This window comes from Microbulbifer hainanensis (assembly GCF_014904735.1).
Lineage (GTDB): Bacteria > Pseudomonadota > Gammaproteobacteria > Pseudomonadales > Cellvibrionaceae > Microbulbifer > Microbulbifer hainanensis.
Genome location: NZ_JACZCR010000050.1, coordinates 1 through 115,343 on the forward strand (window position 1 = coordinate 1; position 115,343 = coordinate 115,343).

A 115,343-nucleotide genomic window follows, 5' to 3' on the forward strand; every position below is an offset into this window, starting at 1 on the left:
CTGATCAGCGTATCGGACAAAAGCGGAATCGTGGAATTCGCGCAACAACTCGCCACTATGGGCGTAGAAATCCTCTCCACCGGTGGCACCCACCGCCAGCTGAAGGATGCCGGTGTCGATGTGGTGGAAGTCTCCGACTACACCGGATTTCCCGAGATGATGGATGGGCGCGTCAAAACCCTGCACCCGAAAGTCCACGGCGGCATCCTCGGTCGCCGCGGCACCGATGACAGCGTCATGTCCGAGCACGGCATCACCCCAATCGATATGGTGGTGGTGAACCTGTACCCCTTCGCCCAGACTGTCGCCAAGCCGGATTGCACCCTGCCGGATGCGATCGAGAACATCGATATCGGCGGCCCGACCATGGTCCGCGCCGCGGCCAAGAACCACAATGACGTGGCTATCGTGGTCAACGCCAGCGATTACGACGGCATCATCGCCGAAATGAAGGCCAACGACGGCGCCCTCGCCCAGGCGACCCGCTTCGACCTGGCCGTAAAGGCCTTCGAACACACCGCCGGCTATGACGGCGCCATCGCCAACTACCTGGGTGCCATCAAGGACGGCGAGAAACAAGCGTTCCCGCGCACCTTCAACAGCCAGTTCATCAAGAAACTGGATCTGCGTTACGGCGAGAACCCGCATCAAAAGAGCGCGTTCTACGTAGAGTCCAACCCGGCCGAGGCGAGCATTGCCACCGCCGCGCAGATTCAGGGCAAGGAGCTTTCCTACAACAATATTGCCGATACCGATGCGGCACTGGAGTGCGTCAAGGCCTTCGATGAGCCGGCCTGCGTCATCGTCAAGCATGCCAATCCCTGTGGCGTGGCCGTCGCCGAGAGCATCGGCAATGCCTACGACCTGGCTTTCGCCACCGATACCGAATCCGCTTTCGGCGGCATCATTGCGTTCAACCGCGAGCTGGACGGCGCCACCGCCAAGGCCATCGTCGAGCGCCAGTTCGTCGAAGTGATCATCGCCCCGTCGGTCTCCCCCGAGGCCAAGGCCGCGGTTGCCGAAAAGAAAAATGTGCGCCTGCTGGTCTGCGGCCAGTGGAGTGCCGATCGCGCCCCGGCGCTGGACTACAAACGCGTCAACGGCGGCCTGCTGGTACAGGACCGCGACGACGGTATTGTCACCGCCGGCGATCTGAAGGTGGTCAGCAAGCGCCAGCCGAGCGAGGAAGAAATCCGCGACCTGCTATTCACCTGGAAAGTGGCCAAGTTCGTCAAATCCAACGCCATCGTCTACGGCAAGGACGGCCGCACCATCGGTGTCGGCGCCGGCCAGATGAGCCGGGTCAACTCCGCGCGTATCGCCGCCATCAAGGCCGAGCACGCCGGCCTGGAAGTTAAGGGTTCCGTAATGGCGTCCGACGCCTTCTTCCCGTTCCGCGACGGCATCGACAACGCCGCGGCCGTGGGAATTCGCGCAGTCATCCAGCCCGGCGGCTCCATGCGCGACGAGGAAACCATCGCCGCGGCGGACGAGCACGATATGGCCATGGTCTTTACCGGTATGCGTCACTTTCGTCATTAAGAGGCCCACTGATCGCCTTGCAATCCCATAGATCATCCTTGATCTATGGGATTGTCGCCCGTGAAGTGCTGACGCAGGTGCGCTAACCTGCTGACAATTCACGGACTCGCGCCGGCTTTGCCGGCGGCGGCACAACCCTGTGCCGCGAGGCTATGCCGGTTATGACACCGGAATAGCCAAACGCAGAATGAAAAGCCGGCGCCGATTGGGCCGGCTTTTTCTTGCCCGCAACAATTCCGGGCTAAAATACCGCATCTAACGGAACACACCGGCCGATTCAGGGGGAACACAGAATGAACGTATTGGTAATTGGCGCCGGCGGCCGCGAGCACGCCCTGGCGTGGAAAGCGGCCCAGAACCCCGCCGTCGACACCGTCTTCGTGGCACCGGGCAACGCCGGCACAGCGCGCGAACCCAAGCTGCAGAATGTCGCCATCGGTGTCGACAACTTCTCCGCACTGGCGGAGTTTGCCGAGGACAACGGCGTCGAGCTGACCATCGTCGGCCCGGAGGCCCCGCTGGTAGACGGTATCGTCGACTTCTTTAACGGCCGCGGCCTGGCGATTTTCGGCCCAAGTAAGGCGGCGGCCCAGCTAGAGGGCTCCAAGGCCTTTACCAAGGACTTCCTCGAGCGCCACCAGATTCCGACCGCCGCCTACCAAAATTTCACCGAAACTGAACCCGCGGTCGAGTACATCCGCAAGATGGGCGCCCCCATCGTGGTCAAGGCCGACGGCCTGGCTGCCGGCAAGGGCGTCATCGTGGCGGAGACCGAGCAGCAGGCAGAACTGGCCGTGCGCGATATGCTGTCCGGTAACGCTTTCGGCGAAGCCGGCTGTCGCGTAGTGATCGAGGAGTTCCTCGCCGGTGAAGAGGCCAGCTTCATCGTCATGGTGGACGGCGAGCATATCTTGCCGATGGCCACCAGCCAGGACCACAAGCGCGTCGGCGACGGCGACACAGGCCCGAATACCGGCGGTATGGGCGCCTATTCCCCGGCACCGGTAGTCACCGACAGTGTCTACCAGCGCATCATGGCAGAAGTCATCGAACCGACAGTCAAAGGCCTCGCGGCCGAGGGCATACCCTATACCGGCTTCCTGTACGCCGGACTGATGATCGATGCCGACGGCGCCCCCAAGGTGATCGAATACAACTGCCGCTTCGGCGACCCGGAAACCCAGCCGATTATGATGCGGCTGAAATCCGACCTGGTTGAACTGTGCCGCGCTGCTGTGGACAAGAGCCTCGACCAGGTGGAAATTGAATGGGATGCCCGCCCGGCACTCGGCGTAGTCTTGGCCGCCAACGGCTATCCCGGCAGCTACCGCAAGGGCGACGCCATCAGCGGTCTGGACCGCGCCGACAGCGACAATGCCAAGGTTTTCCACGCCGGCACCGCACTGGACGGTGAGCGTGTAGTCACCAGCGGTGGCCGCGTCCTCTGTGCCACCGCACTGGGCGACACTGTGGCCGAGGCCCAGGCCAACGCCTACGAAGCCGCGCGCGCCATTCACTGGGACGGTGTATTCTTCCGCAAGGACATCGGCTACCGCGCCATCGAGCGCGAGGAAGCCGCCACTAGCGAGTAGTAACGGGCCCTGCAGGAATACGACAGATGAGTGAGCGCAAACTGACCGGCCTCGACCGCCTGCTATTGCAGGCGGATCGCGCCCTCCGCACCCTGAGCCCCGGCACCCCCAGCCACGCCCGGCCATCGCCGGCGAAGGGCGAGCAGGAGGCGGAACTCAGCGATGCCGAGCGCCGGCACGCCGCGGGACTGATGCGGGTTAACCACAGCGGCGAAGTCTGCGCCCAGGCCCTCTATCAGGGCCAGGCGTTGACCGCCAAGCTGCCGGAAGTGCGCGGCGAAATGGAACAGGCTGCGGACGAGGAAATCGACCACCTGGCCTGGTGTGAGCAGCGCCTGCGGGAGCTGGACAGCCGTCCCAGCCTGCTGAATCCGCTGTGGTACGGCCTGTCGTTTGGCCTCGGTGCCACCGCCGGCAAGATCAGCGATCGGGTCAGCCTCGGCTTTGTCGCCGCCACAGAAGAACAGGTGTGCAAGCACCTGCAGAGCCACCTGCAGCGTTTGCCCGCCGAGGATCAGCGCAGCCGTGCCGTGGTGGAGCAGATGCTGGTGGATGAAGAAGAGCACGGTCACGCCGCGCTGGCCGCTGGCGGTGCCCGCTTCCCGGCGCCGCTGAAAGGCCTGATGTCGCTGGTGTCCAAGGCCATGACCTCGGCCAGCTACAGAGTTTGATCGGGAATAGGAATCCCTGTCAAACCAGACACGGCGGGCCCCCAGCAGCGGGGCCGCCTCACCTCCGGAATAATCCCCGCCTGGCCTTATAGCTCTTCAATGCGGTAGCTGTGGACGATTTCCACCCCGGCATTCTTCAGCATGATGGAAGCCGAGCAGTATTTGTCGGCCGACAGCTCCACCGCCCGCTGCACCTGGGCTTCCTTGATACCGCGGCCGCGCACGACGAACTCCATCTCGATGCGGGAAAAAGGCGCCGGCGTCGTATCGGGACGTTCGCCATTCAGCTCACAGTGGCAGGAAATCACGTCCTGCCGCGCCTTCTGCAGGATACTGACGACGTCGTAGGACGCACAGCCACCCACGCCCAGCAGTATCATTTCCATCGGGCGGATGCCGTTGTTCTTGATACCGCCTTCCATAACCACGGAATTGCCACTAGCGGCCTCGCCGACAAACGTCAGCCCGTCCACCCAGGTTACCTTGCCCTGCATTGCCAAACTCCTCCAGATTGCCCGTCGGGGCATTATGAAATGATGAATGGCGCGAAGCTTACCATATCGCCCCGGTAACCTATTGCGCATTGATTTCAGGTATAGTGGTCGCAGATCAATTGCCGCCCAGTACAGGCTCTGAAAAGGAGCACGGCAGTCGGTTGCCACTGAACTCCTCGATCGCTATAAGGTCTTTCTTGGTATACCGCCTGCTTTGGCAAGATAACAGTGTTCCAGATCACACTGCGGGAGTTTCCCGGCGCAAGCCACTGTTGGGGACAGGCTTTTAGCGCCATAATTCGCCAATGCCACAGAGCATTCTGGCCGGGATCAGGCACGCAAGTAAAAATTATAAGGAGTAGGTCCGTGACGGTTGCTACAGAAGAAACCATGACTATCGGCAATATCGAAGATTTCCTGGCCCACTGCCACCGGCGTCGCTATCCGGCTAAAAGCACGATCATTTACGCCGGCGACCGCTGCGAGTCCCTCTATTTCATTATGCGCGGCTCCGTAACCGTCCTGATCGAGGACGACGAAGGCCGTGAGATGATCGTGGCCTACCTGAACGATGGCGACTTCTTCGGTGAAATGGGCCTGTTCGACCAGGATACCCGCAGTGCCTGGGTGCGCACCAAGACCGAATGTGAAGTGGCGGAGATCTCCTACAGCAAGTTTCAGGAACTGAGCCGTCAGCACCCGGAATTCCTGTTCGCACTGGCCACACAGATGGCCGGTCGCCTGCGCAACACCACGCGCAAAGTCGGTGACTTGGCGTTCCTCGACGTCACCGGCCGCGTGGCCCGCACTTTGCTGGACCTGTGCAACGAACCCGATGCGATGACGCACCCGGAAGGGATGCAGATCAAGATCACCCGCCAGGAAATCGGCCGTATCGTCGGCTGCTCGCGGGAGATGGTCGGCCGCGTACTGAAGACCCTGGAGGAACAGGGGCTGGTATCCGTGAAAGGCAAGACAATGGTGGTCTACGGCACCCGCTGACAGCCCATTCACGATTTGCAAAAAAGGCGACCCTTGGGTCGCCTTTTTTATTCCGCCACTAAGCGAATTCGAAAATTCCCTGCCGCCTCAGTTGAACATTTCCAGCAGTTTGCGCCCCGGTTCCGGTTCGCGCATAAACGCCTCGCCAACTAGGAACGCATTGACGTCGTGGCCGCGCATCGCCGCCACATCATCGGTGGTGTGGATACCGCTCTCGGTGACCACAATGCGGTCCTCCGGCACTAGATCCAGCAGCTTGAATGTCGTCTCCAGCTGTACGTCGAACGTGTGCAGGTTGCGATTGTTGATTCCGATCAGTCGGTTCGGCAGTGCCAGCGCCCGCTCCAGTTCCGCACGGTCGTGCACTTCCACCAGCACGTCCAGGCCCAGCTCCTGTGCCAGCCCGTTCAGGTCCCGCATCTGGCCGTCTTCCAGACAGGCGGCGATCAGCAGAATGCAGTCGGCACCAATCGCGCGGGCTTCGCATACCTGGTAGGGATCGACGGTGAAATCCTTGCGCAACACCGGCAGGCGTACGGCATTGCGCGCCTGCTGCAGGTAGCTGTCACTGCCCTGGAAAAAATCCACGTCAGTGAGCACTGACAGGCAGGCGGCGCTACCCTTTTCGTAGCTGGTGGCGATCTCCGCGGGAATGAAATCGGGGCGAATCACCCCCTTGCTCGGTGAAGCCTTCTTGATTTCGGCGATCACTGCCGCTTCGCCAGCACTGATTCGGGTTTCGATCGCGGTAACAAATCCCCGTGCCGGCGGCTGATCCAGCGCCCGCGCGCGCATGTCCTGCAGAGAACACTGCCGCTGTCGCTCGGTCACTTCCTGCCATTTGCGCTCGACGATGGTTTTTAGAATGGTCGGCGTGCTCATGGCTGATTCTCCTCTGCCCTGCTGATTTTATCGCGTGCGCTTGCGACTCGCTTTTCGGAGCTCACGGCCGTATTTCCTCGGCGCGGAACGCGCTGGTAAAGGCGGCCAGGTCCTTGATTTTTTCCGCAGCCAGGCCGGTACAGATGGCATCCTGGGCCATGGCCACGCCCTGCTCCGCGCTATCGGCGATGCCGCTGACGTAGATCGCCAGTCCCGCATTCATCGCGATGACATCGGCCGCTTTCTGCGCCGCTTCGCTATCCTCTCCTGTCAGCGCCGCATTGATCAACGCGAGGGATTCCTCCGAACCGGCCACGGCAAGCCCCTCGAGATTGCGGCGTTCGATGCCAAAATCCTCCGGGCGAATGACGCGCTCCTGCAGTACACCGTCTTTCAGCTCCACCGCATGGGTGTCCGCTGCCAGGCTTGCCTCGTCGAGACCGTCTTCACTGTGAATGACCAGTGCGTGTTCAGCGCCAAGGCTCTGCAGCACTTCCGCCACTATCCGGCAGTAGGTGCGGTCGTAGACCCCGATCACCTGGCGTCTCACACCCGCCGGGTTTGTCAGCGGTCCGAGCAGATTGAAAATGGTACGCAGCCCCAGCGCGCGGCGCGCGCCGATCGCATGGCGCATAGCGCTGTGATAGCTGGGCGCAAACATGAAACCGACGCCAATGGTGTCCACGCAGCGGGCCACCTGTTCCGGCGTCAGTTCGAGGAAGATGCCGGCGCGCTCGAGCAGGTCAGCTGCGCCACTGCTCGACGACACCGAGCGGTTGCCGTGCTTGGCGACCCGCGCCCCTGCGGCTGCGGCAACGAAGCTGGCGGCGCTGGAAACGTTGAACAGATTGGCGCCGTCACCGCCGGTACCGACGATATCCACGGCGTGGGTCAGGTCGAGTTCCACCTTGGTGGCCAGTTCGCGCATTACCTCGACCGCCCCGGCGATCTCGTCGACGGTCTCACCGCGCATCCGCAGGGCGACCAGTAGAGCCCCGATCTGTGCCTCCTGGGCCTCACCGTGCATGATCTGGCTCATGACTGCGCGCATTTCCGCGCGGCTCAGGTGTTCGCCGTCCACCAGCCTGGCGATGGCCTGTTGGATATTCATCTCGCTTCCCCCTTATCCGTATCTTGCTGACCTGCAGGGGCCGGCATTGCCGCTCCTGCTTTCGAGTCACGACTCCAGAAAATTGCGCAGCATGTCGTGCCCGTGCTGCGTGAGAATGGACTCGGGATGAAACTGCACTCCCTCCACCGCCAGCTCGCGGTGGCGCAGGCCCATGATTTCCTCTATTTCCCCGCTTTCGGTTTCCGTCCAGGCGGTGATTTCCAGACAGTCCGGCAGGCTCCCCTTTTCCACCACCAGGGAGTGGTAGCGGGTGGCCTCGAACGGATTCGACAGGCCGTGGAACACCCCCAGGTTGTTGTGCACTATCTGTGAGGTCTTGCCATGCATGACGCGGCCCGCGCGGACTACCCGGCCACCAAACACCTGGCCGATACTCTGGTGTCCGAGACAGATCCCCAGGATCGGCACCTGTCCGGCGTAACGACGGATAGTATCCAGCGAGATACCCGCCTCATTGGGCGTACAGGGGCCGGGAGAAATAACGATTTTCTCCGGCTCCAGCGCATCGATATCCTCAACGGCAATCTCGTCGTTGCGCTTGACCACCACTTCCGCACCCAGCTCCGCCAGGTACTGCACTACGTTCCAAGTGAAGGAGTCGTAGTTATCGATCATCAATATCATTGGGTGGCTCCCTCTTCGCCCGCTGGCGCGGCAGACTGTTCCATGCGTTTCTGCAGGCGGCCCAGGGCCTCCTGGGTCGCGCGCAATTCGCGCAGAATTTCATTTTGGCTGGGTGGCAGTTGCAACTCATCGAGGCGGCGCAACTTGGCCTCCTCAAGGTTGTTCAGCACGACACCGATAAACAGGTTGATCATCACGAACGCACCCATGACCACGAAGCTGACAAAGTAGACCCAGGCCCAGGGCATGGTCTCCATCGCCGTGTACATAATGTCGGTCCAGTCCTCGAAGGTCACGATGCGAAACAGGCTCAGCAGCGCGATCGGCAGGCTGCGCCAGTGGGTCGGGTCGATATCGTGAAACAGGAAATAGCCGGCCACGCCATAAATATAAAAAATGATGCCCATCAGCAGCGAGATGTGGAACATGCTGGGCAGGCTGCGCAACAGCGTGTCCACCAGCAGGCGCAATTCCGGAAAGGCCGACACCAGGCGCAGCACACGCAACACCCGCACCAGGCGCGCGAGGGTTGCCAGCGGCCCGGCCGCCGGTATCAGGCTCAGGGCAATGATGCTGAAATCGAAACAGTTCCAGCCGCTGGCGAAATAGCGCCAGGGCCGTTCACCGTGGGCCGCCATCTTGATCGCCGCCTCCACGACAAACGCCAGCAGGATCAGCTGGTTGATGCCATACAGCAGATCGCCGAAACGGGCCAGGACCCACTGCGAGGTCTCCAGCCCCACCGCGACGCCGTTGAGCAGGATCAGCCCGATGATGACCTGGTTGAACAGCGGCGCCTCGACGACCCGCTGACAGGATTCAGCTATGGAAAACTTCCGCGCAAAACTAACTTCGTTCATCGCTGGCAATCTTTACTCTCTTGCGGTTGTCGCCACTGGCGGACAGGGCCATGGCCGCGGCACGGAAGAGCGCGCGGGCCTTGTTCATGGTTTCGTCCCACTCGGACTGCGGATCCGAATCGGCCACCAGGCCGGCACCGGCCTGGATATACAATTTGCCATCCTTGATCACCGCGGTGCGGATGGCGATGGCGGTGTCCATGTTGCCGTTCCAGGCCAGGTAACCGACGGCACCTCCATAGATGCCGCGTTTCTCCGGCTCCAGCTCATCGATGATTTCCATCGCGCGGATTTTCGGCGCGCCGGACAAAGTGCCTGCCGGCAGTGCCGCGCGCAGTGCATCGATGCCGGTGAGACCGGATTTCAGCCGGCCGGTAACGTTGGAAGTGATATGCATGACGTGGGAGTAACGCTCGACCACCATCTGCTCCGTGACCTTCACACTGCCGGTTTCGGCCACGCGACCGACATCGTTGCGCCCCAGGTCAATCAGCATCAGGTGCTCGGCAATTTCTTTCGGATCCTCGAGTAACTCGCGCTCCAGCGCCGCGTCCTCCTCCTCGGTGGCACCGCGGCGGCGGGTGCCCGCGAGGGGGCGTACAGTCATGTCTCCGTCTTCCAGATGCACCAGGATCTCCGGGCTGGAACCCACTACCTGGTGGTCGCCAAGATCGAGGAAATACATGTATGGCGAGGGGTTGAGGCTACGCAGGGCGCGGTACAGATTCAGCGGCGGCGCATCGAAATCGGCGGAAAGCCGCTGCGACGGCACCACCTGCATGACATCGCCAGCGAGTACATAGTCCTTGACCTTGTCGACGGCACGCTTGAACGCCGCCTCACCAAAATGGGAGTGAAAGGCGGACTCGTCGATGCCGTCGCCGTCCAGATCCAGCGGCACAGTATCCGGCAGCGGCTGTGCCAGCCTGCCCACCAACTGATCGAGGCGCTTCTGAGCGCGCTCGTAATCGCCGTCCTGTTCCGGGTTGCCGTGCACGATAAAGATCACGGCGCCGGCGAGGTTGTCGAACACCACCAGTTCATCGCTGACCATCAGGAGGATATCCGGATTGCCGAGGGTATCCGGGGGCGTACTGTCAGCCAGGCGCGGCTCGATATAGCGCACGCAGTCATAGCCGAAATAGCCCACCAGGCCGCCATTGAAACGCGGCAGGCCCGGCAGTTCCGGTACCCGGTAGCGGCGCTGAAAATCCTCGACGAATGCGAGCGGATCCGCGGCCTGATGCTGTTCCACCACGCTGCCGTCGCGCTCGACGGTAATCTCGTGACCGCGCACCCGCAGCAGCGTGCGTGCCGGCAAGCCGATCATCGAATAGCGGCCCCACTTTTCTCCCCCCTGCACGGACTCCAGCAGGTAGCTGTAGCGGCCGGCGGCCAGTTTCAAGTAGGTAGACAGCGGCGTTTCGATATCCGCCAGCACGCGGCGGATCAGCGGTATGCGGTTGTAACCCTCAGACGCAAGTTGGGCGTATTCGCTTGGGGTCATGGCGACTCCAGTCAATTGTCAGAGTTTCTGTCGGCGGGCGGGTAGGTACAGAAAGCGCCCACGGGAAAGGTAGCCAGACGGTATTGTTACCGGTTGTTGGCCTCAGCGGACTGGCGGCGCCATCGCCAGCTTTGAATGTGGGGGGTGGTGTGGTTCACGGACATTCCCTCGATTAGGCCGGCTAGTTTACAAATCCCTGCAGGGGCCGGCAAGACCCGCCACCGATATCGCCACGGGCAGCGGCAGCCTTATAAAATCCGGTTCCATGCTTATGCCGGAAACCCTTCCGGCATAAGCATGTGCTCGGCCATTTACGCCAGTTGCGACCGCATCGCGGCAATAGCCTCGGCGTAGTCCTCGGCGTTGAAGATCGCCGAACCGGCGACAAATGTGTCAGCGCCGGCTGCGGCTATCTCGCCGATATTGTCGCGGGTCACACCGCCGTCGATCTCCAGGCGAATATCCTCGCCCGAGGCCTCGATCAACGCGCGCGCCTCGCGGAGCTTACCCAGCGTTGCCGGGATGAACTTCTGCCCACCGAAGCCGGGGTTCACGGACATCAGCAGAATCATATCCAGCTTGTCGAGCACGTACTTGGCGGCATCAAGGCCGGTCGCCGGGTTGAACACCAGGCCGGCCTTGCAGCCGAGGCTGCGAATCAGCTGCAGGGAGCGATCCACGTGGCGCGATGCCTCCGGGTGGAATGTAATGTAAGTTGCGCCCGCATCGGCGAACATGCGGATCATGTCATCCACCGGCTCCACCATCAGGTGTACGTCGATGGGTGCCTCGACACCGTGCTTGCGCAGCGCCTGGCAGACCATCGGGCCGATGGTCAGGTTGGGCACGTAGTGATTGTCCATTACATCGAAATGCACCCAGTCCGCGCCGGCGGCGAGCACTGCATCCACTTCTTCGCCCAGGCGGGCAAAGTCGGCGGAGAGAATCGAGGGGGCAATTTTATAATCCGGCATGGTCATGTCCTGCTTTTAACGGTCTTGTTCGGCGAGGCGGTGATCCAGGCGCTCGAGCCGTTCCGGCGTGCCCACGTCGCACCAGTCCCCTTCGTAGAGCTCCGCCTGCAGCTGGTCTTCGTAGTGCACGAAAACTTCACCGAGGCCGAAACAGGTACGCAGCCTGGGGTAATCGCGCAGCATCTGCGGGCGCAGCCAGCTGATACCGGAAAAGGTATAGCGGGGCCGGCTGGTGCCGGACAGCAAACCGGCATCGATGCCGAAATCCCCATCGGGATTGTGCGGCGGGTTGGGCACCATCAGCAACCGGCCGGGGCAATCCGCCGGCAGCGGCCGCGCCAGCCAGGTCTGCAGATCGAAGTCGCACCAGACGTCGCCATTGACGACCAGGAACGGCTCTTCGCCGAGCAGCGGCAGTGCCCGCACGATTCCGCCGGCGGTTTCCAGCGGCTCACCCTCAACGGAATACTGGATATCCAGCCCCCAGCGCTCGCCATCACCCAGCCGGCTGCTGATCTTGTCCCCCAGGTGACCCAGGTTGATGACCACGCGCTGCACACCGATACCGGCGAGACGCTCCAGGGCATATTCGATCAGGGGTTTGCCGGCCACTTCCAGCAATGGTTTGGGCACGCTCTCGGTCAGCGGACGCATGCGTTTGCCGAAGCCCGCAGCCAGTACCATGGCGGCGGGGACGGAACGATTGGCTGTATCAGTCATTGAGGCATTCTTTGCAGTTGCACACCCGGATCACCGGCAGTGCGGTAATCCCGGTACCAGCTCTGGCGCTCCACCAGAGGCAGTAATTTTTCTTTAAACCAGTCAGCGAACGGCGCCAGTTCGGGGTAGCGCCCGGCCACTTCCAGCGTATAACGGATTACCAGCGGCAGGTCGGTCAAATAGCCATTCTTGCCGTCGCGGAGATTCAGGCGCGGAAACAGGCCCAGCACCTTGATATGACGCTGCAAGCCCATCCAGTCGAACCAGCGCAGGAACTGCGCCTGGGGCACCGGTGCCATGATCCCGGCCGCTTCCGCCGTCGCCGCATAGCACAGCGCCAGGCGCTCCACCTGCTCGCAGGGCCAGCGGATGTAGCAATCGCGCAGTAATGACACCAGGTCGTAGGTCACCGGCCCCCACACCGCGTCCTGGAAGTCCACGACGCCAGGGCGCTCGCCGTTGCGCAACATAAGGTTGCGGCTATGGAAATCGCGGTGCACCAGGACCTGCGGCTGCTCCTCGGCGGAATCCAGCAACAGGTTGAACGTCTTGTCCAGCAGCGCTATTTCCGCCTCACCGAGCTCGTAGCCCAGCAGCTTCTGCACCAGCCATTCCGGCAGGATGCGCATTTCCGCCAGCAGCAGTTCACGGTTGTAGGGGGGGAAGATATCGGGGCTGTGGGGAATCTGCTGCAGGCACAGCAATTCATTGAGCACCTCCCCGTACAGCCCCTCCACACTGCTGTCGTCGAGCGCTCCGAAAAGTTGCTGGTCACCCAAGTCCTCCAGCAGCATAAACCCCTGCTCGGTATCGGCGGCGGCCACCATGGGGGTATGGATACCGTTTCGGCGCAGGTAGTCAGCCACGGCGACAAACCGCGCGGGGTTGGTGCGCTCCTGCGGCGAATCCACGGCGATCATGCTGGGGACAGTCTGGGTGCGGAAATAGCGGCGAAACCCGGCGTCTCCCGCCAGCGCCATCAGCGTCAGGCTGCCACCGACGTCAAGCGCACGCCCGGCCCAGAGACGCAATTCTTCGCGCCGCTTGTCAATTCCGCCTGTCGAGAGCTCGGTCATGAGCCACTGCTACTCCTGCTAGTTCGGGCCGCATTGTAACGGGGCCGTCGGAGCCGTCCAGCGACAGCCCTACATTTCACCATCAATTCTGGCCAAAATGGACCATAGGTCCGTTTGACAGCAGATTCATCTATTCGGTTTCGGCCACCGACCGAAGCGCGCCAGTTAGTTTAGCCCCATTGCCGCCGGTTCAACCGTCACACAGTGGTTCGCAGCGTCGGCAGTGTTAACCGGGCCTGCATTCAAGTAGAATCGTCCGCTGATTTTTGCACGGGCACGCCCGTGTTCCTTTCTACGGAAGAAACTCAAAGATAGCCGGAACATATCACCTGATGCTGGAAGCTTCCCGGTGGCGTCGCCTGACGTGGGCGATCGCACAGATTTCACGTCCGCACTCGCTTGCCATCGGTTTGATCGCCGCGCAGCCGCTGTGGGTACAGGCGGCAGAGCCCGAAGCTGCCCCCACCCCGGACTACAACCCCTACCTGTACCTGGACTGGCTCCCCAAATCGCAGCTGAGCCCGGCGCAGCGGGCCGCCATGCACGCCTCCTGCGGTGGCGCTTTTGTCGAACCGCCGCGGTACTACCGGGATGCCGATCTGCCACCGGAAGAGGCGCCCCTGCGCGCCATTGCCGATCGGTCCGATTGGCTCGAAGACGGTACCGCGCAGTTACGCGGTAATGTGCACATTACCCAGGGCTCCCGCCAGCTGTTCGCCGATCAGGTGGATGTCAATCGTACAGACAGTACCGCCCACCTGCGCGGTGCCATCGAGATGCGCGAGCCCGGCTTGCTGGTCCGTGGCAAGGCCGCTGAGGTACACACCGACAGCAAGGCGGCAGCGATCGAAGACGCCACCTACGTCCTGCACCAGGCATTCATTCACGGCAGCGCCGACTATGCCGCACGCGAGACCAGCGGTGAATTGACGCTGACCGAGGGCAGCTATACCCGCTGTGAACCGGGAGAAGAGGTCTGGCGCGTCAGCGGCGGGCAGATCACCATCGACAATATCGAGCGCCAGGGCGTGGCCCGCAATGTGCGCCTCGAAATCCTCGATGTACCGGTGTTTTACTTCCCGTACCTGCGCTTCCCGGTGGGCGATTCACGCCTGTCCGGCCTGCTCTTCCCCGGCATCAGTAACAGCGACGATAACGGCTGGGATATCGCTATCCCCTACTACTGGAATATCGCGCCGCAGATGGATGCGACTATCGTACCGCGCTATATCCAGTACCGAGGCACCGGCGCAGAGGTGGAAGTCCGCCACCTGAGCCAGCTGTTCAATACCGAAGTGCGCATGGCTGGCCTGCCCAACGATAAGGGTGGTGATGACGAGGACGCCCGCAAACTGATCCAGCAGGGCTTTCCCGAGGATCTGGTATTGCCGGCCAAAGGCAAGGATCGCTGGCTGCTCAACCTCGACCAGCAGGGTGGCGACGGGGGCCTCTGGTATTCCAGTGTCGACTACACAAAGGTGAGTGATCCGGACTATTTCCGCGACTTGAGCACCGCCAACCTGAGTGTTTCCGCAAAGACCAACCTCAACCAGAAAGTCGAGGGCGGCCTCAACGGCGAACACTGGCGCGCCAGTGTTCGCGGGCAGGAATACCAGCTGCTGGTCAAGGATCGCTTCGATACCTTCAGCCAGCTACCGCGCTTTAATGTCGACGGCAATTATCGCTGGGGTGACTGGGGACTGACCCTGGATCACGAGGTCACCAGCTGGGATCACGACGATACCCAGACCCTCCGCTATATCGCCGACCTCGGCGATCCGGACAGCGTCCGGGAATTGACGCGGAATTTCGTCAATGCCGACCGCTTCCGCATGGACTACGAGTTCAACTGGGACAAGCAGTGGCTGTGGGGCTACTTCAAGCCCGGCATCGCGGCCCGCTACCTGGGCTATCGTGTCGACGACCAGTTCCTGCAACCGGGGAGCAATGATTCGCCGGAAGCGTCCGCCGTCCAGTTCACCCTGGACACCGGCCTGTTCTTCGAGCGGGACACCAACGCCTGGGGCTATGACTTTGTGCAGACGCTGGAACCGCACCTGTTCGCGCTGGCCAGTACCACGGCAGACCAAAGCGACTTTTTTGATGTCACCGACGGCGCCAGCCAAATTGACCGGGCCAGTAACAACCTGCTGTTCGATACGTCGCTGTTCACTTTCAGCTATGACCAGCTGTTCCGTGCCAGTCGCTTCACTGGCAACGACCGCATCGACGATGCCGACCGGGTCGCGCTGGGCCTGACCAGCCGGATTATCGATCCGTCGAGCGGCCGGGATCTGCTGGCCGCCAGCATCGGCCAGATTTTCTATTCCAACGATACGCGTATCGATCGATTTGAGATTGTGGAAAATGCCGCACCGCGCTCAGAACTGGCCGCGCGCCTGGAGAGCCGTCCTATCCAGTCCCTGCGGATCGCTAGCGAGGTTGTCTACGACGACAGCGAAAACAATGTCAACCGCGGCAACTTCAGCCTCCGCTACCTGGACGACGACTTCCGCATCTTCAATCTGGGCTACGTCTACCAGCGCAACGACACCGAGCTCGTACTCGAAAATGGCGAAGTAACCGACAAATCCATCCGGCAAGCCACGGCTTCGACGGTATTACCGGTCAACGCCAGCGCCTCTATCGTGGCAGGCGCTCACTACGATCTGACCTACAATCGGGAACTGGAGTACCTTGCGGGCGTCGAATACGACAGTTGCTGCTACCGCGCACGTGTGGTCTGGCGCCGTTCCCTGGACAATGACCTGGCGGACGTGGTACCTGCGGATGAGCTGAAGTATGACGAAGGCGTATACCTGGAAATACAGCTGAAAGGCTTGGCCGGCCTGGGCACCACGGTCTCCCAAATGCTCAGTCAGGGCATCGCCAACTTTGAGCAGAGAGAAGTACTGAAACAGTGAAGAAAATAATGAGTAACTTGACCTTTAAACAGAGCCTGTTGGTGCTGATCGCATTCCTGGTCCTCGGCGCAAATATCGCCAGCGCCCAGGTACAAAAGCTCGACCAAGTAGTCGCCGTCGTGGATGACGATGTGGTCATGGCCAGCGAACTGCAGCAGCGCCTGAACACCATCATGGCCAACATTAAGGCGCAGAAGGTACAGGCACCGCCGATCGAGGTCCTGCGCCGCCAGGTACTGGAACAGCTGATCATCGAGCGCCTGCAGCTGCAGATGGCCGCCCGCGCCGGCGTGACCATTTCCGATGCAGAACTGGACCAGGCCATCGCCCGGGTACAGCAGAACGCCGGCGCCAGCCCGGAAGAGTTCCGCAAACGCCTGGCAGCGGATGGCATCAGCATGAAGGCTTTCCGCCAGCAGATCCGCCAGGAAATGCTGCTTCGCCGCGTGGAACAGGGCAGCGTCAACCGCCGCATCCAGATTACCGACCAGGATATCGACGACTTCCTGCACTCCAAGGAAGGCGAATTCTGGAAATCGCCCCAGTACGAGCTCGGCCACATCCTGATTCCGGTCAGCTCCAGCGCCCCTACCGCCGACGTAACCAAGGCCCGCGAAAAGGCCGAACAGCTCGTCAAGCAGATTCGCGGGGGCGCGGATTTCCGCCGCCTCGCCATTGCCAACTCTGCCGGTCAGAACGCGCTGTCCGGCGGCGACCTGGGCTGGCGCAAGACCGTGGAGTTGCCGACACTGTTTTCCGATGCTCTCGAAGGCCTCAAGGTGGGCGACGTCACCAATCCTTTCCGCAGCGACGCGGGCTTCCACATCCTGAAAATCCACGATGAGCGCGGCTCTACCGAGCAGGTAGTGGAGCAGACCAAGGTTCGCCATATCCTGATCAAGACTTCCGCCATCGTCAGTGACGACGACGCTTACAACAAGCTGATCAAACTGCGCCAGGAAATCCTCGATGGCGCCGATTTCGCCAAAGTCGCCCGGGAGAACTCCGAGGATATCGGCACCATGCTGAAAGGTGGCGAACTGGGCTGGTCCATGCCCGGACAGTTCGTGCCGGAATTCACCCAGGAGATGAACAACACTCCGGTGGACCAGATCAGCATGCCGTTCCGCAGCCAGTTTGGCTGGCACATCCTTCAGGTTGAAGGGCGCCGCAAGCAGGATATGACGGAGCAGTACATCCGCAATCAGGCAGCCAACCTGTTGCGCAACCGCCGCTATGAAGAAGAGCTGCAAAACTGGCGCCGCGAGATTCGCGACGAGGCCTACGTGGATATCAAACTGCCCGAACTCCGCGACGAGACCGAGGACGCGGCGAAATCTGAGAAGAACTAAAATTGACAGTTACCGGCGCTGGTTTCGCGGAATGCGGACTGGCGCAGCAACCACAGGGTCGGGCACGAAACGTTGCCCGGACAGAACCGGGCGCAATGCGCCCGTTTTTTTATCCATCTAACCGGCACAACCATGATTCCCAGAATCGCTTTCACCCCCGGTGAACCCGCAGGCATAGGTCCAGAGTTAGCGGTCAGGCTCGCCAAATCGGGCAGCCGCGCACAGATTGTCGCCGTGGCCGATCCCCAGCTGCTGATGCAGACTGCGGAGAGCCTGCACCTTCCCTTAGAACTGCTGCCTTTCGATGTGGCGGTTCCCGCCGTCGGCACGCCGCCGGGCGCGCTCTACATCCAGCCGGTGACCCTGGCCGAACACGCCCGAGCCGGCCAGTTAAACAGCGCCAACGCTCCCTATGTCCTCGACACCCTGCGCCGTGCAGCCGATGGCTGCCTGCGACGACAGTTCGATGCTCTAGTGACCGGGCCTGTGCACAAGGGCATCATCAACGATGCCGGCATTCCGTTCAGTGGTCACACGGAGTTCTTTGCCGAGCGCGCCGGTGTCGAGCGAGTGGTGATGATGCTGGCCGCGGAAGAACTGCGCGTCGCCCTGGTGACGACGCACCTGCCGCTCAAAGATGTCAGCGCCGCCATCACCCCGGAGCGGCTGGAACAGGTCATCACCATTCTGCATCGCAGCCTGCGCGATCAGTTTCGTATCGAGAATCCGCGCATTGGCGTCTGCGGCCTCAATCCCCATGCGGGCGAGGGTGGCCACCTGGGTCGTGAGGAAATCGATATTATCGAACCCTCACTGGATAAGCTGCGTGCACTGGGTATACAACTTCTCGGCCCACTGCCCGCCGACACCCTGTTTACGCCGCCACAACTGGCGCGTTGCGACGCCGTGCTCGCCATGTATCACGATCAGGGCCTGCCAGTGTTAAAATTCAAGGGATTTGGCCATGCCGTTAACATAACCCTCGGGCTGCCCTTTATCCGCACATCAGTGGATCACGGCACGGCACTGAATATCGCCGGCAACGGCATTGCCGACTGCGGCAGCTTGCAGGCAGCAATATCCCAGGCCATACAGCTCGCCGAGCTGCGCGCACTTTAGTATCCGGGCAGCGACCCCGGCCAACCCCGACGAAGCCGAATTCATGGACAATTTTTTCCAACACAAGGCGCGCAAGCGCTTCGGCCAGAATTTTCTGGTCGATGAAAATATTATCGAGCGCATCGTGCGCGCCATCAGTCCCAAGGAAGACGACCACCTGGTGGAAATTGGCCCAGGGCAGGGTGCGATTACCCAGCTACTGCTGCAACGCTGCCCGTCGCTGACCGCCGTTGAGCTGGACCGGGACCTGATACCACTGCTGGAATTCAAATTTCGCGACTACCCGCAATTCACGATCATCGAAAAAGACGCACTCAAGTTCGACTTTGGTGAGTTTGCCGGCGAGCGGCCACTGCGCATAGTCGGCAATCTGCCCTACAACATTTCCACACCGCTGCTGTTCCACCTGCTGAGCTTTCCCGGCAAGGTTCAGGACATGCACTTTATGCTGCAGAAGGAAGTCGTGGATCGCCTGAGTGCCACACCCGGGAGCAAGTCTTTCGGGCGCCTCAGTGTCATGGTGCAATACCACTGCCGGGTACAGGGCCTGTTCCCAGTGCCGCCGCAGTCCTTCCGCCCGGCCCCGAAAGTGGAGTCGGCCATCGTGCGCCTGGCGCCCTATGCCGAGCCGCCCTACCCCGCACAGGACGAGCGTCTACTCGAGCGCATCGTCAATGTCGCTTTCCAGCAGCGCCGCAAGACCCTTCGCAATGCGCTGAAACCCCTTTACCCTGAATTGGATGTCGACGCATTGCCGGTGGACGCCGGGCGCCGCCCCGAAACCCTCAGTGTGGAAGAGTTTGTCAAACTGGCAAACTACTGTGCAGAGCTCGACGCAAAGTAAAAAGAAAACCAACTCTCGGGAATTCACGTTTTGGCCACTTACGCCATCGGCGACATTCAAGGCTGTTTTGAACCGCTGCAGCGATTGCTTAAGAAAATCCATTTCCGGCCTGATCGCGACAAGCTCTGGCTCGCTGGCGATATGGTGCATCGCGGTCACGACAGCCTGGCCACCCTGCGCTTCCTGTACGAGCACCGCCACCAGGTTACCGCGGTACTCGGCAACCACGACCTGCACCTGCTCGCCCTCGCCCACGGTGCCAAGCGCCTGACTGAAAAGGAGCACGACCTGGCTGCAGTGCTGCGCGCCAAGGATGCCGACAAGCTCCTCGGCTGGCTACAGGGGCAGCCGTTAGTCGTCCACAAGAAAGGATTCACGATGGTGCATGCGGGCATACCGCCGATCTGGAGTATCACCAAAGCGCTGGAACTTTCCCGCGAAGTTCATCAGGCACTGGCTGAAGACGCCATGGCCAAAGCCTTTTTCTACGGCATGTACGGCAATGAACCGCACTGCTGGAGCGAACATCTGCTCGGCGTCGAGCGCCTGCGCTCCATCACCAACTACTTTACCCGCATGCGATTCTGCCGGGCAGACGGCACGCTCGACCTGGTCACCAAACGGGGGCCCCAGGCTGCCCACGGGGAATACCAGCCGTGGTTTAGCTTTCCCGATCGCAAGACAAAAAACGACAAGATCATTTTCGGCCACTGGGCCGCACTGGAAGGCCGCGCCGATACAAAAAATGTCTACGCGTTGGATACCGGTTGTGTGTGGGGGGGATACCTGACGGCGATGCGGCTGAGTGATGAAGAGTTTTTCTGTGCGGATTGTGAGCTGTAGACATAAAAACAGCCTATCGCACTAAGGTATTTGGGCAGTATTGGCAAAAAAACTAAACAATCCAATTTACCACTCACTAACATTTCGAGTTTACAGAATATTAAAGGCCATTCGCATTCGCCAAATAGTCGGCGACCGCACCGGAAATCGCGCCCTCCATTATATCGTCATGCCTTCCCCAAATCCCCTCTCCATTAATTTCTAGAAAGTAGATCTCCCCACTCGGAGTCTCAATAAGGTCTATACATCCTGAAAAGAGGCCAAAGCTTTTTGTTATCCCGACCAAACAATCGTTGATGTCATACGGCAGACTGCACGGCAAGTATTTAATGATATTAATCCCAGCCCGGTAATCAACTTTCATTATCTCATGCTGACTCGGATCAATCCGCAAGGTAAACACCCTATCACCAATAACCACACACCTATACTCATATTTTTTGGGAATACGTTTTTGCACATAAATCGGGAAGCTTTCAATCTTTCCAGGATTTCTTTCAATATAATCTACATCCAAAACAGAAGTCATTATAAGCTTTTGACCTAATCCACCATCAAATGATGGAAAATGGGGATCTCCAAGTGATTTAACTATCGCCGGCTCATCACCAACCCAACTTCTGATTTCATCAATGCTATTAGACAATAAATACTCTGGTAGCATTACTCTTGCATCAGAAATATTCTTCATTTGATAAAGCTTACTTGAACACAGCTGGGTCGCCGCAGGAGAATTGACAATTTCGCACGGAACAATTAACCGCAAATTGCCATAGACACTTTTAAGGTTGCGCCCTGTAATGTACTCTTCGCACCACTCCTGTGTCTGTCCAAAATACGGGAATACTACTTTATCCGCACGCCAAGCAATTTTACTCCTACTAAGATCCTGGCCTCCGTATTGGAAATGACCATCCGATGAGCTGCCTGACATCGTAAACGGCTGACTTCCTGAAAGGTCCACAACGGTATAACTTTGCTTTTTTTTATCTAGGTGCGAAACTACTCTGCGAACATGAGAAAACTCAGCACGGCCAAGAATCAGTATCATGCTAACAACCTCTATCTAATCTCAATCTGCCTCATAAAGCGCTGCTGGCCATTCTGAAACTCTGCTATTAACTGATATTCTCCTTCGGGAAGATAGAGGGTTGCCACGGCTTTGTGAGGCGCGATTAAATATTGATCAATAGGGACAGAATTTTCTTCATTAGCAACAACCGCTTTGATATTCACCCATTCATGCAGTTCTTTGTCAGGCTTTCTTACCAATACAGCTTCCCTTCCCTCATCTCTCACCAACCACCCCGGTCTACCGCCAATAAACTTCGCTCTTGGGTGGTACACTGTCATGTCAACAGCACCGTCGTAACGACCAGACACAAGCCATTCACCGCTTTTATTTCTGAATATAGAGGGAGCATCACCAATAAGAGACTCTACTTGGTGATAACTGGAATCATCAAGGGATCGGTCCAGATGAGGAGTTCCACCAACTTGATCTATGGTCAAAGGATCAATATTCGCCTCATTCTTCAACAAAGCTGCCATTTTCGGTGTATCACTATCAAATGTCTCCCGTATATGAGCAAAACCCGCATATACAAAAACTTTTGCACTAGGATCATCATCTAGAATTTTCTTTATATTCTCCGCCTGCTTTCTTTCCCTTTCTGCCTGACTTTTGTATTTTAGTGGTTCGTACGCAGAAAGCGCATAACCAGATCGCATAGCCGCCCGTATAAAGTATGCAAACTCTGGATCATTCGTATAAAACCCATTACCTGAAACGGTTGGAAAGCCGAATTTATTGAGAGCATCAAGTCCTTGCTTAAATAGGGCCTCAACAGCTAAGCAATTATACCCTACCCTTCTCAATGCCAACGCAAGATCTTTTGCGAATAACCTATGCCGAGAGATATGGTGCGCCTCATTTAGCATTACCACTCTCCTATTTTTCGCAACAGCAACAATCTCGGCTATTGCTTCCGATCTTTCAAGTGACTCAACATCGACTATTTCGTCTTTATTCTCAGTTTCTTCAGCGATTTTTCGCTTCTCGAACACTCTCTGGGCATCCTGCTCACGATTCAAGAATGACAGATCGATAGATTCAAAAAGAGCGCGCAATTGACTATTTTCTATTTCATCGTCGCTATTGTAAGCAGCTAAGTAATTCCCGGCCGAAAGATATTCTTTATGCCTAGCCACTGCAGATTCACCTTTTGCACTCGCATATAGTGGCTGAAAAAAAAATAATGAAAAAACTAAACTTATAATTGGGTTTTCATGTACTTTGATCATTCTGGAATATCCCGCACCCATTTTAGTTAGCATGGGAAGAAAAAATATTTGAGATATAGATACTTGAAGAGAAGGTGCCCCGCAATAACATGCAGGGCACCTATAGTGCTATCTTAGATAGCCTTACCCGTCATTTACAACACCCCCCCCAGTCGGGGTCACAACAATGGTTTCTTCGCACTGCATACCGCCTGAAACTTGCTCGAGAAGCGTGTCGTCAAGCTCAAACATTTCTTTTCGCTCTGAGATTGACTTTTCCGCGGAAGACATTAGAAGGTTATCCATTTTTCTTTCCTTATTTATAAAGATTTACAGCCCTCAGGCCAGTTCAATCTGCCTCCTTGCAGACTCGACCGTCTCTGGTCGATGAGCCACCAATACCCGGGTAATGGCGAGCCTACTAATATGGTCACTGACCAAAGACTCATTCGCCACGTCCAAGTGACTGGTCGCTTCGTCCATGAATAGTATGCGCGGCGCATGGTAGAGAGCGCGCGCCAACACGATTCTTTGCTTTTGTCCGCCGCTGAGACTGGTACCCATATCGCCCACCAAGGTGTTGTATTGCATGGGCATTCTGAGTATTTCCTCATGAATGCAGGCCATCCGGGCACAGGTCACTATACGCTGAAGATCCAATTGCGGCTCGAAGCAAGCGATATTGTCGGCGATGGTGCCGGCCAGCAGCTGGTCGTCCTGCATGACACCCGCTATTTGGCTGCGGTATTGCGATATCTGCCGGATGGGCTGACCATCGATCAGGATTTCCCCTTCGGTAGGTTCCAGTAGGCCCATCAAGCATTTGAGCAGAGTGGTCTTGCCACAGCCGCTGGGGCCAACTATGGCCACTGTTTCGCCGGCTTCGATAGTGAAGTTCAGGTTGCGGAAGGCCGGCGCTTCGGCCTCGCCGTATCGGAAGCCGAGATTGCACACTTCGATTTTTCCCCGTAGCGGCTGCGCCTTGTCCGCATTCAGCGGCGACCCGTCGGGCCCACCTATTTCCTCCGCTTTGGTGAAGACGATATCGGACAGCCGGTCTAGGTGCAGGCCCAGCATTTTCAGCTCTATCCACTTTGCGATCAGCGCATCCATGGATTCCACGAAGCGGGTCTTATAGCTGATAAAGGCGTAGAGCATGCCGACAGTAAGGGTACTGTCCATTACCGCCGTGGCGGCGAAGTAAATAACCAGTAAGTTTTCCAGCCCGAACAGCAGGCGTTCGATGGTTTCGTAGCCGATATTCCAGCGCGCTATGCGAATATCCTTGTTGACGGCGTCCGCGAGGCGGTTGTGCCACTGGCCCTGGCGATCAATTTCACGCTGGAACAGTTTAACAGTCTGGATGGCGCGGACCGATTCCATAAAGTGAGAGTCGTGCTTCGCCTGGGCGATAATTTTTTCCTCGGTCAGCAACCGCAGCGGACGATAGAGTAACAGGCGCAGGGCTGCATAGAGGACGACCACCAGTAGCACTATCAGGGTGAGCCTGACGTCGTAGAAGAACATGGCGGCCAGGGTGATCAGCGCCATGATGCCGTCCACCACCGCGGCCACCAACCCGGTGGTGAGCAGTTCCCGCACCTTTTGCAACGACCCGAAGCGCGACACCACGTCGCCCATGTGCCGGGTGGAGAAGTAGCTCATGGGCAGGCGGATCAGGTGGCGGAAGAGATTGGCGGCCATCTGCATGTTGAGCCGGCTGGAAATATGCAGTATCACCCACTCCCTCAGGGCATTGGTACCGGTCTGGATCAACAGCAGCAGGCCAAAGCCGATGGCTAGCACCAGCAGCAGGTTGTCGTCGCCGCGCAGGATGACGTCGTCCACCACCGTCTGCACATAGAAAGGTGTGACCACGGCAAACAGCTGCAGCAGCAGGGACAGTAGCAGCACCTGAGACAGACTGCGCTTGAGCCCGCCGATGCGCGACCAGAAGTGGCTGAGTTTGAGGCGTTGTCGGTCTTCGCCTGTCTGAAATTCGCCAGTGGGCGTGAGCTCCAGAGCGACGCCGGTAAAATGCTGCCCGAACTCTTTCCGGGTGAGCACCCGCTCGCCCACCGCGGGGTCGTGAATGATGACTTTGGCGCGCTCAACCGACTTGAGTACCACGAAATGGCTCATATCCCAGTGCAGCACGCAAGGAAGTTGCAATTCACCCAGATGTTCCAACTCCAGGCGCAGGGCGCGGCCGGCCAGATTCAACCGCCCGGCCATATCCATCAGGGTCTTGAGGTTGGTGCCGTGGCTGGAAATACTGAAGCGCCGCCGCAGGCCAGCGAGATCCGTATCGTAGCCGTGGTAGCCGGCAATCATCGCCAGACATACTAGGCCGCATTCGGCGGCCTCGGTTTGCAGTATCAGTGGCAGACGACGACCGGGGGAGAAATGCAGCAGCTGCTCGGGGCGTTCTTGCGCAACGGATTGCTGTGCGGCAGCTTCCATTACAGGCGCCCCTTCAGGCTGTAGATGGGTTCCAGCAGCCACTGCAACAAGCTGCGCTCGGCAAGCTGTACGTCGGCAGACAGCGTCATGCCCGGCTTGAGGGAAAACCTCTTACCGTAGGCCCTGACCGACGACTGCACCAGCTTGGCGGATACCTTGAATACCGGCTCGCGCGCTGCGACAGGCGCGTGCAGCAGTTCTTCCGGCAGCAGAACCGTATCGGACACTTCCACCACGGCACCGCGGTAGAGACCGAATTTCTGGTAGGGAAAGGCGTCGTAGCGGATATTCAGGGGCTGGCCGGCGTCGAGGAAGCCGGCGGATCTCACTGGCACCAGTAGCTGGACTGTCAGCACTTGGTCTTCGGGCACCAGTGATAGCACCGGGATGCCGCTCTGGGCCTGCTGACCCTCCTGCGCTTGCAAATTGCTGACCACGCCCGCCCTAGAAGCCTTGACGATATAGGCACGCTGGCCGTGCAACTGGGTGATTTGTTGGGCGAGATCGGAGAGGCGTGCGCGCAGCTGGTCTGCGCTGTTGGCGTGCTCTTCGGGAAGCAGAGATCGCTGACTTTCGAGTTGCTGGATTTGGTTTTGCAGATTGATCCGGCTGCGCGACAGGCCTTGACGTTCGGCCTGCAGCTCCAGCTCCTGGGCAATCACCGAGTCCAGCTCCGCCGAGGAAATATGGCCATCCCGCTTAAGCTGGCGGTAGCGCTCCGCCTGTTCCGCTACCAGGGCGTAACGGCGGGACTGGGTCTCTATCTGCTTTTCGAGCAGTGCCAGGTCTTCTTCGCTGGCGGCGATACGCTGTTCAAAATCTTGCTGCTGTTGGCGATAGATTTTCTCGCCACGCTCCAGTTGCTCAGTGAGCAGCTTGTGTTTGCTTTCATACTCCGCCAATAACAGGGACTCGAGATGTTTGCCGTCAACGAGAATATGATCGCCGTTGACGACCAGCAGCGGCTGGTCCTTGACGACTCGATCGCCATCCCGCACCAAAACCTGTTTGATGATGCCAGAGCGTTCGGCGTAGACCCGAACTACGCCCGAGGCCGGCTCCAGCCACCCCTGCACAGTTTCCTTGCGCGCATAGCGGCTGCCGGCAAGCCAGATAATGACGACTAGCACCCATAGTGCTAACAGAGCCATAATAACCATGTGGGAAAGACGCGGCAGGAGGAGAATCTCGCCGTGCAGGCGGTCTTCTTGTCTTTTTACTGCTTGCCGGCGAAACAGTTCTGCCACCGCCAACCCCTTTGATTCGATAGTTATTATTTATTGATTTTTTTATAACACCATACGACAGCTAATTCAACGCAACTGAAATTACATGCTATAACAGCAAATGAAAAAACTCTCAGTTTTCAGCATCTAAGTTAAAAAGGTTATGGGTAAAGAATCGCTTCTCCGGCTTACTCTGGCAGGCGACCTCATGACCGGCCGCGGTATCGACCAGATTCTCGCCGGCGCCGGCGATGCGCAGATTTACGAGTCCTACATGCGCTCGGCGCTGGGCTATGTGGCGCTGGCGGAGGCGCGCAACGGTCCGATTTCGACGCCGGTTCCTTTCGATTATCCTTGGGGCGAAGCACTGGCGATTATTGCGGAGCGCGCGCCGGACTGCAGACTGGTGAATCTCGAGACAGCGGTTACCCGCTGCGATGACTTCTGGCCCGGCAAGGGTATCAACTACCGGATGCACCCGGGCAATATCCCGATATTGAGCGCTGCGCAAATCGATATCTGCAGCCTCGCCAACAATCATGTACTCGACTGGGGCTACGGCGGCCTGACGGAAACACTGTCCAGCCTGCAGCAAGCGGAGATAAGTACCGCCGGTGCCGGTGAAAACCTGTCCGCGGCCATCGCCCCGGCGGTGTTCCCTCTCGGCGATCGACGCCTGCTGTTATTCGCCTGCGGCCATCCCAGCAGCGGTGTCCCTGAATCCTGGGCGGCGTCGGGCGAAAAGGCCGGCGTACACTTCATCAATGACCTGTCTGCGCAAACGGCTGCCGACCTCGTGTATCAGATTGAGAAGTTTCGACATCGGGGCGACCTGGTGGTGGTTTCCATTCACTGGGGCAGCAACTGGGGCTACCGTATTCCGCGAGACAGGCGCCGCTTCGCCCACAGGCTGATCGACGCAGGTGTGGATCTGGTGTTCGGCCACTCCTCCCACCACCCCCAGGGCGCCGAGGTGTATCGCGAGCGGGCCATCCTGTACGGGTGCGGGGATCTCATCAACGATTACGAGGGGATCAGCGGCCACGAGGAGTACAGATCGCAACTGCGACTGCTGTACTGTGTCGACCTCGACCGGCAGAGCGGCGCGCTGCGACGCCTGGAGATGATACCGTTTGAAATGTGCCGCTTTCGCCTTCAGGGCGTGAAGAACAGCGACCGGGAATGGTTACTGAATACCCTGGGCCGCGAGTGCCGGCACCTGGGCACGACACTGCAACCTGCAGAAGAAGGAAAGAGCTTTCTATTGCACTGGTAGAGCCACCTAATCTGCGGCATAGCCCTGCGGATTCTGCGACTGCCAGCGCCAGGTGTCCGCCACCATCCGCTCCAGGCCGTACTCGGCTTTCCAGCCCAACTCGCGCTCGGCCTCCGCCGGGTCGGCGTAGCACTCGGCGATATCGCCGGGACGGCGCGGGACTATGCTGTACGGCACCGGACGACCGCTGGCCTGCTCGAATGCGCGCACAATTTCCAGTACCGAACTGCCGCGACCGGTCCCCAAGTTATAGGTGTAGCAGCCGTCCGCAGTGCCATCCCGGCGCAACTTTTCCAGTGCCGCCAGATGGCCGCGCGCCAGATCCACGACGTGGATGTAATCCCGCACACCGGTACCATCCACGGTTTCATAGTCATCGCCAAATACCTGTAACTGCGGCAGGCGTCCGACGGCCACCTGAGCTACATAGGGCAGCAGGTTATTCGGGATACCGCGCGGGTCTTCACCAATGGTGCCACTTTCGTGGGCGCCAATCGGATTGAAGTAGCGCAGCAGGCTCACCTTCCATCGGCTGTCCGGCGCCGCGCACAGATCACGCAAGATATTTTCCACCATCAGTTTGCTGGCGCCATAGGGGTTGGTCGCACCCGTGGGGAAATCTTCGCGGATCGGCACACTGGCCGGATCGCCATATACGGTGGCGGAAGAACTGAAGATCAATTGGCGCACGCCGAACTCTTCCATGACCTGGCAGAGGGTCAATGTACCGGCAACATTGTTCTGGTAATAACGCAAAGGCTGCGCTACTGACTCACCCACGGCCTTCAGACCGGCAAAATGGATCACCGCCTCGATGTCATAACGGGAAAAAATTTCCCGCAGCTTTTCCGCATCAGCGACGTCCACCTGGTGGAAGGGCACCTGGCGCCCGGCGATGGCTTCCACTCGGTGCAGCGAGGCCTCGCTGCTGTTGACGAGATTGTCGACGACGACGGGCTCCAGACCCGCCTCCAGTAGTTCAACACAGGTGTGACTGCCGATATAACCGGCGCCGCCGGTCACCAGGATCGCCATAGCAAATTCCTTTCCGGATTCTTTTCAGTGCAAAGTAAGGCGGCCTAGTAGAGCGCAAAACCGCCGCGCAATTCAACCGCTATATTGGCGCCGCAATCGACGCCGCAACCTAGGGGAAAGCTATGCTGAAAAGGCGGGAGCGGATTTCACTCCAGTTTTCGCGTGGCAGGGAGGGTACCCGAAGCCACTGGTAATAAAGATAGTATTTCGCGCACAGGCGCACTTCAGCACCGCGCAGTCCACCGAACGGACGCGTAGCCAGGCCGTCAGCCAGACGGGTTAGCAGTACACAATGACGCCGCTCATTGTGATTTATCCAGCGCAACGGCCGGGACACTGGAGGCGTCCGACACGCTACAGGGAGCTGTACATCATGACGATATTCAATCACTACCTGGAGAGATACGAATCGATCCAGGAAGAAGAGCTCAGCATCCAAGAGTACCTGGAGCTGTGCAAGAAAGACCGCAGTGCCTACGCCTCACCGGCCGAGCGCATGCTGATGGCCATCGGTGAAGCGGAACTGATAGACACCTCCCGCGATCCGCGCCTGTCGCGGATCTTTTCCAACAAGGTGATCAAGCGTTACAAGGCATTCAGTGAGTTCTACGGCATGGAGGAAGCGATCGAGCAGATCGTCTCCTTCTTCCGCCACGCGGCCCAGGGTCTGGAAGAGAAGAAACAGATCCTCTATCTGCTGGGACCGGTCGGCGGCGGCAAGTCCTCCCTGGCCGAGCGCCTCAAGGCACTGATGGAAAAAATCCCGATCTATGCCATCAAGGGTTCGCCAGTTTTCGAATCGCCCTTGAGCCTGTTCTCACCGACAGAAGACGGCCAGATCCTTGAGGAGGATTACGGCATTCCGCGGCGCTATGTGAATACCATCATGTCGCCCTGGGCGATGAAACGGCTGCATGAATTCAAGGGCGATATCAGCCAGTTCCGCGTGGTCAAGGTCCGCCCATCGATCCTGGACCAGGTTGCCATCTCCAAAACCGAACCGGGCGACGAAAACAACCAGGACATTTCCTCACTGGTGGGCAAGATCGATATCCGCAAGCTGGAGGACTTCCCCCAGAACGACCCGGACGCCTACAGTTTTTCCGGCAGCCTGTGCCGGGCCAACCAGGGCCTGATGGAATTCGTGGAGATGTTCAAGGCACCGATCAAGGTGCTGCACCCGTTGCTGACTGCCACTCAGGAGGGCAACTACAACAGCACCGAGGGCCTCGGCTCCATTCCGTTCAACGGCACCATCCTGGCGCACTCCAATGAGTCCGAGTGGCAGACCTTCCGCAATAACCGCAACAACGAGGCCTTCCTCGACCGCATCTATATCGTCAAGGTGCCCTACTGTGTACGGGTGCTGGAAGAGATCAAGATCTACCAGAAGCTGCTGGAAAACAGCTCGCTGTCCAAGGCACCCTGCGCGCCGGATACGCTGCGCATGCTGGCGCAGTTCTCAGTACTGTCACGGATAAAGAATCCGGATAATTCCAGCCTCTTTTCGAAAATGCGCATCTACGATGGCGAGAACCTGAAGGATACGGACCCGAAAGCGAAGACCATCCAGGAATACCGCGACAACGCCGGCGTGGATGAGGGCATGAACGGCCTTTCCACCCGCTTCGCGTTCAAGATCCTTTCCAAGGTGTTCAACTTCGATGCCACAGAGGTGGCGGCCAACCCGGTGCACCTGCTCTACGTGCTGGAGCAGCAGATAGAACAGGAACAGTTCCCGCCGGAAATTCAGGAAAACTATCTCGGCTTTATTAAGGAATACCTGGCCCCCCGCTATGTGGAATTCATCGGCAAGGAAATCCAGACCGCCTACCTGGAATCCTACGCCGAATACGGCCAGAATCTGTTTGACCGCTATGTCACCTACGCCGACTTCTGGATTCAGGACCAGGAATACCGGGATCCGGAAACTGGAGAGATTCTCGATCGCGGCGCCCTTAACGAGGAATTAGAGAAGACCGAGAAGCCCGCAGGCATTTCCAACCCGAAGGACTTCCGCAACGAGATCGTCAATTTCGTACTGCGCGCCCGTGCCAACAACCAGGGCAAAAACCCCGACTGGCGCTCCTATGAAAAACTGCGCGCAGTGATCGAGAAAAAGATGTTCTCCAATACAGAGGATCTGCTTCCAGTCATTTCCTTCAACACCAAGGCATCCGCGGACGACAAGAAGAAACACGCCGACTTCGTCGCCCGCATGGTGGAGCGCGGCTATACCGAAAAGCAGGTTCGCCTGCTTTCAGAGTGGTACCTGCGTGTTCGCAAGTCGCAGTAACACGGGAATGGATTCGCAGGGATAACGACTCGGCATGTGATGGAAAAGTAACGGATCCGGGACTGATTGATGTCCGCAGGCGAGGAGAACCGAAAGCATGGCAAGGACACTGTGCAATAGGAAAACCCGCCGGCACCCGGATTCACTCACGTCGATTCGAAGGGGTCGGCGCGTCGCATCACGGCTTGAGTCAGAGGCAGTAATATGAGCTACATCATCGACCGCCGACTGAACGGCAAGAAGAAGAGCACGGTCAACCGGCAGCGTTTTTTGCGGCGCTATAAGGCCCACATCAAGAAGGCGGTGGGCGAGGCGATGAACAGTCGTTCCATCACCGATATGGACAAGGGGGAACGCATCAGCATTCCCACCCGCGATATCGGCGAACCCATCTTCTCTCACGGTGCCGGCGGACACGTCGAACGCGTACTGCCCGGCAACAGGGAGTTCGTCACCGGCGACCGCATCCCGCGTCAGGGACAACAGGGCGGCAGTGGCGGGGGCGGCAGCGGCGCCAGCGACAGTGGTGAAGGCGCAGACGATTTCGTGTTCCAGATTTCACAGGAAGAGTTTCTCGACTTCATGTTCGAGGGCCTGCAACTCCCCAACATGATCAAGCGCCGGCTGGCCGGCAACGAGTCCTTCCAGGTGGTGCGTGCGGGCATCTGCAACGAGGGCACCCCCGGGCGCCTCAATGTGATCCGCTCCATGCGTGCCGCCAACGCGCGCCGCATCGCCCTGACCAGCAGTAAGCGCCGTAATATCCGCGCGATGGAGGCGGAACTCGAGCAGGAGGAAAACAAGGATCCCGCGTTGCGCGACCAGCGCAGGATCGACGCCCTGCGCGACAACATCGCCGATGTGCGCAACCGGATTGCGCGGGTGCCCTACCTCGATGATTTCGACCTGAAGTACAACCTGCTGCTGCGCCAGCCGCGGCCGAGATCCCGTGCGGTGATGTTCTGTCTGATGGATGTCTCCGGTTCCATGAACCAGGCCACCAAGGATATGGCCAAGCGCTTCTTCCTGCTGCTCTACCTGTTCCTGCAGCGGAGCTATGAGTACACGGAAGTCGTGTTCATCCGCCACCACACCAGCGCCAAGGAAGTCGACGAAGAAGAGTTTTTCTATTCCCGCGAAACCGGTGGCACCATCGTGTCCAGCGCGCTCAAACTGATGCGCCGGATCATGCGCGAACGCTACCCGGCCAGCGAGTGGAATATCTACGGCGCCCAGGCGTCCGACGGAGACAACTGGAACGACGACTCCAGCACCTGTCACAAGATCCTGATCGACGACATCATGCCCCACGTGCAGTACTACTCCTACGTGGAAATCACCCCGCGCGACCACCAGGCACTGTGGGAGGAGTACGAGAGCGTGCGCGCCGCCTTCCCCGACCACTTCGCCATGGAACAGATCGTCGACGTGCAGGATATCTATCCGGTATTCCGTCAATTGTTCAGCCAGAAGGTGGCCGCCTGATGCTCGATTCCTACACCACAGGCCCGGGCGACCCGACGCCGTCCGACGGCGAGGCCCGCGTCCCCATTTCCACCACCTCCGAGTGGACCTTTGAGCTGATCCAGGAATACGATCGCGAAATCGGTGCCCTGGCGGAAGAGTTCGGGCTCGACACCTACCCGAACCAGATCGAGGTCATCAGCTCCGAACAGATGATGGATGCCTATTCGTCAGTAGGCATGCCGGTCGGATATAACCACTGGTCCTTCGGCAAGCAGTTCATCAGCGTGGAGAGCAACTACCAGCGCGGCCTGATGGGACTGGCCTACGAGATCGTTATCAATTCGAATCCCTGCATCGCCTACCTGATGGAAGAAAACACCATGACGATGCAGGCGCTGGTAATCGCCCACGCCAGTTATGGCCACAACTCCTTCTTCAAGGGCAATTACCTGTTCCGCAGCTGGACCGACGCCAGCAGCATCATCGACTACCTGATCTTTGCCAAGAACTACATCGCCCGCTGCGAAGAGCGCCACGGCCTCGACGAAGTGGAAGCCATTCTGGACTCCTGCCATGCGCTGATGAATTACGGGGTCGACCGCTACAAGCGGCCCTACCCCATCTCCGCCGTGGAAGAGGAACGCCGCCAGCAGGAGCGGGAGGAATACCGCCAGCGCCAGCTCAACGATCTGTGGCGCACCATCCCCAAACTCGGCGAAGGGGAAGCGGAAAAGTCGGTCAGGCGCTTTCCCGAGGAACCGCAGGAAAACATTCTTTATTTTATCGAGAAGAATGCGCCGCTACTGGAAAACTGGCAGCGGGAGCTGGTGCGCATCGTGCGCAAGCTGGCCCAGTACTTTTATCCACAGCGCCAAACCCAGGTAATGAATGAGGGCTGGGCAACCTTCTGGCACTACACGCTGCTGAGTGAACTGTACAAGCGCGGTAAGGTGACAGAAGGCTTCATGATGGAGTTCCTGCAGAGCCACACCAATGTGATTTACCAGCCGTCATACGACAGCCCCCACTACAGCGGTATCAACCCCTACACACTGGGCTTCAGTATTTTCAGCGACCTGCGCCGTATCTGTGAAAACCCCACCGACGAGGACCGCCAGTGGTTTCCGGACATCGCCGGCAGCAATTGGAAGGAAACCCTGCAATTTGCAATGCGGGACTTCAAGGACGAGAGCTTTATTCTGCAGTTCCTGTCGCCCAAGGTCATGCGCGAATTGCGGCTTTTCAGCGTGAGTGACAACGACCGCGAAAATGAGATCACCATCGGTGCCATCCACGACGAGGACGGCTATCGGCAACTGCGCGCCAACCTGGCCGGGCAATACAATCTCGGCAATCGCGAACCCAATATCCAGGTGTATTCGGTGGATACCCGCGGCGACCGCTCAATGACACTGCACCACACCCAGCACCGCCGCCGCCCGCTGGGCAAGGAAACCAACGAGGTCATGCGCCACCTGCACCGGCTATGGGGTTTCGACGTGCACCTCCACAGCCTCAATGGTGACGAAATCACCGCCAGCTTCCACTGCCCGGAAGTCGGGCGCGACCGCGCCGAAGGCGAGGAAGAGTCGATGCTGGTACCCAAGCCAATCTGACCCTTCCGCCAATTCGGCAGTAACCTACATTTCCAGTAGCAATTTGGCCTTCGCTGACAGCTCCGTGCGGTCGCCCGCCTGGAGCACCAGTGCGTCAGCCCCGCCATCCAACCAGCGCTGCTGATCGCGCTCGCCTGCCGGCGCCACTACCAGAATGCGGACATTGGCGTACTCGCTGCGCGAGCGCAGGTGATCCAGGATCTGGAAGCCATTGACGCCAGCCAGGTTCGCATCCAGTACCAGCAACGCGGGCTTGCAGCCGGCGATCAGGGTGCCGGCGATAAAGCTGTCACTGGCCACATCGACTTCACAGCCCACCTGCTGCAGGGCCTGGCGGCCACCGGCAGTCAGTTCCGGATCGCTGGCCAACATCAGCACCTTGCGGCTGGCAGCGGCCAGCTCATTGGGTACCGGCATGGCGTTGTCGCGCAAAAAGCCGACGAAATCCTCTACGCAGATACGGTGATCACCGCGCCCCGGGAGCTTGTAAGCCTTGAGTTGTCCCCGCTCAATCCAGCGAATTACTGTGCGGAAATTGACCCCACAATATCTCGCAGCCTCCCCGGTGGTGAGCACATGCAGTTCGTTCATCTTATTATTCCCCCAAACATCCTGCGGTTACTCTGGCAGATACTTTCGAAGTCCGTTTTCTCGCACGGAGCGGCTGAACACCGCCGCCCTATACGGATATATCCTGTCTTTTCGAAGTACCCTTATCAATTATGCTGTTCAAACTAGCAAAACCAGCCTGAAATCCGGCCTTTTCAAAGTATTAACGAAGAAGCAACAAACCTCCTCAAAAAAACATCGAATGATATAGTTGACAGGTAAGTCAGGTTACATAGAATGGTCACATTGAATGGCGAATGGATATTCCCAACGCGAATACCCTAAGACCCTGGGCCCCCTTGTATTTTCGGGGCCTTTTTTTTATCTTGCCGAAACGCCTGTTTTACCTTCCCCACTACCGCATCTGATCTCCAGTGAGCGGCGCCGGAATTAACGGACTTATGGCAGTGCTACGCTCAAACCGGCAAGCCCATCCCTATCGTGCGGGGATGACCCCGTGAAGACCTACCTCGTCGGCGGCGCTGTCCGCGACAACCTCCTCGGACGCCCCGTGCACGAGCGCGACTGGGTAGTCGTCGGCGCCAATGAAGCCCAGATGCAACAGCTCGGTTTCAGCCCGGTCGGCAAGGACTTTCCCGTTTTCCTGCACCCACAGACCAGTGAGGAGTACGCACTCGCGCGCACCGAGCGCAAGAGCGGACACGGCTATGGCGGCTTTACCGTACACGCCAGCCCCGATGTCACCCTGGAGCAGGATCTGCTGCGCCGCGACCTCACCATCAACGCCATGGCGGAGGATGAAAACGGCGAGCTGATCGACCCCTACGGCGGCCGCGCCGACCTGGATGCAAGGCTGCTGCGCCACGTATCACCTGCATTTGCCGAAGATCCACTGCGAATCCTGCGCGTCGCCCGCTTTGCGGCCCGCTACCACCATCTCGGATTCTCCATCGCCGACGAAACGATGGCGCTGATGAAACAGATGGTGGACGCCGGGGAGGTGGAACACCTGGTTGCGGAACGCGTGTGGAAGGAAGTCAGCCGCGCGCTGACAGAACCGGACCCCGATATTTTCATCCGCGTGCTGCGCCAGTGCGGCGCCTTGAAGGTTCTACTGCCGGAAGTCGACGCCCTGTTCGGCGTGCCGCAACCCGCCAAGTACCACCCGGAAATCGATACCGGCGAACACGTGCTGCTGGCCCTGCGCGCCGCGCCGGCGGATTTGCCCGTACGCTTCGCAACGCTGCTGCACGACTTGGGCAAGGGCGTGACACCGGAAGAAATCCTGCCCAGCCATCGCGGCCACGAGGTCGCCGGCCTGCCGCTGGTCCGCGAAGTCTGCCGGCGCTGGCGCGCCCCCAAGCAGCTGACCGCGCTCGCCACCGGCGTGTGCGAATACCACCTGCACAGCCACAAGGCGTTCGAGCTGCGCCCACAGACCCTGATGAAAGTACTGCGCGCCCTCGATGCACTGCGGCGTCCGGAGCGATTCGAACAATTCCTGCAGTCCTGTGAAGCCGACGCCCGCGGCCGCACCGGCCTGGAAGACCGGGAATATCCGCAGGTCGGTTACCTGCGTGCGGTGCGCGCGGCGGCGGCCGCCGTCACCGCCGACAAACTGATTGCACAGGGATACGAGGGCGCCGAACTGGGCAAGGCCCTCGACCGCGCCCGCATTCAGGCCATTGCCGCAGTGAAGAAAAATTACCCCGAGAGCGACGACGATGCGTAATGCCCTGATCACCGGCGCCGCCGCCCGCCTCGGCCGCGCCATTGCCCGCGAACTGCACCGCGATCACCGCGTCATCATTCACTACCGCAGCTCCGCCACTGCTGCCGAGCAACTTGCCGATGAACTGAACCGGCTCCGACCGGACTCCGCCATCACGCTGCAGAGCGACTTGTCGTCGGCAGCCGAGTGCGAACAACTGGCGCAGCGCGCAACCGCCCATTGGGGCGGCATCGAAGTGCTGGTGAACAACGCCTCCGCTTTCTACCCGACACCAATTGGCAGCGCCGACGAGAAAGACTGGGATGAACTGTTTGGCAGCAACCTGAAAGCCCCCTTCTTCCTCAGCCAGGCGCTGGCGCCGAGCCTGGCCCGCGACAACGGCAGTATCATCAATATGGTGGACATACACGCCGAACGGCCCATGCCACAGCACACCCTCTATTGCGCCGCCAAGGCGGGACTGGTGATGCTGACCAAGAGCCTGGCTCTGGAACTGGCACCCAATGTGCGGGTGAACGCGGTAGCCCCCGGCGCGATATTGTGGCCGGAACAGGAAGACGTCGACAGCGACACCCGCGCCAGGATTCTCAACCGCATTCCGCTGGCGCGCACCGGCAGCGAAAGCGATATCGCGCGCACCGTGCGCTTCCTGGCGGATCCCTCCTATATCAACGGCCAGGTCATCGCCGTGGACGGCGGGCGAAACCTCAATATCTGACCGCCGGCGGCTCCCCGCCACCAAACTTCTCCAACAGCCAATGCCTGACGTCGACAACCGCGGAACTGAGCGAGGCGCTGCGGCTGTGGGCGAGATAGAGATGGCGGCGCGCCGGAATGGCGACATCAAATAGCGCAACCAGCTGACCGGCTCTCAGTGCCGGCCCGCTCAGCACCAAATCCGTCAGCCAGATTCCCAGGCCGCCCAGCGCCGCCTGGTGCGAAAGGGTGGCCTGGTCAAACGACAGTTGGTCGCGTGGCTCACCATGCAGGCCGGCCCGCTCGATCAACCGACGCCAATCCTGGTGCAGGTGATCGTGAATCAGGGTGCAGCCCTCGAGATCTCCACGAAGGAGCCCCGGGTACTGCTGCAGATAGGCCGGGCTACAGGCGGCAAATACTTCGAGATTCGCGAGGCAGGTGCAGTTCAGGCGCGGATCCGCCTCCGGCAGGAAGCGGACCGCCAGATCGTGGTCACTGCCGTCCAGCGGCGACAGCATCGACGACGCGTGTACCTGCAGTTCGATATCCGGATGATCGCGACGGAATTCTGCCAGTCGTGGCCCGAAGCTGATCATGGCGAAGCTCGGCGGCAGCGTGATACGCACCGTGCGCGAACGGTTGATGCGCTGCATCGACTGGCTGACATCGAGCAGCTCCGACAGCAGCGGATTGATACGCCGGTAGAAAGTACTGCCCGCCTCGGTCAGTTCCACCTGGCGCGCGTTGCGCACAAACAGGTGCAGGCCCAACCACTCCTCCAGTGTTTTGATCTGCTGGCTGATCGCCCCCGGGGTAACCGCGAGCTCGTCCGCCGCGCGCTTGAAACTGGCGTGACCGGCGGCACAGCAGAAATAGTGCAGCGCTTTGAGGGGCGGCTGGCTCATGATTTAGTTTTTCTATTGCAAAGTGTCAGTAAAAGTCGTTTGTAGGAACTTTCCCGGCCACAGAGAATAGAGAAATTCCCCCTCAATGCAAAAGGAAGTCACCGATGTATCCCCCTCGTCTGACCGCACCGGCCTGGATCACCATCGCCGCTGGTTCATGCCTGCTGATGCTGGCATTTGGATTTCGCGCCAGCTTCGGGCTCTTTGTCGGCCCCATCTCCGACGCCAACCACTGGGGTCGCGACCTGATTGGCCTGGCGCTGGCCATCCAGAACCTGGCCTGGGGACTGGTCGCCGTGCTCGCTGGCGGGCTGGCGGATCGCTTCGGCAATCCGCGCGTGCTGGTGGCCGGCGCCGTGCTGTATGCCCTCGGCCTGTGGATGACTTCAGGGGTGGATTCGGTCTGGTCACTGCAGATGGGCGCGGGTCTTCTGGTGGGCGCCGGCATCGCCGGTACCGGCTTCGGCATCGTGCTGCCACTGATGGCGAGGGCAGTTAGCGAAGACGACCGCCAATGGGTACTGGGCGTCGGCACCGCAGCCGGCTCCCTCGGGCAGTTCCTGATCGCACCGCTCGCGCAGCAGTTTATCCACTGGTTTGGCTGGAGTGGCGCCCTGAATGTGATGGCACTGATGGCGCTGGGCATGACCCTGCTGGTGATGCCACTGGCGAAGAAGGCGAAACCCGCGCCGGGTGCAGCCGCTGCGGACAGCGAACCTTTCGCCGCGGTAATCGGCCGCGCCCGCAGTCACGCGTCCTACTGGATGCTGACCCTCGGCTTTTTTGTGTGCGGCTTCCACCTGGCTTTCATCACCGTGCATTTCCCGGGCTATCTCACCGACAACGGCTTTGATCCAGACGTGGCCGCCTGGTCCATCGCGCTGATCGGCCTGTGCAACGTGGTCGGGGCCATGGTGTCCGGCTATGTCTCCGGGCGCGTCTCGATGAAGCGACTGCTGATGTTTATTTACATCGCCCGCGGTGTCGTCACGGTCGGGCTGCTGCTCTTGCCGCTATCGCTCACCTCGGTACTCACCTTCAGCTGCCTGACCGGCTTCCTGTGGCTGGCGACGGTGCCGCCCACCACAGGCCTCGTCGCCACCATGTTCGGCACCCGCTATATGGCCACCCTTTACGGCGTGGTATTTCTCGGCCATCAGCTGGGCAGCTTTACCGGTGTCTGGCTGGGGGGCTGGATCTATGAGCGCACGGGTAACTACGACGCAGTCTGGTGGAGCGGCGTGGCGCTCAGCCTGGTGGCGGTGGCACTGCACTGGCGGATTCGCGAAACGCGGGTGCAGGCACTGCAGCCGGCCACGGCCTGAACCTGGCAGGGGAGGCAATCCGCAGAATATTGCAGCGGCGCGGGAACCCGCCCGGCCGCGGGAAAAGCGGAAATGGTTTAGCCAGCCTGCTCCAGCGGCTGGCCATTTTCATCCACAAACAGGACATCCCGAATCGTCAGCGTCTCGCCCGCTGCGTTCTGCACAACCACCGGCGCGATCGCCTCGCCGGTGGCACCTTCCACCAGCTGCATTTCATCCTTGTTGCCGTTCCAGCGCTCGCTCCACTGGCGCAGGGCCACGACGACCGTGAACAGGTCGCGCCCCTTGTCGGTCAGGCGGTACTCATAACGGGTGCCGTGCTCGCCGACGTTGACGCGGGTCATCACGCCGTTATCCACCAGGCGGGACAGGCGGTCACAGAGAATGTTCTTGGCAATGCCCAGGCTGTTCTGGAAATCCACATAGCGCCGGGTACCCAGCATGGCCTGCTTGATCACCAGAAGGGACCACCAGTCACCCACCTCATTGAGCGCGCAGGCCACGGAACAGCCCAGATCATCAAATCGTTTACGTGTCATGGGAGCAGTATAAGCGAAAGAGGTTGCATTAAAAAACCAAATCAAGTTTCATAACGCAACCACATTTACCGGGTCAGTCATTCGGCTGACCTGAAAGTGCTGTTTACTGAAGAGATTCGGGAGAGTGATATGAGTGGTTCCCTGGACAGCCTGCTGCGTCCGTTCGAGCATAAATCCCTGAAACTGCGTAATCGTGTGGCCATGGCCCCGATGACGCGCACCTTTTCCCCCGGCTATGTCGCCAATGACCAGGTGGCGGGTTACTACCGCCGCCGCGCCGAGGGCGAAGTCGGCCTGATCATTACCGAGGGCACCTTTGTCGGGCACCAGGCCGCCAACGGCTACGAGAATGTGCCGGCCATATTCGGCAACGAAGCCATGGCGGGCTGGAAGAAGGTGGTGGACGAAGTGCACGCTGCCGGTGGCCAGATCATCCCGCAGCTGTGGCATGTAGGCTCCGTGCGCAAGGAAGGTATCGGGCCGGACAAATCCGTACCGGGACACTCCCCGTCGGGTCTGTTCAAGCCGGGCAAACCGAATGGTCACGCCATGACCAAAGCCGATATCCAGGACGTCGTACGCGCCTTCGCCGACTCGGCCAAAGCGGCCAAGGAAGCCGGCTTCGACGGTGTCGAAATCCACGGTGCCCACGGCTACCTGATCGACCAGTTTTTCTGGGAAGGCACCAACCAGCGCGACGACGAATACGGCGGCTCCATCGAGAACCGCGGCCGCTTTGCGGTGGAAATCGTCGAGGCGGTGCGCGATGCGGTGGGCGAGGATTTCGCCATTGTGCTGCGCTACTCCCAGTGGAAGCAGCAGGACTACAAGGCCAGGCTGGCACAAACCCCGGAAGAGCTGCAGCGTTTCCTCGCGCCACTGGTCGACGCCGGCGTCGATATTTTCCACGCGTCCACAAGACGCTTCTGGGTGCCGGAATTTGAAAACTCCGACCTCAACCTGGCCGGGTGGACCAAGGAGCTGACTGGCAAGCCGGTCATTTCCGTCGGCAGCGTGGGCCTCGACGATGACTTTATCGGTGGCAACGACCAGGGCATGGGTGGCACAGCCAACCCGACCGGACTGGATGAGCTGTCCCGCCGCATGGACAACAACGAGTTCGACCTGATCGCCGTTGGACGCGCCCTGCTACAGGATCCGAACTGGCTAGTGAAAATGCGCGACGGTCGCGACAATGAAATCGTGCCGTTTACCAAGGAAGCGCTGACCAGCCTGAGCTGACGCGACGGAAATCGCGGACACAAAAAAGCGGCCGAATTCGGCCGCTTTTTTGTTGGGTGACTTTTCCTTCTAGTGTCCCGGCCAGTCAAACGGCACCGGCCAGAGCTTTTGCGAAGTCTGATCGTATTCTTCCCACAATTCCCGGTAAGACTTGCCCACCAACGGGTGAATGGCGTTCGGCACCAGTTCCGCCAGCGGCAGCAGCACGAACGCATTCTTGAGGATTTCGCCCCGCGGCAGTTTTACACCGTCGACGGTACCGGTCAGCGCATCGTAGGTGAGGATATCGATATCCAGGGTCCGCGCGCTGAATTTGGGCCCGGCACGCAGGCGGCCGTTGGCATCCTCGATTTCGCGCAGGCCCAGCGCCAGGCGCCCCACCGGCAGTTCGGTATGGATACCCACCACCAGGTTGTAGAAGTTGTCGCCGTCGAAACCGACCGCCTCGCTTTCAAATACACGCGAAACGTCCAGTCCGCCAAACCGCTTGGCCAGCGCGTCGAGACCGGCGCGGATATGCCGCTCGCGATCGATATTGCTGCCGAGACTGAGAAAAACTCTGGCCACTGTCACACTCCCGCAGCGGCGCCGCTGGCCGGACGCTCGCCGCGCTCAATCATCACCCCCACATCGCGGGATCCGCGCACTGCACCGGGCTTCGACAGGCGCAGGCGCAGCCAGCTCACATTGAATTCATCGCGCACGATGGCCGCCGCCTGTTCCGCCATGGTTTCCACCAGCAGGAACTCGCTGCCCTCGATAAAGGCGATCAACCGCTTGGCCACGGCCTTGTAGTTGAGGGTGTACTCGATATTGTCGGTGCGCGCGGCCTCGGCAATATTGAAAGCCATTTCGAGATCGAGACTGACGGTCTGGCGCACCTCGCGCTCCCAGTCGTAGATACCGATGATGGTATCCACCTTCAAATCCCGTATATAAACGATATCCATCCGCTAACTCTTGCCAAATTTGTTCGAAACGCGGAGCTCTGAGAGGCCAACCTGCCAGGCGCAGCAGCCTCTCAGAGCTCCGTCATCGGCCAGCGCGGCCGCACTTCTATATCCAGGTCCGCGCGCTGCCCCGCCTGCAGGCGCAGGCAACCGGCGTAGGCGATCATCGCACCGTTGTCGGTGCAGAATTCGTGGCGCGGATAGAAGACGCTGGCGCCGTCTTTGACCAGCGCCGCCTCCAGCCGCTCGCGCAGCAGTTTGTTCGCCGAGACTCCGCCGGCAATCACCAGCGTCTTGTGACCCGACGCCTTGATGGCGCGGCGACATTTGATCACCAGCGTGTCGACCACCGCCTCCTGGAAAGCCGCGGCGATATCCGCGCAGGTCTGCTCGTCCGGCAGGCCGTCTTCCAGCGCGTGCGCGCGCACCGTGGTCAGGGTGTAGGTCTTGAGACCGGAAAAACTGAAATCCAGCCCCGGCCGGTCGGTCATCGGCCGCGGAAAGGTAAAGCGTTGCGGATCGCCCCGCTCCGCCAGGGCCGCAAGGCGCGGGCCGCCCGGGTAGTCCAGGTCCAGCATCTTGGCCGCCTTGTCGAAGGCCTCGCCGGCGGCATCGTCGAGGGATTCCCCCATCAGGGCGTAATCCCCGAGGCCGCGCACATCGACCAGCTGGGTATGGCCGCCGGATACGAGCAGCGCCACAAACGGGAAGGCCGGAGGCTTTTCCTCCAGCATCGGGGCCAGCAGGTGTCCCTCCATATGGTGAACGGCCACAGCCGGCAGATTCCAGCCGTAGGCCAGCGCGCGGCCGGCGCAGGCGCCGACCATCAGCGCACCAACAAGGCCCGGGCCCGCGGTATAGGCTATGCCGTCCAGATCCGCCGGCTCGGTAGCGCTGTCGCGCATGACCTGGCGCACCAGCGGCAGCAGCTTGCGCACATGATCGCGACTGGCCAGTTCCGGCACCACGCCGCCGTAATCGGCGTGCAAATCCACCTGACTGAACAGGGCGTGACCGAGCAGCCCTTTTTCGGTGTCGTAGATCGCGACGCCGGTTTCATCGCAGGAAGTTTCGATTCCCAGAACTCGCACTTGTACTCTCTATTACGGACTGGCCTGAAGGGCCGCTATCATACCTGAAAAGAGGCTTGCGATCGCAGGTCCGAGTGTTTAGAATTTGCGCCCTCGCTGTGAACCGGCCACCGGATTGCAACTGCGAGAGCAATTGCCGGATAGGCCGAGAGAAACGAATTACAGGTAAACCAATGCCATCAGTACGACTGAAAGACAACGAACCATTTGATATCGCCCTGCGTCGCTTCAAGCGCTCTTGTGAGAAAGCCGGTGTACTGTCTGAAGTACGTCGTCGCGAATTCTACGAGAAGCCGACTGCTGTGCGTAAGCGCAAGGCTGCTGCCGCTGTTAAGCGTCACGCGAAGAAGCTGCAGCGCGAAAACCGCAAGTTCCAGCGCCTGTACTAAGCAGTCGCCGGACGGGCTCAGGGCCCGTAGCGGATTTCAAAAACGGCGTGCGAGCTGAACTCGCGCGCCGTTTTTTATTGTGTTTCGCCCCCTGCCAGCCCCGCCGCGCCGCTTACCGCAGCGAAAATCGGCCAACTGACCGCATCTCGCCCCGGCGATACCGCCGGTCGAGCCGATTTTTGTTTGCGCCGCAAAGCGCTATTCTTGCCCTTCGCTTTCAGGTATCCGCCCCGAGAAGTGGGCCCTCCACACCTGACACGCCAGATTAACTCCAAGCGGAACACACGGAATAAGACCATGAGCACCCTCAAGGAAACCCTGTCCCAGGCCACTAAAGACGCCATGAGAGCCCGCGCCAAAGAGCGCCTGGCCACCCTGCGCCTGATCAATGCGGAAATCAAACGCGTGGAAGTGGACGAGCGCATTGAGCTGGACGACGCCCGCATCCTGGCCCTGCTGGACAAGATGACCAAACAGCGCCGCGACTCCATCGCCCAGTACGAGAAAGCCGGCCGCGCCGAGCTGGCCGCCGTGGAACAGGCCGAAATCGACGTGATCCAGGAATTCCTCCCGGAACAGCTGTCGGAAGCGGAGATCGCCGAAATTGTCGCCGCCGCGGTAAAGGACACTGGAGCCAGCAGCATGGCCGACATGGGCAAAGTCATGGCCCAGGTCAAACCGCAGGTGCAGGGCCGCGCGGACATGGGCGCCGTCAGTAAACTGGTTAAAGCGCAATTCAGCTGACGGCTGACGCGCTAGCGAGACCCTATGGCCGGCAAGATTCCACAGCACTTTATCGACGATCTGCTCGCACGGGCGGATATTGTCGAAGTGGTCGACAGCCGGGTGAAGCTGCGCAAGACCGGGAAAAACTATTCCGCTTGCTGCCCGTTTCACGATGAAAAAACGCCGTCTTTCACGGTAAGCCCGGACAAGCAGTTCTACTACTGCTTCGGCTGCGGGGCCAACGGCAATGCCGTCGGCTTCCTGATGGAGTACGACCGCCTGCCCTTCCCCGAGGCGGTGGAAAAGCTGGCCGGCTCCCTCGGGCTCGAAGTCCCGCGCGAACAACTGGCCCCGGGCCAGGAGAAGCGCCAGCGCGAGAGCCAGTCCCTCTACCAGCTCACCGACAAGGCGGCGGATTTCTACCGCCAGCAGCTGCGCGCGCACCCCGCCGCCGGTCGTGCCATTACCTACCTGAAGCAGCGCGGCCTGTCCGGCGAAATCGCCCGGGACTTCGCTATCGGCCTGGCGCCGCCCGGCTGGGACAACCTGCTCAACGCCCTCGGCGACACCGCACAGAAGGCCGACCAGCTGGAACAGGCCGGTCTAGCCATCCGCCGCCAGGACAGCGACGGCAACACCAAGCCCGGACAGCGGCATCACTACGACCGCTTCCGCAACCGCATCATGTTCCCGATCCGCGACCAGCGCGGCCGCACCATCGCCTTCGGCGGACGAGTGCTCGGGGACGAGAAGCCCAAATACCTGAACTCGCCGGAAACCCCGATCTTCCACAAGGGCCGCGAACTCTACGGCCTGTGGGAGGCCCGCCAGGCCAACCGCGAGCTGAAGCGGCTGATCGTGGTGGAGGGCTATATGGATGTGGTGGCGCTGGCGCAGTTCGGCATCCGCTGCGCCGTCGCCACCCTCGGCACCGCCTGCGGCGAGGACCACATCCTGCTGGCCTTCCGCCACACCGCGGAACTGGTGTTCTGTTTCGACGGCGACCAGGCCGGCCGCACCGCTGCGCGCCGCGCACTGGAAGCCGCATTGCCACAGATGCAGGATGGCCGCAGCCTGCGCTTCCTGCTGCTGCCCGAGGGCGAAGACCCGGACACGCTAGTGCGCCAGGTGGGTGGCGAGCGCTTCGAGCAGATGCTCGACGAGCAGGCCCGGCCGCTCGAGGACTTCCTCTTCGACCTGCTCGGCGAGGGCATCAACCTGCAGACCATGGACGGCCGCGCGCGGCTGTCGAAACTGGCGGCGCCACTGCTCGACCGCCTGCCCGACGGGGTATTCCGCCAGCTGATGTTCCAGCAACTGGCGGCGCGCACCGGTCTCGACAAGGAGACCCTGCAGGAAGTCATCAGCGCGGAAAAAGCCCGGGCGCGAGCGGCAGCCCCGGCACCGCCCCCCGCGACGACCAAACCCGCGCCATCGAAACCGGAGTCGCCGCCGGAGTTTGCGTCCCCGGCCGCGGATTTCGGCGACCCCGGCGACTACAACGATTACGGCGATATGCCGCCGCCCGCGGAATACGAACCGTTCGAGGCGCAGCCGCCGAGCAGCGGCATCCCCGTACGCCGCAGCGGTCAGTACCGCCTGCCGGCAGAGCGCATGCTGATCGCCCTGCTGCTGCACCACCCGCAGCTGGCGCAGCAGATTGACGACAGCGGCCGATTCCGCGACAGCGGGGATGCGGATCTGCAACTTTTTGCCGACCTGGTAGACCTGCTGCAAAAGCGCCCGGACTACAATCTGAATCAGCTCCTCGGATACTGGCGTGCCCACCACGGCGCGGACTCCTGCGACACGCTGGCCAAGCTCGCCGCCTCGCAGCTGGTCAGCGGTGTACGGCAGCTTGCCCAGGGCGATACCCAGCTGGAATACGACCCAGCGGCCGAGTTCAACGACTGCCTGCAGCGCCTGGAAAACGCGGCCCGCAAGGCCCGCAACCGCGGCCTGCTGGACCAGCTGCGCAGTGACAACGGGCAATTGACCCCGGAACAGCGCGCCCTGCTCGCCAACTGGCAGCGCAAAGAGGATTGAGACGCCAATTTACGGCACTCGCTAGTGGTACCGAACGTGCCACCAACCGCGAAATCGCTGCGTATCTGTATATGCGCGGCAGGATTTCGCCACCGAAATCCGCCGGGCCGGGACGCCCCGGGCAGGTTTCGGACCAAGATCGCCGGTGCAGGCCTTGAAAACCCGAGAGCCAGCACCATATCCAGTCACCCCGGACGGGATCGGGAACCGAGCACATTGAACACCGCACTCATAGGTCGCTTGACAGCCAGAGTGGTTATTGCTATCGCAAATACGCTATAATCCCGCGTCTTTGTCCCGTATTTTCTCCTTACTTTTCAGGGTTGTGCATGACCGACAAAACCCAACAGCAGACTACTTCACGCATCAAGGAATTGATTGCCCGCGGTAAAGAACAGGGCTATCTGACCTATGCGGAAGTGAATGACCACCTGCCGGAGGACATCTCCGATCCCGATCAGGTGGAAGACATCATTGGCATGATCAATGACATGGGTATCAAGGTGTTCGAAAGCGCACCGGATGCCGAAGAGTTGTTGATGGCCGAGGGCGATAGCTCCGCCGATGAAATTGCCGCCGCCGAAGCTGCCGCCGCCCTGGCCGCGGTAGAGTCCGACGTGGGCCGCACCACCGATCCGGTACGCATGTATATGCGCGAAATGGGCACCGTTGAGCTGCTCACGCGCGAGGGCGAAATCGCCATTGCCAAACGTATCGAAGAGGGCCTGCGTGAACTGATGGCCGCCCTGGCCTACTGGCCCGGCGCCGTACAGCAGATCATCGAAGAATATCACCTGATCGAAAAAGAAGAGCGCCGCATTCCCGACGTGATTGCCGGCTGGCTCGATCCGGCCGACGAGGTTCCCCCGGGCGCCCAGACCGGCCAGGACAACGCCGCCGCGAAATCCGACAAGGACAAGGACGACGCTTCCGACTCAGATTCCGACGATGACAGCGATGACGACGATTCCGATTCCGAGGAGGAAGAGGAAAACGTCGGCGGTATCGATCCGGAAGAGCTCGCCGAGCGCATGAGAGCGCTGATCGCCGCGCAGAAGAAAGCCGACGCTGCAATCAAGAAGCACGGCCGCGACTCCAAGCAGGCCGGTGAGGCAATGGAAGCCGTCGCCGACGTGTTCCGCTTCTTCAAGCTGGCACCGCGCCAGTTCGATCCGCTGTACAACGAGGTGCGCAGCATTCTCGACGAAGTCCGCTCCCAGGAGCGCACCGTCATGAACCTGTGTATCCGTCGTGCTCGGATGCCGCGCAAGACCTTTATCAAGGAATTCCCCGGCAACGAAGTCAACGAAGAGTGGATCCCGGCGATCGTCAAGAAGAAGCGCGACTACTCCGACGCCCTGCGCCAGGTTGCCGAAGATATCATCCGCGCCCAGCGCAAACTGGCCCAGTGCCAGGAACGCGCCGGCCTGGATATCGGCCAGATCAAAGAGATCAACCGCCGCATGTCCATCGGTGAGGCCCGTTCCCGCCGCGCCAAGAAGGAAATGGTCGAGGCCAACCTGCGCCTGGTAATTTCCATCGCCAAGAAGTACACCAACCGCGGCCTGCAGTTCCTGGACCTGATCCAGGAGGGCAACATCGGCCTGATGAAGGCGGTGGACAAGTTCGAATACCGCCGTGGCTACAAGTTCTCCACTTACGCCACCTGGTGGATTCGCCAGGCGATCACCCGCTCCATTGCCGACCAGGCGCGGACCATCCGTATCCCGGTGCACATGATTGAGACCATCAACAAGCTCAATCGTATCAGCCGCCAGATGCTGCAGGAGATGGGCCGCGAGCCGACGCCGGAAGAGCTGGGCGAGCGCATGGAAATGCCGGAAGACAAGGTGCGCAAGGTACTGAAAATCGCCAAGGAGCCCATTTCCATGGAAACTCCGATCGGCGACGACGAAGACTCCCATCTGGGCGACTTCATCGAAGACCAGAACCAGTCTTCTCCGGTGGACACCGCCACCCAGACCGGCCTGCACGACGCGACCCGCTCTGTGCTGTCCGGCCTGACTGCGCGCGAGGCCAAGGTGCTGCGCATGCGTTTCGGCATCGACATGAACACCGACCACACGCTGGAAGAGGTGGGCAAGCAGTTCGATGTGACCCGCGAGCGTATCCGCCAGATCGAAGCCAAGGCGCTGCGCAAACTGCGTCACCCGTCGCGCTCCGAGCACCTGCGGAGCTTCCTCGACGAGTAACTGAAAAAGCCCGGCTCTGCCGGGCTTTTTTTATGACATTTTATTGACACTCCACCGCTTAGAATCCGCTGTAGTACCTTAAATGATGGTGCGGAACTCAACCTGAACAATGGGTCGCAAAAAACCAGCCATGCAAGACGAATTCGTCAACAAACCCGGCAAGACGGGCATCTCCCGACTGATCGACGCCACCAACTATTCCCGCGAAGGGCTGCTCGCCACCTGGCGCAACGAAGCCGCCTTCCGCCAGGAAGTGACCCTGGCCATATTCCTGATTCCGTTCGCAATCTGGTTCGGCCAGACGGGCGTCGAACGCGCGCTGCTGGTCGGCGCCACGCTGCTGGTCATGATCGTGGAATTGCTCAACAGCGCCGTGGAAGCGGTGGTCGATCGCGTCGGGCCGGAAAAGCACCCGCTGTCGAAAATCGCCAAGGACACCGGATCCGCTGCTGTGTCCCTCGCCCTGCTGCTGTGGCTGTTTACCTGGGGCTGCATTCTGCTGCCGCGCTGGGTTAGCTGATCCCCGACTGACGCCACCCGCAATACGATCCGCCGGCGATCCTTTTCGCCGGCGCGGTTCCCACCGCTATTTCGCGCCACAGCCTCTCCCCCCGGCACTGCTCACAAATCACTCGTCTAGACTTTTCCCACTCGATACAAACGTACCAATAAACCAGGGAAAGGTTTATGCCAGATTTACGCGCAGGGCGGGCGCTGGTTCGCGGTGCCGGCCTGATGTTAGCCGCCGCCTTTTCCTGTCCCCAGGTTGTATTCGCCAACTGCAGCAGCAACTTCCCCACCAGTGATAGCAGCATCCTCTGCACCGGCAGCGACACCAGCGGCGTAAGCGCCCCCGCAGCGCAAAATGTCAGTATCACCATCGATTCCGACGCCACCATCACCACCAGCGATACCCCGGCTATCCAGCTGGGCGCCGGCGCCAATGTAAAAAATTTCGGCACACTCAGTTCCGGCGTGACCTTTACCGTGCAGCTCTCCGATGGCAATGACCAGCTGCTCAACAACGGGACAATCTCCGGCGCAGTCCACCTCGGCAACGGCGACAACCGCATCGAGCTCGACGGCGGCCGTATCGGCACCTATCTGATCAGCGGCAACGGCGACGACGTATTGGAATGGCGCGGCGGTTTTGTCGGCAACAGTATCCAGCTGGGTGACGGCGACGACAGCGCCACCCTGAGCAGTGCCACCGGTGCCGGCGGCGCCTTTGTGAACGCCGGCTACGGCAACGACAGCCTGGTGTTCGTGCACCAGCAGTTCAGCGACACCACCGCCTTCTACAACTGGGAAAATATCCGCCTCAGCGAGGAAAGCCTGCTCACCCTCAACAACAGTTTCACCCTGGGCGGTGAAGATGCGCTGCCCACCCAACTGGTCATCGATAACGGCAGCCAGCTGCTGGTACCGGAATTCAATGTCGCCGTGGAGACGCTCGCCGGCCAGGCACTGCGACTGGAAAACAACGGCATCATCGATCTGCGCGGCACCACGGCAAACCAGCTGACTATCCGCGGCGATTACACCGGCCGCGGCCGTATCTATCTGGACGCGGAGCTCGGTGGTGACGACAGCCTCGCAGATCGCCTGGTGATCGACGGCGGTCGCGCCAGTGGCAGCACCGAGCTGGTGATCAGCGCCTTCGACGGACGTGACCAGTCCACCGAGCGTGGAATTCTCGTGGTGGAAACCCGCAATGGCGGCAACACCGACGCCGGCGCCTTCTATATGGCGGAACCCGTCTCGTCCGGCCCCTACGACTACTACCTGTTTCGCGGTTCCGACGCTTCGGATGACACGGACAACTGGTACCTCCGCTCGAACCTGCTGCCGGGCAGCGCGCCGCCCTCCACCGAGCCCGTGGCCGCGACCACTACATTGCTGTCGACGACGGATACCGCCGCACCACAGGCACAAGCGCAGGCCCAGGCACTGGCAGCGGTGCCCGCAGACGGCAAACCGATCCCGCTGTATCGCCCGGAAATCCCCCTCTACTCCCAGTTGAAGAGCCTCGCCCAGCAGTTGTCGATCCAGCAGATCAGCAGCTACCAGCAGAGCCGCGGCGAACAGCGCAATGCCAGCAGCGGCACCTACAACGGCTGGCTGCGGATCTATCACCGCCCAGTCCAGCTGAACTGGGGCGGAGACATGGATACCAGTTTCGACGGTTACATGAGCGGCCTGCAGCTGAACGGCAATCTCTACGCCGGCCCCACCTGCCACGGCAGCCAGGAACTGGGCCTGTTCGCCGGCAGCAGTATCGCCCGCGGCGATGTCACCGGCCTGGCCCGCGGCGTGCCCGATTACCGCGCCGGCACCAACAGCATCGACAGTCATTACATCGGGCTCTATTTCAGCGATTACCGCAACGACCAAAGTTATCTCGACCTGCTGTTCAAGGTCGCCTTCGTCTCCGCGAAGAGCAGCTCCTCCCGTGGTATCGACACCAGCACCAGCGGCCCGCAATTGAGCCTGTCGATCGAAAAGGGCTTCACCCTGCCGGTCAGTGAGTACTTCCACCTGGAACCCCAGCTGCAGACCACCGCCAACTACACCAACCTCGGCGGTATCGACGACGGTGTCAGCTGGGTGGAACTGGACATGACCCCGGAACTGAGCTTCCGCGCCGGCCTTCGCGCCTACAACACTCGGGGCGACAACCAGTACTACCTGTTCGGCAATCTCTGGCACACCTGGCACGGCCACGACGAACTGCTGTTCGACAACCGCCTGTTCCTGGAAAACCAGCGCCGCGCCACCTGGGGCGAAGTGGGCGCCGGCATGGACCTGCTGCAGCTCGGCGCCGGCAGCCTGTACTTCAATCTAAGCTACCAGCAGTCCCTCGACTACCTCGACTGGCGCGGCGCCAGCGGCAATCTGGGTTTCAACCTGAGCTGGTAACGGGTGACGGGAAACGCCGGCATACCCGGCAAAAGGCGTTGATTTGCAAGGGAAAATCGAGTACTTTTCCAGACCGTTCGCGGCCCTGCCGCCAACGGCTTCATGGGGGCCCTTAGCTCAGTTGGTTAGAGCATCCGACTCATAATCGGCAGGTCCTGGGTTCAAGTCCCGGAGGGCCCACCATTCTCCCGTCCCCACAAATCCCAGTTAATCTCACACCCCGCGACACGCCTAACTTTCCGCGTTATTCTTTGTCTCAGGAAGTCTAATTTGTGCAACCAAAACTGGGGGCACATGGGGGCAGATCTGGGGGCCCCTAACTAATTAGCGCCAATAGAGGCCCCCAAATTCCGCCGCAGCCCGCATTGCTAAAGGGATAGAGCCATGCCGTTGACAGAGCTTCAGGTTAAGCAGGCAAAGCCGAGGGATAAGGATTACAAGCTGTCCGATGAAAAGGGCATGTTCTTGCTGGTGACCAAAAGCGGCGGCCGCTACTGGCGCCTAAAATATCGTCACCCCCACACCAAGAAAGAGCGCAAGCTCGCGCTCGGTGTATACCCTGAAACCGGCCTCAAGCGAGCGCGCAAGCTCCGTGATGAAGCCCGCCAATTGCTGCTGGATGGTATCGATCCCAGCGACCACCGCAAAGCGACACGAGCAGAACGATACGATTCCGCCACCAACACCTTTGAAGCTCTCGCCCGCGAGTGGTATTCGACAAGGATGGGCGACAAATCGGAGAGCCATCGTAAGCGCACCCTCCGAATGCTCGAGCGTGACTTGTTCCCCTATCTGGGGAACCGCCCCATTGCTGACATCAGCCCACCAGAACTGCTGACAATCCTCAAGCGAATCGAAGACCGCGGCGCGGTAGAAACCGCCAAGCGCGCTAGGCAGACTGCCAGCATGGTATTCCGTTTTGCCATTGCCGGGGGCCGCGCCACCAATGACCCCGCTGCCGTGGTGGGAGGCCAGTTACAACCCACCCGGACCAAGCACTTCCCCACCATCACCCAGCCCGCCGAGGTGGGCAAGCTGCTGGCAGCCATCGACAGCTACCAGGGCAGCCCAACCGTGCGCGCTGCCCTCAAGCTGTCCCCGCTGCTGTTCTGCCGCCCCGGCGAACTGCGTGCGCTGGAATGGGCGGAAATCGACTGGGAGCAGGCGCGAATAGAGCTGCCAGCCAGCAAGATGAAAATGCGTCACCCGCACATCATCCCGCTGTCACACCAGGCACTGGCGATCCTGCGCGAGCTGGAACCCCTGACCGGGCGCTTCCGCTATGTCTTCCCCTCGCCCAAGGGCGCCAGCCGGTGCATGTCCGAGAACGCGGTACGAACTGCCCTACGCAATATGGGGTATGACAATGACACCATCACGCCCCACGGCTTCCGCGCAATGGCCCGCACCCTACTGGATGAAGTTCTAAACGAGCGGGTAGAACACATCGAGCATCAGCTAGCGCACTCAGTCCGAGATGCTAATGGCATGGCCTACAACCGGACTAAGCACCTCTCTCAACGTACGGCAATGATGCAGAAATGGGCCGATTATCTGGAAAAATTGAGAAAGCAGGCCTTCCTGGAGAGTTCGAATAAGGTTTTGTGAGTATCGCTCGAACAGCCATTTTGGGGCAATTTTAAAGCACGTCAACATGCCGCATCACCGTGACCAAAAGAGTTTTTGAGAAGCAGGATGAAAATAAAAGACAGCGACTCAACAGAGCAAAGAGGCTTTGAAAGCCGAGGAGTAGCCATGCCAGAGCGGGCATCTCAGCTCGATGAATATCCAGACTGGACACCAACATTCGTGCTCGAACTGCTGCAACTCGAACAAAGCCCCTTAGTCACTCCAAAGAGACGAGAGATCCTTGAAAAGCTCGCAATACACCCGAACATGAAGCTAGTGTGGCGCAGGTTGATTAAGCGAGATTCCAATTTACAACTCGGGGTCTCCCCCCAACTTTTCTTCGAGCTTGATAAGGCTCTCTACGGATATAACGCTGCTGTCGAAGAGTTAACCCCCTCCGCACGAAAGAAAAAAACTAATGAAATAAAATCCTCCTTGCTCATGATTGCTAACGAGCTAGACAGATACGACATTGCCCCTCAATGCCTATCGCTATTTAATGGTGAAGAGCTTTCAGCAATTAGCATTAACCAAGAATCAGAATCGTCACTTGTTAATGAACTAAGAAAATACCTAACTCCAAGTTTGAGCACCCTGCTGAAAAGATTTTCCGAAGAACTGGACGCCACCCCTATCGGCTCTGAAAGCGTTATAGGCTCTAAAACGAAAGATAATGATATGACACGCCTAATCCGCCATATGGGAATGTTTTTCAAGAAGAGTTATGGAGAATATTTATACGAAAACATATCACTTCTCGTAGAAGTGTTTTTCGATAAGAAAGTTGACCCCTCGGTTATCAGGAAAACTATACAAGCCACCCCACGAGAAGGGGGGGGGAATTAAGCACGAAATTTTCGTGAATTTATACAATGTAGAACTAGGACCAGTCCACCTCAGGAATTCCCCAACTAGTCTGCCGCAAAAACATGTAGAAAATAGGTATCAGCCTCAGATAACCCATAGGAGAGCTGATACATGCGGACCCGACTTATTACACCCACAGCCATACACCCCACTCACTTGTACCGTGCTTCCGAGTGTGCACGATTGTTCGGAATTGGACTCAGCACTTGGTGGCATTGGTGTAATTCCGGCAAAGCCCAGCGCGGCATCAAATTGGGACCAAAAACTACTGTCTGGCAAGGTTCCTATCTACTTGATTTGAAAGCAAAACTTATCGCCGAAGGGCAAGCATTGGGGGGCCGAAATGACTGATATTTCTACCACCTTCGCCCCAGCCTCTCGATCTAAAGTAGACAAAAATAGACATACCAAGCCCTTGGCCACCACCCTCAATATCGATCAATTCTTGGCCGTCTCGCCTGCTCACAGTTCCTTCTACATGTCTCGAGTGAACTCCGCCCGCGACGAAGCAGAAATGTTGTGTTTGAGGGTGCTTCATTGTCCCAAACCCAGAAACTGGCAGGGGGGAAAGCCTCTCCAAGAGATTGATTCGTGCCACAGGAGTCTCTTCCGGTGCTTTAACGCCTTCGCTCCAGGGCTTCGAGAGACGGAGGTAATGTCATGAGGTACCTTGCCGAGCTTGAATACATCACTATTGTTCCCGTCATAATCGAGGCTAATAGCGAAGCTGAAGTCCGGACATTGGTTGATGAGGGTAATTCTACGGAAGGGCTGGGAGTCGAGGATCATGGCGACCCGACCCCGCTTCCTCCCAAGCTACGCTCCGTTAAGTCACTGGGTGACTAATGGGCGCCGAGAAGACTAACAGCCGGGGCATGAAACCTAACGGGCGAGGCAAGGGCAAAATGCCCTTTGTCTGCGCCCTGCACGCTATATTTGACCACCCCGACTATATAGCCCTCAGCAAGACGGCAAGAGCGTTTCTCTGGGACTTTGCTCGCCAGTTCAACGGCTATAACAATGGCAACTTGAGCGCAGCACCAGCCATCATGGAGAAGTACGGCTGGGAGAAGAAGACTGCCCTTCGATGCCGGAAAGAGCTAGAGCAAAAGGGATGGATTTCCGTTACACGCTATCCCCAAGCCAAGAAGGAGCCAACCCTTTATCGTCTTAACTGGCTAGACTTAGACCGCTGGGAAGGTAAACCCTTCCTGGAGCCGGAGGCTTATCGAGCAAAGCGCCGCTCCTTGCGTATCAAGAACTAGGCTAGGCAAGAATCTATTTCTTTGGTCCCAGATTCGCCCCAAAGGACAGACTTAAGGTGGCTCAACGCCCCCACAAGACCGAAGAACTCCATACTAATGGGGGCTGAGAGCCTCCACAAAATACCCATTTTTACCTAGTTCTTGGGGGAAATTTGGCACCCCTTTATAGATATCTACCAGGTACTTCCGATCAAGTACGCGCTAAAAGCTATCTGAGTTGAGGGAGCAGTAAGAACGGAGTGGCTTCATTCTGAACAGGATGGGCACACAGACAATCGACTCAACCGGGAAAAGCAGCGGCCACAAATCGAGCGAATACTTTATAAAACTTTATCTGGTCAAACTGCGACGGCGCGTCAAAGCGCAGACATCCAACTGATCAAATAACGACCGTCCGTTACAAATAAACTGTCTCTTCCCTCTGTGCCATGGCGTGAACTCCCTCACGTTCCTAGGTAGAATCAACCGGTTGTCTGAGCTAACCCAACATAGTGCTCTGACACCCAGAAAATGGAGTTTCTGGGGTCAACTGGTTAGCACATGTAAGCCGCAGCAGGTGAGTGAGCGCCAACAACTCAGGCCGCTCGGCAACCAGCAAGAATAAGAAAGGGGGAGTAGTGAAGGTCACTGATACCTTAGAGTCGACAAATTTTGGCTTCCTCGCCGAGCACGACCAGCTATTCCTTCAGCTGGCCGCCTCCGCCGAGCAGGCGTTTTCAAGCGACCCCAATACCACCCTGATCAAGCTGCGCCAGCTGGGCGAGGCCCTAGCCCAGCATATTGCCGCCCGGGTAGGCGTGGAGATTGACGAGCAGACAGGCCAGGCCGACCTGCTCTACCGCCTCAATCGGGAGCTACGCCTGGAGCCAACGGTGCGGGAGCTGTTCCACACCCTGCGTATTGAAGGCAACAAGGCTACGCACGAGTTCAGAACCCAGCACCGGGAAGCCCTGGACGGCCTGAAAGTCGCTCGGGCCCTGGCTATCTGGTTCCATCAGTCCTTCGGTGGCGCGGGCACCAAGTTCAAGCCAGGCCCCTTCGTCGCCCCTACAGACCCCAGTAGCCATCTGCGTCAGCTGCAAAACGAGATCGACAAGCTCAAGCACGATCTGCAAGAAGCCAACGTACAGCTGAACTCCAGCCAACAGCTCAACGATCTGGTTGCAAAAGAGAAAGCCGAATTTGAGGCCCTCGCAGTGGCCATGGATGAGGAATCTCGGGCAAAGGCCGAGGAGGCCGCAACGCACGAGCAGGCACTCACTGCACAGCGACAAGAGTACGAACAGAAGATCAAGGCCCTACAGCAGCAACTGGCCGAACAGAGTGACAAGACCGTCAGCGCCGAGCGCCAGAAGGTCGCTAAGCAGACCCAGGCCGCTAGTCAGCATATCGTGCTGAACGAGGAGCTGACCCGAATTCTGATCGACCAGCAACTGGTGGAGAACGGGTGGGAGGCAGACAGCCAGGAGCTGACCTACCAGAAAGGGGCGCGGCCCGAGAAAGGCGTCAACCGCGCTATTGCAGAGTGGCCCACCCAGAGAGGTCCCGCGGACTATGTGCTCTTCGCCGGCCTCACCCCCGTCGCAGTGGTGGAGGCCAAGAAGGAGAACACCAACGTCGCCGGCAAGATCCGCCAGGCGGAGCGCTATAGCCGAGGATTTCAGGTCGCCGCCCCGTTAATCAGCGCCTGGGAACTCGCTGGTCGCACCGTGGCCTGGCCAGACGAGGCGGACGGGCACTTCAAGGTGCCGTTTGTCTATTCCTGTAACGGGCGCCCCTATATCCCGCAACTGGCGGAACAATCCGGGACTTGGTTCCGGGATGTCCGTGAGCCAAGCAATATCCGCCGCGCACTGCAAAAATTCCATACCCCGGGCGGTCTGCTCGACCTGTTGCAGCGCAGCAAAGAAAAAGCGGAACAACAACTGGAGCAGGAGCCGTTCGGCTACCTAAAACTGCGCGACTATCAGCAAAAAGCCATTGTCGCTACCGAGAATGCACTGGTTGCCGGTGTGCGTCAGGCGCTGCTCGCCATGGCCACCGGCACCGGCAAGACCCGCACCATCATCGGCCTGATGTACCGGTTCCTGAAAGCCGAGCGTTTCAAGCGCATCCTGTTTCTGGTGGACCGCACCGCCCTGGGCCAGCAGGCTATCGACGCCTTCAACGAGGCACCGCTGGAGCAGAACCACACCCTGTCCAAGATTTACAATGTGGCCGAGCTCGGCGATATGGCCGCCGAAGCGGAAACCCGTGTACAGGTGGCCACCGTGCAGGCGATGGTTGCGCGAGTATTCAGGAGCGACACGCCACCGCCAGTAGACCAGTTCGACTGCATCATCATCGATGAGGCCCACCGCGGTTATACCCTCGACCAGGAGATGACCGAGGGCGAACTGGCCACCCGCGATGCCAGCCAGTACCTGTCCAGCTATCGACGTGTACTGGACTACTTCGATGCGGTAAAGGTGGGACTCACCGCGACGCCGGCCAAACACACCAGCGAAATCTTCGGCAAACCGGTGTACACATACTCCTACCGCGAGGCGGTGGCGGATGACTGGCTGATCGACCATGAGCCGCCCATCCGTTATGAAACCCTGCTCACCCAAAAGGGTATCCAGTTCGAGAAGGGTTCTGCGGTACAGGCCATCAACACCCAGACCGGTGCCGTAGAAACCGCAGAACTGGAAGATGAACTGAACTTCGAGGTGGAAACTTTTAACCGCCGCGTGATCAACGAGAACTTCAACCGGGTGATCTGCGAACAGCTAGTGCAGGAGCTGGACCCCTTCGGGGATGAGAAGACCATGATCTTCTGCGCCACCGATTTGCACGCCGACATGATCAAGCGCCTGCTGGATGACGCCTTCAAAGAGCTCTACAACGGCGAGTACAATCAGGCCGCCGTGGCCAAGATCACCGGGCAGAGCGACAAGGTTAACCAGCTGATCCGCGAGTACAAGAACGAGCGTTACCCCAATATCGCCATTACCGTGGATCTACTCACCACCGGCATCGACGTACCCAAGATCTGCAACCTGGTGTTCTTGCGCCGGGTGCGCTCGCGCATCCTGTACGAGCAGATGATCGGCCGCGCCACGCGCCGCTGCGACGAGATCGGCAAGACCGTCTTCCGCATCTATGACCCGGTGGACATCTATGCGGCGCTGCAGGATGTGAACACCATGAAACCGCTGGTGAAGGACCCCAATATCAGCCTCGAGCAACTGGTGGACGAACTCACCGACCCTGAGCAGCTGGAGCGGGCCCTGAACAGTCCCGGAGAGCAGGAGGGGGAAACCCATGCCGACGCGGTGCTAAGCCAGCTCAGCCAGAAGCTGATGCGGGTGCTGCGCAAGGCGGACAACAAGGCCGACAGCAAACCGGCGCTCAAGCAAAAGCTGGGTGAGCTGGAGCAACAGTGGGGCGTCGCACCCAAGTCACTGCACAAGCACCTGCACGACCTCGGCCCCAGCCAGGCAGCGGAGTTCATCCGCCAGCACGCGGGGCTGCTGAACCAGCTGTCCGAGGTAAAAACCCTGTTCGGCAGTGAGAAGATGCCGCTGATCTCGGACCACGAGGACGAGATCCGCGAGCGCACCCAGAGCTACGGCACGCACAAACGGCCCGATGACTACCTGGATAGCTTCAACCAGTTCATCAAGGACCAGCTCAACCAATCCGCCGCCCTAGCAGTGGTAGTAAACCGGCCCCGCGACCTCACCCGCGAGCAACTGAAAGAAGTGAAGCTGCTGCTGGACAATCACGGCTACTCGGAAGCGAACCTGCAAAGCGCGGTGCGCAACCAGACCAACCAGGATATCGCCGCCAGTATCATTGGCCATATACGCCGGGCGGCACTTGGGGAGGCGCTGGTGCCGTTCGAGCAGCGGGTCGCCAAAGCCATGGACAGGATTTTTACCCAACACACTTGGAACCCTGCTCAACGTAAGTGGCTGCAGCGTCTCGCCAAGCAGCTGACCCACGAGGTGGTCATTGATCGTGAGACCATCAACCAGATGCCCGCCTTCGAGGGGGGCGCCCGCCGGCTGGATAAAGTACTGAACGATCAGCTGGATACCGTACTGGAAGAATTTAAAGCGGACCTCTGGCCTTCCACCCAGACCGCGTAACGAATTAGATGTAAGGAAGTACCATGACCAATAACGATATCGTACAGAAACTCTGGAACCTCTGCGACGTGCTGCGCGACGACGGCATCAACTACTCGGACTACGTCACCGAGCTGGTTCTGTTGCTATTTATCAAGATGGTGCACGAGAACACCGAGGCCGGCACCCTGCAGAAGCACCCGCTGCCGGAGGGCTGCCGCTGGAGCGACCTTAACGGCAAATCCGGCATCAACCTGCTGAACGACTACAAGCGCATCCTGTTGACCCTCTCCACCGGTAAGGACGGCGATGGCAATATCGTGCACGAAGACCCGCTGATCAGCGCCGTCTATGCCGACGCTCAAACCCGCCTTAGGGAACCCCGCCATCTGGAGCAGATGGTCAAAACCCTGGACCAGATCGACTGGTTCAGCGCCCAGAAAGACGGCCTCGGCGACTTGTACGAGGGCCTGTTGCAGAAAAACGCCAACGAAACCAAGTCCGGCGCTGGCCAGTACTTCACCCCGCGCGCGCTGATCAATTCCATGGTGCGCTGTATTCAGCCACAGCCCGGCGAGGTGATTCAGGACCCGGCCGCCGGTACCGCCGGCTTCCTGATTGCCGCCGACCAATACATCAAGGAGCAGACCGACGATCTGTTCGACCTGACCGCCAAACAGCAGGCGTTCCAGAAGAATCAAGCCTTTGTCGGTATCGAGCTGGTACCCGGTACCCGCCGCCTGGCGCTGATGAACTGCCTGCTGCACGGCATGGAAGGTGACGACGAGGGGGTGGTGCACCTGGGCAATGCCCTCGGTCAGGCCGGTGCCAGCCTCGCCAAGGCAGATATCATTCTCGCCAATCCACCATTTGGCACCGCCAAGGGCGGCGAGGCCAGCATCACCCGCGATGACCTCACCTACAAGACCAGCAACAAGCAGCTGGCATTTCTGCAGCATATCTACCGCAACCTTAAGCCTGGCGGCCGCGCCGCGGTGGTGCTGCCGGACAACGTACTGTTCGAGACCGGAGTGGGTACTGAGGTGCGCCGGGACCTTATGCACAAGTGCAACCTGCACACCATTCTGCGTCTGCCCACGGGTATCTTCTACGCCCAGGGGGTAAAGACCAATGTACTGTTCTTCACTAAGGGATCGGCCAAAGACAAGCTGCAGGAAGAGAATTGCACCGAGAATGTGTGGGTCTACGACCTGCGTACCAACATGCCCAGTTTCGGCAAGCGCACCCCGTTCGGCGAGCAGCACCTGAAACCGTTTGAAAAGGTCTACGGCAAAAAGGCGGATGGCACCAGCAAACGCAACGAAGGCGAATGGAGCTTCGGCGCCGAGGAGATCGACCTAGCACCGGAAGCGCAAAAGGCCGACGAGAATCAGGATGTGGACGAACGCCTGGCTCATAGCCGCTGGCGCTGCTTCAGCCGCGAGTGGATTGCCGAGCACAAGGGCGACTCACTGGATATCAGCTGGCTGAAGGATGCCGACAGCGTGGATGCAGCCAATCTGCCGGAACCCAGTGTGCTGGCCGGGCAAGCTATGGGCGAGCTGGTGCAGGCACTGGGAGAGCTGGATAGACTGATGCGTGAGCTGGGCGCTGGGGATGAGGCGGATGCCCAAAAAATACTGCTCAACGAGATATTAGGGGAGGCGAAATAGTGAAAGCCCCGGCAACTCCGCAATCCTGGCAACGTGCCACTCTTGGAGAACTCGTAAACCTGAGCACTGGTAAGCTAGACGCAAATGCGGCCGTCGATAGGGGGAGGTTCCCGTTTTTTACCTGTGCTGAGGCAATATCCCGGATCGACAATTATGCATTTGATACTGATGCAGTATTACTAGCGGGAAATGGCTCCTTCAGCGTTAAGCGCTATTCAGGCAAGTTCAATGCGTATCAGCGTACGTATGTAATCGAGCCCATTCAAATTAGCTTGAACTTTCTATACTGGCTCACTCGTGGTCACATTTCACTGATTACGCAGGGCGAGCGTGGTTCGACAATACCCTACATACGAAAGGGCGACATTACGGGCGTCGAGCTTTCGCTGCCCCCCTTGGCCGAACAAAAAATCATCGCCGACAAACTCGACACCCTGCTGGCCCAGGTAGAAAACACCAAAGCCCGCCTCGAGTGCATCCCCCAGATTCTCAAGCGCTTCCGGCAGTCTGTTCTGACTGTGGCAATAAGTGGGGAGCTAACAAAAGATTGGCGTAACAGCAGCCATTTGGGTAACTGGACCTCCGGTGCACTTGGTGACTTCATAGAAAAACCAAAGTACGGGACCTCTGCAAAGTCTCTGAAAGACGGTCTTATACCTGTACTGCGTATGGGAAACCTGCAAGACGGAAAACTAGACTGGTCTGACTTGGTATATTCATCAGACTTAGCAGAAATAGAGAAGTATCAGCTTACCCCCGGTGATGTCCTATTTAATCGAACAAATAGCCCAGAGTTAGTGGGGAAAACCTCCATATATCGAGGAGAGAGAGAGGCGATTTATGCTGGATACCTAATTAAAATCAAATGCTCAGAACTGCTGAATCCGGAATTTCTCAACTACCATTTAAACAGCCCTTATGCAAAAGATTACTATAAGGCCGTAAAATCAGACGGTGTAAGTCAATCCAATATCAATGCCAAAAAGCTCAGCGCGTACCCCATTCATTGCCCGCCAATTGAAGAGCAAGCCGAAATCGTCCGCCAGATTGAGCAACTTTTCGCTTTTGCCGACACTATTGAGAAACAGATTAACAATGCCTTGGCGCGGGTCGAGTACCTCACCCAGTCCATCCTCGCCAAAGCCTTCCGCGGCGAACTCACCGAGCAGTGGCGCGAGGACAACCCGCACCTGATCAGCGGCGACAACAGCGCGACGGCACTGCTGATGCGCATCCACGCGGAACGGGTCGCGAAGCCACCCAAGAAAAAGATAATCCGAGCTAGGGCGCGATAAGAGAGAGCACATGGAAAATCAACCTCTCGGTAGTGGAGAGCAAGCCAAGATAGTTATTTTTATCCTACTAATGCTGCTTGCTAATGTGTGGGCAATTGTTCCGGCGATACTCCTTGGACTAGGAATATTTATGCTGAAGCGATCTGAAGATTTTTCATACATAAAAGCGGCAGTAAATATTACAAAAGGCTACTGGGTGTTAGTGTCACTATTCTGGGCCGCATTTATTCTCATAGATCAGTACGAATGGTATTCACGTGATGGGTTTGTTAACTGGATTGCGGACGGAAACTATATAATGTTATTTTTCGTTATCGCTCCCCTAGCCCCGATCCCCTTGACCCATTACTTAATACTTAAGCCTCTCAAGCTGAGAAAAGCATGGGTCACTAAAAACGGTATTTTTCAGTAGAAAGAAAATATGGAACCCAGGAATAACAATAAGACTTCGGTATTTTTTTCACCGCGAAAACCTGATGACCACACACTGTTCAATGAAGCTCGCGCCCCCGCCATTGTTATCGTCCCATCTTTACGGGACTGGGATGATTTTGGACACAAAATTTATGCCAGCTATTACCTCATTAGAGATAACATCTACATACAAGAAGGAAAAATACTGCTTGGGTTCATTGAAAACGATAGGGAAATTAAGAAGAAACTTTACAAGAACGAACAACTCCTAATATCGTCAGAAGAGCTGCCGACTTTCTTTACAATGCGCCAAGACATGGAGGCATACCGAGCGTTAATCCATGAAAAAGGAACTGACCGCGCACTGCAACTTTTGTCTGAATTAAATGATCTTGTTTACGCAAGAAAATCAAGAAAGCCTCAAAAGTGGCTTTCTACAGCTCTTGAGTCCGAAGTTTTTAAATTGGGCTTCATGCGAAGCTCAGATCAATTTTTCACTTTTCATAATGCCGAATCTATTTTAGACGGCGTAAAGGCAGAGCGCCTAGATAGAATCTCGACTACTCTCCATTTAAAATTCAAACTTGACGCATTTAACAACGATCATCAAATAGATTTTGAGTTTTCTTCAGATGACCCCCTACCAAGAAGAGTGAATGTCCTGATTGGCAGAAACGGATTGGGAAAAAGCCAGGCTTTGGGAGCAATTGTTAAATCGCTCCAATATGGTAATCATGACCTAATAGATCCGACTTACGGCCGACCAATGATCAGTCGGGTTTTAGCTATAGCGACGCCCGGTGAAACCGCACATACCTTCCCTGAAGAAAGCGCTACACAAAAAACGCTATATCGAAGATTGAACTTAACGAGGAATACTAACAACGGCCCGAGTAGAGATTTCGGAGAAATTTGCGTTCAACTTGTACGTTCAACTGAACAGATTGGCGGAAACTTGCGGTGGGAGATTTTTTTGAAAACCATCTCGAAAGTATTCAAAGGCCAAACAATTGGTTTAAAACTTCATAGCAATGTGTTTGCTAGAAACGCAAACCTTATCTCCATTAACGGCCAGAATTATGTACCACTAGATTCACTAAGCGATGGCGGAGAACAGGCTACTTTAGAGCTCTGGTCGGCGATTCAGTCAAATTCAAGCCCCTTCAAGCTCATCAGCGGTCAGGCATACCGTTTAAGTAGTGGCGAGCTATCTTTTATCAAGTTTGCCGCACAAGCGAGTCTATTTATCGAGAATGGGACACTGGTACTTCTGGACGAGCCAGAGACTCATCTGCACCCAAATTTGATATCAGACTTCATAAGCTTATTAAACAATCTCCTTGAAATTACTGGGTCTATTGCGATAGTTGCGTCTCACTCCTCATATATAGTACGTGAAATACCCAAAAAGCAGGTTCAGGTGTTCAAAAGTGATAGCGACGGAAACATTCACATTCTGAACCCTAGGCTAAACACATTTGGCGCTAATATCGGATCAATTTCCTACTTTATTTTCGAAGATGAAGTATCAAGCATAGCGGTCAGCGATATTGCCAACAGCCTAAGAAATTTGGTTGACAGAAGTGCCGGCATGGAACGACTGAGACAGGAAGTATCGCCTGAATTATTTATGCAGCTTCAAAGAGAGCTTGATCAGGACCACAGATAATGAAGCGAATTCAACCACCACTTCAAGACGACCTCGCTGAGCTCCGATCTCTGGTGCAAAATGAAAACCTCGGTAGCTATCCGGAGTTAATGCACAATTATTTGATATTCAAGTCTCAGTATGAAAATTTCTATGCCAACCAAGGGAACCCTTGGCGGATCGCACCACAAGAAATGTCAGATGATCTAAAAAAGTCTATCCGATCACACTATAAACATCCGCCAAAGGATACGCTTGAATTCATAGAAAAATATAGAAACGAATTGTCCCCAGATGTATGCCCGATGTGCGGCAGTCTAAAAACAGGAACAATCGATCACTACCTTCCAAAAGAGACATATCCGGAAATGTCTGTTTTCTCTATGAACCTAGTTCCTGCATGTGACTGCAATACTAGAAGAGGAGAGCTCACTAAGGGGGTCGACGAAAACGAGCGATTAGCTCACCCTTACTACGATGAATTTTTGCGAGATAGGCTTTTTAAAATTGAGTTCGAAGAGGAATTTCTCACCCCGAAAATTTCTATAGTTTTACTAAATCCAAATCATCCTCAAAAAAAACTGCTTAATTTCCATTTGCGCTCTATAGTTTTAGCCAATAATTCCGTTAATTGGATGAATAAAAGCTGGGCCGATATCTGCAGGCGACCATATAAATTATTGCGTGTCTCGCTAGATCCCGGGCCTGTAACTTTGGATTCTTGCAGAGAAGCAATAGTTAGGCTTAGAGATCACAATGATGACCTTTATGAAACCAAAAATAGCTGGCCCTCTATTTTTTATACAGGGATACTAGAAAACGGTAATTTCCTTGCGCAGCTTTCAGATATTACTGAACAAGATAGAAGGGGAAGCTTAGCCCCATCTTGATATGGGGAACAGTTAAGCGGCCCAATAACCACCACAGGAACCATATTCAAACCCGCTTGGGAGAACCACCACAACGCGGATTACAACAATCCAGGCCACGCCCTATACCGGAATGATGAGGAGGAGCGAGCCCGCCAGAGAATGCGATGAAGCGGGGACGGTAGGTGGCGGTATTTATCAGTTTGATTGCAAAGCGCATTACTCCGGCCGTGTAATCGCTCTCATTTCGTTAACAGCAAAGTAAGAATCGTACCAAAGAATATTGGCGAACCTATTGAATCGCCGTTTTCGGTGACCTCAAAGTGTCATTTCTACTTTTAGGTGTAGAACATCTCACCCCAAGAGGCCCAAGCGCACCCTATCGGGGGCCTTTATGGGGGCATACACTTCAAATCCTCCGCCACAAAATCATAAAAATCAATGCGTTAGAGGCAGACTTCAAGTCCCGGAGGGCCCACCATTCTCCTCCCCCGCTTTCTCTTCACCATTCTCGTGAAGCTTCTTTCCTTCAAGATATTTTCGGTTTAGCGACGCCCCTGCTCCTGACTAAAATCCCATGGACAATGTGGTCACAAACAGGCTGCGTGGCGCGCACTTTTAATAGGAAATTAAACGCCAAAAGATTCTTCTGACCCCAAATATTCTTTACGTGCGAGGAGGAAAGGAAGGCTTCTAGGCATCAGTAGCGGGGCAATTTTCGAAAACAAAAAAAGGGCGACTCATCAGCCGCCCTCAATATCCACATTTAAACTTTATGAGCTGCTATCAGAAAATCCTTCTCCTGGCGTTTCAGAGAAAGTAGCGAGGCCAAAGTAATCCCGATAATCTGGATTCCCAGAACTTTCCATGTGCCATTTTATGAAAACAGGTGACTCTGTCTGAAGCATATGTCTCATGTGAGAGAAATCTCTCATCGGCAAATCAACATAGACTTCAGAATCATTTATCTGCGCAATTCTAGGTTTTATCGTCATAGGACCAGTGCCCGGTATTGAGTCATAGGTACTACCGTCCCTACGCTCAATTTCACCGTGATCTTCTCTTCGCTCGTCAAAGTACTCATGGAAGCGAACTGTGACATATACATTGTCGCCACCTCCAATCCTAAACGGTGTTCCTTGCAACTTAATCAGACCTTGGTAATTAGCCTTACGCTGATATTCAATTCCATATTTATTAACTTGAACAATCATCTCCGACATAACCAAATCTCCATTCTAATTTTTTAATATGCACTACCATGTGATTTAAAATTACTCGAACAACTTAATTTGATATGTACAATCACTTTTAAAAAAACAAAAGCCTTTCCATTATCTGCTTACATTGCATTCAATAAAATAGCTATATAAATGAAACATCTGCCAGAAATAGAGAGTTACTAAATAATTTTTTGCCGCCTCACTACTATCGTTTCCGCTTCGTCATTTTTTGCAGGTTTTGCAACGACTCCCACCGAGATTAATACTGCTCCACTCAAGAGCCGCGGCATCGAACATCTTCAACGTGTTCAAACTCGCGAGCGGCAGGTTCGCCAGTAACTTGATAGCTTCCAGCGCCTGGGCGCTGCCAACCGTACCCAACGCAGGTCCGATAACGCCAAGCGTCTCGCAGTTGGCCACTGGTAATTCTCCGGTGTCGGGAAAAATGCATTCGTAGCAATGGCTTCCGTCATTGCGGAAATCAAAACTGATCAACTGGCCGGAAAATCCCTGTGCGGAGGCCATGATTACCGGGACGCGGCATGTCCGGCAAACCCGGTTTATGCTGTAGCGGATGGCAAGGTTGTCAGTGCAGTCCAACACCAGATCGACTCCCTGCACATTTCTGGCAAGCCACTCTTCATCCGCCATCTGCGCGTGCGGCGTTATATGAATATTCGGGTTGGCGGCTTGTAACTGTTGCGCCGCGACATAGACCTTTGGTTTCTTCAGGTGATTGGTTTTATACAGGACCTGTCGCTGCAGATTGGAAAGATCTACGGTATCACCATCCACCAGAATCAGCTCTCCCACGCCTGCCGCGGCGAGGTAGAGGGCGGCCGGGCAGCCGAGACCGCCCATCCCTACGATCATCACCCGGGAGTTCGCGAGCCTCTCCTGCGCCACCTCGCCCATTTGCGGGAGCATGATCTGGCGACTGTAACGAATACGGTCTTTGTTACTGAGCATAGGAAACTCCCGGCCCCGCGCGCCCCAGCCGGGCGCTTTCCATCCACAGGCAGTTTGAGGTCAGTAACTGGATTTCAATGAAGTCATGACTGATCCAGATAACCAACGCGGGGTATTAACTCCAAAATTTTTTGCAGTGTCGGCAGAAGGTGGCGGACAACCTGTATACAGCCGCCTGCAACTGGCAGTCACCGGCACGGGCAACCTGAGCCGAGGCTCACAACAAGCCAGCGGTGCTTCACGCCCAGCTACCCGCCGCTTCGCGGTCACTGTCCCGGGCTTCGACCCAGCGCTCTTTCGTCACGCCGTCACTGTGGATGGTTTCGCGCTTCCAGAACGGCGCCTCGGTCTTGAGGCGGTCCATGATGTATTGGCAGGCCGCGAACGCAGCCTGTCGGTGCGGGCTGGTAACGCCGACGAATACAATCTCATCGTTGATCTGCATGCTGCCGACTCGGTGCAACAGTGATACGCGCCCCAGTGGCCAGCGCGCGCGTGCGTCGGCGACAATTCCGTCGAGGCTTTTTTCGGTCATGCCCGGATAGTGTTCCAGCGCAAGTCCGCGGATGTCATTGCCATCGTTAAAGTCGCGCACGGAGCCGACAAATATGGCGCAGGCGCCGTCACTGCACGCGCCGCCCTGCAGCGCGCGATATTCTGTGGCGGCATCAAACGCTTCGCTGCAGACGAGAATCTTGTTGCGGGTTTTCATCGACATCGAAATTACCCTCGCGCTGTTCAGCCGCCGGTAACCGGCGGGAAGAAAGCCACCTCGTCACCATCCGCCACGGTCGCGTCAGCGCCAACCAGCACCTGGTTGAGCGCAGTGCGGATGGGGTCGGAAGCCAGGTATTGGCGCCACTCCGGGCGCTCTCCGCACAGGGATTCACGCAGCGCGGCAATATCGCCGGAGAAATCGTCGAGCCGCATTTCGCCGGTTCCGAGCTGTTCGCGCAGGCTTGCAAAGAAAAGCACTCTGATCATGGTTCACTCCGCTTCGGTTTCTGTGGCTTGCGCCAGCTGCCAGTGGCCACGCTTGCCACCGCGTTTTTCCAGCAGGCGGGTCGGACCGATCACCATCGCCGGATCGACCGCCTTGCACATATCGTAAATAGCCAGCGCGGCAACCGAAGCAGCGGTGAGCGCCTCCATTTCCACACCGGTGCGCCCCGCCAGGCGACAGTACGCAGAAATATGCACGCTGTGTGATTGCGGCTGTAATTCAAAATCCAGTGACACCTTGGTGAGCATCAGCGGATGACACAGCGGGATGAGTTCGGCGGTTTTCTTCGCCGCCTGTATCCCGGCAATACGGGCTACCGCCAGCACATCGCCCTTCTTGTGCGCGCCCTGGCTGAGCAGTGCAAAGGCTTCTGCACTCATACTGATACGGCTTTCAGCGCGCGCATCGCGGTCTTGTATGTCCTTGCCGGTGACATCCACCATGCTGGCTTCGCCGCGCTGATTGAGATGGGTTAACTCGCTCATCGTCTCAACCCCGGGTCGGGCACAGCGGTTCATCGAATTGCAGGTGCGGCACAAAGTTGCAGGGCCGGTGCCGTGCATCCAGCTGCTGCAGCAGGATGCCCTCCCAGGCGGTGCGGCAGGCACCGGTGGAGCCGGGCATGGCGCACACCAGGGTGCGGTTGGCAAGCCCGGCAAACGCGCGCGACTGCACAGTGGAACTGCCGATCTCCGCTGCGGAGATCTGCCGGAACAGCTCGCCAAACCCCTCCACTTTTTTGTCGAACAGCGGCGTCAGCGCTTCCGGTGTGGAGTCGCGTTCGGTGAAGCCGGTACCACCGGTAACCAGTACGACCTGGACTTCCGGCGCTGCGATCCAGCGCGAGACCAGCGCGCGCAGCTGATACACATCGTCGGGGGCGATCAGTTTTTCCACCAGCCGGTGGCCGACCGTCTGCAACGCGTCGACCAGGTAGGCTCCCGAGGTATCGTTGTCCACCGTGCGGGTATCGGAAACCGTGAGCACGGCGATGTTGAGCGGGACGAATTCTTTCGCGGCGTGTCCGGACATGGTCGTTACTCTCCTACAGGGAAATGAATGAATGGCCCCCGGGGACTGCTGTTACGCTTTGGCCTGTGGTGCAGTGCAGCGCGTAGTCGGCAGGGGTGTTGATATTGTGAAAGGCTGCATCGCCATCGGTGAGCGGCAGCGACAGCGCGTCTGCCCGCGCCAGCAACGCGCGGATAGAGTTGGGGCCGGCACCACTGACGGCCTCTTCGAGAAAGTCGTACACCGGCGCATTGAGTGGCAGCCACAGCGGCAGATAAAAATGCCCGAAGTAACAGGCGCGGCCACTTTGCCGGCCCGCCTGTAACAGGGGGTACAGCTGCGCCGGCGACAGCAGCGGCATGTCCACGGGGATTACCAGCAGGCTGTCCGCGGACGTGATCCGGGCCACCCCACACAGGCCGCCGATTGGCCCGAGGTCCGCGACCGGATCCGGCACGCCGCCGGGCCGCATGCCGCTGACGCGCACTTCTTGCAATGGCAGGTCGCCGAGCAGCGCCAGTGCATGTTCGAGGAAGGTCTCTCCGTCCGGCATGCGCAGAGCGGCCTTGTCTCGCCCCATGCGACTTGAACGGCCGCCTGCCAGTACTACGCCACAGGTCTGCTCGTGCGCGGACATGGTGTTCAACCTCCGAGCATGGCCAGGTTGCGGGTGGCCCCGGTGTAGCCGCTCTCCAGCAAGTGAGAGGCCTGCTTTCCGGACAGCGCGCTGCGGACCTGTGCTGCAACCAGTTCGTGATCGCCACTGCGAATGGCTTCGCGCAGATCGATACCCGCAGAGGCAAACAGGCACAGGTGCATTTTTCCCTGCGCAGACATGCGCAGGCGATTGCAGGATTTGCAGAAATCTTTGCTGTAAGGAGTGATCAGGCCGATGCGGCCGGCGTAATCGCGATGGGCGTATTCCCGCGCGGGACCGGCGTCGCGCTCGCGCGGCACCAGCTCCCACCCTTCCGCGAGTAAATGCCGTTCTATGTCGGCACCGGCCACATGGTTGCTGGCAAAAAAATCGCGGTTGTCGCCGGTGCGCATCAGTTCGATAAAACGCAGACTGACCGGAGTTTCCCGCACCCAGTGCATAAATTGCGACAGGCTCGCGAGGTTGTGCTCGCGCAACAGCACCGCATTGACCTTGGTGTCGATGCCCAGCGCCAGCGCGCGGTCGATACCCGCGAGTACTTTGTGCAGCTTGTCGTGGCCGGTGATGCGGTGAAACTGCGCGCGATCGAGCGAATCGATGCTGACATTCAAACGGTCGAGGCCGGCGCTGTGCCAGGCGTCGATGCAAGAAGGTAACTTGTAACCGTTGGTGGTGATGGCGACGCGGCGGATACCGTCGGTGCTGCTCACCTTTTCAATCAGTTGAACGAGGTCCCGGCGAAGGGATGGCTCGCCGCCGGTGAGGCGAATTTTTTCAGTACCGAGAGTGGCAAAGGCGCGGACCACTGTACCGACTTCCGCCACGCTGAGGGAATTTTCCCGTTCAACGGATGGATCGCATTGGTAGCCATCCGGCAGGCAGTAGTTGCAACGAAAGTTGCATACGTCGGTTACGGAGAGGCGCAGGTAATAAAACCGGCGCCCGAAATTGTCTTGTAACATCAAACGCCTTTCCAATTTCGGGAGGCCGGCCAGTTTCCCGGGCGGCCCTGGTGGCGCGGAGACTTCCGGCCACGGTTCCTTCGCCGTGCCCCCGCACTGGCGCGGTGGTTTTAGGCTTGGGAACTCGGTGTTTTCTATGGCGCCCAGTCTAACAGGGCGGTCCGCGGCCTGCCGGGGGCAAAGGTGGTAGTTCCCCCGGAGCCGCAGCGGAAAACCCTGATGGCGCGGATCAGAAACGGGCGGACAACATCAGCCACACTTTATCAGTATCGACTCCGTAGTCGTCCGCACTGTAGCTCGCGTACTTGACCAGAAATGAGAGCTGCTTGGTCAGCGCGCGGCCATAGCTGACATCCACCTCGTTACCCCAGCGCGCCGAGCCCTCGGCGGCGTCAAAGCGGTGGTAGGCCAGACCCACCTTGCCACCCAGCAGCGCTGAGGAGAGGTTGAGATAGCGGTCTTCGACCCCCTCCGCCGGCGTAGTCAGGAACTGGTCGGCAAACCCCTGGAAGGCGTGCAGGGTTGCCAGCGGTGTGGCAAAGCCGACGCCGTTGTCGGACCCGAGCACTTCGTAGCCGACACGGGTGTTCACCGGCCCGAGATCAGTCGCCAGTTCCGCCAGGTAATAGGGAGCGCTGTAATCGAGGGTGCTATCACCGGCCTCCTGCTGTTGGCCGGCACCCAGTCGGGCTTTGACAGGACCGAAGGTACCGTCGTAATTCAGCGCTAAAGTGCGACTGGACAGGTTCACGCTCTGGTCCAGATCCAGGTCCAGCAAGTAGCCCGTCAGGCGGTGCCCCTCGGCGAGGGGATAGCTGGCGCGGAAGATCTGGATATCGCCACCCAGGTCACCCTTGGCACTGTCCTCGCCGAATATGCGGTTGACGTTGTAGACGTAGCTGTAATCGAGGCTGACCGTCTTTTCGCTGCCGTACTGGAAGCGGTAGCCGTCATAGGTCTGCTCGTTCTGGCGCCAACCCACACCGCCCACGAAACGCTGGTTATCCAGGTTGATGCGCTGGCGGCCGCCGGTGGCCGTGAAATCTGCTTTGGAGTAGCGGATAAACACGCGGTTTACTTCGGTGCCCACCGGGTCCGCCACCACCGGGAAGTCGGTGTTGCCATTGACGGTGGAGTTATAGTCGTCGTCACCGATCGCGGTGACATCGTCCAGCTCCAGCCCGGTGCTAAAACCGAGGTAACTGCCACTGTCCCAGGTAAGCCGTGAGCGCAGCGTAGACGCGCGCGCGTCGTCAGTGAGGTTGTCCTGCTCCACGCCCTCGAAGCGGTAACGCAGGTCCAGCGACACATCGCCATTGGCGAGCGCGCCGGTGAGGGACTTGGCTTCAACCGTATCTGCCGCGGCCGGCAGGACTATCACACTGGTACCGGCGGCAACCAGCAGGCATTGGCGGATGGCGTGGACAAGGGCAGACACTTTCATTCGGGTTTCCTCTACGAATTAAAAAATCCTGTAGTGGAAAGTTATCCCGTGTAGAGGCAGTGAGCAATTACCACATAGGTGCCAGCCGCCCGCGAGCTGCAATGTTCAATACCTACTCGATGTGCCCAGCCCTACCCCCACGCGGAAAGATTGGAATACCCACTTCGGATCAGGGCACTTCGTGCAGGAAATTATGTTCGCGGGCAAAGTGCAGGCGCTCTCGCGCACGCTCTCGCTTGAGCACCAGATACATGGCCAGCATACAGCTGGCCAGCACGCCGTAGAGCACCATGAACGCGGCGCTGTGTATACCCACAATGTCCTGCGCCAGACCAAAAGCCACGGGCAGGCTGAAGCCGCCGAAAGCACCGATGGTGGCGACCAGACCACTGGCGCTGCCCATTTGCTGCGGATATTTATCGAAGACGATGCGGTATACCGACGCGCGCCCGAAGCCCTGCGCAATACCGATCACCAGAATCAGCAGGGTAAACAGGCCGATCCCGACCTCGACATTCAGGTGCACGTCGCGCTCGACGCCGTGGATGGTCATGCTGGTGGGTGGGTAACTGAGGAAGAACAGGCACACCAGGCAGGTCCAGAACACACTCCAGTTCACCGCGCGCGCGCCGTAACGGTCCGCAAACCAGCCACCGGCGGCGCGCACCGAACTGGAGAGAATCACAAACAGCAGTGTCAGCAGCAGGGCGGTCTCGGTACTGGTACCGTAGGCCGAAACATAATAGCGCGGCAGCCACAACAGCAGAGCGAGAAAGCTGCCGAACACGAAATAGTAATAGAGCCCGAAGCGCCACACGCGCAGATCACGCAGTGGCTGCAGGTGAAATGCCAGCTCCGATCGCCGGCGACTGCGCATGTAAGGGGTTTCCTCCGGCGCCCACAGGGCAAACAGCCCGGTCACCAGCAGCAGCCCAAGCGCGAACACCCGGCCCACCATGGGTGCGCCGAGCCAGTTGCTCACCGCCGGCGCACACGCCAGGGTGATGGCCGCGCCCACATTACCAGCACCAAACACCCCCAGCGCAGTGCCCTGCTGGCGCGACTCAAACCAGGGGCTGAGATAGCGCACCCCGAATACAAAACTGACGCCGGCAATACCGAGCCACAGCCCCATCAACAGCAGCGGCACATAGCCCTGCACATGCCGCAGTAGCAGCAACGCCGGGATCAACATTAGCGACTGCCACACCAGCAGCGTGCGCGCAGAGAATCGCTCACTGAGCAATCCCGCAGGATAGCGCAGCAGGGTGCCACTCAGCATCGGCGCCGCCAGCAGCACGCCGAACTCGGTGGCCGACAGCGACAGCCGCGCGGCGATGTCCAGACCGATCACCGCGTACAGGGTCCACACCGCAAAATTCGCGGTGAACAGTGCGGTTGCGGCCACCAGGGCGCGGCCGGCCAGCTGTTGCGTGTACTGCATGGTGAAACTCTCTCGGTCGTTTGGCTTTGACCAGTCTTATCTTACGCAGCTTCGCAAGCGACAGTGCAAATCTTCACCACACGTACCCACAAAAAAACGCGCGGCGATGTCCGGGGTGTGAACGCCATACGCCATTCAGGGTATTTACCGCAGCGGCTGCCAGATGCGCCGCGATCGCAGCGCAGATAATCGTTACCCAAATGGAGTAGACCCTGCTCCCCGGCTTAATTTATTCACATGGGGTTACCCCTCTTGCCCGCTTTTCTCTTCCTGCCACTTATTTAGCATCCAGTACGAGTCTTTGCTTTCCACCCTGCGCGGTTAACTCCCGCCTATTCTGCGAGTTTGTTATGAGCACCCAGAACAGCCTCAAGTTTTTTAACTGGAGCGATCCAAAAATAAAGACCCTGCATATCACCTGGTTTGCATTCTTTCTGACATTCCTGGTGTGGTTCAGCCACGCCCCACTCACGGTTTTCATCAAGGAAGCGTTTGGTCTCAGCAGCCAGCAGGTCAAGGCGCTGTTAATCCTGAACGTGGCGTTGACGATTCCCGCCCGCATCGTGATCGGCATACTGGTCGACAAGTTCGGGCCGCGACATATCTTCAGTCTGTTACTGATTATTTCGTCCTTCCTGTGCATGGGCTTTGCGTTCGCCACCACCTATGAAGCGCTGGCGCTGTTCCGCTTCCTGCTCGGGTTTGTCGGTGCCGGCTTCGTGATTGGTATCCGCATGGTGGGCGAGTGGTTCCCGGCCAAACAGGTGGGGCTTGCCGAGGGCATCTACGGTGGCTGGGGCAACTTCGGCTCTGCCGCCGGTGCCATGATCCTGCCCACCCTGGCACTGGTTTTCGGCGGCGAAGACGGCTGGCGCTATGCACTGGCTACGACCGGCGTGCTGACCTTCGTGTACGGGATTCTTTATTTTCGCGTCGCGCGCAACACCCCCAAGGGCTCAACCTATTTCAAACCCAAAAAAAGCGGCGGGCTTGAAGTCACCAGCAAGCGGGATTTCTATTTCTACCTGCTGATGAATATTCCCATGTACCTGGCACTGGCGCTGCTGGCCTACAAACTCTCCCCGGCCGGCGTTGCGCTGCTCAGCCAGCAAACCACCTATGCCCTGTGGGCCCTGCTAGTGGCGCTGTTCGCCTTGCAGACCTGGCAGATCTGGAGCGTCAACAAGGACCACCTCAGGAACGGCGTTCCCGAACTCGAGAAATACAAGTTCAAGCAGGTGGCGATTCTGGATGTGGCCTACTTCGTTACCTTCGGTTCCGAGCTGGCGGTAGTGTCCATGCTGCCACTGTTCTTCCTCGAGACTTTCGAGGGACTCTCTGCAGTGACTGCCGGCCTGCTGGCCTCAGGCTTCGCTTTCATGAACCTGGTATCCCGCCCAACCGGTGGCCACTTCAGTGACAAGATGGGCCGCCGCCGCAGCCTGATGTTCCTGATCAGCGGCCTCTCCGTGGGCTACCTGTTGCTCAGCCAGATCACCGGTGACTGGTGGATCTGGGCCGCGGTGCTCGCCACCATGGCCTGCTCCTTCTTCGTGCAGGCCGGCGAGGGTGCGGTGTTCGCGATCGTGCCCCTGGTCAAACGCCGCATGACTGGACAGATTGCCGGCATGGCCGGTGCCTACGGCAACGTGGGCGGGGTGGTGTACCTCACCGTTTTGTCCTACGTCGACTACAGCACTTTCTTCCTGGTCATCGCCGGCTCCGCCGCGGTCATCGCCGGACTCTGCTGGTTCCTGGACCAGCCCGCCGGCACCATCGCCGAGGTGCTCCCGGACGGCAGCGTGCATCTGATCAACGTGGAGTGATTCACAGGGCCGGGCACACGCAGTGCGGCCGGCCCCGAATATCCACGACATTACAAGGCAACCAGGCCGCACCCCGTGTGCGGCGTTGGCGTTCTGAAGAGGTGGGGAATGACGCACGAGAATGAACTTCACGCTAGCGGCAACCGCAGCCTGCAACTCGATCTGGGGCTGGGGACCCTCGCCGGCAAGAAGCCGACCAATGAGGATGCGGCCATCGTCCACTGGCCGGAAGACCAGCACCGGCGCGAATACCTGGGTGCCGTCGCGGCGGTGGCGGATGGGGTCAGCTCCGCCGAGGCCGGCGCCCACGCCAGCGCCACCGCCACGCGCCAGTTCGTCAGCGATTACTTCAATGCGCCGGATACCTGGCCGGTGGCGCGCGCCGGTGAAAAGGCGCTGACCTCGATCAACAGCAAACTGTACCGCCTCAGCCACGCCTTTACCCAGCAGGAAAAGGGCTACCTGTGCACCTTCTCCGCACTCGTCATCAAGAGCCGCACCGCGCACTACTTCCACGTTGGCGATAGCCGCATCTACCATCTGCGCAATGGCGAGCTGCGCCAGGTGAGCCGCGACCATACGGTGGTGCTCGGCCACCAGCGGCAGATGCTGGTGCGCGCGCTGGGCATGGATCACGCGCTGCAGGTCGATTACGGCCAGATCCCGCTGGAGACCGGTGATCTGCTGCTGCTCACCAGCGACGGCGTGCACGACTTTCTGCCGGTAGAAACGCTGCACGAGATCCTGAGCCGACCGCAAACCAGCGCCCAGGAAAAAGTCGACGCGCTGATACAGCAGGCGCTGCTCGCCGGCAGCGATGACAATGTCAGCGCCGTGGTGGTCGGGGTCGACGCCCTGCCCGCTACCACGCTCGACGAATACAGCCGCAAGATCACCCGCCTGCCATTTCCGCCGCCGCTGGAACCCGGCATGGTGCTCGACGGTTTTCGCATCGAGCGCGAACTCTATTCCTCGCCGCGCAGCCAGCTGTACCTGGTGCACGATACGGCCAGCGGCGAACAGGTCGTCATGAAAACCCCGTCGGAGAATTATGCCGACGATATTTCCTACATCGACCGCTTCGTGCAGGAGGAGTGGGTTGGCCTGCGCATCCGCCATCCAAACGTCACCCGCATCTATCGCCAGCGGCGCCCGCGCACCGCACTCTATTACGTGATGGAGTATGTCGACGGCGAAACCCTGGCACAGTGGATGCAAAACCACCGTTTCCCCAAACCCGCGCGCGCTTTCCAATTGCTGAAAGAAATTGCCGCGGGATTGCAGGCGTTCCACGATCAGGAAACGGTGCACCAGGATCTGCGCCCGGCCAATATCATGGTGGACCGCGACGGCCACGTGAAAATCGTCGACTTCGGTTCGGTGTACGTGGCCGGCTCCGCGGAAATCTTCCGCCCGCTGCAGCACCCCGGCGCGCTGGGCACCGCTAGCTATTCCGATCCGCACACCCTGCTCGGGCGCAACACCGGCATCCGCGGCGACCTGTACGCGTTCGCCACCATTGCCTACGAACTCTTTACCGGCGAACTGCCCTACGGCGAGGAAATCGACGACTGCCACGCGCTGGGCGACTACGAACGGCTGCGCTACCGCGATGCCCGCCAGTTCAACCCGGTGATTCCCATCTGGTTCGACCGCACGCTGGAACGCGGCTGTGCCATCGACCTGGAGCGGCGCTACCACACCCTGGATGAATTCATGGCGGACCTCGCCAACCCCAACCCCGCCTACCTGCGCGACGATCCCGCGGATCTGCACAGCCAGCACGCTTCGCTGTTCTGGAAACTGCTGTGTGGCCTGTGGGCCGTCACCCTGCTGGCACTGCTGGCGCTTTTTTCCTCCGTATAGGTCCCTCCGCCCAGGTCAGGGAAAAATGGCAGCCGCTCAAATAAAACACAATATGTAGTGTTAATTTTTAAAATAAACACAATATAGAGTGATCCAGATCAATCGCCATTAAGCCCCGGCCGGTAGCATGCGGAGAAAACTGACGAGAACTCCCATGCCTACTCCAGCCGACCCCGCCCATCCCGATCCACAAACCACAGCCGCCCCGGCAAACAACTGCGCGCACTATCTGGTGCAGAAACGCGACGGCCGCACCCAGGCGCTCGACCGCAGCCGCATTGCGCGCGCGATCCTCGGCGCTGGCCAGGCCGCCATCGCCTTCGGCAGCGACGAAGCCGAGCTGCTCACCGCCCAGGTGGTCAAGGTCATCGGCCACCGCTTCGACGGCAATACCCCGGTGGACATCGAGGAAATCCAGAATATCGTCGAGCAGGTGCTGATCAGTAACAACCACCTGGACGTGGCCCGCCGCTACATCGCCTACCGCAGCCGCCACCAGCAGCTGCGCGCCGACCGCCAGACGCTTGTGGATGTGGGCGCTTCCATCGACGAATACCTGCAGCAGGCAGACTGGCGCGTGGCGGCCAACGCCAACCAGGGCTATTCCCTCGGCGGCCTGATCCTCAACAGCGCCGGCAAGATGATCGCCAACTACTGGCTCAACCATGTGTACACACCGGAGATCGGCGCCGCCCACCGCGACGGCGACCTGCATATCCACGATCTCGACATGCTCGCCGGCTACTGCGCCGGCTGGTCCCTGCGCACGCTGCTGAACGAGGGCCTGAACGGCGTGCCCGGCAAAGTGGAGTCTGCCCCGCCCAAACATCTCTCCAGCGCCGTGGGCCAGATCGTCAACTTCCTCGGCACCCTGCAGAACGAATGGGCTGGCGCCCAGGCATTCAGCTCCTTCGATACCTATCTCGCGCCCTTCGTGCGCAAGGACAAACTCGACTACCGGCAGGTGCGCCAGTGCATGCAGGAGCTGATTTTCAATCTCAACGTGCCCTCGCGCTGGGGCACCCAGACACCGTTCACCAACCTCACCTTCGACTGGGTGTGCCCCGAAGACCTGCGCGAACAGGTGCCGGTGATCGCCGGCGAGGAAATGCCGTTCACCTACGGCGACCTGCAGGCAGAAATGGACCTGATCAACCGCGCCTATATCGAGGTGATGAGCGAGGGCGACGCGCGCGGGCGGGTCTTCACCTTTCCCATCCCCACCTACAACATCGCCCCGGACTTTCCCTGGCACAGCGAGAATGCCCAGCGCCTGTTCGAGATGACCGCGCGCTACGGCCTGCCCTACTTCCAGAACTTCCTGAACTCCGACCTGAGCCCGAACATGGTGCGCTCCATGTGCTGCCGGCTGCAGCTGGACCTGCGCGAACTGTTGAAGCGCGGCAACGGCCTGTTTGGCTCCGCGGAGCAGACCGGCTCCCTCGGCGTGGTGACCGTCAACTGTGCGCGCCTCGGCTACCTGCACGCCGGCAATGAAGCGGCACTGATGAAAGCGCTAGACCGCCTGATGGAACTCGCGCGCGACTCGCTGGAAGTGAAGCGCAAGGTCATCCAGCGCCACATGGACGCCGGCCTCTTCCCCTACAGCAAGCGCTACCTGGGCACACTGCGCAATCACTTCTCCACCATCGGCGTCAACGGCATCAACGAAATGATCCGCAACTTCAGCCGCGGCAGCGACGACATCACCAGTGAAAATGGCCACGCCATGGCCGAGCGCCTGCTGCAGCATATTCGCGCGCGCATGACCGAATTCCAGGAAGATACCGGCCACCTCTACAACCTGGAAGCCACGCCCGCCGAGGGCACCACCTACCGCTTTGCCCGCGAGGACCGCAAACGCTACCCGGATATCCTGCAGGCCGGCAGTGATGAAGCGCCCTACTACACCAACTCCTCGCAGCTGCCGGTGGGCTTTACCGACGACCCGTTCGAGGCGCTGTCGCGACAGGAATCGCTGCAGACCCTGTACACCGGCGGCACGGTGCTGCACCTGTATCTGGGCGAACGCCTGCCGGACGCCGACAGCTGCCGCACGCTGGTACGCCGCGCACTGGAAAACTTCCGCCTGCCGTACATCACCGTCACACCGACATTTTCCATCTGCCCCCGGCACGGCTACCTGAGCGGCGAACACCCATTCTGCCCGCGCTGCGACGAGGAACTGATCGCGCAGAAACGCGATTGCTGCGCGCACTGAATAACCCCAACGACAGGAAATCAAACGAGGAACCAAAACCATGGAAACCAAAACCGTCACTCTCAACGATGCAGAGCGCACCCCCTGTGAAGTCTGGAGCCGCGTCATGGGCTACCACCGCCCGGTGTCTTTCTGGAATCCCGGCAAGCAGTCGGAGCACGCCGAGCGGCAGTATTTTGTCGCCACCGAATCCCCCGCGAAACAACACTAAACCGCATCCGGCGTCGCTGCCCCGCGGCGGCGCCGCCCCAACCCGCACAAAACAAATACATCATGGATAAAACACTGCGCGTCGGCGGCTTCACGCCATTTACCGCCATCGACTTTCCCGGCGCCCTGTCGGCGGTCGTGTTCTGCCAGGGCTGCCCGTGGCGCTGCCGCTACTGCCACAATGGCGGACTGCTGCCAGCACAGGCGGAATCCAAATACGACTGGCAGCAGCTGCTGCAGCACCTGCAGACCCGGCGCGGACTGCTCGACGCGGTGGTGTTTTCCGGCGGCGAGCCCACCGCGCAGAGCGCGCTGGAAGACGCCGTGCACGAGGTGCGGGCAATGGGATTCAAGGTCGGGCTGCACACCGCCGGCATGTACCCGCGGCGGCTCGCGCGGCTGCTGCCGCAACTGGACTGGGTGGGGCTGGATATCAAGGCGCTGCCGGAAAATTACGATGCCATCACCCGTGTACCCGGCAGCGGCACCGCACCCTGGCAGAGCGCAGCAATACTGGCCGAGGCCGGTGTCCCCCTGCAGGTCCGCCTCACACGCCATCCGCAGCTCACCAGCGATAGCGAGCTGGCAGAAATACGTGAGAAACTGGCGGCGCTCGGAATTTCCGAACTAACTGTGCAGCGGTGCAATACGAAGAATGCACTGGATCCCGGGGTCCAACAGTAACAGGAGTTACAGAGCATAGATGCGCACTGCTATGGCACCTATTTCTTCACATGCGGGATAAGCATCTGAATTAAAAGGGAAATCGGTAGGAACAGAATGCATATCGTTCTGGGCTATACAGCACTGTGTTATAAAGACACAGATTTTTAATAAACTGCTGCGTACTGAAGAGAAGGCTGAGCTTCTATGAACTTAGAGATTCTGTCTTGGCTACCTAAGTTTCTTGCCGAAACTGCGTACAAGATATTCTCCTTATCGAGTGAAGAAGGTAGAGCGAAAAAGATTCGATTCTCAGAACTTCTAGAGAGAATTGCGGAATGTATAGAAGCTATCGGGGTGTCTATTTCTCAAGGAGAACATCCCGTTCAGCAGTGTGCTGAGCTAACTGAATACCTTAAGAAAATACAATTGCTATCCGAAGAAATAGTAGACAAGAAAATGTCAGATAAGATTTTCTTCTGGCTTTACCATGTCGAAGCTGTTCCTGGGGTTGCGGTAATTGACATGAAAAGGGAGCTAACTTTGGAATCAAAGCCTCCTTGGTCAAAGAGCAAAAGGCAGTTACAGAGCCAAAGGATTCTGGAAATTTCTGGAAGCTTGAAAGCCTCGGCTAATTTGCTCCGAGTCTAGCAATACACTTAACAAGCGCATGTTGTCAGACAGGTTTTCCGCTGCGCTACAAACCAGCCGAAAAGCGCGGCGCTATAAGCCAAGGGCAGTCCCATAGGTCTCCTATAGAAGGAAGAACAAAAGATGGCTTTAAAAGTAAGTGACAGTCACACAAAGCCCATGATCCGTGTTTTTATTATGTTAATCGGTTTGCTCTGTGCATTACTTATCTCATGGAAGTTCACAGGCTCTCCTCTTCCGCAGGACTCCAAGTATTCATTGATTTTCCAGAATGCCTTACTGTTGATTGTACTTGGCTCCGCCATCTTGGAGTACTTTTTTACAAAGCCCGCCGATTCAATGATCAATTCGCTAATGGCCGGAATAACAATGTTTGGCGTATATCATGTATCGCCGCCACTAGCTTGGTGGGCGGTTTTTTCTTATTGCCTTATTGTATTTCTAATCTCAACCGCTTGTGTCGCAACATCTGGGACGAGGATTTCTGGAGATATTGCGTCGATTGTAAATAGCCTTCTTTATAGACCTGCAATTGTTCTGGGTCGGTCTAGGCTTATTTTTTCCATAGTCTTTTTATTTGGGGTTTATTCTTTTTACTCAATTCAATCTGAATTGGCTGTTTATCTCATAGTATTTTGGGGTTTATTCATGGCCATATGGCCGCTGAATCTCCCACAGTTGCTATCTTCAATCAGCTTTGGCACTCAAGAAAAAATATTACCAATAGGTAAATTACTCAGATTGGATAATCCAGGCGTCTTAAGATTTGCGATAAATCAAAGCACTGACTGGGAACAAGGTAATCCGTTAATCTATCAGCGTGTAGATAAAAGCCAGCAATGGGTACTGCCTTTATATTCACACCTTAATGACGAGAGAAGAATTGGAACAGCCATGCTTTTAGGTGTTATTGAGGAACCGAAAAAAGGGTTATCAGATGGACATATTTATGAACCTGAGGAAGAGTTAAATCATAATGCCGTGATGAGCCTATTAGGTGAAACCACACAATCTAGGCTGATTGGTTTTGTTGCTGAAGATTCATCTATTGGGAGAATTAGGTTCGAAGTCAAGTCAGATACTTATTGTGCAGATGGAATGCTTATTTGGTGCAAAATCGATGAAGCAAAGGTTTACTATCAGGTCTCAGCGGGTACAACGATTGAGGAAAATTTAGACGGTGATAAGCACGGCTATCAAATAGCTTACGCTGCTCAGCTGGGGACTTTAGAACACGGAGAATTCAGGAAGTTTGACTGGCTTCCAAATATGAACGCACCGGTCTTTGCTTTAATCGATGAAGACCACCATATAGCTGGAGAAGGCCAAGACCCCAACGATTTTCAGTTTGGAAAAATCCCAAAGTCAAATATTCCTGTGGTTGGCGATTTTGTTGGGAATTTCAATTTCCATACAGCAGTATTAGGAGTGACAGGTTCAGGTAAGACAGAGTTTGCATTTGATTTGATTAGGCATTCAGTATCTAGCGGCATTAAAGTTATCTGCATTGATCTGACTTCTCAATATAGAGGGCGCTTAGCCGACCTAATCCCAACTGACCTATCCATCCAAGAGCAAACATCTATAGATTTAAGTCAAAAACTTTTTGAAGTAGAAACCGGACAATACGGTGCTGGAAAAGAGAAAGCTGCGTTAAAATATTTTAGTGATCGGCTAAGATCTGACGTTGACACACGGCTAAGAGTATTTATGGACGATGAACAAAGTAGATTGGGATTAATTCAGCTACCAGAGATATCAAATTCTCAAGCATCAATATATATCACTGAAATTTATATGTCTTGCTTATTAAACATTGCCAAAGAGACTTTTGGCGATGACTCTAAAAAGGTGCTAGTTGCAGTAGAGGAAGCGCATACGATAATGCCTGAATCTGCAACAATGGGCGTATCTGACTTTGCTTCAAAAGGGCTGATTGCCAAAATAGCACAAATTGCACTTCAAGGAAGGAAGTATAATGTCGGGCTACTTGTTTTAGCTCAAAGGACAGCGAACGTTAGTAAAACTGTGCTAACGCAGTGTAACTCCATTGTCAGCTTTGCATGTTACGACGATACGAGTATTAGCTTTCTTAAAAATGTGTTTGGTTCAAGTTGTGCTGAAATGGTTCCAAATCTAAAGAAACTCCAGGCGGTTGTTTTCGGTAAAGTAGTTAAGTCTGAAAGGCCGGTTGTTGTAGAAATCCCATTTGACCAAAATAAGGCCTAGCAACAGTGTAATCGGCTTATAACAAGCGCAAGCAGCCGGGATAATTACTCGCTACCCTCCAAATTTTCGGCTGTTTCGGAGGTTAATTTTCTTAATCAGGATGTACACCGCGAATGAGAAGTACAAAAATATTGGCTTTATCGGGAAGCTTAAGAGCCGCATCGTACAACACGGCCGCTATTCAGGCGCTGAAAATTTTGGCTCCTAGCAATATCGACGTTGCGATAGGCTCTATTGGTGATCTGCCACTCTTCAACCCTGACCGAGAGGGAGAACATATCCCATCTCTGGCAGCGCTGACTGACTCACTGAAAAATTCTGATGGGTTAGTCATCGCAAGCCCGGAGTATGCTCATGGCATTAGCGGCCCCATGAAAAATGCGCTTGACTGGCTGGTAAGCGGAACAGAATTCCCCTATAAACCCATCATGCTGATCAATACGTCACCACGGGCATCCCATGCGCAGGCATCGATAAGGGAAGTCATTAAAACCATGTCGGGGATAGTGGTCGACAAGGCGTGTGTGACAATCCCCCTGTTAAGTAGCGATCTGGATGCTGCGGGTATTGTAGAAAACAAGGATATTTCTGACGCCTTAAAGCTCGGCCTTAATGCGTTATGCGCGGAAATTGAAGCTCAAAAACTTAGCAGCCTCGCCAATTAGTGCGATCGCAAGCTTCTTGCTTTCACCCAGGCGAAAATTACACAAGGACTGTCTATATGAACCCCTATAAAGTCATTGCCGAAGACGATCAAAGTGTTACCTACGAATACAATTCCGTATTTACCTGGGTACTCTATTTAATTCTTTGTATCCTGGTCTCAGGTATTGTCATTGACAGTAACAAGATCCAATTGGTAGGTGCCCTGTTGATCTTTTGTTACTTTGGCATAAAGCTGGGTTTCGGTGGCTCTACAACGAAGAAAGTAGAAAAAGCGCTAAAAGCGGGATCTGTACAGCTCAGTGGAGATAAGCATTCATTCAAAAATCCACTTCGCGTAAAAGTGCCAAAAATTGTTTAACAGATAGCTGTTACCGCTCCTTCTGGGCTGGAACGCCTTTTCCACTGCCCCATAGCTCCAGAGCTGCCCCAGTGCAGGAGCATTATTCTAAACTAAGTCCACACATCTCGGAGTCACGGCCATGACAGAAGACAGGATACTGCGCACTTCAAGAACCCTACCATTTCCACCCCAAGACATCTATGGCGCCTTTGCGTCGGCGGATTTATTGGCATCCTGGTGGGGGCCCGAGGGCTTCTCCAACACATTCGACGTTTTTGAGTTTACTGCCGGCGGTCGCTGGCAGTTCGTGATGCATGGCCCTGACGGGAAAGACTATGCCAATGAAAGCTTTTTCGAAGAACTGGTGCCTGACGCCAAAATTGTCATCCACCATGACTGCCCGCCAAACTTCAAGCTTACTGTTGAGCTCACCCCAGCCAGCGAAGGCACGCTCCTGACCTGGGAGCAGGTTTTCGAAGACGCGGAAACAGCACAAGCCGTCAAGCAGAGGGCTGGCTCTGCCAACGAGCAGAACATCGATCGTTTGACACAGGTGCTCAGCGAAGCCGCCCAATGACTATTTGGTGAGTTCCGAAACTGTGCAGACATTGGCAAAAGCGTACAATCGACTTCAAATAGAAACGGTGGCCGGTGGGCATTTTATGGCTCAAGCGTAAGCCTGATGAATGCGCGCGGATCCTACTAAGCGCCATCACCAGGTAACAGTCACAAGCTATTTCCGTCGGCCTTCAGCGGGTCAGCTGGTAAGTGATGGCCCTGCGGATTGGAGCAAAATTGCTGCTCACATGCAGCACCGCCTTGCGCAGCAGCTTTGCCGGCCAGCGGTCGTCGGTGAACAGGCCGACGACGCGATTGGTGCCCTGGTAGATCGGCAGGGATTCCAGCCGGTGGATAAGCTGGTACTTCGCCAGCGCCCGCTCCATAACTGCGGCATCACGCAGGCTCGCGCATCGCTGCAGCTGTCGCGCCAGGGTATCCGCACTGGCCAGCCCCAGGTTAAATCCATGCGCCGTGACCGGGTGCATGCCCACTGCCGCATCGCCGATCAGCGCCATGCGCTCGGCGTAAAAGCGCTTGGCATAAACCGCCACCAGCGGATAGCTGTGGCGCTCCCCAACGCAGCTGACAGAACCCGGTGCATCGCCACTTTCCCGCGCCACATGGCTGGCGAAGTCGCTGTCGGAAAGTGCCATGATTTCGTTACCCAGGCTCGATGGCACCGTCACCACCGCCGAGGACAGGTGGGCGTCCGCCAGCGGCAGCAGCGCCAGCGTGGAGCCGTAGCGGAAGCACTCCCGTGCAACATTTCCGTGGGGCTGCGCGGTGCGCACGCGCCCGACCACAGCGACGCGGCCGAAGTCGCGCATGTCGGCACCGATTCCGGCCATTCTGCGTGTGTCGGAAAAACGGCTATCCACGGCCACCACCAGCGCAGCTTCCAGTTGTTCCCCCTCATCCAACTGCAGCGCTCGGCCTGTACCAGCCAGCGTGGTGCCGACCACCCTGGTGCGGTCGAGGAATTTTACATTCTGCTGTGTGGAGACCACTTCATAGAGGACGCGGCGAATCGCCGCATTCGGGACGATAAAGCCGAGTGGACCGCGACTGCGGTCGTCGAACTGCAGGCAGTATGGCGAGCGGCCGTTTACCACCTGGGCCGAATCCAGTGCACTGATCTCGTCGGCGCGCAGCCGCTGCCAGGCCCCGATATTCTTCAGCAGGCGCACCGACTTGTGGGTGAGCGCAATCTCGCGCCCATCGTCCTGCGGCTCAGCCAGCGCCTCGCGGGGCTGGCGATCCAGCAGCGCGATCCGATAGCCGCGGTCGGCAAGAAAGGCGGCAAAGGCGAGCCCGGCCGGGCCCGCACCGATAATGGCAATATCGCTTGGCAAAATGTCCTACTCCCTGGGGGCCAGTTAACAGCAGTCCGCAACCGGCAAAAAGCGCTGCCGGGGCTCTAGTTGGGCCGCCCCACCTCTGCCAGCATGTCGATGCCTTCAATGTCCGCCGCGGCCACCAGGCCGTGCATATAGGCATCCAGCGCTGTGCGCTGGCTGCGCTCGGCGATGTACTCGCGGATTTTTTCCTCCACGTAGTCGAATTCCAGCTGGCGGCCCAGCTGCACTTCTTCCACGTAGATCAGGTGCCAGCCGTACTCGGTGCGCACCGGTGCGCGAACCAGCCCGGTGCTGCCGGAGAACACGGCCTGGTCGAAAGCGCGCACCATTTCGCCGCCGCTGACCTGCCCCAGGCTGCCGCCGGTTTTTGACGAGTCGCAGGCGGAGTGCGTGCGCGCGGCATCGCAGAAGGCCACCAGCGGATCGGCCGCTTTGGTAATTTCTTTCAGTAGCTTTTCGGCCATTGCTGCCTGCGCATCCACCGCTTCATCGCCGGGGCTGACCGGGATCAGAATATGGCGCACTTCGGCCAGTGGTGCTGACAGGAAATACTGGCGATTGTTTTTGTAGAAATCCTCGCGCTCCGCGCGGCTGCTTTCCACGATCTCCACGGACTGCTCCAGCAGTTCTTCCACCGCGGCCTCGAAGGCCTCGCCGTTGATGTCCTCGTTTTCGGAACACAATCCCTGTGCCGCCGCTGCTGTGCGCAGCAGGTGGCCGAGCACCAGCGAACGGGCCGCGCGGTAGGCGGCCTCCTGCGGTGTGGGCGCGGGGTAGTACTGCATTTCCGCGTAAATCTGCGCGTGTGGAATCTCGACCCCATTGACCGTGACCGGGGCGAGAAACATCTGTTGCTCCACGGTCTTGTCGCTTGCCAGAAGTGGGTTCACTTGGACCTCCAGTAATGTGCGTCCGAAACAATCAATACAGACTCAATGTCGTTCAGCACGAACAGCTGCTGGCTATCCCTGCCCTGCCGTACAAATACAACGTCACACCTGTTCCACGCGGCGCGCGCGCACCACCTGGTAGTTGCGGCGGAAGTACTGCACCGGCACGCTCCAGACGTGCACCAGGCGGCTGAACGGGAACAGCAGGAACAGGGTCATGCCGAGGAACACGTGCAGCTTGTAGATCCAGTGCACGCTACCGATGGCTGCTGCGGCTGCCCCGCCATCCAGGGTCACGATGGACTGTGCCCAGCTCATCAGCTTCAGCATTTCCTCACCGTCCAGGTGGCCGGCGGAGACGAAGATACTGAGCAGGCCGAGGGTCAGCTGCACGAAAATGAGCAACAGGATGGCGATGTCCATGCGCGAGGAAGTGGCGCGCACCCGCGGATTGGTGAGGCGGCGGTGCAGCAGGATGGAAATGCCGATAAAGCAGATCACTCCGAAGAAGCCGCCCGCCCCCATCGCGATCAGCTGCTTGGTGGAGGCCTCGATGCCCAGCAGGTGCCAGACCGCTTTCGGTGTCAGCAAGCCGACGAAGTGGCCCGCGAGCACCGCGATGACGCCGATGTGGAACAGGATGCTGCCAATGCGCAATTTGCGCGCCTCCAGCAGCTGGCTGGATCCGGTGCGCCAGGTGTACTGGTCGCGGTCATAGCGCACCAGACTGCCGAGCAGGAAGACGGTCAGCGCGATGAAAGGGTAGATACCGAATAGAAGCGTGTTGAGGTAGTTCATCGTTTACTCCTAGAGGCTGCCGGTGCGGACTGCTGAGTTGCAGGCGGCGTTATCAAATGCATCGCTCGCGTCCACCAAGTTGAGGGCAGTATCGTCGCGGTACTGCAGTGGGTCCGGGCGCGTGATGGACTGTTCGCAGGCACTGCCGGTCTGGCCTGCGGTGAAGGTCACCATTTCTTCCTCCCAGACCTTGTCGATGGCCTCGGGGGTATCGTCCCGCTCCTCGCCGCGGACCTGTATGGTGAGTGCCTCCATGTCCACCGCCACGTCCGCCAGCGCCAGCAGCGCCTCGAACGGGTCGGCGTAAGGGGAATCCTTTTTCTGCAGGCGCGCCGCCACCAGCGCGAGTACATGGCTCACATCCGCCAGCCAGCCGTGCGCCTGGGTCACCTGGGTCGCACAGAACTCGAGATAGGTGGGCAGGTAATCCGGCAGCTCGCGCTCGGCCAGTTCCAGGCCGGCCGCCTGGTACTGCGCCATCAGGTCCACCATGGCCTGGCCGCGATCGCGGGACTCACCGTGGATATGTTCGAACAGGTGCAGCGACACGGCGCGGCCGCGCTCGAACAGGCCGTCGTATTCGCTCTGCCAGTCCATCAGGTCGTAATCTTTAAAATGGTCGACAAAGCGCAGGAGTGGCTCCCGCACCCTGTCTTCCAGCTCCTGTGAGCGCAGGAAACTTTCGATTTCAGCCAGGTTGCCGTACAGGCTTTCATCCGGGTAATCCAGCAGTCGCGACAGCAATCGCAGGATTTTCATATCGTTGTCCACAGCCACCTCCACTTAGTCGACCACTTTCGCGGGAATCACCTGACGCACGGTCTGGGACTTGCCGCCGAAGATATTGACGCTGTCGTTGCCGGTACTGCAGCCGTTGCCGAAGCTGAAGCCGCAGGAGGATTTGATGTCGTAGGCATTTTCCGCGTAGGCCTTGTGGCTGCTCGGTACCACGAAGCGGTCCTCGTAGTTGGCGAGCGCCATGTAGCGATACATTTCTTCTACCTGCTGTACGCTCATGCCCGCGGCTTCCAGCAGCTCGCGGTCCTGTACACCGTCGACGTGGATACCGCGCATGTAGGCGCGCATCACGATCATGCGCTCCAGCGCGCGCGCCACCGGTTTCTCGTCGCCGGCCGTGAGCAGGTTGGCCAGGTATTTGAGCGGAATGCGCAGGTTGGAAAGATCCGGAATTTCCGCGTTGCTGCCCACGGTGACGGTATCCACGTGGCCGGCCTGCACCGCGTTCTGGATCGGTGACAGCGGCGGCACGTACCAGACCATCGGCAGGGTGCGGTACTCCGGATGCAGCGGCAGCGCGATCTGCCAGTCGATCGCCATTTTGTACACCGGCGAATTCTGTGCGGCTTCGAGCCACGCTTCGGGAATGCCCTCGGCGCGCGCGGCCTCCTGCACTTTGGGATCAGTGGGATCCAGGAAAATATCGCACTGGGCCTGGTACAACGCCTTGTCGTCTTCCACCGCAGCGGCTTCGTCGATGCGGTCGGCGTCGTACAGCAACACCCCCAGGTAGCGGATGCGGCCGACGCAGGTCTCCGAGCAGACAGTGGGCTGGCCGGATTCAATGCGCGGATAACAGAAGATGCACTTCTCGGATTTACCGGTCTTCCAGTTGTAGTAGATCTTTTTGTACGGGCAGCCGGACACGCACATGCGCCAGCCGCGGCACTTGTCCTGGTCGATCAGCACGATGCCGTCTTCCTCGCGCTTGTAGATCGCGCCGCTGGGGCAGGACGCGACACAGGCCGGGTTCAGGCAGTGTTCGCACAGGCGCGGCAGGTACATCATGAAGGTGTTTTCGAACTCACCGTAGATGTCCGCCTGCACCTGCTCGAAGTTTTTGTCCTTTTTGCGCTTGTCGAATTCGGTACCGAGGATTTCCTCCCAGTTGGGGCCCCAGTCGATCTTCTCCATACGCTGGCCGGTAATCAGCGAGCGCGGCCGGGCCACCGGCTGGTGCTTCTGTTCCGGCGCCTTGTGCAGGGTCTGGTAATCGAAATCGAACGGCTCGTAGTAGTCGTCGATTTCCGGCATGTTCGGGTTGCCGAAAATGTTGGCCAGGATGCGGCGCTTGCCGCCCTGGCGCGGCTCCAGTTTGCCGTTCTTTTTGCGCACCCAGCCGCCGTTGTACTTGTCCTGGTTTTCCCAGTCTTTCGGGTAGCCGATGCCGGGCTTGGTCTCGACGTTATTGAACCAGGCGTACTCCACCCCCTCGCGGGAGGTCCATACGTTCTTGCAGGTGACGGAGCAGGTATGGCAACCGATGCACTTGTCGAGATTCAGCACCATGCCGATCTGGGCTCTTACTTTCATTGCGCAACCTCCTCGGTAGCCGGGGCCAGTTTGGCGTCTTCCCCGTCGTGCCATTCGACCTTGTTCATTTTTCTGACGATGACGAATTCGTCCCGGTTACAGCCCACGGTGCCGTAGTAGTTGAAGCCGTAGGACTGCTGGGCGTAGCCGCCGATCATGTGCGTGGGTTTCATCACCGCGCGGGTCACGGAGTTGTGGATACCGCCGCGGGTGCCGGTGGTTTCCGCCCCCGGGGTGTTCACGATCCGCTCCTGGGCGTGGTACATCATCGCCATGCCGTCCGGCACCCGCTGGGACACCACCGCGCGCGCGGCGATGGCACCGTTGACGTTGAAGATCTCAATCCAGTCGTTGTCCTCGACGCCGGCGAGTTTTGCGTCCGTCTCGCTCATCCACACGATGGGACCACCGCGGGACAGGGTCAGCATCAACAGGTTGTCGGAGTAGGTGCTGTGGATGCCCCACTTCTGGTGCGGGGTGATCCAGTTCAGCAGGATTTCCTTGTTGCCGTTGGGCTTTTTGTTCAGCACCGGGGCAACCGTTTTCAGGTTGATCGGCGGCTTGTACACGCACAGGTTTTCGCCGAAGTCCCGCATCCATTCGTGATCCTGGTAAAACTGCTGGCGACCGGTGATCGTGCGCCACGGAATCAGTTCGTGGACGTTGGTGTAGCCGGCGTTGTAGCTCACATGCTCGTCCTCGAGCCCGGACCAGGTGGGCGAGGAGATGATCTTGCGCGGCTGCGCGACGATGTCGCGGAAGCGGATTTTTTCCTCTTCCTTCGGCTTCGCCAGATGGGTGTGGTCGCGCCCGGTGATCTGGCCCAGTGCGTCCCACGCCTTCACTGCCACCTGGCCGTTGGTTTCCGGCGCCAGCGACAGGATCATTTCCGCCGCGTCGATGGCGCTGTCGATGCGCGCGCGACCGTCGCGCTCGGAATCCTCGCTGTAGGTGCGGTTCAGTTTCTTGAGGAAGTCCACTTCGGCATCGGTATTCCAGCTGATGCCCTTGCCGCCGTTGCCGAGTTTCTCCAGCAGCGGGCCGATGGAAGTGAAGCGGTTGTAGGTGTTGGGGTAATCCCGCTCCACCACAATCATGCTCGGCGCGGTGACGCCGGGCACCAGGTCGCACTCCCCTTTCCACCACGCCTTGACGCCAAACGGCTGCGCGATTTCGGTGGGCGTGTCGTGGTGGATCGGCAGGGTCACCAGATCCTTTTCCACTCCCAGGTGGCCGTCGCTCAGTTCGGAGAACTTCTTGGCGATGCCCTTGAAGATGTCCCAGTCGCTGCGCGCTTCCCAGGCCGGGTCCACCGCCTTGCTCAGCGGGTGGATGAACGGGTGCATGTCGGACGTGTTCATGTCGTCCTTCTCGTACCAGGTGGCCGTGGGCAGCACGATGTCCGAGTAGAGACAGGTGGTGGACATGCGGAAGTCCAGGGTCACCAGCAGGTCGACCTTGCCCTCGCTGGCCTCGTCGCGCCAGGTCACGTCCTCGGGTTTGCGGCCGCCGGACTCGCCCAGGTCTTCGCTCATCAGGCCGTGGCGGGTGCCCAGCAGGTGGCGCAGCATGTACTCGTGCCCCTTGCCCGAAGACCCCAGCAGGTTGGAGCGCCAGATAAACATATTGCGCGGGTAGTTCTGCGGGTTGTCCGGATCCTGGTTGGCAAACTGCAGTTCGCCACTCTTGAGTTGCTGCACGGCATAGTCTTTCGGATCCATACCGGCGGCTTCGGCGTCCCTGACCAGCTGCAGCGGGTTGACGCCCAGCTGCGGCGCGGACGGCAGCCAGCCCATGCGCTCGGCGCGGCTGTTGAAGTCGATGATGGAACCGCTCCACTTGGCCTTGTCGGCCAGTGGCGAGATTACCTCGGACATCTCCAGCTTTTCGTAACGCCACTGGTTGGCGTGGTTGTAGAAGAAGGAGGTACCGTTCATGTGGCGCGGCGGGCGCTGCCAGTCGAGCGCGAATGCCAGCGGGGTCCAGCCGGTCTGCGGGCGCAGTTTTTCCTGCCCCACATAGTGCGCCCAGCCGCCGCCGCTCTGGCCGATACAGCCGCACATCATCAGCATGTTGATGAGGCCGCGGTAGTTCATGTCCATGTGGTACCAGTGGTTCAGCGCCGCACCGACGATGACCATGGAACGACCTCGCGTCTTGTCTGCGGTGGTGGCAAATTCACGGGCTACGCGAATCACATCGCCGCGGCGCACGCCGGTGACCCTTTCCTGCCAGGCCGGCGTGTAGGGTTTGTCGTCGTCGTAGCTGGAGGCACTGTTGGGATCGTCCAGGCCGTGCTCGACGCCGTAGTTGGCCAGGGTCAAGTCAAACACGCTGGCCACCAGGATCTCGCTGCCGTCGGCGGCGGTGACTTTCTTCACCGGCACCCGGTGCTGGATGACATCGCTGTGCTCGGTATGCTGGAAGTAGTCGTATTCGTGGGTCTGGCCCCCGAAATAGGGGAAGGCCACATCGCGCACTTCATCGGCGCAGTCTTTCAGGCTGAGTTTCAGGTTCAGCTCGGAACCGTCACCGCCGTCGCGCTGTTCGATATTCCACTTGCCTTTCTCACCCCAGCGGTAGCCCACGGAGCCGTTCGGCGATACCAGGCGGCCATCGTCGTTGATGGCGATGGTCTTCCAATCCGGGTTGTTGTCCTGGCCCAGGTTGTCCACCAGGTCGGAGGCGCGCAGGAAGCGATCCTGCACCAGCTGGCCGTCGCGCTCGACGAGGGTGACCAGCATCGGCATATCGGTAGTGCTGCGCACATATTCGGTGAAGTAGGCGCTGGGCTTCTCCACGTGAAACTCTTTCAGGATCACATGGCCGAATGCCATCGCCAGCGCGGCATCGGTGCCCTGGCGGGGCGCCAGCCAGGTATCGCCGAATTTGGAACACTCGGAATAATCCGAGGTGATGACACAGGTCTTGGCGCCCTTGTAGCGCACCTCGCTGAGGAAGTGGGCATCCGGGGTGCGGGTCTGGGGCACGTTGGAGCCCCACACGATCAGGTAGTTGGAGTTGTACCAGTCGGCGGATTCCGGCACGTCGGTCTGCTCACCCCAGATCTGCGGGGATGCCGGCGGCAGGTCGCAGTACCAGTCGTAGAAGCTCAGGCAGTTGCCGCCGATCAGCGACAGGTAGCGGGCACCAGCGGCGTAGGACACCATGGACATGGCCGGGATCGGCGAGAAGCCGGTTACCCGGTCGGGGCCGTATTTTTTCGTGGTGTAGACGTTGGAGGCGGCGATGATTTCGTTCACCTCATTCCAGCGCGCGCGCACGAAACCGCCCATGCCGCGGCGCTCCTTGTAGGAGTGCGCCTTGTCCGGGTCCTCGACGATACTGGCCCAGGCTTCCACCGGGTCACTGTGCAGCTGCTTGGCCGCGCGCCACAGGCGCAGGAGGCGCTTGCGCACTTTCGGGTACTTGAGGCGGTTGGCGGAATACATGTACCAGGAGTAGCTGGCACCGCGGGGGCAGCCGCGCGGCTCGTGGTTGGGCAGGTCGGGTCGGGTGCGCGGATAATCGGTCTGCTGGGTTTCCCAGGTGACCAGCCCGTCCTTCACATAGATTTTCCAGCTGCAGGAACCGGTACAGTTGACGCCGTGGGTGGAGCGGACAATCTTGTCGAATTGCCAGCGGCGGCGGTAACCGTCTTCCCAGCTGCGGTCATCATCGGTTTTCTCGCCGTGTCCGTGGGCGAATGGCTCTGTGCGCTTCTTGAAATACTTCAGGCGGTCCAGAAAGTGGCTCATGGGATACTCCGGAACGAACAAACGGGCCAATAGTGGCTGTATTGGCGCCGACTATAAAATTCGCTCCGGAGCGAGGCACTGCACCAAAAGTGGTATAATTCCAGCGTCTAGCCACCGACCTACTCCCTAGTGGGTAGACGTTTATGAACGGCGAGTGCCGCTACACCAGCAACTGCGCCGTCTGGCGCCCTCCGGCGCCGCCCTTCCGGCAACAGGGACGATTCCCGGCTCATTAGAGGTACTCCCTCCGTCGCTGTCATAAGGCACAATGCGGCGGTAGCCAGCAGGGGTGTGTACATGCCAGCAAGAGTGTTCAACCGGATCCGACAGTCAGTGGTGTTCCGCATCGGCGCGCTGATGCTGGCGACGGCGCTGGTGGCCGTCACCTCGATGCTCGCCTCCTATATCATTTCCGATGCTGCCGAAAACGATGCGGCTGCGGTGAACCTGTCCGGTTCCGTGCGCATGCTGACCTACAAGCTCGCGGCCAGCGCGGTCAGTGGAGACGCGGACAGTGCACAGTCGATCGCCAACCAACTGTCCGACCGCCTCGACCGGATCGACGACATCTCCGACTTCAACCGCAAAGACCGCCGCGAAGAGGCCGCGCAGTATTCCCAAGTGCTGCACGAGTGGGAAAACGACATCCGTCCTTACTTCCTGGCCCTGGCCAGCGGGGAGCGGGCTTCCGACTACGAGGCCACCAAGACCGTTGCGGCGAATTTTGTGGAAGATGTCGACACACTGGTGCTCGACTTCCAGCACACCGCCGAGGCCACAGTCGATCTTTTGCGGCTGGTGCAGCTGGGGTCACTGTTCGCTACCATCACCCTGATTTACCTGTCTCTTTTCGCGCTGTCGCGCTCGGTCGAGCAGCCACTGAAACAGCTCACTGATTGCTGCGCAAACATCGCCCGCGGCAATTTTCGCTACAACCTGGAACTGACCAGCGGCGATGAACTTGGGGTACTCGCCGATACCATCCGCGGCATGAGCAAGGTCATTGAGGAGACGCAGCGCGACCTGGCACAGCGGGTGGAAAGCAAGACCGCCGAACTGTTAAGCAGCCACCGGGTCCTGGATTTCCACTTTCGCCTGGCGCGCGCTATCAGCGAGGGGGAACTCTCCCACAGCGCCCTCGAACGCTGGCTGGCAGAGTTCAGTGAGCTCACCGGGCTCAGGGATCTCGACCTGTGCCTGATGACGGCGGCGGGAGGCACCCCCTTTTCGCACCTCACTCAGGGAAGCGGCAATACCGCCTGCCGCACGGTGGGCTGTGAGAGCTGTGCGCGCGGCTGCGACGTCAAAGGTCCCGACGGCACGAACATTTATCGCTTCCCGCTGGAAGCCGACGGGCGCAACTACGGGGTGCTGGTGTGCACCCTGCCGGACAACGAAGCGCTACCGCGGGAGCAGGTCCAGCGACTGTCCACCTTCGTCGGCGCACTGACCACCGCCAGCGCACTGCGCGATCGCCGCGAACAGGAACGTCGCGCGGCGCTGATGGACGAGCGCAGTATTATTGCGCGGGAGCTGCACGATTCCCTGGCGCAGTCACTGTCTTACCTGAAAATCCAGGTGGCGCGACTCAATCGCTGCAACAATGCCAGCGATACCGGACGCGAGGACATCCGCGAAATCATCGATGAATTGAAACAGGGCCTGCAGAACTCCTACCGGCAGCTGCGCGAGCTGCTCACCACTTTCCGCCTGCAAATTGACGACAGCGGCCTCAAGGCCACATTGCTGAAGGTGATCGAACACTACCAGGAACAGCACCCGGAAATCGGTATTGAACTGGAATACAACCTGTCCGAGATTCCACTGACGCCGCAGGAAGAAATTCACCTGTTGCAGCTGGTTCGCGAGGCGTCGCAGAACGCGGTTTATCACTCCCGGGGCGACCACATCACCATTCGCCTTAACCAGCATTCCCACGGCCAGATCCTCGTGCAAATCGAAGACAACGGTGTGGGCATCGGCGAATCGCCGGAAAAACGGGATCACTTCGGTATGTCTATCATGCGGGAACGCGCCGACAATCTCGCCGGCGAACTGGATATCCGCCCGCGCCCCCAGGGTGGGACACAAGTGCATTTCAGTTTTATTCCGGCATATAGCCGCGAACAGCAGGTGCAATGGCGGTAATGATCACGGAAAGAACCGTCGCGTAAACGAAAAGACGAAGGCTATTTTGGACTACCCCACACTCAAATTACTGCATATAACGCTGGCGATGGTTTCCGGCAGCGGCTTCGCCCTGCGAGTCGGCGCCCACCTTTCCGGCGCGGACTGGGTGCGCCATCGGTTGGCCCGCACAGTGCCGCACCTGATCGACACGGCACTGCTGGCAAGCGCGATCGGCTTGCTGTGGATGTGGCAGTGGACTCCCCTCACCCAGCCCTGGCTGCAGGCAAAACTGGCCGCGCTGGTGGGGTATGTGCTCTGCGGAGCCATGGCGCTGCGCAGCTCACCTGCGCAACTGTCCCGCAGTCTCACTTTTGCCACCATGGCGGCTGCGTGCTTCCTCTTCATCGTATCCGCCGCCGTCAGTAAACGCGCCCTGCTGCTGGGGTGACGCCCCGGACTGGAGTCGCCGATGAATCCCGACGCAAGACCCGATAAAAAACCCGACACCCGCACCGCGCTGCTCCAGATCATCACCCAGGCACGGGAGACCCTGCCGTTTACCATGCCCGCGGCCGATCTGTGTGCGGGCCCCTGCCGCGGCTGTGCGAAAAAACTGCTGGAACTGCTGGACGGGGAAATTGAGGACTGGGAGCAAAAGCTCGATGACGGCGAGGTTCCCACACTCGGCGACGTCAACAAGTTCGGTCGCCTGTGTCAGAAAATCTACCGCGCCATCGCTGCCAACGGATTGGTCTGAATACGCGGTGGTCGCGGGCGTAACTGTCCGGAGCTATCCATAACTTTCCATAATTATCCGGGCTGCCCATCGGTGCGCGGCGCCAGCAACATCGGTGCAAAACGCCACAAAAACAGCCCGTACCCGCACAGCCACAGCGTCACCGACAACCAGTAGGCAATGGGTGCCGGTGCCAGCAGCACCCGCACCAGCGACGCGGCCAACAGGGCCGCAAACGCCAGTGCAATCCCTCGCGGCGGATTCAGCGGCGAACGCCCGGTATGTCCCAGCGTCACACGGCTGATCATCGACAGAATTATCCCGCCGATGCCACCGACGCCTATCAGATGGACGGCTCCGCTTTCCAGGAAAAATGGACTGAACAGCGGAGTACCCGCAGCAGGATCGCCAAGACCCAACCACACGGCCCCCAGTAACAATACGCCGGCCACTATCAGCCAAAAACTGATATGCAGTGACCAGAGCATCGGCTCCGAGAAGATTTTTCCAATCGGCCAGCGAGCACAGCGCACCAGCTGCACCAGCCCCAACAGCAGCGCCACCACGCCTGTCCACTCCCGCGGCAACGACAGCGCCATACTGAGTAACAACGCGATGCAGAGGCCATGCCCCGACCATTCCAGCCACGGCAATTTCGCCCGCGGCGTCAGTCCAAAGCGCCGCGCGGTGAAAAAGGGTATCACCCTCCCTCCAAACACCAGCACCATGGAAGCCACCAGCAGCAGCGTCAAAAGCGCCACCGGGCGAGTGGCACCCGATGACAGAGCATGCCAGGCGGAAAGTCCCGCAAACGTCAGTAGCGCGGGGATCAAAAACAGGTTGTGCCACTGGCGCACAGCGATCACCCGGCGGCCCAGCATAAATGCTGCACCGGCAAAAAATGCCACTTCGGCGGCCACGGGGAACCACAGCGGCACCGCCCAGAACAGGTATCCCAGCCGGGCCAGCAACCAGCAACTGCTCAGCAAAACGAGTGCACGACCGGTGGGTGCGCGCAGTCCCGTCCAGGTCTGGCACGCAGTGCAGACGAAGCCGACTATAACGGCACCGGCAAAGCCGAACAGCATTTCGTGGGCATGCCAGGCCACATCAATGCGGAACACCGCCGTTCCGTTTCCCATCAGGGTCATCAACCACAGGATCAGGGCTACACAACTCCATATTGCGGCAGCCAGAAACAACGGCCGGAAAGGCATACGCCAGATTGGGTCCAGAGCATTCTCCTTCGCCCGATCAGTGATCTGCAACATCGCTCGATTCCCTCGGATAAACAAAAAAGGGGGGAATACTCCCCCCAAGACGACAAAACAAATTTTTATGGGTTGTAGTATTCGCCATTTTTGCGCAGGTAATACCAGTAGTTCAGCAGGATACAGGCGGCATAGAAAATTGCGAAGCCGACCAGGGCAATTTCCGGTGTGGTCGCTGCGATCTGCTCGCCCAGCACCTGCGGGATATAGAATGCACCATAGGCGGCAACTGCGGAGGTCCATCCCAGTACCGGGCCCGCCTGCTCACGCGGGAAGACCATGGCAATGGTGCGGAAGGTGGAACCATTACCGATACCGGTGGCAGCAAACAGCAGCAGGAACACCAGGAAGAAGGGCACAAAGTATTGTTCCGGGGTCGCCGACGCGTAGGCAGCTTTCATGTAATAGGCCGCGACCAGCGCACATGCTGTCATCACCACGGCGCAAACCTGAGTCACCAGGGCGCCGCCCAGGCGATCGGCGATCCAGCCACCCACTGGCCGCACCAGCGCACCGATAAACGGTGCCATCCAGGCATACATCAGCGCACTCGGACCATTCGGGTTGATGGTGTCATGTGTCATCACACCATCAACCATCACATGGCTGTACCCGAATATCACCTTGATCGCCAGCGGGAAGGCCGCCGAAAAGCCGATAAAGCTGCCGAAGGTCATGGTGTAAATGACACTCATCACCCAGGTGTGCTTGTGGCGAAAAATACCGTACTGGCGGTTGAGGCTGGTGCGGATCTCACCGGGCAGTAACTTCATTCCGTACACTGTGCCCAGCATAACCAGTACCAGCACCAGCTCCTTGGGCAGGCCCCAGCCTGATCCGTTGGCACTCTCTGGCAGCAGCAGCCACAGGCCCAGCACCGCCATAATCAGGCCAATCAGCAGCATACCGGTCATTTTGAAATAGCTGCCAATAGGGCTGCCGATATCCGGCGACACATCATTGGTGCGGATGTTGTTCATGCCGAACCAGATGAAAAAGATCAGCGGGATCAGCAGCAGCAGCCAGACAAACCCGGCATTCTGGATCCAGGCAAGGGATCCGGCCGGAATTTTGCCAATCAATGAGCCGGAACTGTTCACCAGCTCCATCGGTGCGCCGCCCAATGCGCCAAACGCGCCGAAGGTCATGAACAGCGGCACAATAATCTGCATGGTGGTCACGCCGAAATTACCGAGCCCCGCATTCAGGCCAAGTGCCAGCCCCTGCTTTTCCCGCGGGAAAAAGAAACTGATGTTGGACATGGATGAGGCAAAGTTGCCACCACCAAAACCACTCAGCAGCGCCAGCAGCTGGAACATCCACAGTGGGGTATTCTGGTTCTGTAGCGCGATACCTGTGCCGAGCGCCGGTATGACCAGCAATGCGGTCGTGAACAGAATCGTATTGCGCCCGCCGCAGAGGCGGATAAAGAAGCTACTGGGGATTCGCAGCGTAGCGCCGGTCAGCCCCGCGATTGCGGTCAGCGTAAAGAGCTCAGCCTTGGCTAAGGGAAAGCCAAGATTCAGCATTTGCACGGTGATAATGCCCCAGTACAACCAGACGGCGAACCCGCTCAGTAGACTGGGAATGGAAATCCAAAGGTTGCGGTTGGCCACCTTCTTGCCCCGGGACTGCCAGAACTCACGGTTCTCGGGAGACCACTCATAGATATCGGACACTTTCGCGACTCCTGATCGACAAACTGTTTCAGCGTCCACTTTCGGGGTAAATCCACCAGTTCTCAATTACCATCAGTAAGTACCTACATTGCCCCGAAACGGGGCTTTACGGCGTGAAATTTTTCCGCGTTGCGCCACAACGCCCACGCCCTACGCTCGGCATTGGCGCGCATATACCCCCTAAGGGTTAGGCCGGGGTTTCGGTCAACGCCCCGTGCTAGACTGGTCCCTTGTTTTTGGTTGCGCTGCAACGTCCGCCGCAGGTATTTTTTAACGCCCAGGCACGGACGATTGCGAATAGAAGGTAATACCCATGGCCTCAACTGCACGCGTGATGATGGTCGACGACCACCCCCTGTTTCGTAAAGGGCTGTTGCAACTCATCGAGCTCGAGCCCAGGTTGGCGGTCGTCGGTGAAGCCAGCGGTGGTGCAGAGGCACTCAACATGGTCGAGGAGTGCGATCCCGACATCATCCTGCTCGACCTCAATATGCGCGGCATGGATGGTCTCGATACCCTGCGCGCTATGCGTGCCGCCGATGTGACTGCGCGCATCATCATGCTCACGGTTTCCGACAACAATGCCGACGTCGTCGCCTGTATCCGGGCCGGTGCCGATGGGTATCTGCTCAAGGATATGGATCCGGAAGAGATTCTGGAGCAGATACTTGCGGCCACTCACGGCAAGCTCGCCATTAGCCAGCGCCTGACAGAAATTCTCGCTACCGCACTGCGCAAGCCGGACAACTCCGGAGCGGATCTGCTGTCGACACTCACCAGCCGCGAATATGAAATCCTGCAACTCATCGCCGATGGTCTCAGCAACAAACTGATTGCGCGGGAACTCGACATATCAGATGCGACGGTCAAGGTTCATGTGAAGCATCTACTGAAAAAGCTCAGTATGCGTTCCCGTGTCGAAGCGGCAGTGTGGATGGTGAACCAGAAACGCATTAGCGGCACCACACCCGAATCGTAAGTCGGAGCGGCTCCCACAACAGCCCCCGCAAATGCTCCCAGAGAGGTAATCGATCATGGCGGACTGCTGCAACCAACCCGGGCTGGTTTCGATTGAAACTGCCAAGGCACTCCTGCTGGATGCGATAAAGGCGGTAGACGACAGCGAAACCATACCGCTGGCAATGGCAGTCGGCAGAATTCTTGCCGAAGATGTGAAATCCGCGGTCAACCTGCCCCCTTGCAATAACTCCGCAATGGACGGCTACGCACTGCGTATGGCCGACGCCCAAACCGATGGGCGGCTTGAAATCATCGGCAAATCCTTCGCGGGTGCGCCATTTAAGGGAAAGCTATGGCCGGGAACCTGCGTGCGCATCATGACCGGCGCGGCGATGCCCGCGGATGCCGATACGGTGGTGATGCAGGAAAATGTCGACAGTGATGGCCACAGCATTCGCATTCGCTGCGATATCAATCAAGGCGACCATGTCCGTCGCCGCGGCGAGGATGTGATCGAGGGCACTGTACTTGCGCAAGCCAGAGAACAGATCGCGGTGCCCCATATCGCACTGCTGGCTGCCGCCGGCGTCGGCGAAGTCACAGTAAAGCGGCGCCCACAGATAGCGCTGTTTTCCACTGGCGATGAGTTGCGTCAACCCGGCGAACCACTGGGCAATGGCGACATCTATGACAGTAACCGAGTCGCGCTGCGGGCCGCACTGGAAGCACTGGATCTGCAAATTCTCGATCTCGGTATCCTCCCAGACAATAAGGCCGCCATCACCAAGGCGCTGGGCCAGGCCGCGCATGCAGCGGACGCAATCATCACCTCCGGTGGTGTTTCTGTCGGCGAGGCCGACTATACCCGGGAAGTCATGGAAGAGATGGGGGAAATAGACCTGTGGAAAGTTGCCATGAAACCCGGCAAGCCTTTCGCATTCGGCAATATTCGGGGTGTACCTTTCTTTGGTCTGCCGGGCAACCCGGTTTCCGCGCTGGTTACCTTTCACCAGCTGGTAATGCCGGCGCTGATGGCGATGAAGGGAGCGGAATGGTCACCGCCCGCGAACCTGCCGGCAAAACTCTTGAGCCCACTCAAGAAAAAACCCGGTCGCACAGATTTCCAGCGCGGCATATTCCGCAACGACACGTCCGGAGCCCTGGTAGTGGAGGCTGTAGGCGCACAGGGCAGCCACATCCTCAGCGGCCTCGCTGCTGCAAACTGCTTTGTGGTACTGGAGCAGGAGCAGGGCTCTGTAGGTGTTGGAGAAACTGCAACAGTGGTGCCTTTCTGCAGGTCTTTTGGGGCCTGGTAACCGGTATCCTGATTCGCTTTCCCCAGCCGCGGGGAGCAGGTTTAATTTGATGAAAAATCGGCGTAATTTTACCGTCGTTCTTCAAGGCTCCCCGGATCTTTCCCACTGCCTGCCTCCATCGCTGATCCAGCATCAAGTGGGTGAAGACGAAATGGATTTATCAACACGAGCGAACACCGCGCTATCGCCACCAACTTTACCACCAACCGCTGACGCGGTCGGAGAATGGGCCTTCCCGGTTATTCAGTGAGTACGCCAGCTATTCCTTGCCATTCTGGGACACCAGGTAGTTCACGATTATAGCGACATCGTTATCCGGAATCGGCGCGCCAAACACTTTCTTCATTTTCATGACAGTGGCGGTCCATTGTTCCCTGGTTAGCGGCGGCTGCATGTAGATGTAATCAACCGAATGGCAGGTCTTGCAGTTGCGACTGGCGGTATCCATGCCTGGCCCCGGTTTGAGTTGCGCTGTCTCCGGGGGCAGATCGATCTTCACTTCGCCTGATTTTTCCTCGGCAAAAAGCATTGGTGGCGCGGCCAGGGTAAAGAGTGCGGCAAGAGCCATTGTCGCCGGTGATAGCTTTCTCATGACGCAGTCCTCAAAGCCCAGTGACGCGCAGGGTTTCGACGGCATTGCGCATGTAACCGGAAGGGTTCCAACGCGGTGTGAAGCGTTGCGATTCGCCGATGTTGTTGACTGCAATACTGGCGAGTTCATAGTGTTTTCCTGCCTTTGGCGTAAATTCGCTGCGCCACTCCCGGAAGCTGTAGTTGCCGTTGTCCTTGCCGAGCTTGGTTTCTGCCCAGGTCTTGCCACCGTCGGTGGAGAGCAGCACGCGGGCGATGCCGAACCCACCGTCGAATGCGATGCCTTTCACCTCTTGGCTGCGACCACCCTGGAGCCTGGCGCCGTCGGCCAGGCTGGTAATGAACGAGCGCACATCCATGCGGTTGATAGGAACCGTGTTCACGCCCTTTTTTCCGGGCTCCGAGCAGGCACAGGGATTATCCGGGATCCGATAGGCAGGTTTCATCCAGAAGTTCTCGTCTACCTCACCGATGACCTCGATGTCTTCCAGCATCTTGACCCAGTAGGTGGCATACCACCCCGGCACCACGAGGCGGACGGGATAGCCATTGAGCAGGGGAAGCGACGCACCATTCATACTGTAGGCAACCATGACGTCATCGGAGAGCGCCATGTCCATATCGAGGGACTTGATGAAATCCGGCGTGGCTGGGAGCACTGGACGGTCAGCGCCGTTGAATCTGACCTGGACTGCTCCGCTTGCTATGCCGGCTTTGTTCAAAATGTCGCGAAGCCGAACGCCTTTCCACAAGGCGTTACCCATGGCACCGTTGGCCCATTGGCCGCCCGGTACCCGCGGGTTGAACAGGCCGCGGCTGTTGCCCGCACATTGGCAGACTGCGGCAATTTCGACGGCTTCGAAGCTGTTTTTGAGATCGGCGATACTCAGGGAGATGGGCTGTTTGACCCGCCCATGAACCTTGATGCGAAAGGTGCCCGCATCGATGCTTGATGGCATACCCGCAAGGTGCCAGCGCACGAAGAAGGCATCGTTCGGCGTAAACACTCCTTCATTGAAAACTGTCATCGGCGTTTCGAGTTGCACTGGGCGGGCGGTCATCCGGATTAACTCACGCTTCTGCGGGTAGGTAACGAGTTCCCGCTGGCCGTTTGTCATGGGCAGCTCGACCATCTTTTGTACTGCGGCGACTGGCGCGCTGCGTCCAAAAAGCGCAAGGCCACCCAAGGCGGCCCCGGCTCCGAGAAATTTTCGACGCGACGCGTTCAGAGCGTCGCAATTGCCGTGTGAGTCGTCATGATCGCCCATCCTGATTCTCCCTAAGCCAAGCAGCTGGCGGCATTTGTGGCGGCACCCCGGTAGAAGGCCGGCGGACACCGGATAAAAATAGTTAATTTCTTGCATCATGAGAGAAATAAGCCCCCTTTTTCCCAGGCCCAGCGATAGCTTTACGTCAAGGGACCGCCGCTGGTCGTCCGATCGCACGAAGTGCACCCTGCATTCCACCTATGTCGCCAAAAAATTGGCTGGTCTTATCTTCAGTTCCGGCGCCACTCCTCGTGGCCTGGCAAGCCATGTCGTCTCGTGCCTCAAGATTGATTTGAATACGCGCTGCCAACGGTGCATCTAGAAATTGCGTTTCAACTAGAGAATGAAGAGTGCTTCGAGCAAGGTGATAGCGATCCAGTATCGAAACTGGAACTTCTGGTAGCAAAGTAGAAATTGCCCCTTGGGAATCGATCAGAGAATTACTGAAAGAGTCGCTCCAGAGTACCTTTGGCAGGTTCGGATTTTTGATGGCGCCGCATCACGACTCCTTGATTAAAGTTTAATCGCGAAGTCACGGAATCAACCCAAACTGAGTACGGGAAAAAAATCACTTGGCAAGGCCTTTGCGGCCGACAACCAATAGTCCTATAAATTCCACAGTGACTTGAATTTTCTGGCCCTTGCCGACCATTTACCACCATGGCTAAATAACATAACGACCAGAATAAGGACTGACCGCAAGATGCAGAGCTATACCATTCAGGAACTCCACGAAGCGCTCCTCGGTATCGACGAAGAAAAGAATCAGGACAAGGTATCCGAACTGAAGCAGCAGCTCAGAGAAAAGCAGGCGAAAGTTTCTGATCTGAAAAAGCAGATTGCAGAACTGGAAGGCTCGGCACCCGCCGGCCTGTCGGTGAGCGAGCCCGGCAATCCCATGACATTCAAACGGCTGTTCCTCGCCAGCTGCTGCAGTATCGGCGCATTCTGGCTGTTGCTGGGCATCTTCGGGCTGTTTGGCTTTGATACCATCAATATCAATGGCGAGGCGGCCCACGGTGTTCCGGCCCTGATCGGGTCGGTGGTTACCGGTGCTATTTTTTCACTGGTATTATCCGGTTGCACCTGGATCGGCGCTAAAGTTCTGGAGATGCTGGAGTCTGAATAAGCGGGACTTCGGCCTTCACAGTTCATTTTGAATCCACAGGTATATCGCACGGAGGACGAACATGAGCGAAAAGGCTATTCACGGCAGCTGCCTCTGCCAGACTGTCCAATTCGAGATCAGCCCGCCGTTCGAGAAGATGGTGCACTGCCATTGTTCGCGCTGCCGCAAGGGCACCGGTACCGGCCACGCCACCAACCTGATCGTGGCGCCGGAACAGCTGAAGTGGCTGTCCGGGGAAGATGCCATCGGGCGCTACGACCTGCCCTCGGCCAAGAGCTTCGGCAAGTGGTTCTGCCGCAATTGCGGCAGTCCGCTGCCGCGCGTTTCGCGCAGTGGCACCGCGGTGGTGGTGCCGGCTGGATCACTGGACGAGGCGCCACCGATCGAGCCTACGGATCATATTTTCTGGGATGATCGCACGCCCTGGGACAGTGACAGCGGCGGACTGCCGACCCACACCGACTACCCGGATTCCTGGAAATAATCACCGCCGTAATGGCGACAGTCGCCACCGCGCCCAGAGCCTATGACCGACACACTGACAGCGGAAATCCTGGAGCTGGAGGAGAGCCTGCTGCGCGCGGAGACGCGCGGCAATGGCGATTATCTGCGGCGAGTGCTGGCAGATGACTTTCTTGAGTTCGGCCAGTCCGGGCGTCGCTACGACAAGACCGCCATCATCGCGCTGCTGAGTGGAGCCGAGACACCCCTCGTAGTGGACATCCACGATTTCTCCGTACAAACGCTCGCAGATAGTGTCCTGCTGGCCACTTACCGCTCAGTGCGGCGCGGCACCGGCCAGGCCGCACAGCGCAGCTCCATCTGGCAGCGGCACCCGGTGCGCGGCTGGCAATTGCGCTTCCATCAGGGGACGCCCACGTCTGCGCCAGACTAACGCGGGGATATCGGGCGCGCTGCAGCTTCCATTCGTCGAATCCATTCCGCCCGAAGAACCGGGTGTGGAATAATCCCACCTTATCCTTTGATGCCACAGGGAAAGACTAGCCATGCCAATCTCCGCACACGAGTTCGTCGAAATGAAGGGGCAGCGCCCGATCCCGATGCTGACCGCCTACACCTGCCCGGTAGCGCGGGCGGTGGAGCAGGCGGGAATCCCGATTATTCTGGTCGGTGATACCGTCGGCATGGTGGAAATGGGTTTCGACAGCACCCGCGACGTGACCATTGAACATATGGAATACCACGTAGGCGCAGTGCGCCGCGGTGCACCCAACACCCATATCATCGGTGACCTGCCCTACCGCACAGACCGCAATCCCGATATCGCGCTGGAAAGTGCACACCGCTTGCTGCGTGCCGGTGCCGACAGCATCAAACTGGAAGGCGCCAAGCTGGACGTCATTGCGGCGCTGGTCGCGCAGGATATTCCGGTCGTGGGCCATACCGGGCTGACACCGCAGACGGCGAAGAGCTTCGCCAAAGTCGGCCGCACCCACAGTGAGGCGCAGCGCATCAAGGAGGAGTCCCGCGCGATCCAGGACGCCGGCGCTTTCATGCTGGTGCTCGAACATATTCCCTACGAACTGGCGACCGACATTACTGCCGAACTACGCATTCCGACGATCGGCATTGGTGCCGGGCCCGACTGCGACGGCCAGGTACTGGTCATCAACGACGCGCTTGGGCTCGGCGACTACTGGCCGCCCTTTTCCAAACAGTACGCGCACTTGAGCCAGTCGATTCTCGATGTCGCCCGGGACTTTTCCCGCGAAGTGACCTCGGGTGAATTTCCCAACAACATCATTCCGTTCGTGAACTCGGGGCAGCGCTGAGTCGCGCCGCCTGTTCTCACTGTATAGATTCCGGAGGTATCCATGAAAGCTGCGGTTGTCGATTCGTTTGCCAATGCCCCCCGTTATGCCGATTTCGCCGAGCCCAGCGCCCAGGCCGATGAAGTCATCGTCAATGTCCGCGCTGCGGCGCTGAGCCAGCTGGTGCGCCTGCAGGCGGGCGGAAAACACTACACCAGTGGCGAACCGCCGTTCGTACCGGGTGCCGACGGTGTCGGCGTGCTCGAGGACGGGCAGCGGGTTTATTTTGCGTTTCCGCGCCCGCCGGTGGGCGCCATGGCAGAGCGGGTCGCGGTCAAATCGGCCTACACCGTGGCGCTGCCGGACGACCTCGACGATATCACTGCGGCGGCCATCGCCAACCCGGGTATGTCGTCCTGGGCCGCGCTGACCGAGCGCGTCGCAATGCAGCCAGGCGAAACGGTTCTGGTCAACGGCGCGACCGGCGCATCCGGGCGCCTCGCCATCCAGATTGCCAAGCACCTGGGCGCAGCGAAAGTCATCGCCACCGGCCGCAACCCGGCCACGGAGCCGGAACTGCGCGCACTGGGTGCCGATGACTTTATTCCGCTGAACCAGCCGCGCGAGGCGCTGACCGCAGCATTCCGCACGGCGATTGCCGCGGGTGTGGATGTTGTACTGGACTATTTATGGGGCCCGTCGGCGGAGGCGTTTCTCGCCGCGGCCACCAGCCATGGTGCCGGCGAAGCGGCGCCGAGTATCAGCTTCGTCAATATCGGTTCGCTGGGCGGGACCGAGATCAATCTGTCGGCGGGCGCACTGCGCAGCAGCGGTGTGGAATTGCTCGGCAGTGGACTCGGCAGCGTCTCGCACACCGCACTGGTCCGCGCCATCGGCGATATGCTCGCCGCAGTGCACTCCACCGGTTTTCAGGTCCAGGCAGAGGCGGTACCGCTGGCGGATGTGGAAAGTGCCTGGGCGCGGGAGTCCTCCGCCCGGCTGGTACTGACGCCCTGACGATTCGCACCGGTAGCGGCCAGTCAGGCCGCTACCAGACTCTCTCCCAATCCTTCCCTGCGCTTCCACCAGCGTTCGTGAAAATAATAAGCCACGGTGTTACAGAGCGGTTCTACCAGTGCCAGGGCACTGCCGACCAGGATATCGCCGGTCATCGCAAAGCCGACGGCAAACGCGACGCTCATATGGACGATGGCAAAGCTGATGGTCTTTCGCATGGCACACACCTGTCGTTGAGTGACTACAGGTGCATTATTGCGAATGATTATCAAATGCAAAAATTGATTAAGTCATTACTGCCAATAGCCATACACAATAAGGGCGCCGGGCACCGCAGCGCCCGGCGGCCAGACGGAACGGGCAGTCAGTGGCGGGTCATGCCGCTGCTGCGGCTGGTCTCAAACAGGAACCAGGCGCGCTTTTCGGCCTGATCGATATATTCCTCCAGCAGGCTGGTGGTGCCGATATCGCGGTGCTCATCGCAGACCGAGTGGGCCTCGCGCATGCGCGCAATCAGCGCGCGGTTGTCTTCGCGCAGCTCAGCCAGCATATCCTGGGGATCCACATATTCGGCGTCATTGTCCGAGGAGCGCTGTAATTTGGCGATCTGGCTGATGGAGCGCAGCGTGGAACCGCCCAGCTTGCGCACCCGCTCCGCCAGTTCGTCGGTCATGGCGAAAATCTCTGTGGCCTGCTCATCGAACAGTAGGTGATAGTCGCGGAAATGCGGCCCGCTCACGTGCCAGTGGAAGTTCTTCGTCTTCATATACAGCGCAAAGGTATCGGCGAGCAGTGCATTGACTGCACCACTGATGTCCTCGCGCGCACGGTCGCCCAGATCGGTAGGAGTATTGAGCCGCGCATGCTCTTTGCTGCGCAGCTCTTCTTTCGCCGTCTTGCCCATGGCAAACCTCACAAATTGGTACCAACAAAAAGGCGGGCGGAAAGCGCGCCACCATGGGCAAAGACTAGACCGCGGTGGCATGACCCGCCATTCGGTCAGCGGGTAACAGGACCGCAAACGATTAATAAGCTGTCACTAAATGCGAAATGGCGCACAGGTTGCGTCTCCGCCCATACCAGTTCACCCAACAGGCTTTACAACAAAAAACGTGCTGACTAACCTCTTTTCCACTTTTGGTATTGCCAATTAATCACTTGGCAGACCAAAAGCCCCGCCCCGGCTGTAGCGGACAGCGGGATAGCAGTTCAGCGATGATGATTGGTCGGCTGGACGCCAGCCCCCTGCAGTGACTGATCATCGACAAAGGTCTGTTCACACTAAATTCGATAGCCGCGTTGCCGCCCCAAATTGGGCCAGGCAAGGCGCGAGAAGCGTGGTTTAGCGCGCTAAATGAGCGACGAGTAACGCAGCATGGCCCGGTTTGGGACGCAACCCGAAGGGACGGGACCGTTTTTCCCCAATGCGGCGTTGCAGATCGCTGATGTGGAGTAACCACACGGCGCTCACTGCGCCTTGCCTTGTGCAAAAACGGTCTCCGTCGCGGCCATCGAATTTAGTGTGAACAGACCTCAAACAAGAATAAATTCGGAAAGTCACATGAAAACCAAAGTAAGAATACCCGCGGTGCTCGGCGCACTGCTGGGCGGCCTGTTGCTGCCGGCCTGGGCGTCGGCACAGGCGACGGGTTACGCCACCCAGAATGGCGGTACCACCGGCGGCGCCGGCGGTCAGGTGGTCTACGCCACTACCGGTACCGAAATCCACCAGGCGCTGTGCAATCGCGCCGCCAGCGACACCCCCATCATTATCCAGGTCGAAGGCACCATCAATCACGGCAATACCAGCAAGGTTTCCGGGGACAGCTGTAACACCGCCGACGACAAGATCGAAATCAAGGAAGTCAGCAACGTTTCGATTATTGGTGTCGGCAACGGTGCGCTGTTCGATGAGCTGGGCATTCACCTGCGCACTGCATCGAACATCATTCTGCAGAACCTGCACGTGCGCAACGTGAAGAAGTCCGGAACCCCGACATCCAATGGCGGCGATGCGATCGGCATGGAGAGCAACGTCTACAACGTGTGGGTGGACCACGTGACCCTCGAGGCCTCCGGCGGCGAGAGCGACGGCTACGATGCGCTCTTCGATATGAAGGCGGAAACCCAGTACGTCACCCTGTCGTACAGCATCCTGCGCAACTCCGGCCGCGGCGGCCTGATCGGCTCCAGCGACAGCGATGCCAACAACGGGCCGGTAACCTTTCACCACAACCTGTACGACAACATCGATTCGCGCACGCCGCTGTTGCGCCACGGCACCGCGCACGCGTACAACAACTATTACCGCAGCCTTAACAAGTCCGGCATGAACCCGCGTATCGGCGGGCAGATCAAGGCGGACAACAATTATTTCGAGGATTCCAAAGACCCGATCGGCACCTTCTACACCAACGATATGGGTTACTGGGATGTGAGCGGCAACATCTTCTCCAATGTCACCTGGACGGCGGACGCTGACAGCAACCATCCGGCCGGCCCGAATCCGGTGTCGACGACTTCCATCAGCGTGCCCTACGCCTATGCGCTCGACGATGCCGGCTGTGTACCGCAAATCGTGCTGGCCACAGCGGGTGCCGATACCGGGCTGCTGCAGTCGGACGGCAACTGCCAGTCCAGCAGTTCTTCCAGTTCCAGTTCGTCCGGGGGCGGCAGTTCGTCCTCCAGCTCTTCGAGCAGTTCGAGTTCGTCCAGCTCTTCCGGCGGCAGCAGTTCCGGTGGCTCGTCCAGCGGCGGCACGCCCACCGAGCTGGGCCCGAACCTGGCACTCAGCGGCGACGCCGACGGCAGCAGCAAGGGCAACAGCACCAGTTACGGCAACGTGATCGACGGCGACCTGGCCACCTACTGGCAGCCGAGTTCCTCGAGCGGCGAGCGCATCTCGGTGAAAAATTTCGGCAGCAATTTCAATACCGTGATCATCCGTGAAATCGGCAACGCCGCGCAGGCCTGGCGACTGGTCAATCACGATACCGGCGAAGAGCTAACCGCGGGCAGCGGCATCGGCTCCGCCATGCAGGTCTATCTCGGCGATGTGTCGATGGACAAGATCGACCTGATGATCGACAGCGCCAGCAGCGCGCCGCAGATCGCGGAGTTCGAGGTCTACAACGCAACGGGAGACGGCAGTTCGTCCAGCAGCTCCAGCTCCTCTTCCGGTGGTGGCTCGTCCTCGTCGAGCAGCAGCTCCGGTGGCGGCGGCACCACATCCACCCTCACCCTGCAGGAAAATGCGCTGGGCTTCTGTTCTGTGGATGGCATCATCGAGAGCGAACACGCGGGCTATACCGGCAGTGGTTACGCGAATACTGATAACGCGTCCGACACTACCGTCGTATGGTCGGTGGAAGTCCCCGAGGCCGGCCTGTACACGCTGCAGTGGCGCTTCGCCAACGGCGGTGGCGATCGCCCGGCCTACGTAGTGATCAACGGTAACAACGACGCTTCGGTAACCATGGCCGACACCGGCGCCTGGACCACTTACGTCGACAGCACCCAGGTAGTGGTCGCACTCAGCGCCGGCTACAACACCATCGCACTGCAGGCTTCCGGTTCCTCGGGCCTGGCCAATATCGATCGACTGCAAGTGACCGGTATCGATCCGGTGGAGGGCGACTGTAACGGCGGTTCTTCCAGTTCTTCAAGCAGCTCCTCGAGCAGCTCTTCCAGCAGTTCCTCCTCGGGCGGCTCGTCTTCCGGCGGAACGTCGAGCAGCAGTTCGTCCAGTTCCAGCGGCGGCTCCAGCTCTTCCGGCGGCAGTTCGTCTGGAGGCAGCTCTTCCAGGGGCGGTATCGACCTCGGCGATATCAGCAATGACTGCTATATCCTCGCCACGGACCCCAACGTCAACTGGCGCGATTCGGCCACGCTGACCACTGACCAGGAAATTGTCGAGTGCCTGTCGCAGACCCTCGGGCGCGCCGTCGGTTACGGTGAAAATGCGCTCGGCGGTTACGATCCCAATGGCAACAGCCAACTGACGGTCATCACCAAGAACGATCCGCAGGGGCGTTCGGTGGAAGCGCAGATCCTCGACGCCATCACCGGCGACGACTACAACTGGATCGTGTTCGACAAGTTTGATTTCGCCAGCGAAACCGAGATCGCCATGTATCGCAATTTCTGCGGCGATGCCTCGGTGCAGGCGGCGATCGGCGGTACCGAGGCGCAGTGTGTCGACTACCACCAGTGGTGTGACGATAACGGCTATGCCCAGGGAGACGACTGCCACAATGCGTTCTTCAACGATCGCCTCAACGACAGCACGCTGCCAATCCGCAACGCCGTGGTCGGCTCCCACAAAACGCTGGACGGGCGCCTGTCCAACGGCTACTTCCTGTTTAACGGTTTCGCCATCGGCAAGGACAGTTCCGGTGCACCGGTGCAGACGGCGGAGAGCGTGATCTTCACCGGTCTGGATTTCCGCGGCGCCGGCCACGTGGAAGACCACGAGCTGGATCCGGATATGATCCGCAGTACCGGTGCCTCCCACGAGATCTGGATTCACAAGAACACCTTCGATTACACCGGTGATTCGGCATTCGACGTGAAAGTGGGGGCTTACAACATCACCATGTCATTCAACCGCGTGGTGGATGTACTGCGCGCGGCACTGCACGGATCCAGTGATAGCCGCACGATCAACGCACAGATCCGCACCACCATGCACGACAATGCGTTTGTCACCCGCGACGAGAATTACCTGGTCCTCGGCAACACCGGCCGGCGGGTACCGCTGATCCGTCGCGGCACCTCGCACATGTTCAACAACCTGTTCATGAACTACCGCAAGGATGTGCTGAGCGTGCGCGTAGGGGCCAGTGTGCTGTGGGAGAACAACGCCTTCCTGATCAATCGCGATCACCAGGAGAAATCCGATCCGGATGCGGCCCTGGACGAGCGCCAGGGACAGATGGCCCGCGACGTGGCCGACGGCAACTTCCGCGACGACGGCTCCTGGCTGTGGTTCTCCGATGCCGAGTGCAATTTGGATCCGGCCTTTGCGCGCGAGATCAACGATGCCTCCGGTTCGGTGGCGGACCTGTCCCAGGACTACTCGCAGACGTCGCGGGATACCATCGCGGCCAACTGGTTGCCCGCTGGCCAGAACCTGGCGGACTACGTCAGTGCCACTGCCGGCAAGGGCGGCGAGCTGCCATTCAACTCGCCGCTGGCCCATGACATTAATTACGTGCTGGGTCTGGGCAAGGTGCCCTGCCAATAACGGCGCGTACCAATTTGTAAAACCAATTTCTCTCTGATCCACGCTTGAGGCGCCCAACCGGGCGCCTTTTTTAAGCCATGGTCCGGCAAATTCAATAAGAAGAAGAGTTACACGCCACTATTGCCTGACCATCCTGTAAAAGCTTCATTACCAATCAGCCATAAATCTTGAACATGCCTAACCAATCTGGTTAGACTGCCTAACCAATAAGAAATATGCCGGGACTCTGGGTACTCGAGCTCGATAACAATAACTAGCGAGAAGAGAGGTGTAGCGATGAGAGGCTGGACCAAGACAGCATTGGCGCTGTGTATTTCCGGAAGTTTGACCGCCTGTGGCGGCGGCAGCGGTGGCGCCGATTCCGATAACGGGGGCGACATCGTCAATACCCCGCCCGCAACGTCCATTAGCGACGGATCTTCCAGTGGGGGATCATCAAGTGGTGGCTCTTCCAGTGGCGGATCTTCCGGTGGCGAAACATCCGGCCCCATCCTGAGCGAGAATTTTGGCGACGACCAGTTTGCGAATATGGATCGCGCCGACAACATCGCCCTGTTCAGCCCCGACTACAAGTCGGTCGCAGTCAAAAACAGCGATGAATGGCCCTCTTTCTACTATCCCACCTGTTGCTACTTCGACGACGCTTCCATGGCCGGCGATGGCTATATCGACGACCTCGCCGAACGCCTCGGTCTGAAAAACGACAGCGGCAACCCGTCACTGCTGATTCACAATGCGCGCTTCGCGTTGGGACAGACCAAGCCGGACAACGACGAGACAGACCCCAAGGTCAACTCCACCACATCCGATGATCTCACCACCTGGGGTGAACTGGACCTGAGCCAGGACTACCGCATTTCTTTCTGCGTGAAAGATGCCGAGGGCAGCGGCAAGGTACAGATTTATGCCGACAACAACACCACCGGCGAAGCCAATTCCTACCACGGTGGCGGCAGCCTCGGTTCGCGCATTTTCGACGTGAGTGCCGACATGCTGGTGCCGGGCGAGCGGGTTGAAGTCAATATCCCCGGCGACACACTGATCGCGGGAGAAATGGTGGATTCCCGCCCGGCACTGGTGGGCACCGCCACATCATTCCTGCAGATGCGGGCCGACAGCGGCGCCACCGTGATCATCGATGACCTGCTGATCGAGCATCAGGACGAAAATGGCCAGGCCGACCTGCCCGCCTGTAATACCTTCACGCCGGCGACACTGCCGGATGCGCCGGAAGCACCCGGGCTCTTCGCCAGCGATGGTCAGATTGCCGCCAGCTGGTCCAGCCCGATCGGGGCCATCAGTTTCGATATCGCCTATAACACCGCCGACGATCCCGACACGGCGACGCTGATCGAAGGCCTCACCGAAACCAGCACCACCCTGGAAGGACTCGACAACGGCAGCGAGTACTTCGTTTTCCTGCGCGTAACCAACGCAGTCGGCACCGGCGACTGGAGCGCGGCGGCCACCGCGACACCGATGGCGCCGGTAGGTGACAACTGTGTCCCGACCACCAGCGTCGCCCCCTCGCCGACCAATGCCATCCTGTGGAATGTCTACGACGGCTGTATGGAACCCGGTGAACTGGGGGCCGTGGTCATCAATGGCAGCGACGCCGCTATGTTTGACCTGGCAGATGACGAAAAAACCTACTTCTCCGCCAGCGACCTGGGTGTGATGACTCTGAACACCATCGGCTTCGATGCCAAGCCGGTCGGCGACCTGAACGATGTCATCGCCGGCGACAACGCGACTTATCCGAAGACCTTCACGTGGATCGCCCGTATCGACACCTCCTACGCGGCAACCCAGAGTGCGCGTGGCTTCGAGATCGAAACCTCCTTCGGCGACGCCAACGCGCGCCGGGTGAAAGCGATCCTGCGCCCCGATTCCGGAAAAATCCAGCTGGAGAAATTCCTGGCCGCAGACGCAACCGCCGAAGTGGATATGGATATGTCCGACGGTTTCCATACCTACCAGGTCACCTTCGAGGTCACCGATCCGGCCATGAACGCGGAGAACATTACCGCGACCATCTACCGCGACGGTGTCGAAGCCGGCAGCTTTGTCGGCGACGGACGCGATGGCGGCAGCGGCAGCAGCCAGATGCGTATCGGTGAAGGCTCCAGCAGCGCCTTCTACGCCGACGTGGACTGGATCGTCTGGAGCGACAACAATGCGCTGGCAAGCCTGACTGCCGATCAGC

Annotated in this window: 96 protein-coding genes, 1 tRNA gene and 1 riboswitch (1 of these 98 running past the window's edge); of the genes, 55 read left to right on the top strand and 42 right to left on the bottom strand. The window is 58.7% G+C overall.

All coding sequences use genetic code 11. The features are described from left to right. The 3 genes from purH to coq7 form a co-directional block, all read left to right on the top strand. On the top strand, positions 1 to 1,542 hold a 1,542-nt coding region (gene purH, locus IG168_RS18455), incomplete at its 5' end, for a bifunctional phosphoribosylaminoimidazolecarboxamide formyltransferase/IMP cyclohydrolase (protein WP_193166086.1). 293 nt (positions 1,543 to 1,835) lie between these two features. Beyond that, positions 1,836 to 3,134 carry a phosphoribosylamine--glycine ligase gene (gene purD / locus IG168_RS18460; protein WP_193166087.1) on the top strand — a complete coding sequence of 433 codons (1,299 nt, stop codon included), beginning with the start codon at positions 1,836 to 1,838 and terminating at the stop codon, positions 3,132 to 3,134. Positions 3,135 to 3,160: 26 nt separating this feature from the next. After that, positions 3,161 to 3,805, top strand: coding sequence for a 2-polyprenyl-3-methyl-6-methoxy-1,4-benzoquinone monooxygenase (coq7, locus tag IG168_RS18465; protein WP_193166088.1), 645 nt, complete (start codon positions 3,161 to 3,163; stop codon positions 3,803 to 3,805). An 86-nt stretch (positions 3,806 to 3,891) separates the two neighbouring features. On the opposite strand, the gene IG168_RS18470 is transcribed toward coq7, so the two are convergent. Continuing rightward, a complete protein-coding gene (locus tag IG168_RS18470; RefSeq protein ID WP_193166089.1) occupies positions 3,892 to 4,299 on the bottom strand; it encodes an OsmC family protein in 408 nt (135 codons plus the stop codon). Between the two features lie 366 nt (positions 4,300 to 4,665). On the opposite strand from IG168_RS18470, the gene crp reads away from it, so the two are divergent. Next, positions 4,666 to 5,301 (top strand): cAMP-activated global transcriptional regulator CRP, encoded by a 636-nt coding sequence (gene crp, locus IG168_RS18475; protein WP_319024757.1) that lies wholly within the window; start codon positions 4,666 to 4,668, stop codon positions 5,299 to 5,301. Between the two features lie 87 nt (positions 5,302 to 5,388). Here the strand turns inward: crp and trpC are convergent, their stop codons facing one another. From trpC to IG168_RS18515, 8 genes are all read right to left on the bottom strand, one after another. Beyond that, positions 5,389 to 6,183, bottom strand: coding sequence for an indole-3-glycerol phosphate synthase TrpC (gene trpC / locus IG168_RS18480; RefSeq protein ID WP_193166090.1), 795 nt, complete (start codon positions 6,181 to 6,183; stop codon positions 5,389 to 5,391). A gap of 61 nt (positions 6,184 to 6,244) precedes the next feature. Then, the gene (gene trpD, locus IG168_RS18485) at positions 6,245 to 7,294 is read right to left on the bottom strand and encodes an anthranilate phosphoribosyltransferase (protein WP_193166091.1); all 1,050 of its coding nucleotides are present in this window, start codon (positions 7,292 to 7,294) and stop codon (positions 6,245 to 6,247) included. Between the two features lie 66 nt (positions 7,295 to 7,360). Further along, a complete protein-coding gene (locus IG168_RS18490; RefSeq protein ID WP_193166092.1) occupies positions 7,361 to 7,939 on the bottom strand; it encodes an anthranilate synthase component II in 579 nt (192 codons plus the stop codon). Next, complete coding sequence (locus IG168_RS18495; protein ID WP_193166093.1) at positions 7,936 to 8,799, bottom strand: ion transporter; 864 nt, start codon at positions 8,797 to 8,799, stop codon at positions 7,936 to 7,938. The genes IG168_RS18490 and IG168_RS18495 overlap by 4 nt, the downstream gene beginning before the upstream one ends. Then, positions 8,786 to 10,306, bottom strand: coding sequence for an anthranilate synthase component I (trpE, locus tag IG168_RS18500; protein WP_193166094.1), 1,521 nt, complete (start codon positions 10,304 to 10,306; stop codon positions 8,786 to 8,788). The genes IG168_RS18495 and trpE overlap by 14 nt, the downstream gene beginning before the upstream one ends. A gap of 311 nt (positions 10,307 to 10,617) precedes the next feature. After that, on the bottom strand, positions 10,618 to 11,280 hold the full coding sequence (gene rpe / locus IG168_RS18505; RefSeq protein ID WP_193166095.1) for a ribulose-phosphate 3-epimerase: 663 nt from the start codon (positions 11,278 to 11,280) through the stop codon (positions 10,618 to 10,620). A gap of 15 nt (positions 11,281 to 11,295) precedes the next feature. Next, positions 11,296 to 12,000 carry an N-acetylmuramate alpha-1-phosphate uridylyltransferase MurU gene (gene murU, locus IG168_RS18510; RefSeq protein ID WP_226877144.1) on the bottom strand — a complete coding sequence of 235 codons (705 nt, stop codon included), beginning with the start codon at positions 11,998 to 12,000 and terminating at the stop codon, positions 11,296 to 11,298. Then, positions 11,997 to 13,076: an aminoglycoside phosphotransferase family protein gene (locus IG168_RS18515; RefSeq protein WP_193166096.1), complete on the bottom strand. Its 1,080-nt coding sequence runs from the start codon at positions 13,074 to 13,076 to the stop codon at positions 11,997 to 11,999. The genes murU and IG168_RS18515 overlap by 4 nt, the downstream gene beginning before the upstream one ends. Positions 13,077 to 13,408: 332 nt before the next feature. Here IG168_RS18515 and IG168_RS18520 point away from each other — a divergent pair, with 332 nt between their 5' ends. The 5 genes from IG168_RS18520 (at position 13,409) to IG168_RS18540 (ending at position 20,158) form a co-directional block, all read left to right on the top strand. After that, positions 13,409 to 16,000 carry an LPS-assembly protein LptD gene (locus IG168_RS18520; RefSeq protein WP_193166097.1) on the top strand — a complete coding sequence of 864 codons (2,592 nt, stop codon included), beginning with the start codon at positions 13,409 to 13,411 and terminating at the stop codon, positions 15,998 to 16,000. Between the two features lie 8 nt (positions 16,001 to 16,008). Beyond that, a complete protein-coding gene (locus tag IG168_RS18525; RefSeq protein ID WP_193166098.1) occupies positions 16,009 to 17,352 on the top strand; it encodes a peptidylprolyl isomerase in 1,344 nt (447 codons plus the stop codon). A 132-nt stretch (positions 17,353 to 17,484) separates the two neighbouring features. Continuing rightward, the gene (gene pdxA / locus IG168_RS18530) at positions 17,485 to 18,471 is read left to right on the top strand and encodes a 4-hydroxythreonine-4-phosphate dehydrogenase PdxA (RefSeq protein ID WP_193166099.1); all 987 of its coding nucleotides are present in this window, start codon (positions 17,485 to 17,487) and stop codon (positions 18,469 to 18,471) included. Positions 18,472 to 18,514: 43 nt separating this feature from the next. Further along, the gene (rsmA, locus tag IG168_RS18535; RefSeq protein WP_193166100.1) at positions 18,515 to 19,315 is read left to right on the top strand and encodes a 16S rRNA (adenine(1518)-N(6)/adenine(1519)-N(6))-dimethyltransferase RsmA; all 801 of its coding nucleotides are present in this window, start codon (positions 18,515 to 18,517) and stop codon (positions 19,313 to 19,315) included. Between the two features lie 30 nt (positions 19,316 to 19,345). Continuing rightward, positions 19,346 to 20,158: a symmetrical bis(5'-nucleosyl)-tetraphosphatase gene (locus IG168_RS18540; RefSeq protein WP_193166101.1), complete on the top strand. Its 813-nt coding sequence runs from the start codon at positions 19,346 to 19,348 to the stop codon at positions 20,156 to 20,158. 100 nt (positions 20,159 to 20,258) lie between these two features. On the opposite strand, the gene IG168_RS18545 is transcribed toward IG168_RS18540, so the two are convergent. The 4 genes from IG168_RS18545 to IG168_RS18560 form a co-directional block, all read right to left on the bottom strand. Then, entirely contained in the window at positions 20,259 to 21,209 is a 951-nt protein-coding gene (locus tag IG168_RS18545) for an ATP-grasp domain-containing protein (RefSeq protein WP_193166102.1), read from the bottom strand. An 11-nt stretch (positions 21,210 to 21,220) separates the two neighbouring features. Next, positions 21,221 to 22,462: a hypothetical protein gene (locus IG168_RS18550; protein ID WP_193166103.1), complete on the bottom strand. Its 1,242-nt coding sequence runs from the start codon at positions 22,460 to 22,462 to the stop codon at positions 21,221 to 21,223. Between the two features lie 318 nt (positions 22,463 to 22,780). Continuing rightward, complete coding sequence (locus IG168_RS18555; RefSeq protein ID WP_193166104.1) at positions 22,781 to 24,904, bottom strand: peptidase domain-containing ABC transporter; 2,124 nt, start codon at positions 24,902 to 24,904, stop codon at positions 22,781 to 22,783. Further along, entirely contained in the window at positions 24,904 to 26,151 is a 1,248-nt protein-coding gene (locus IG168_RS18560; RefSeq protein WP_193166105.1) for an HlyD family secretion protein, read from the bottom strand. Before IG168_RS18560 ends, IG168_RS18555 begins: the two co-directional genes overlap by 1 nt. Positions 26,152 to 26,293: 142 nt before the next feature. Here IG168_RS18560 and IG168_RS18565 point away from each other — a divergent pair, with 142 nt between their 5' ends. Beyond that, entirely contained in the window at positions 26,294 to 27,406 is a 1,113-nt protein-coding gene (locus tag IG168_RS18565) for a CapA family protein (protein ID WP_193166106.1), read from the top strand. A gap of 6 nt (positions 27,407 to 27,412) precedes the next feature. Here the strand turns inward: IG168_RS18565 and galE are convergent, their stop codons facing one another. Beyond that, positions 27,413 to 28,441 (bottom strand): UDP-glucose 4-epimerase GalE, encoded by a 1,029-nt coding sequence (gene galE, locus IG168_RS18570; protein WP_193166107.1) that lies wholly within the window; start codon positions 28,439 to 28,441, stop codon positions 27,413 to 27,415. A gap of 373 nt (positions 28,442 to 28,814) precedes the next feature. On the opposite strand from galE, the gene IG168_RS18575 reads away from it, so the two are divergent. From IG168_RS18575 to IG168_RS18585, 3 genes are all read left to right on the top strand, one after another. Next, on the top strand, positions 28,815 to 30,737 hold the full coding sequence (locus IG168_RS18575; protein ID WP_193166108.1) for a PrkA family serine protein kinase: 1,923 nt from the start codon (positions 28,815 to 28,817) through the stop codon (positions 30,735 to 30,737). A 204-nt stretch (positions 30,738 to 30,941) separates the two neighbouring features. Then, a complete protein-coding gene (locus IG168_RS18580) occupies positions 30,942 to 32,222 on the top strand; it encodes a YeaH/YhbH family protein (protein ID WP_193166109.1) in 1,281 nt (426 codons plus the stop codon). Beyond that, positions 32,222 to 33,820 carry a SpoVR family protein gene (locus IG168_RS18585; protein WP_193166110.1) on the top strand — a complete coding sequence of 533 codons (1,599 nt, stop codon included), beginning with the start codon at positions 32,222 to 32,224 and terminating at the stop codon, positions 33,818 to 33,820. Before IG168_RS18580 ends, IG168_RS18585 begins: the two co-directional genes overlap by 1 nt. 24 nt (positions 33,821 to 33,844) lie before the next feature. Here the strand turns inward: IG168_RS18585 and IG168_RS18590 are convergent, their stop codons facing one another. After that, entirely contained in the window at positions 33,845 to 34,411 is a 567-nt protein-coding gene (locus IG168_RS18590) for a helix-turn-helix domain-containing protein (RefSeq protein ID WP_193166111.1), read from the bottom strand. Between the two features lie 475 nt (positions 34,412 to 34,886). Here IG168_RS18590 and IG168_RS18595 point away from each other — a divergent pair, with 475 nt between their 5' ends. Continuing rightward, a complete protein-coding gene (locus IG168_RS18595; RefSeq protein WP_193166112.1) occupies positions 34,887 to 36,122 on the top strand; it encodes a multifunctional CCA addition/repair protein in 1,236 nt (411 codons plus the stop codon). Further along, on the top strand, positions 36,115 to 36,840 hold the full coding sequence (locus tag IG168_RS18600; protein ID WP_193166113.1) for a pteridine reductase: 726 nt from the start codon (positions 36,115 to 36,117) through the stop codon (positions 36,838 to 36,840). Before IG168_RS18595 ends, IG168_RS18600 begins: the two co-directional genes overlap by 8 nt. Here the strand turns inward: IG168_RS18600 and IG168_RS18605 are convergent. Beyond that, on the bottom strand, positions 36,830 to 37,726 hold the full coding sequence (locus IG168_RS18605) for a LysR substrate-binding domain-containing protein (RefSeq protein ID WP_193166114.1): 897 nt from the start codon (positions 37,724 to 37,726) through the stop codon (positions 36,830 to 36,832). The two genes, IG168_RS18600 and IG168_RS18605, sit on opposite strands and share 11 nt — an antisense overlap. 104 nt (positions 37,727 to 37,830) lie before the next feature. Between IG168_RS18605 and IG168_RS18610 the strand changes: the two genes are divergently transcribed. Continuing rightward, positions 37,831 to 39,051, top strand: a complete 1,221-nt coding sequence (locus IG168_RS18610) for an MFS transporter (RefSeq protein WP_193166115.1) — start codon at positions 37,831 to 37,833, stop codon at positions 39,049 to 39,051. Positions 39,052 to 39,128: 77 nt separating this feature from the next. On the opposite strand, the gene IG168_RS18615 is transcribed toward IG168_RS18610, so the two are convergent. Continuing rightward, complete coding sequence (locus tag IG168_RS18615; RefSeq protein ID WP_193166116.1) at positions 39,129 to 39,590, bottom strand: winged helix-turn-helix transcriptional regulator; 462 nt, start codon at positions 39,588 to 39,590, stop codon at positions 39,129 to 39,131. 129 nt (positions 39,591 to 39,719) lie between these two features. Here IG168_RS18615 and IG168_RS18620 point away from each other — a divergent pair, with 129 nt between their 5' ends. Continuing rightward, positions 39,720 to 40,832, top strand: coding sequence for an NADH:flavin oxidoreductase (locus IG168_RS18620; RefSeq protein WP_193166117.1), 1,113 nt, complete (start codon positions 39,720 to 39,722; stop codon positions 40,830 to 40,832). A gap of 69 nt (positions 40,833 to 40,901) precedes the next feature. Here the strand turns inward: IG168_RS18620 and folK are convergent, their stop codons facing one another. From folK to tsaD, 3 genes are all read right to left on the bottom strand, one after another. Next, complete coding sequence (gene folK / locus IG168_RS18625; protein ID WP_193166118.1) at positions 40,902 to 41,399, bottom strand: 2-amino-4-hydroxy-6-hydroxymethyldihydropteridine diphosphokinase; 498 nt, start codon at positions 41,397 to 41,399, stop codon at positions 40,902 to 40,904. Between the two features lie 2 nt (positions 41,400 to 41,401). Continuing rightward, positions 41,402 to 41,782 carry a dihydroneopterin aldolase gene (gene folB / locus IG168_RS18630; protein WP_193166119.1) on the bottom strand — a complete coding sequence of 127 codons (381 nt, stop codon included), beginning with the start codon at positions 41,780 to 41,782 and terminating at the stop codon, positions 41,402 to 41,404. Positions 41,783 to 41,853: 71 nt separating this feature from the next. After that, on the bottom strand, positions 41,854 to 42,873 hold the full coding sequence (gene tsaD, locus IG168_RS18635) for a tRNA (adenosine(37)-N6)-threonylcarbamoyltransferase complex transferase subunit TsaD (protein ID WP_193166120.1): 1,020 nt from the start codon (positions 42,871 to 42,873) through the stop codon (positions 41,854 to 41,856). 173 nt (positions 42,874 to 43,046) lie between these two features. Between tsaD and rpsU the strand changes: the two genes are divergently transcribed. The 16 genes from rpsU (at position 43,047) to IG168_RS18715 (ending at position 64,962) form a co-directional block, all read left to right on the top strand. Continuing rightward, positions 43,047 to 43,262: a 30S ribosomal protein S21 gene (gene rpsU / locus IG168_RS18640; RefSeq protein ID WP_183461320.1), complete on the top strand. Its 216-nt coding sequence runs from the start codon at positions 43,047 to 43,049 to the stop codon at positions 43,260 to 43,262. A gap of 297 nt (positions 43,263 to 43,559) precedes the next feature. Then, positions 43,560 to 44,006 carry a GatB/YqeY domain-containing protein gene (locus IG168_RS18645; RefSeq protein ID WP_193166121.1) on the top strand — a complete coding sequence of 149 codons (447 nt, stop codon included), beginning with the start codon at positions 43,560 to 43,562 and terminating at the stop codon, positions 44,004 to 44,006. Positions 44,007 to 44,030: 24 nt separating this feature from the next. After that, complete coding sequence (gene dnaG, locus IG168_RS18650) at positions 44,031 to 46,034, top strand: DNA primase (RefSeq protein WP_193166122.1); 2,004 nt, start codon at positions 44,031 to 44,033, stop codon at positions 46,032 to 46,034. Between the two features lie 329 nt (positions 46,035 to 46,363). Further along, positions 46,364 to 48,247 carry an RNA polymerase sigma factor RpoD gene (gene rpoD / locus IG168_RS18655; RefSeq protein WP_193166123.1) on the top strand — a complete coding sequence of 628 codons (1,884 nt, stop codon included), beginning with the start codon at positions 46,364 to 46,366 and terminating at the stop codon, positions 48,245 to 48,247. 130 nt (positions 48,248 to 48,377) lie between these two features. Further along, positions 48,378 to 48,767: a diacylglycerol kinase gene (locus tag IG168_RS18660; protein ID WP_193166124.1), complete on the top strand. Its 390-nt coding sequence runs from the start codon at positions 48,378 to 48,380 to the stop codon at positions 48,765 to 48,767. Positions 48,768 to 48,934: 167 nt separating this feature from the next. Further along, positions 48,935 to 51,166, top strand: coding sequence for an autotransporter family protein (locus tag IG168_RS18665; protein ID WP_193166125.1), 2,232 nt, complete (start codon positions 48,935 to 48,937; stop codon positions 51,164 to 51,166). Positions 51,167 to 51,272: 106 nt separating this feature from the next. Next, positions 51,273 to 51,349, top strand: a tRNA-Ile gene (locus IG168_RS18670). 201 nt (positions 51,350 to 51,550) lie between these two features. Beyond that, complete coding sequence (locus tag IG168_RS18675; protein WP_193166126.1) at positions 51,551 to 52,774, top strand: tyrosine-type recombinase/integrase; 1,224 nt, start codon at positions 51,551 to 51,553, stop codon at positions 52,772 to 52,774. An 87-nt stretch (positions 52,775 to 52,861) separates the two neighbouring features. Then, a complete protein-coding gene (locus IG168_RS18680; RefSeq protein ID WP_193166127.1) occupies positions 52,862 to 53,641 on the top strand; it encodes a hypothetical protein in 780 nt (259 codons plus the stop codon). Between the two features lie 896 nt (positions 53,642 to 54,537). After that, a complete protein-coding gene (locus IG168_RS18685) occupies positions 54,538 to 54,927 on the top strand; it encodes a hypothetical protein (RefSeq protein WP_193166128.1) in 390 nt (129 codons plus the stop codon). 617 nt (positions 54,928 to 55,544) lie between these two features. Next, the gene (gene hsdR / locus IG168_RS18690) at positions 55,545 to 59,063 is read left to right on the top strand and encodes a type I restriction-modification system endonuclease (protein ID WP_193166129.1); all 3,519 of its coding nucleotides are present in this window, start codon (positions 55,545 to 55,547) and stop codon (positions 59,061 to 59,063) included. Positions 59,064 to 59,086: 23 nt separating this feature from the next. Beyond that, entirely contained in the window at positions 59,087 to 60,715 is a 1,629-nt protein-coding gene (locus IG168_RS18695) for a class I SAM-dependent DNA methyltransferase (protein ID WP_193166130.1), read from the top strand. Further along, positions 60,715 to 62,010 carry a restriction endonuclease subunit S gene (locus IG168_RS20945; protein WP_319024758.1) on the top strand — a complete coding sequence of 432 codons (1,296 nt, stop codon included), beginning with the start codon at positions 60,715 to 60,717 and terminating at the stop codon, positions 62,008 to 62,010. The genes IG168_RS18695 and IG168_RS20945 overlap by 1 nt, the downstream gene beginning before the upstream one ends. 10 nt (positions 62,011 to 62,020) lie before the next feature. Next, positions 62,021 to 62,422: a hypothetical protein gene (locus IG168_RS18705; RefSeq protein ID WP_193166131.1), complete on the top strand. Its 402-nt coding sequence runs from the start codon at positions 62,021 to 62,023 to the stop codon at positions 62,420 to 62,422. Positions 62,423 to 62,431: 9 nt separating this feature from the next. Further along, entirely contained in the window at positions 62,432 to 64,093 is a 1,662-nt protein-coding gene (locus IG168_RS18710; protein ID WP_193166132.1) for an AAA family ATPase, read from the top strand. Further along, positions 64,093 to 64,962, top strand: a complete 870-nt coding sequence (locus tag IG168_RS18715; protein ID WP_193166133.1) for a hypothetical protein — start codon at positions 64,093 to 64,095, stop codon at positions 64,960 to 64,962. Before IG168_RS18710 ends, IG168_RS18715 begins: the two co-directional genes overlap by 1 nt. A gap of 752 nt (positions 64,963 to 65,714) precedes the next feature. On the opposite strand, the gene IG168_RS18720 is transcribed toward IG168_RS18715, so the two are convergent. The 10 genes from IG168_RS18720 to IG168_RS18765 all read right to left on the bottom strand — a co-directional run bounded on the left by IG168_RS18720 (position 65,715) and on the right by IG168_RS18765 (position 73,655). Next, the gene (locus IG168_RS18720; RefSeq protein ID WP_193166134.1) at positions 65,715 to 66,164 is read right to left on the bottom strand and encodes a hypothetical protein; all 450 of its coding nucleotides are present in this window, start codon (positions 66,162 to 66,164) and stop codon (positions 65,715 to 65,717) included. 222 nt (positions 66,165 to 66,386) lie between these two features. Further along, positions 66,387 to 67,133 (bottom strand): HesA/MoeB/ThiF family protein, encoded by a 747-nt coding sequence (locus IG168_RS18725; RefSeq protein WP_193166135.1) that lies wholly within the window; start codon positions 67,131 to 67,133, stop codon positions 66,387 to 66,389. Positions 67,134 to 67,371: 238 nt separating this feature from the next. Then, on the bottom strand, positions 67,372 to 67,851 hold the full coding sequence (gene moaE, locus IG168_RS18730) for a molybdopterin synthase catalytic subunit MoaE (RefSeq protein WP_404932012.1): 480 nt from the start codon (positions 67,849 to 67,851) through the stop codon (positions 67,372 to 67,374). A 20-nt stretch (positions 67,852 to 67,871) separates the two neighbouring features. Further along, the gene (moaD, locus tag IG168_RS18735) at positions 67,872 to 68,117 is read right to left on the bottom strand and encodes a molybdopterin converting factor subunit 1 (protein ID WP_193166136.1); all 246 of its coding nucleotides are present in this window, start codon (positions 68,115 to 68,117) and stop codon (positions 67,872 to 67,874) included. Positions 68,118 to 68,120: 3 nt separating this feature from the next. Further along, positions 68,121 to 68,621, bottom strand: coding sequence for a cyclic pyranopterin monophosphate synthase MoaC (gene moaC / locus IG168_RS18740; protein ID WP_193166137.1), 501 nt, complete (start codon positions 68,619 to 68,621; stop codon positions 68,121 to 68,123). A 4-nt stretch (positions 68,622 to 68,625) separates the two neighbouring features. Beyond that, a complete protein-coding gene (moaB, locus tag IG168_RS18745; RefSeq protein WP_193166138.1) occupies positions 68,626 to 69,168 on the bottom strand; it encodes a molybdenum cofactor biosynthesis protein B in 543 nt (180 codons plus the stop codon). A 13-nt stretch (positions 69,169 to 69,181) separates the two neighbouring features. Beyond that, positions 69,182 to 69,784, bottom strand: a complete 603-nt coding sequence (gene mobA, locus IG168_RS18750) for a molybdenum cofactor guanylyltransferase (RefSeq protein ID WP_193166139.1) — start codon at positions 69,782 to 69,784, stop codon at positions 69,182 to 69,184. Positions 69,785 to 69,789: 5 nt separating this feature from the next. Continuing rightward, positions 69,790 to 70,767 (bottom strand): GTP 3',8-cyclase MoaA, encoded by a 978-nt coding sequence (moaA, locus tag IG168_RS18755; protein ID WP_193166140.1) that lies wholly within the window; start codon positions 70,765 to 70,767, stop codon positions 69,790 to 69,792. Beyond that, a riboswitch (molybdenum cofactor riboswitch) is annotated at positions 70,756 to 70,909 on the bottom strand. (Overlaps the previous gene by 12 nt.) A gap of 87 nt (positions 70,910 to 70,996) precedes the next feature. Then, positions 70,997 to 72,211: an alginate export family protein gene (locus IG168_RS18760; RefSeq protein ID WP_193166141.1), complete on the bottom strand. Its 1,215-nt coding sequence runs from the start codon at positions 72,209 to 72,211 to the stop codon at positions 70,997 to 70,999. A 169-nt stretch (positions 72,212 to 72,380) separates the two neighbouring features. Then, positions 72,381 to 73,655 (bottom strand): MFS transporter, encoded by a 1,275-nt coding sequence (locus tag IG168_RS18765; protein ID WP_193166142.1) that lies wholly within the window; start codon positions 73,653 to 73,655, stop codon positions 72,381 to 72,383. Between the two features lie 350 nt (positions 73,656 to 74,005). Between IG168_RS18765 and IG168_RS18770 the strand changes: the two genes are divergently transcribed. The 10 genes from IG168_RS18770 (at position 74,006) to IG168_RS18815 (ending at position 84,904) form a co-directional block, all read left to right on the top strand. Continuing rightward, the gene (locus IG168_RS18770) at positions 74,006 to 75,481 is read left to right on the top strand and encodes a NarK family nitrate/nitrite MFS transporter (protein WP_193166143.1); all 1,476 of its coding nucleotides are present in this window, start codon (positions 74,006 to 74,008) and stop codon (positions 75,479 to 75,481) included. 108 nt (positions 75,482 to 75,589) lie between these two features. Next, positions 75,590 to 77,347 (top strand): bifunctional protein-serine/threonine kinase/phosphatase, encoded by a 1,758-nt coding sequence (locus tag IG168_RS18775; protein ID WP_193166144.1) that lies wholly within the window; start codon positions 75,590 to 75,592, stop codon positions 77,345 to 77,347. Positions 77,348 to 77,501: 154 nt separating this feature from the next. Beyond that, positions 77,502 to 79,568, top strand: a complete 2,067-nt coding sequence (locus IG168_RS18780) for a ribonucleoside triphosphate reductase (protein WP_193166145.1) — start codon at positions 77,502 to 77,504, stop codon at positions 79,566 to 79,568. A gap of 40 nt (positions 79,569 to 79,608) precedes the next feature. Beyond that, a complete protein-coding gene (gene nrdD / locus IG168_RS20880) occupies positions 79,609 to 79,779 on the top strand; it encodes an anaerobic ribonucleoside-triphosphate reductase (RefSeq protein ID WP_193166146.1) in 171 nt (56 codons plus the stop codon). Positions 79,780 to 79,841: 62 nt separating this feature from the next. Further along, positions 79,842 to 80,462, top strand: coding sequence for an anaerobic ribonucleoside-triphosphate reductase activating protein (locus IG168_RS18790; protein ID WP_193166147.1), 621 nt, complete (start codon positions 79,842 to 79,844; stop codon positions 80,460 to 80,462). Between the two features lie 186 nt (positions 80,463 to 80,648). Then, the gene (locus IG168_RS18795) at positions 80,649 to 81,092 is read left to right on the top strand and encodes a hypothetical protein (RefSeq protein WP_193166148.1); all 444 of its coding nucleotides are present in this window, start codon (positions 80,649 to 80,651) and stop codon (positions 81,090 to 81,092) included. A gap of 123 nt (positions 81,093 to 81,215) precedes the next feature. Next, entirely contained in the window at positions 81,216 to 83,321 is a 2,106-nt protein-coding gene (locus IG168_RS18800) for an ATP-binding protein (protein ID WP_193166149.1), read from the top strand. 113 nt (positions 83,322 to 83,434) lie between these two features. After that, entirely contained in the window at positions 83,435 to 83,986 is a 552-nt protein-coding gene (locus tag IG168_RS18805; protein WP_193166150.1) for an NADPH-dependent FMN reductase, read from the top strand. A 56-nt stretch (positions 83,987 to 84,042) separates the two neighbouring features. After that, on the top strand, positions 84,043 to 84,345 hold the full coding sequence (locus tag IG168_RS18810; RefSeq protein WP_193166151.1) for a hypothetical protein: 303 nt from the start codon (positions 84,043 to 84,045) through the stop codon (positions 84,343 to 84,345). A 121-nt stretch (positions 84,346 to 84,466) separates the two neighbouring features. Continuing rightward, on the top strand, positions 84,467 to 84,904 hold the full coding sequence (locus IG168_RS18815; protein ID WP_193166152.1) for an SRPBCC domain-containing protein: 438 nt from the start codon (positions 84,467 to 84,469) through the stop codon (positions 84,902 to 84,904). A gap of 172 nt (positions 84,905 to 85,076) precedes the next feature. Here IG168_RS18815 and ubiM read toward each other — a convergent pair whose 3' ends face one another. The 6 genes from ubiM to IG168_RS18845 all read right to left on the bottom strand — a co-directional run bounded on the left by ubiM (position 85,077) and on the right by IG168_RS18845 (position 94,023). Further along, positions 85,077 to 86,240, bottom strand: a complete 1,164-nt coding sequence (gene ubiM / locus IG168_RS18820; RefSeq protein WP_226877145.1) for a 5-demethoxyubiquinol-8 5-hydroxylase UbiM — start codon at positions 86,238 to 86,240, stop codon at positions 85,077 to 85,079. A gap of 65 nt (positions 86,241 to 86,305) precedes the next feature. Then, positions 86,306 to 87,136: a peptidylprolyl isomerase gene (locus IG168_RS18825; RefSeq protein WP_193166153.1), complete on the bottom strand. Its 831-nt coding sequence runs from the start codon at positions 87,134 to 87,136 to the stop codon at positions 86,306 to 86,308. Positions 87,137 to 87,238: 102 nt separating this feature from the next. Continuing rightward, on the bottom strand, positions 87,239 to 87,934 hold the full coding sequence (narI, locus tag IG168_RS18830) for a respiratory nitrate reductase subunit gamma (RefSeq protein WP_193166154.1): 696 nt from the start codon (positions 87,932 to 87,934) through the stop codon (positions 87,239 to 87,241). A gap of 9 nt (positions 87,935 to 87,943) precedes the next feature. Next, the gene (gene narJ, locus IG168_RS18835) at positions 87,944 to 88,693 is read right to left on the bottom strand and encodes a nitrate reductase molybdenum cofactor assembly chaperone (RefSeq protein WP_193166155.1); all 750 of its coding nucleotides are present in this window, start codon (positions 88,691 to 88,693) and stop codon (positions 87,944 to 87,946) included. Positions 88,694 to 88,717: 24 nt separating this feature from the next. Then, the gene (gene narH / locus IG168_RS18840; RefSeq protein ID WP_193166156.1) at positions 88,718 to 90,265 is read right to left on the bottom strand and encodes a nitrate reductase subunit beta; all 1,548 of its coding nucleotides are present in this window, start codon (positions 90,263 to 90,265) and stop codon (positions 88,718 to 88,720) included. Further along, a complete protein-coding gene (locus IG168_RS18845) occupies positions 90,262 to 94,023 on the bottom strand; it encodes a nitrate reductase subunit alpha (RefSeq protein WP_193166157.1) in 3,762 nt (1,253 codons plus the stop codon). Before IG168_RS18845 ends, narH begins: the two co-directional genes overlap by 4 nt. A 297-nt stretch (positions 94,024 to 94,320) precedes the next feature. Between IG168_RS18845 and IG168_RS18850 the strand changes: the two genes are divergently transcribed. Genes IG168_RS18850 through IG168_RS18860 form a run of 3 tightly spaced genes read left to right on the top strand, consistent with a single transcriptional unit; the run spans position 94,321 to position 96,910 of the window. Then, complete coding sequence (locus IG168_RS18850) at positions 94,321 to 96,171, top strand: ATP-binding protein (protein WP_193166158.1); 1,851 nt, start codon at positions 94,321 to 94,323, stop codon at positions 96,169 to 96,171. 46 nt (positions 96,172 to 96,217) lie between these two features. Then, a complete protein-coding gene (locus IG168_RS18855) occupies positions 96,218 to 96,601 on the top strand; it encodes a SirB2 family protein (protein ID WP_193166159.1) in 384 nt (127 codons plus the stop codon). A 21-nt stretch (positions 96,602 to 96,622) separates the two neighbouring features. Further along, on the top strand, positions 96,623 to 96,910 hold the full coding sequence (locus IG168_RS18860; protein ID WP_193166160.1) for a hypothetical protein: 288 nt from the start codon (positions 96,623 to 96,625) through the stop codon (positions 96,908 to 96,910). A gap of 53 nt (positions 96,911 to 96,963) precedes the next feature. Here IG168_RS18860 and IG168_RS18865 read toward each other — a convergent pair whose 3' ends face one another. Both IG168_RS18865 and IG168_RS18870 read right to left on the bottom strand, forming a co-directional pair. Then, on the bottom strand, positions 96,964 to 98,160 hold the full coding sequence (locus IG168_RS18865) for an NnrS family protein (protein WP_193166161.1): 1,197 nt from the start codon (positions 98,158 to 98,160) through the stop codon (positions 96,964 to 96,966). Between the two features lie 65 nt (positions 98,161 to 98,225). Then, positions 98,226 to 99,839, bottom strand: coding sequence for an MFS transporter (locus tag IG168_RS18870; protein ID WP_193166162.1), 1,614 nt, complete (start codon positions 99,837 to 99,839; stop codon positions 98,226 to 98,228). A gap of 313 nt (positions 99,840 to 100,152) precedes the next feature. Here IG168_RS18870 and narL point away from each other — a divergent pair, with 313 nt between their 5' ends. Together narL and moeA are read left to right on the top strand one after the other, a co-directional pair. Then, on the top strand, positions 100,153 to 100,818 hold the full coding sequence (narL, locus tag IG168_RS18875; RefSeq protein ID WP_193166163.1) for a two-component system response regulator NarL: 666 nt from the start codon (positions 100,153 to 100,155) through the stop codon (positions 100,816 to 100,818). Between the two features lie 55 nt (positions 100,819 to 100,873). After that, positions 100,874 to 102,115, top strand: a complete 1,242-nt coding sequence (gene moeA / locus IG168_RS18880; protein ID WP_193166164.1) for a molybdopterin molybdotransferase MoeA — start codon at positions 100,874 to 100,876, stop codon at positions 102,113 to 102,115. Positions 102,116 to 102,374: 259 nt separating this feature from the next. On the opposite strand, the gene sorB is transcribed toward moeA, so the two are convergent. Together sorB and sorA are read right to left on the bottom strand one after the other, a co-directional pair. Then, a complete protein-coding gene (sorB, locus tag IG168_RS18885) occupies positions 102,375 to 102,707 on the bottom strand; it encodes a SorB family sulfite dehydrogenase c-type cytochrome subunit (RefSeq protein WP_226877146.1) in 333 nt (110 codons plus the stop codon). A 10-nt stretch (positions 102,708 to 102,717) separates the two neighbouring features. Continuing rightward, complete coding sequence (gene sorA, locus IG168_RS18890; protein WP_193166165.1) at positions 102,718 to 103,974, bottom strand: SorA family sulfite dehydrogenase catalytic subunit; 1,257 nt, start codon at positions 103,972 to 103,974, stop codon at positions 102,718 to 102,720. A 703-nt stretch (positions 103,975 to 104,677) separates the two neighbouring features. Here sorA and IG168_RS18895 point away from each other — a divergent pair. The 5 genes from IG168_RS18895 to IG168_RS18915 all read left to right on the top strand — a co-directional run bounded on the left by IG168_RS18895 (position 104,678) and on the right by IG168_RS18915 (position 107,892). Further along, positions 104,678 to 105,103: a hypothetical protein gene (locus IG168_RS18895; RefSeq protein WP_193166166.1), complete on the top strand. Its 426-nt coding sequence runs from the start codon at positions 104,678 to 104,680 to the stop codon at positions 105,101 to 105,103. A gap of 61 nt (positions 105,104 to 105,164) precedes the next feature. Further along, positions 105,165 to 105,587, top strand: coding sequence for a GFA family protein (locus IG168_RS18900; RefSeq protein ID WP_193166167.1), 423 nt, complete (start codon positions 105,165 to 105,167; stop codon positions 105,585 to 105,587). Positions 105,588 to 105,629: 42 nt separating this feature from the next. Further along, on the top strand, positions 105,630 to 105,998 hold the full coding sequence (locus tag IG168_RS18905) for a nuclear transport factor 2 family protein (RefSeq protein ID WP_193166168.1): 369 nt from the start codon (positions 105,630 to 105,632) through the stop codon (positions 105,996 to 105,998). Between the two features lie 112 nt (positions 105,999 to 106,110). After that, positions 106,111 to 106,896 carry a 3-methyl-2-oxobutanoate hydroxymethyltransferase gene (gene panB / locus IG168_RS18910; protein WP_193166169.1) on the top strand — a complete coding sequence of 262 codons (786 nt, stop codon included), beginning with the start codon at positions 106,111 to 106,113 and terminating at the stop codon, positions 106,894 to 106,896. 42 nt (positions 106,897 to 106,938) lie between these two features. Then, a complete protein-coding gene (locus tag IG168_RS18915) occupies positions 106,939 to 107,892 on the top strand; it encodes a quinone oxidoreductase family protein (protein ID WP_193166170.1) in 954 nt (317 codons plus the stop codon). Between the two features lie 23 nt (positions 107,893 to 107,915). On the opposite strand, the gene IG168_RS18920 is transcribed toward IG168_RS18915, so the two are convergent. Both IG168_RS18920 and IG168_RS18925 read right to left on the bottom strand, forming a co-directional pair. After that, positions 107,916 to 108,110 carry a DUF2061 domain-containing protein gene (locus IG168_RS18920; RefSeq protein ID WP_193166171.1) on the bottom strand — a complete coding sequence of 65 codons (195 nt, stop codon included), beginning with the start codon at positions 108,108 to 108,110 and terminating at the stop codon, positions 107,916 to 107,918. A 146-nt stretch (positions 108,111 to 108,256) separates the two neighbouring features. After that, positions 108,257 to 108,808, bottom strand: a complete 552-nt coding sequence (locus IG168_RS18925) for a Dps family protein (RefSeq protein ID WP_319024759.1) — start codon at positions 108,806 to 108,808, stop codon at positions 108,257 to 108,259. Between the two features lie 645 nt (positions 108,809 to 109,453). On the opposite strand from IG168_RS18925, the gene IG168_RS18930 reads away from it, so the two are divergent. Together IG168_RS18930 and IG168_RS18935 are read left to right on the top strand one after the other, a co-directional pair. Beyond that, on the top strand, positions 109,454 to 113,137 hold the full coding sequence (locus tag IG168_RS18930) for a pectate lyase family protein (RefSeq protein WP_193166172.1): 3,684 nt from the start codon (positions 109,454 to 109,456) through the stop codon (positions 113,135 to 113,137). 276 nt (positions 113,138 to 113,413) lie between these two features. Further along, on the top strand, positions 113,414 to 115,343 hold the 5' portion of the coding sequence (locus tag IG168_RS18935) for a fibronectin type III domain-containing protein (RefSeq protein ID WP_193166173.1). 632 nt of this gene lie beyond the right edge of the window; only the first 1,930 of its 2,562 coding nucleotides appear in the window; it begins with the start codon at positions 113,414 to 113,416; its stop codon lies off the right edge, out of view.

Bases quoted from the DNA above. Each gene is read 5' to 3' on its own strand.
- IG168_RS18660 (WP_193166124.1), top strand. From the start codon at position 48,378: ATGCAAGACGAATTCGTCAACAAACCCGGCAAGACGGGCATCTCCCGA.
- IG168_RS18815 (WP_193166152.1), top strand. From the start codon at position 84,467: ATGACAGAAGACAGGATACTGCGCACTTCAAGAACCCTACCATTTCCA.
- IG168_RS18865 (WP_193166161.1), bottom strand. From the start codon at position 98,160: ATGTTGCAGATCACTGATCGGGCGAAGGAGAATGCTCTGGACCCAATC.
- IG168_RS18800 (WP_193166149.1), top strand. From the start codon at position 81,216: ATGGCTTTAAAAGTAAGTGACAGTCACACAAAGCCCATGATCCGTGTT.
- sorB (WP_226877146.1), bottom strand. From the start codon at position 102,707: ATGAGAAAGCTATCACCGGCGACAATGGCTCTTGCCGCACTCTTTACC.
- purD (WP_193166087.1), top strand. From the start codon at position 1,836: ATGAACGTATTGGTAATTGGCGCCGGCGGCCGCGAGCACGCCCTGGCG.
- IG168_RS18775 (WP_193166144.1), top strand. From the start codon at position 75,590: ATGACGCACGAGAATGAACTTCACGCTAGCGGCAACCGCAGCCTGCAA.
- IG168_RS18610 (WP_193166115.1), top strand. From the start codon at position 37,831: ATGTATCCCCCTCGTCTGACCGCACCGGCCTGGATCACCATCGCCGCT.
- narJ (WP_193166155.1), bottom strand. From the start codon at position 88,693: ATGAAAATCCTGCGATTGCTGTCGCGACTGCTGGATTACCCGGATGAA.
- IG168_RS18920 (WP_193166171.1), bottom strand. From the start codon at position 108,110: ATGCGAAAGACCATCAGCTTTGCCATCGTCCATATGAGCGTCGCGTTT.
- IG168_RS18590 (WP_193166111.1), bottom strand. From the start codon at position 34,411: ATGAACGAACTGCATGTGCTCACCACCGGGGAGGCTGCGAGATATTGT.
- IG168_RS18795 (WP_193166148.1), top strand. From the start codon at position 80,649: ATGAACTTAGAGATTCTGTCTTGGCTACCTAAGTTTCTTGCCGAAACT.
- nrdD (WP_193166146.1), top strand. From the start codon at position 79,609: ATGGAAACCAAAACCGTCACTCTCAACGATGCAGAGCGCACCCCCTGT.
- IG168_RS18585 (WP_193166110.1), top strand. From the start codon at position 32,222: ATGCTCGATTCCTACACCACAGGCCCGGGCGACCCGACGCCGTCCGAC.
- IG168_RS18805 (WP_193166150.1), top strand. From the start codon at position 83,435: ATGAGAAGTACAAAAATATTGGCTTTATCGGGAAGCTTAAGAGCCGCA.
- IG168_RS18470 (WP_193166089.1), bottom strand. From the start codon at position 4,299: ATGCAGGGCAAGGTAACCTGGGTGGACGGGCTGACGTTTGTCGGCGAG.
- IG168_RS18915 (WP_193166170.1), top strand. From the start codon at position 106,939: ATGAAAGCTGCGGTTGTCGATTCGTTTGCCAATGCCCCCCGTTATGCC.
- IG168_RS18710 (WP_193166132.1), top strand. From the start codon at position 62,432: ATGGAACCCAGGAATAACAATAAGACTTCGGTATTTTTTTCACCGCGA.
- moaC (WP_193166137.1), bottom strand. From the start codon at position 68,621: ATGAGCGAGTTAACCCATCTCAATCAGCGCGGCGAAGCCAGCATGGTG.
- IG168_RS18685 (WP_193166128.1), top strand. From the start codon at position 54,538: ATGAAACCTAACGGGCGAGGCAAGGGCAAAATGCCCTTTGTCTGCGCC.
- IG168_RS18860 (WP_193166160.1), top strand. From the start codon at position 96,623: ATGAATCCCGACGCAAGACCCGATAAAAAACCCGACACCCGCACCGCG.
- IG168_RS18520 (WP_193166097.1), top strand. From the start codon at position 13,409: ATGCTGGAAGCTTCCCGGTGGCGTCGCCTGACGTGGGCGATCGCACAG.
- IG168_RS18675 (WP_193166126.1), top strand. From the start codon at position 51,551: ATGCCGTTGACAGAGCTTCAGGTTAAGCAGGCAAAGCCGAGGGATAAG.
- rpsU (WP_183461320.1), top strand. From the start codon at position 43,047: ATGCCATCAGTACGACTGAAAGACAACGAACCATTTGATATCGCCCTG.
- trpC (WP_193166090.1), bottom strand. From the start codon at position 6,183: ATGAGCACGCCGACCATTCTAAAAACCATCGTCGAGCGCAAATGGCAG.
- IG168_RS18705 (WP_193166131.1), top strand. From the start codon at position 62,021: ATGGAAAATCAACCTCTCGGTAGTGGAGAGCAAGCCAAGATAGTTATT.
- IG168_RS18555 (WP_193166104.1), bottom strand. From the start codon at position 24,904: ATGGAAGCTGCCGCACAGCAATCCGTTGCGCAAGAACGCCCCGAGCAG.
- moaA (WP_193166140.1), bottom strand. From the start codon at position 70,767: ATGTTACAAGACAATTTCGGGCGCCGGTTTTATTACCTGCGCCTCTCC.
- sorA (WP_193166165.1), bottom strand. From the start codon at position 103,974: ATGGGCGATCATGACGACTCACACGGCAATTGCGACGCTCTGAACGCG.
- IG168_RS18665 (WP_193166125.1), top strand. From the start codon at position 48,935: ATGCCAGATTTACGCGCAGGGCGGGCGCTGGTTCGCGGTGCCGGCCTG.
- IG168_RS18765 (WP_193166142.1), bottom strand. From the start codon at position 73,655: ATGCAGTACACGCAACAGCTGGCCGGCCGCGCCCTGGTGGCCGCAACC.
- rsmA (WP_193166100.1), top strand. From the start codon at position 18,515: ATGGACAATTTTTTCCAACACAAGGCGCGCAAGCGCTTCGGCCAGAAT.
- IG168_RS18845 (WP_193166157.1), bottom strand. From the start codon at position 94,023: ATGAGCCACTTTCTGGACCGCCTGAAGTATTTCAAGAAGCGCACAGAG.
- coq7 (WP_193166088.1), top strand. From the start codon at position 3,161: ATGAGTGAGCGCAAACTGACCGGCCTCGACCGCCTGCTATTGCAGGCG.
- IG168_RS18495 (WP_193166093.1), bottom strand. From the start codon at position 8,799: ATGAACGAAGTTAGTTTTGCGCGGAAGTTTTCCATAGCTGAATCCTGT.
- IG168_RS18525 (WP_193166098.1), top strand. From the start codon at position 16,009: ATGAGTAACTTGACCTTTAAACAGAGCCTGTTGGTGCTGATCGCATTC.
- narI (WP_193166154.1), bottom strand. From the start codon at position 87,934: ATGAACTACCTCAACACGCTTCTATTCGGTATCTACCCTTTCATCGCG.
- IG168_RS18850 (WP_193166158.1), top strand. From the start codon at position 94,321: ATGCCAGCAAGAGTGTTCAACCGGATCCGACAGTCAGTGGTGTTCCGC.
- IG168_RS18615 (WP_193166116.1), bottom strand. From the start codon at position 39,590: ATGACACGTAAACGATTTGATGATCTGGGCTGTTCCGTGGCCTGCGCG.
- IG168_RS18550 (WP_193166103.1), bottom strand. From the start codon at position 22,462: ATGATCAAAGTACATGAAAACCCAATTATAAGTTTAGTTTTTTCATTA.
- folB (WP_193166119.1), bottom strand. From the start codon at position 41,782: ATGGATATCGTTTATATACGGGATTTGAAGGTGGATACCATCATCGGT.
- dnaG (WP_193166122.1), top strand. From the start codon at position 44,031: ATGGCCGGCAAGATTCCACAGCACTTTATCGACGATCTGCTCGCACGG.
- IG168_RS18780 (WP_193166145.1), top strand. From the start codon at position 77,502: ATGCCTACTCCAGCCGACCCCGCCCATCCCGATCCACAAACCACAGCC.
- IG168_RS18575 (WP_193166108.1), top strand. From the start codon at position 28,815: ATGACGATATTCAATCACTACCTGGAGAGATACGAATCGATCCAGGAA.
- IG168_RS18545 (WP_193166102.1), bottom strand. From the start codon at position 21,209: ATGATACTGATTCTTGGCCGTGCTGAGTTTTCTCATGTTCGCAGAGTA.
- rpe (WP_193166095.1), bottom strand. From the start codon at position 11,280: ATGCCGGATTATAAAATTGCCCCCTCGATTCTCTCCGCCGACTTTGCC.
- IG168_RS18905 (WP_193166168.1), top strand. From the start codon at position 105,630: ATGACCGACACACTGACAGCGGAAATCCTGGAGCTGGAGGAGAGCCTG.
- IG168_RS18725 (WP_193166135.1), bottom strand. From the start codon at position 67,133: ATGCTCAGTAACAAAGACCGTATTCGTTACAGTCGCCAGATCATGCTC.
- narL (WP_193166163.1), top strand. From the start codon at position 100,153: ATGGCCTCAACTGCACGCGTGATGATGGTCGACGACCACCCCCTGTTT.
- IG168_RS18900 (WP_193166167.1), top strand. From the start codon at position 105,165: ATGAGCGAAAAGGCTATTCACGGCAGCTGCCTCTGCCAGACTGTCCAA.
- IG168_RS18515 (WP_193166096.1), bottom strand. From the start codon at position 13,076: ATGACCGAGCTCTCGACAGGCGGAATTGACAAGCGGCGCGAAGAATTG.
- murU (WP_226877144.1), bottom strand. From the start codon at position 12,000: ATGACTGATACAGCCAATCGTTCCGTCCCCGCCGCCATGGTACTGGCT.
- trpD (WP_193166091.1), bottom strand. From the start codon at position 7,294: ATGAATATCCAACAGGCCATCGCCAGGCTGGTGGACGGCGAACACCTG.
- IG168_RS18770 (WP_193166143.1), top strand. From the start codon at position 74,006: ATGAGCACCCAGAACAGCCTCAAGTTTTTTAACTGGAGCGATCCAAAA.
- IG168_RS18565 (WP_193166106.1), top strand. From the start codon at position 26,294: ATGGGTAAAGAATCGCTTCTCCGGCTTACTCTGGCAGGCGACCTCATG.
- moeA (WP_193166164.1), top strand. From the start codon at position 100,874: ATGGCGGACTGCTGCAACCAACCCGGGCTGGTTTCGATTGAAACTGCC.
- IG168_RS18810 (WP_193166151.1), top strand. From the start codon at position 84,043: ATGAACCCCTATAAAGTCATTGCCGAAGACGATCAAAGTGTTACCTAC.
- IG168_RS18715 (WP_193166133.1), top strand. From the start codon at position 64,093: ATGAAGCGAATTCAACCACCACTTCAAGACGACCTCGCTGAGCTCCGA.
- moaE (WP_404932012.1), bottom strand. From the start codon at position 67,851: ATGTCGATGAAAACCCGCAACAAGATTCTCGTCTGCAGCGAAGCGTTT.
- IG168_RS18790 (WP_193166147.1), top strand. From the start codon at position 79,842: ATGGATAAAACACTGCGCGTCGGCGGCTTCACGCCATTTACCGCCATC.
- moaB (WP_193166138.1), bottom strand. From the start codon at position 69,168: ATGTCCGGACACGCCGCGAAAGAATTCGTCCCGCTCAACATCGCCGTG.
- narH (WP_193166156.1), bottom strand. From the start codon at position 90,265: ATGAAAGTAAGAGCCCAGATCGGCATGGTGCTGAATCTCGACAAGTGC.
- IG168_RS18645 (WP_193166121.1), top strand. From the start codon at position 43,560: ATGAGCACCCTCAAGGAAACCCTGTCCCAGGCCACTAAAGACGCCATG.
- moaD (WP_193166136.1), bottom strand. From the start codon at position 68,117: ATGATCAGAGTGCTTTTCTTTGCAAGCCTGCGCGAACAGCTCGGAACC.
- panB (WP_193166169.1), top strand. From the start codon at position 106,111: ATGCCAATCTCCGCACACGAGTTCGTCGAAATGAAGGGGCAGCGCCCG.
- IG168_RS18895 (WP_193166166.1), top strand. From the start codon at position 104,678: ATGCAGAGCTATACCATTCAGGAACTCCACGAAGCGCTCCTCGGTATC.
- IG168_RS18720 (WP_193166134.1), bottom strand. From the start codon at position 66,164: ATGTCGGAGATGATTGTTCAAGTTAATAAATATGGAATTGAATATCAG.
- trpE (WP_193166094.1), bottom strand. From the start codon at position 10,306: ATGACCCCAAGCGAATACGCCCAACTTGCGTCTGAGGGTTACAACCGC.
- pdxA (WP_193166099.1), top strand. From the start codon at position 17,485: ATGATTCCCAGAATCGCTTTCACCCCCGGTGAACCCGCAGGCATAGGT.
- IG168_RS18605 (WP_193166114.1), bottom strand. From the start codon at position 37,726: ATGAGCCAGCCGCCCCTCAAAGCGCTGCACTATTTCTGCTGTGCCGCC.
- rpoD (WP_193166123.1), top strand. From the start codon at position 46,364: ATGACCGACAAAACCCAACAGCAGACTACTTCACGCATCAAGGAATTG.
- IG168_RS18760 (WP_193166141.1), bottom strand. From the start codon at position 72,211: ATGAAAGTGTCTGCCCTTGTCCACGCCATCCGCCAATGCCTGCTGGTT.
- IG168_RS18600 (WP_193166113.1), top strand. From the start codon at position 36,115: ATGCGTAATGCCCTGATCACCGGCGCCGCCGCCCGCCTCGGCCGCGCC.
- IG168_RS18580 (WP_193166109.1), top strand. From the start codon at position 30,942: ATGAGCTACATCATCGACCGCCGACTGAACGGCAAGAAGAAGAGCACG.
- IG168_RS18695 (WP_193166130.1), top strand. From the start codon at position 59,087: ATGACCAATAACGATATCGTACAGAAACTCTGGAACCTCTGCGACGTG.
- IG168_RS18490 (WP_193166092.1), bottom strand. From the start codon at position 7,939: ATGATATTGATGATCGATAACTACGACTCCTTCACTTGGAACGTAGTG.
- IG168_RS18930 (WP_193166172.1), top strand. From the start codon at position 109,454: ATGAAAACCAAAGTAAGAATACCCGCGGTGCTCGGCGCACTGCTGGGC.
- galE (WP_193166107.1), bottom strand. From the start codon at position 28,441: ATGGCGATCCTGGTGACCGGCGGCGCCGGTTATATCGGCAGTCACACC.
- IG168_RS18620 (WP_193166117.1), top strand. From the start codon at position 39,720: ATGAGTGGTTCCCTGGACAGCCTGCTGCGTCCGTTCGAGCATAAATCC.
- IG168_RS18680 (WP_193166127.1), top strand. From the start codon at position 52,862: ATGAAAATAAAAGACAGCGACTCAACAGAGCAAAGAGGCTTTGAAAGC.
- mobA (WP_193166139.1), bottom strand. From the start codon at position 69,784: ATGTCCGCGCACGAGCAGACCTGTGGCGTAGTACTGGCAGGCGGCCGT.